This window comes from Marinobacter sediminicola (assembly GCF_031157525.1).
GTDB lineage: Bacteria > Pseudomonadota > Gammaproteobacteria > Pseudomonadales > Oleiphilaceae > Marinobacter > Marinobacter sediminicola.
Genome location: NZ_JAVIXR010000003.1, coordinates 230,686 through 346,028, shown reverse-complemented (window position 1 = coordinate 346,028; position 115,343 = coordinate 230,686). Strand labels below are relative to the sequence as shown.

At 55.6% G+C, this 115,343-nt stretch carries 94 protein-coding genes, 1 tRNA gene, 2 pseudogenes and 1 riboswitch (2 of these 98 only partly in view); of the genes and pseudogenes, 56 read left to right on the top strand and 41 right to left on the bottom strand.

Going from position 1 to position 115,343, the window contains the following annotated elements; translation table 11 throughout:
- Nucleotides 1-968: the 3' portion of a phage tail sheath family protein gene (locus RG807_RS06480; RefSeq protein WP_309044163.1), read on the top strand. 262 nt of this gene lie to the left of the window's left edge; only the last 968 of its 1,230 coding nucleotides appear in the window; the start codon falls outside the window, past its left edge; the stop codon is at nt 966-968.
- On the opposite strand, the gene recD is transcribed toward RG807_RS06480, so the two are convergent.
- Genes recD through recC form a run of 3 tightly spaced genes read right to left on the bottom strand, consistent with a single transcriptional unit; the run spans nt 856 to nt 10,423 of the window.
- Entirely contained in the window at nt 856-3,150 is a 2,295-nt protein-coding gene (gene recD / locus RG807_RS06475; RefSeq protein WP_309044162.1) for an exodeoxyribonuclease V subunit alpha, read from the bottom strand. The two genes, RG807_RS06480 and recD, sit on opposite strands and share 113 nt — an antisense overlap.
- Nucleotides 3,147-6,878: an exodeoxyribonuclease V subunit beta gene (gene recB, locus RG807_RS06470; RefSeq protein WP_309044161.1), complete on the bottom strand. Its 3,732-nt coding sequence runs from the start codon at nt 6,876-6,878 to the stop codon at nt 3,147-3,149. Before recB ends, recD begins: the two co-directional genes overlap by 4 nt.
- Complete coding sequence (gene recC / locus RG807_RS06465; RefSeq protein ID WP_309044160.1) at nt 6,875-10,423, bottom strand: exodeoxyribonuclease V subunit gamma; 3,549 nt, start codon at nt 10,421-10,423, stop codon at nt 6,875-6,877. The genes recB and recC overlap by 4 nt, the downstream gene beginning before the upstream one ends.
- 397 nt (nt 10,424-10,820) lie before the next feature.
- On the opposite strand from recC, the gene RG807_RS06460 reads away from it, so the two are divergent.
- The 4 genes from RG807_RS06460 to RG807_RS06445 all read left to right on the top strand — a co-directional run bounded on the left by RG807_RS06460 (nt 10,821) and on the right by RG807_RS06445 (nt 17,326).
- Nucleotides 10,821-11,594: a hypothetical protein gene (locus tag RG807_RS06460; RefSeq protein ID WP_309044158.1), complete on the top strand. Its 774-nt coding sequence runs from the start codon at nt 10,821-10,823 to the stop codon at nt 11,592-11,594.
- Between the two features lie 97 nt (nt 11,595-11,691).
- On the top strand, nt 11,692-13,257 hold the full coding sequence (locus tag RG807_RS06455; RefSeq protein ID WP_309044157.1) for a tetratricopeptide repeat protein: 1,566 nt from the start codon (nt 11,692-11,694) through the stop codon (nt 13,255-13,257).
- A 95-nt stretch (nt 13,258-13,352) separates the two neighbouring features.
- The gene (locus RG807_RS06450) at nt 13,353-15,065 is read left to right on the top strand and encodes a VRR-NUC domain-containing protein (protein WP_309044156.1); all 1,713 of its coding nucleotides are present in this window, start codon (nt 13,353-13,355) and stop codon (nt 15,063-15,065) included.
- Nucleotides 15,062-17,326, top strand: a complete 2,265-nt coding sequence (locus tag RG807_RS06445; RefSeq protein WP_309044155.1) for an ATP-dependent DNA helicase — start codon at nt 15,062-15,064, stop codon at nt 17,324-17,326. The genes RG807_RS06450 and RG807_RS06445 overlap by 4 nt, the downstream gene beginning before the upstream one ends.
- A gap of 28 nt (nt 17,327-17,354) precedes the next feature.
- On the opposite strand, the gene RG807_RS06440 is transcribed toward RG807_RS06445, so the two are convergent.
- Nucleotides 17,355-17,726: a VOC family protein gene (locus tag RG807_RS06440; protein ID WP_298451445.1), complete on the bottom strand. Its 372-nt coding sequence runs from the start codon at nt 17,724-17,726 to the stop codon at nt 17,355-17,357.
- A gap of 43 nt (nt 17,727-17,769) precedes the next feature.
- Nucleotides 17,770-20,130 (bottom strand): sensor domain-containing phosphodiesterase, encoded by a 2,361-nt coding sequence (locus tag RG807_RS06435; RefSeq protein WP_309044154.1) that lies wholly within the window; start codon nt 20,128-20,130, stop codon nt 17,770-17,772.
- Nucleotides 20,131-20,511: 381 nt separating this feature from the next.
- On the opposite strand from RG807_RS06435, the gene RG807_RS06430 reads away from it, so the two are divergent.
- Complete coding sequence (locus RG807_RS06430; protein ID WP_309044153.1) at nt 20,512-21,960, top strand: phospholipase D family protein; 1,449 nt, start codon at nt 20,512-20,514, stop codon at nt 21,958-21,960.
- 94 nt (nt 21,961-22,054) lie between these two features.
- A complete protein-coding gene (locus RG807_RS06425; protein ID WP_309044152.1) occupies nt 22,055-22,567 on the top strand; it encodes a lipocalin family protein in 513 nt (170 codons plus the stop codon).
- Between the two features lie 5 nt (nt 22,568-22,572).
- On the opposite strand, the gene RG807_RS06420 is transcribed toward RG807_RS06425, so the two are convergent.
- The 9 genes from RG807_RS06420 to def form a co-directional block, all read right to left on the bottom strand.
- Nucleotides 22,573-22,719: a hypothetical protein gene (locus tag RG807_RS06420; RefSeq protein ID WP_435404656.1), complete on the bottom strand. Its 147-nt coding sequence runs from the start codon at nt 22,717-22,719 to the stop codon at nt 22,573-22,575.
- Between the two features lie 207 nt (nt 22,720-22,926).
- Nucleotides 22,927-23,003 (bottom strand) — tRNA-Pro (locus RG807_RS06415).
- 24 nt (nt 23,004-23,027) lie between these two features.
- Nucleotides 23,028-23,597, bottom strand: a complete 570-nt coding sequence (gene gmhB / locus RG807_RS06410; RefSeq protein WP_309044151.1) for a D-glycero-beta-D-manno-heptose 1,7-bisphosphate 7-phosphatase — start codon at nt 23,595-23,597, stop codon at nt 23,028-23,030.
- Between the two features lie 5 nt (nt 23,598-23,602).
- Entirely contained in the window at nt 23,603-25,684 is a 2,082-nt protein-coding gene (glyS, locus tag RG807_RS06405) for a glycine--tRNA ligase subunit beta (protein ID WP_309044150.1), read from the bottom strand.
- 2 nt (nt 25,685-25,686) lie between these two features.
- Nucleotides 25,687-26,694 carry a glycine--tRNA ligase subunit alpha gene (glyQ, locus tag RG807_RS06400; protein WP_309044233.1) on the bottom strand — a complete coding sequence of 336 codons (1,008 nt, stop codon included), beginning with the start codon at nt 26,692-26,694 and terminating at the stop codon, nt 25,687-25,689.
- Between the two features lie 153 nt (nt 26,695-26,847).
- A complete protein-coding gene (gene trkA, locus RG807_RS06395; RefSeq protein WP_309044149.1) occupies nt 26,848-28,224 on the bottom strand; it encodes a Trk system potassium transporter TrkA in 1,377 nt (458 codons plus the stop codon).
- Nucleotides 28,221-29,522, bottom strand: a complete 1,302-nt coding sequence (gene rsmB, locus RG807_RS06390; protein WP_309044148.1) for a 16S rRNA (cytosine(967)-C(5))-methyltransferase RsmB — start codon at nt 29,520-29,522, stop codon at nt 28,221-28,223. The genes trkA and rsmB overlap by 4 nt, the downstream gene beginning before the upstream one ends.
- Before the next feature lies 1 nt (nt 29,523).
- Nucleotides 29,524-30,459, bottom strand: coding sequence for a methionyl-tRNA formyltransferase (fmt, locus tag RG807_RS06385; RefSeq protein WP_309044147.1), 936 nt, complete (start codon nt 30,457-30,459; stop codon nt 29,524-29,526).
- A gap of 101 nt (nt 30,460-30,560) precedes the next feature.
- A complete protein-coding gene (def, locus tag RG807_RS06380; RefSeq protein WP_309044146.1) occupies nt 30,561-31,064 on the bottom strand; it encodes a peptide deformylase in 504 nt (167 codons plus the stop codon).
- Between the two features lie 412 nt (nt 31,065-31,476).
- Between def and RG807_RS06375 the strand changes: the two genes are divergently transcribed.
- The 8 genes from RG807_RS06375 to RG807_RS06340 all read left to right on the top strand — a co-directional run bounded on the left by RG807_RS06375 (nt 31,477) and on the right by RG807_RS06340 (nt 38,087).
- A complete protein-coding gene (locus RG807_RS06375; RefSeq protein WP_309044145.1) occupies nt 31,477-32,496 on the top strand; it encodes a LysM peptidoglycan-binding domain-containing protein in 1,020 nt (339 codons plus the stop codon).
- Between the two features lie 67 nt (nt 32,497-32,563).
- A complete protein-coding gene (gene dprA / locus RG807_RS06370; protein WP_309044144.1) occupies nt 32,564-33,688 on the top strand; it encodes a DNA-processing protein DprA in 1,125 nt (374 codons plus the stop codon).
- A 44-nt stretch (nt 33,689-33,732) separates the two neighbouring features.
- Nucleotides 33,733-34,305, top strand: a complete 573-nt coding sequence (gene tsaC / locus RG807_RS06365; RefSeq protein WP_309044143.1) for an L-threonylcarbamoyladenylate synthase type 1 TsaC — start codon at nt 33,733-33,735, stop codon at nt 34,303-34,305.
- An 8-nt stretch (nt 34,306-34,313) separates the two neighbouring features.
- Complete coding sequence (gene hemF, locus RG807_RS06360) at nt 34,314-35,240, top strand: oxygen-dependent coproporphyrinogen oxidase (RefSeq protein ID WP_309044142.1); 927 nt, start codon at nt 34,314-34,316, stop codon at nt 35,238-35,240.
- Between the two features lie 12 nt (nt 35,241-35,252).
- Entirely contained in the window at nt 35,253-36,080 is an 828-nt protein-coding gene (gene aroE, locus RG807_RS06355; protein WP_309044141.1) for a shikimate dehydrogenase, read from the top strand.
- 51 nt (nt 36,081-36,131) lie between these two features.
- Complete coding sequence (locus tag RG807_RS06350) at nt 36,132-36,905, top strand: motility protein A (protein WP_309044140.1); 774 nt, start codon at nt 36,132-36,134, stop codon at nt 36,903-36,905.
- A 4-nt stretch (nt 36,906-36,909) separates the two neighbouring features.
- The gene (locus RG807_RS06345) at nt 36,910-37,743 is read left to right on the top strand and encodes a flagellar motor protein MotB (protein WP_309044139.1); all 834 of its coding nucleotides are present in this window, start codon (nt 36,910-36,912) and stop codon (nt 37,741-37,743) included.
- Between the two features lie 32 nt (nt 37,744-37,775).
- The gene (locus tag RG807_RS06340; RefSeq protein WP_309044138.1) at nt 37,776-38,087 is read left to right on the top strand and encodes a PA4642 family protein; all 312 of its coding nucleotides are present in this window, start codon (nt 37,776-37,778) and stop codon (nt 38,085-38,087) included.
- Here the strand turns inward: RG807_RS06340 and RG807_RS06335 are convergent.
- On the bottom strand, nt 38,084-38,620 hold the full coding sequence (locus RG807_RS06335) for a gamma carbonic anhydrase family protein (RefSeq protein ID WP_200370780.1): 537 nt from the start codon (nt 38,618-38,620) through the stop codon (nt 38,084-38,086). The genes RG807_RS06340 and RG807_RS06335 overlap by 4 nt on opposite strands.
- Nucleotides 38,621-38,841: 221 nt before the next feature.
- Between RG807_RS06335 and prlC the strand changes: the two genes are divergently transcribed.
- Together prlC and RG807_RS06325 are read left to right on the top strand one after the other, a co-directional pair.
- The gene (gene prlC, locus RG807_RS06330; RefSeq protein ID WP_309044137.1) at nt 38,842-40,887 is read left to right on the top strand and encodes an oligopeptidase A; all 2,046 of its coding nucleotides are present in this window, start codon (nt 38,842-38,844) and stop codon (nt 40,885-40,887) included.
- Between the two features lie 56 nt (nt 40,888-40,943).
- Nucleotides 40,944-41,195 carry a YheV family putative zinc ribbon protein gene (locus RG807_RS06325; RefSeq protein WP_200370778.1) on the top strand — a complete coding sequence of 84 codons (252 nt, stop codon included), beginning with the start codon at nt 40,944-40,946 and terminating at the stop codon, nt 41,193-41,195.
- 477 nt (nt 41,196-41,672) lie between these two features.
- Here the strand turns inward: RG807_RS06325 and RG807_RS06320 are convergent, their stop codons facing one another.
- The 8 genes from RG807_RS06320 to RG807_RS06285 all read right to left on the bottom strand — a co-directional run bounded on the left by RG807_RS06320 (nt 41,673) and on the right by RG807_RS06285 (nt 49,983).
- Complete coding sequence (locus RG807_RS06320; protein WP_309044136.1) at nt 41,673-42,995, bottom strand: Na+/H+ antiporter family protein; 1,323 nt, start codon at nt 42,993-42,995, stop codon at nt 41,673-41,675.
- Between the two features lie 115 nt (nt 42,996-43,110).
- Nucleotides 43,111-43,341 (bottom strand): DUF1653 domain-containing protein, encoded by a 231-nt coding sequence (locus RG807_RS06315; protein ID WP_200201560.1) that lies wholly within the window; start codon nt 43,339-43,341, stop codon nt 43,111-43,113.
- A 41-nt stretch (nt 43,342-43,382) separates the two neighbouring features.
- Nucleotides 43,383-43,832, bottom strand: coding sequence for a group I truncated hemoglobin (locus RG807_RS06310; RefSeq protein ID WP_309044135.1), 450 nt, complete (start codon nt 43,830-43,832; stop codon nt 43,383-43,385).
- Nucleotides 43,833-43,834: 2 nt separating this feature from the next.
- Nucleotides 43,835-44,737 (bottom strand): DUF3034 family protein, encoded by a 903-nt coding sequence (locus RG807_RS06305; RefSeq protein ID WP_309044134.1) that lies wholly within the window; start codon nt 44,735-44,737, stop codon nt 43,835-43,837.
- Complete coding sequence (locus RG807_RS06300) at nt 44,737-47,088, bottom strand: putative bifunctional diguanylate cyclase/phosphodiesterase (protein WP_309044133.1); 2,352 nt, start codon at nt 47,086-47,088, stop codon at nt 44,737-44,739. Before RG807_RS06300 ends, RG807_RS06305 begins: the two co-directional genes overlap by 1 nt.
- A gap of 8 nt (nt 47,089-47,096) precedes the next feature.
- The gene (locus RG807_RS06295; protein WP_309044132.1) at nt 47,097-47,762 is read right to left on the bottom strand and encodes a methylamine utilization protein; all 666 of its coding nucleotides are present in this window, start codon (nt 47,760-47,762) and stop codon (nt 47,097-47,099) included.
- Nucleotides 47,763-47,804: 42 nt separating this feature from the next.
- Entirely contained in the window at nt 47,805-48,455 is a 651-nt protein-coding gene (locus RG807_RS06290; RefSeq protein WP_309044131.1) for a hypothetical protein, read from the bottom strand.
- Nucleotides 48,456-48,654: 199 nt separating this feature from the next.
- Nucleotides 48,655-49,983, bottom strand: a complete 1,329-nt coding sequence (locus RG807_RS06285; protein WP_309044130.1) for an MATE family efflux transporter — start codon at nt 49,981-49,983, stop codon at nt 48,655-48,657.
- A gap of 205 nt (nt 49,984-50,188) precedes the next feature.
- Between RG807_RS06285 and coxB the strand changes: the two genes are divergently transcribed.
- The 4 genes from coxB to RG807_RS06265 are packed head-to-tail and all read left to right on the top strand — an operon-like array spanning nt 50,189 to nt 54,480.
- Nucleotides 50,189-51,313: a cytochrome c oxidase subunit II gene (gene coxB / locus RG807_RS06280; RefSeq protein ID WP_309044129.1), complete on the top strand. Its 1,125-nt coding sequence runs from the start codon at nt 50,189-50,191 to the stop codon at nt 51,311-51,313.
- A gap of 57 nt (nt 51,314-51,370) precedes the next feature.
- Nucleotides 51,371-52,954, top strand: coding sequence for a cytochrome c oxidase subunit I (ctaD, locus tag RG807_RS06275; RefSeq protein WP_309044128.1), 1,584 nt, complete (start codon nt 51,371-51,373; stop codon nt 52,952-52,954).
- Nucleotides 52,955-52,967: 13 nt separating this feature from the next.
- Entirely contained in the window at nt 52,968-53,576 is a 609-nt protein-coding gene (locus RG807_RS06270) for a cytochrome c oxidase assembly protein (protein ID WP_309044127.1), read from the top strand.
- A gap of 16 nt (nt 53,577-53,592) precedes the next feature.
- Nucleotides 53,593-54,480 carry a cytochrome c oxidase subunit 3 gene (locus tag RG807_RS06265; protein WP_309044126.1) on the top strand — a complete coding sequence of 296 codons (888 nt, stop codon included), beginning with the start codon at nt 53,593-53,595 and terminating at the stop codon, nt 54,478-54,480.
- Between the two features lie 18 nt (nt 54,481-54,498).
- Here RG807_RS06265 and RG807_RS06260 read toward each other — a convergent pair whose 3' ends face one another.
- Entirely contained in the window at nt 54,499-54,702 is a 204-nt protein-coding gene (locus tag RG807_RS06260) for a twin transmembrane helix small protein (RefSeq protein WP_309044125.1), read from the bottom strand.
- A 53-nt stretch (nt 54,703-54,755) separates the two neighbouring features.
- Here RG807_RS06260 and RG807_RS06255 point away from each other — a divergent pair, with 53 nt between their 5' ends.
- From RG807_RS06255 to hrpB, 7 genes are all read left to right on the top strand, one after another.
- Complete coding sequence (locus tag RG807_RS06255) at nt 54,756-55,493, top strand: SURF1 family protein (RefSeq protein ID WP_309044124.1); 738 nt, start codon at nt 54,756-54,758, stop codon at nt 55,491-55,493.
- Entirely contained in the window at nt 55,474-56,124 is a 651-nt protein-coding gene (locus RG807_RS06250) for a redox-active disulfide-containing membrane protein (protein ID WP_309044123.1), read from the top strand. Before RG807_RS06255 ends, RG807_RS06250 begins: the two co-directional genes overlap by 20 nt.
- 64 nt (nt 56,125-56,188) lie before the next feature.
- Nucleotides 56,189-57,271 (top strand): COX15/CtaA family protein, encoded by a 1,083-nt coding sequence (locus RG807_RS06245; protein ID WP_309044232.1) that lies wholly within the window; start codon nt 56,189-56,191, stop codon nt 57,269-57,271.
- Nucleotides 57,268-58,188 (top strand): heme o synthase, encoded by a 921-nt coding sequence (cyoE, locus tag RG807_RS06240; protein WP_309044122.1) that lies wholly within the window; start codon nt 57,268-57,270, stop codon nt 58,186-58,188. Before RG807_RS06245 ends, cyoE begins: the two co-directional genes overlap by 4 nt.
- Before the next feature lie 142 nt (nt 58,189-58,330).
- Nucleotides 58,331-58,996, top strand: coding sequence for an SCO family protein (locus RG807_RS06235; RefSeq protein ID WP_200370757.1), 666 nt, complete (start codon nt 58,331-58,333; stop codon nt 58,994-58,996).
- Nucleotides 58,997-59,093: 97 nt separating this feature from the next.
- Nucleotides 59,094-60,308: a YbfB/YjiJ family MFS transporter gene (locus RG807_RS06230; protein ID WP_309044121.1), complete on the top strand. Its 1,215-nt coding sequence runs from the start codon at nt 59,094-59,096 to the stop codon at nt 60,306-60,308.
- A gap of 5 nt (nt 60,309-60,313) precedes the next feature.
- Nucleotides 60,314-62,812, top strand: coding sequence for an ATP-dependent helicase HrpB (gene hrpB / locus RG807_RS06225; protein WP_309044231.1), 2,499 nt, complete (start codon nt 60,314-60,316; stop codon nt 62,810-62,812).
- Here the strand turns inward: hrpB and RG807_RS06220 are convergent, their stop codons facing one another.
- On the bottom strand, nt 62,813-63,181 hold the full coding sequence (locus RG807_RS06220; RefSeq protein WP_309044120.1) for a DUF6746 family protein: 369 nt from the start codon (nt 63,179-63,181) through the stop codon (nt 62,813-62,815). It lies immediately after the preceding gene.
- A gap of 158 nt (nt 63,182-63,339) precedes the next feature.
- Between RG807_RS06220 and RG807_RS06215 the strand changes: the two genes are divergently transcribed.
- Nucleotides 63,340-64,158 (top strand): ATP-grasp domain-containing protein, encoded by an 819-nt coding sequence (locus tag RG807_RS06215; RefSeq protein ID WP_309044119.1) that lies wholly within the window; start codon nt 63,340-63,342, stop codon nt 64,156-64,158.
- A gap of 32 nt (nt 64,159-64,190) precedes the next feature.
- Here the strand turns inward: RG807_RS06215 and RG807_RS06210 are convergent, their stop codons facing one another.
- The gene (locus tag RG807_RS06210; RefSeq protein ID WP_309044118.1) at nt 64,191-66,545 is read right to left on the bottom strand and encodes a fatty acid cis/trans isomerase; all 2,355 of its coding nucleotides are present in this window, start codon (nt 66,543-66,545) and stop codon (nt 64,191-64,193) included.
- A 335-nt stretch (nt 66,546-66,880) separates the two neighbouring features.
- On the opposite strand from RG807_RS06210, the gene RG807_RS06205 reads away from it, so the two are divergent.
- Nucleotides 66,881-68,056: a type III PLP-dependent enzyme gene (locus tag RG807_RS06205; RefSeq protein ID WP_309044117.1), complete on the top strand. Its 1,176-nt coding sequence runs from the start codon at nt 66,881-66,883 to the stop codon at nt 68,054-68,056.
- Between the two features lie 135 nt (nt 68,057-68,191).
- Here the strand turns inward: RG807_RS06205 and RG807_RS06200 are convergent.
- The 4 genes and pseudogenes from RG807_RS06200 to RG807_RS06185 form a co-directional block, all read right to left on the bottom strand.
- Nucleotides 68,192-69,379, bottom strand: a pseudogene (locus RG807_RS06200) (MFS transporter); the annotation flags it as partial.
- A 6-nt stretch (nt 69,380-69,385) separates the two neighbouring features.
- On the bottom strand, nt 69,386-69,781 hold the full coding sequence (locus tag RG807_RS06195) for an ectoine synthase (protein WP_216006726.1): 396 nt from the start codon (nt 69,779-69,781) through the stop codon (nt 69,386-69,388).
- A 50-nt stretch (nt 69,782-69,831) separates the two neighbouring features.
- Complete coding sequence (locus RG807_RS06190) at nt 69,832-71,262, bottom strand: GTPase/DUF3482 domain-containing protein (RefSeq protein WP_309044115.1); 1,431 nt, start codon at nt 71,260-71,262, stop codon at nt 69,832-69,834.
- Nucleotides 71,259-72,671: a DUF2868 domain-containing protein gene (locus RG807_RS06185; protein ID WP_309044114.1), complete on the bottom strand. Its 1,413-nt coding sequence runs from the start codon at nt 72,669-72,671 to the stop codon at nt 71,259-71,261. Before RG807_RS06185 ends, RG807_RS06190 begins: the two co-directional genes overlap by 4 nt.
- Before the next feature lie 87 nt (nt 72,672-72,758).
- Here RG807_RS06185 and RG807_RS06180 point away from each other — a divergent pair, with 87 nt between their 5' ends.
- The 9 genes and pseudogenes from RG807_RS06180 (at nt 72,759) to RG807_RS06140 (ending at nt 85,896) form a co-directional block, all read left to right on the top strand.
- On the top strand, nt 72,759-73,121 hold the full coding sequence (locus RG807_RS06180; RefSeq protein ID WP_309044113.1) for a DUF6164 family protein: 363 nt from the start codon (nt 72,759-72,761) through the stop codon (nt 73,119-73,121).
- Nucleotides 73,122-73,395: 274 nt separating this feature from the next.
- Nucleotides 73,396-75,427: pseudogene (locus tag RG807_RS06175) on the top strand (3-hydroxybutyrate oligomer hydrolase family protein).
- A 138-nt stretch (nt 75,428-75,565) separates the two neighbouring features.
- A complete protein-coding gene (locus tag RG807_RS06170) occupies nt 75,566-76,978 on the top strand; it encodes a sigma-54 interaction domain-containing protein (RefSeq protein ID WP_309044230.1) in 1,413 nt (470 codons plus the stop codon).
- Nucleotides 76,979-77,317: 339 nt separating this feature from the next.
- Nucleotides 77,318-78,403, top strand: a complete 1,086-nt coding sequence (locus tag RG807_RS06165; protein WP_309044112.1) for a TRAP transporter substrate-binding protein — start codon at nt 77,318-77,320, stop codon at nt 78,401-78,403.
- Nucleotides 78,404-78,482: 79 nt separating this feature from the next.
- Entirely contained in the window at nt 78,483-79,100 is a 618-nt protein-coding gene (locus RG807_RS06160; protein ID WP_309044111.1) for a TRAP transporter small permease subunit, read from the top strand.
- Between the two features lie 17 nt (nt 79,101-79,117).
- Complete coding sequence (locus tag RG807_RS06155; protein WP_309044110.1) at nt 79,118-80,488, top strand: TRAP transporter large permease; 1,371 nt, start codon at nt 79,118-79,120, stop codon at nt 80,486-80,488.
- 62 nt (nt 80,489-80,550) lie between these two features.
- A complete protein-coding gene (locus RG807_RS06150; protein ID WP_309044109.1) occupies nt 80,551-81,330 on the top strand; it encodes a 3-hydroxybutyrate dehydrogenase in 780 nt (259 codons plus the stop codon).
- Between the two features lie 16 nt (nt 81,331-81,346).
- Nucleotides 81,347-83,338, top strand: a complete 1,992-nt coding sequence (locus tag RG807_RS06145; protein WP_309044108.1) for an acetoacetate--CoA ligase — start codon at nt 81,347-81,349, stop codon at nt 83,336-83,338.
- Nucleotides 83,339-83,652: 314 nt separating this feature from the next.
- Nucleotides 83,653-85,896, top strand: coding sequence for an NADP-dependent isocitrate dehydrogenase (locus RG807_RS06140; RefSeq protein ID WP_309044107.1), 2,244 nt, complete (start codon nt 83,653-83,655; stop codon nt 85,894-85,896).
- An 80-nt stretch (nt 85,897-85,976) separates the two neighbouring features.
- Here the strand turns inward: RG807_RS06140 and ybaK are convergent, their stop codons facing one another.
- The gene (ybaK, locus tag RG807_RS06135) at nt 85,977-86,447 is read right to left on the bottom strand and encodes a Cys-tRNA(Pro) deacylase (RefSeq protein ID WP_309044106.1); all 471 of its coding nucleotides are present in this window, start codon (nt 86,445-86,447) and stop codon (nt 85,977-85,979) included.
- A gap of 78 nt (nt 86,448-86,525) precedes the next feature.
- On the opposite strand from ybaK, the gene RG807_RS06130 reads away from it, so the two are divergent.
- Nucleotides 86,526-87,812 (top strand): serine hydrolase domain-containing protein, encoded by a 1,287-nt coding sequence (locus RG807_RS06130; protein WP_309044105.1) that lies wholly within the window; start codon nt 86,526-86,528, stop codon nt 87,810-87,812.
- A gap of 9 nt (nt 87,813-87,821) precedes the next feature.
- Here the strand turns inward: RG807_RS06130 and RG807_RS06125 are convergent, their stop codons facing one another.
- Nucleotides 87,822-88,166, bottom strand: a complete 345-nt coding sequence (locus tag RG807_RS06125; RefSeq protein WP_298451288.1) for a hypothetical protein — start codon at nt 88,164-88,166, stop codon at nt 87,822-87,824.
- Between the two features lie 195 nt (nt 88,167-88,361).
- Between RG807_RS06125 and RG807_RS06120 the strand changes: the two genes are divergently transcribed.
- On the top strand, nt 88,362-88,619 hold the full coding sequence (locus RG807_RS06120) for a hypothetical protein (RefSeq protein ID WP_298451285.1): 258 nt from the start codon (nt 88,362-88,364) through the stop codon (nt 88,617-88,619).
- On the opposite strand, the gene RG807_RS06115 is transcribed toward RG807_RS06120, so the two are convergent.
- Complete coding sequence (locus RG807_RS06115; RefSeq protein WP_309044104.1) at nt 88,613-89,689, bottom strand: hypothetical protein; 1,077 nt, start codon at nt 89,687-89,689, stop codon at nt 88,613-88,615. The two genes, RG807_RS06120 and RG807_RS06115, sit on opposite strands and share 7 nt — an antisense overlap.
- Nucleotides 89,690-89,892: 203 nt before the next feature.
- On the opposite strand from RG807_RS06115, the gene RG807_RS06110 reads away from it, so the two are divergent.
- The 3 genes from RG807_RS06110 to RG807_RS06100 are packed head-to-tail and all read left to right on the top strand — an operon-like array spanning nt 89,893 to nt 94,368.
- Nucleotides 89,893-93,351 (top strand): response regulator, encoded by a 3,459-nt coding sequence (locus RG807_RS06110; RefSeq protein ID WP_309044229.1) that lies wholly within the window; start codon nt 89,893-89,895, stop codon nt 93,349-93,351.
- A complete protein-coding gene (locus tag RG807_RS06105) occupies nt 93,348-93,899 on the top strand; it encodes a hypothetical protein (protein ID WP_309044103.1) in 552 nt (183 codons plus the stop codon). The genes RG807_RS06110 and RG807_RS06105 overlap by 4 nt, the downstream gene beginning before the upstream one ends.
- 55 nt (nt 93,900-93,954) lie before the next feature.
- Nucleotides 93,955-94,368, top strand: coding sequence for a response regulator (locus RG807_RS06100; RefSeq protein ID WP_309044102.1), 414 nt, complete (start codon nt 93,955-93,957; stop codon nt 94,366-94,368).
- 25 nt (nt 94,369-94,393) lie between these two features.
- Here RG807_RS06100 and RG807_RS06095 read toward each other — a convergent pair whose 3' ends face one another.
- Nucleotides 94,394-94,666 (bottom strand): hypothetical protein, encoded by a 273-nt coding sequence (locus RG807_RS06095; protein ID WP_309044101.1) that lies wholly within the window; start codon nt 94,664-94,666, stop codon nt 94,394-94,396.
- 442 nt (nt 94,667-95,108) lie between these two features.
- Between RG807_RS06095 and RG807_RS06090 the strand changes: the two genes are divergently transcribed.
- The 3 genes from RG807_RS06090 (at nt 95,109) to queE (ending at nt 96,801) form a co-directional block, all read left to right on the top strand.
- On the top strand, nt 95,109-95,348 hold the full coding sequence (locus tag RG807_RS06090; RefSeq protein WP_298451271.1) for a hypothetical protein: 240 nt from the start codon (nt 95,109-95,111) through the stop codon (nt 95,346-95,348).
- A gap of 131 nt (nt 95,349-95,479) precedes the next feature.
- Entirely contained in the window at nt 95,480-96,145 is a 666-nt protein-coding gene (gene queC / locus RG807_RS06085; protein ID WP_309044100.1) for a 7-cyano-7-deazaguanine synthase QueC, read from the top strand.
- A complete protein-coding gene (queE, locus tag RG807_RS06080; protein ID WP_309044099.1) occupies nt 96,145-96,801 on the top strand; it encodes a 7-carboxy-7-deazaguanine synthase in 657 nt (218 codons plus the stop codon). Before queC ends, queE begins: the two co-directional genes overlap by 1 nt.
- A gap of 1 nt (nt 96,802) precedes the next feature.
- Here the strand turns inward: queE and RG807_RS06075 are convergent, their stop codons facing one another.
- From RG807_RS06075 to RG807_RS06065, 3 genes are all read right to left on the bottom strand, one after another.
- On the bottom strand, nt 96,803-97,873 hold the full coding sequence (locus RG807_RS06075) for an AraC family transcriptional regulator (protein ID WP_309044098.1): 1,071 nt from the start codon (nt 97,871-97,873) through the stop codon (nt 96,803-96,805).
- A gap of 166 nt (nt 97,874-98,039) precedes the next feature.
- Nucleotides 98,040-99,803, bottom strand: a complete 1,764-nt coding sequence (locus tag RG807_RS06070; RefSeq protein WP_309044097.1) for an ExeM/NucH family extracellular endonuclease — start codon at nt 99,801-99,803, stop codon at nt 98,040-98,042.
- A gap of 16 nt (nt 99,804-99,819) precedes the next feature.
- Nucleotides 99,820-100,722 (bottom strand): helix-turn-helix transcriptional regulator, encoded by a 903-nt coding sequence (locus tag RG807_RS06065; protein ID WP_309044096.1) that lies wholly within the window; start codon nt 100,720-100,722, stop codon nt 99,820-99,822.
- A gap of 217 nt (nt 100,723-100,939) precedes the next feature.
- Between RG807_RS06065 and RG807_RS06060 the strand changes: the two genes are divergently transcribed.
- The 6 genes from RG807_RS06060 (at nt 100,940) to RG807_RS06035 (ending at nt 106,923) form a co-directional block, all read left to right on the top strand.
- Nucleotides 100,940-102,226, top strand: a complete 1,287-nt coding sequence (locus RG807_RS06060; RefSeq protein WP_309044095.1) for an MFS transporter — start codon at nt 100,940-100,942, stop codon at nt 102,224-102,226.
- A gap of 170 nt (nt 102,227-102,396) precedes the next feature.
- A complete protein-coding gene (locus RG807_RS06055; protein ID WP_309044094.1) occupies nt 102,397-102,822 on the top strand; it encodes a MarR family transcriptional regulator in 426 nt (141 codons plus the stop codon).
- Nucleotides 102,823-102,826: 4 nt separating this feature from the next.
- The gene (locus RG807_RS06050; RefSeq protein ID WP_309044093.1) at nt 102,827-104,221 is read left to right on the top strand and encodes a DHA2 family efflux MFS transporter permease subunit; all 1,395 of its coding nucleotides are present in this window, start codon (nt 102,827-102,829) and stop codon (nt 104,219-104,221) included.
- 38 nt (nt 104,222-104,259) lie between these two features.
- Nucleotides 104,260-104,370, top strand: a riboswitch (yybP-ykoY riboswitch).
- Between the two features lie 79 nt (nt 104,371-104,449).
- Nucleotides 104,450-105,019 carry a TMEM165/GDT1 family protein gene (locus RG807_RS06045; protein ID WP_200201512.1) on the top strand — a complete coding sequence of 190 codons (570 nt, stop codon included), beginning with the start codon at nt 104,450-104,452 and terminating at the stop codon, nt 105,017-105,019.
- Between the two features lie 53 nt (nt 105,020-105,072).
- Entirely contained in the window at nt 105,073-106,122 is a 1,050-nt protein-coding gene (locus tag RG807_RS06040) for a L,D-transpeptidase family protein (RefSeq protein ID WP_309044092.1), read from the top strand.
- 48 nt (nt 106,123-106,170) lie between these two features.
- Nucleotides 106,171-106,923: an SDR family oxidoreductase gene (locus RG807_RS06035; protein ID WP_309044091.1), complete on the top strand. Its 753-nt coding sequence runs from the start codon at nt 106,171-106,173 to the stop codon at nt 106,921-106,923.
- A gap of 67 nt (nt 106,924-106,990) precedes the next feature.
- Here the strand turns inward: RG807_RS06035 and RG807_RS06030 are convergent, their stop codons facing one another.
- The 4 genes from RG807_RS06030 to RG807_RS06015 form a co-directional block, all read right to left on the bottom strand.
- Nucleotides 106,991-107,272: an Lpp/OprI family alanine-zipper lipoprotein gene (locus tag RG807_RS06030; protein WP_298451237.1), complete on the bottom strand. Its 282-nt coding sequence runs from the start codon at nt 107,270-107,272 to the stop codon at nt 106,991-106,993.
- Between the two features lie 202 nt (nt 107,273-107,474).
- A complete protein-coding gene (locus tag RG807_RS06025; protein WP_309044090.1) occupies nt 107,475-108,035 on the bottom strand; it encodes a L,D-transpeptidase family protein in 561 nt (186 codons plus the stop codon).
- 108 nt (nt 108,036-108,143) lie between these two features.
- Nucleotides 108,144-109,868: a potassium/proton antiporter gene (locus RG807_RS06020; RefSeq protein WP_309044089.1), complete on the bottom strand. Its 1,725-nt coding sequence runs from the start codon at nt 109,866-109,868 to the stop codon at nt 108,144-108,146.
- A gap of 107 nt (nt 109,869-109,975) precedes the next feature.
- The gene (locus tag RG807_RS06015) at nt 109,976-111,046 is read right to left on the bottom strand and encodes a substrate-binding domain-containing protein (protein ID WP_309044088.1); all 1,071 of its coding nucleotides are present in this window, start codon (nt 111,044-111,046) and stop codon (nt 109,976-109,978) included.
- A gap of 92 nt (nt 111,047-111,138) precedes the next feature.
- Here RG807_RS06015 and RG807_RS06010 point away from each other — a divergent pair, with 92 nt between their 5' ends.
- The 3 genes in view from RG807_RS06010 to fdhF are tightly spaced (at most 17 nt apart) and all read left to right on the top strand, a layout consistent with a single transcriptional unit that may run on beyond the window.
- Nucleotides 111,139-111,669, top strand: a complete 531-nt coding sequence (locus tag RG807_RS06010; protein WP_309044087.1) for a formate dehydrogenase subunit gamma — start codon at nt 111,139-111,141, stop codon at nt 111,667-111,669.
- Between the two features lie 17 nt (nt 111,670-111,686).
- Nucleotides 111,687-113,246 (top strand): formate dehydrogenase beta subunit, encoded by a 1,560-nt coding sequence (locus tag RG807_RS06005; RefSeq protein ID WP_309044086.1) that lies wholly within the window; start codon nt 111,687-111,689, stop codon nt 113,244-113,246.
- A gap of 1 nt (nt 113,247) precedes the next feature.
- On the top strand, nt 113,248-115,343 hold the 5' portion of the coding sequence (gene fdhF / locus RG807_RS06000; RefSeq protein ID WP_309044085.1) for a formate dehydrogenase subunit alpha. 841 nt of this gene lie beyond the right edge of the window; only the first 2,096 of its 2,937 coding nucleotides appear in the window; it begins with the start codon at nt 113,248-113,250; the stop codon falls past the right edge of the window.

Here is a 115,343-nt window from a genome sequence, read left to right as displayed (position 1 = left end):
GCGACGACGGAAACACGCCTGAACTCGTCGACTACGAAAACGCCTTCAGTACGGTTGAGTCTGAAGTTGATACATTCAATTTACTGACCTTGCCTCGGGGTTTGGCGCAGACGGATGACCAACGGCAACAACTGTGGGGCGCGGCCAGCGTATTCTGTCAGCGCCAACGGGCGTTCCTCATCGTTGACCCTCGTGGAGACTGGCAAACGGCGGCTGAGGCTGCAGCCGGAGTTGCAGGGATGCGTATCGGAAATGTTATCGACCATGCCGCCATCTACTGGCCTCGTATTATGGCCGCTTCTTCGACTTTGCCTATTGATCCGGCCGGCACCATAGCGGGCATTATGTCGCGTACCGACACTCAGCGTGGCGTCTGGAAAGCACCGGCGGGTAAAAATGCCGCTATTCTGGGTGTGACGGGGTTAGAGCATGTGATTACGAGTGCCGATAACAGCATAACGAACCCCCAGGGAATCAACGCGCTGCGACAATTTGCCGGCGGCGTGATGGTCTGGGGTGCGCGTACTATGGCCGGCTTTGAACACGCGGGTGACAGTGAATACAAATATATCTCCGTCCGCCGCACGGCGCTGTTCATTGAGGAAAGCCTTTCCCGTGGACTGGAATTGGCCATGACCGAGCCAAATGGCAAGCGCTTGTGGGCGCAGATACGGTCAGCCGCCAGCGCCTTCATGCAGGCCCTTTTCCAGCGGGGTGCATTTCAAGGCACGAAGGCGTCTGATGCCTGGTTTGTGCGCTGTGATTCCAGCACCACCACTCAGAGCGATATCGACCTAGGCCGCGTTAATCTGTTGGTTGGCTTCGCTCCGATGCGCCCGGCAGAGTTCGTTGTTCTCAAGATTCAGCAGAGTCTTGGCTTCCCTCCTCTAACCCAGGCGCCAATCCATACGCCAACACCGACGCTAACCCGGAAGCGCGTACTACCCTCTGGGCGACACCGTCGCTGAATACGCTGGCATCACCGGTTATCAGGCTGAACCAGTTCTTTGCGCGGGTGATGCCGGTATATACCAGCTCTCGCGTGAGCACAGGGCTGAGGCGGTCGGGTAGCACCAGGCAGGTGTGATTGAATTCTGAGCCTTGGGATTTGTGAACCGTCATGGCGTACACGGTTTCCAGTTGCTGTAGTCGGCTGGGTGATATCCAACGGATATCGCCGCTGCCATCGCTGCTGGGAAAGGCCACGCGTAATACTGGCTGTGGTTGTGCGTCATTGTTCTGATCGTCAGTGCCCCAGGGCAGGCTGAAGGTAATGCCTACGTCGCCGTTCATCAGGCCCAGGTTGTAATCGTTTCCGGTAATCAGTACCGGGCGCCCGGCGTACCAGCCTTCGGCGCGGGGAATGAGCCTATGCTTGAGCAGGTGGTGGGCGATGAGTTCGTTGAGCCCTTCCACACCCCAGGGGCCGCGGCGCAGGGCGCAGAGCACCTGAAAATCACTGAACGCCTCTAATACAGATCTTGCTAGCTCATCCCACTGTCCAGTTGTGCTATTAGCGTCCAGGGTGTGGCTCTGCATCAGCGATAAGTAGTGCCGGTAGCCTACCGGCGGCGGTAATGGCTGGCTGCTGCCATCGATTCGCCCTTCCCCGTTATTGTGGAAAGCTTCCGGGCTGCCACTGACCGCATGGCGGCAGATGAGCGCCTGAGCGTCTTCCAGAGAGGGTTTGTTGGTACCGCCATTCAGCCACACCACATCCTCAAAACCGGCGCTGCGGGCTTGCTGAAGCATGCTGTCGTTCAAGGTGTTGGTGTTGACCGCCTCTGCCAGTTGGCGAATGCCACTGCCTTCGGCAAAGCGGTAACTCTTGCGCAACATGGCCACGGCCTGATCCAGCGGCTGGCCTTCGGGGTTCTGCAGGTTCGCGGGGATGTCGGTGCCGGTTATGGCTTTCAGCCATTGCACAGTTTCTGGCAGATAGTGCCCGTCTGGCGCGCGCTGGCACAATTCACCCAGCACGGCGCCGGCGTCTACCGAGGCCAGTTGGTCTTTATCGCCCAGCAGAATGAGTTGGGCGTTAGCGGGCAGGGCGTCGAACACCGACGCCATCATGTCCAGATCCACCATGGAGGCTTCGTCAATCACCAGAATATCCACCAGCAGCGGGTTGTCGCGGTTATGGCGGAATTTGCGGGTGTCCGGGCGACTGCCTAGCAGTCTGTGGAGTGTGGTTACTTTGGTGGGAATATCCGCGAGAGACACCTGCCCCGGCAGCTGTGCCAGTGGCAGACGGCTAACAGCACCGCCGATGGATTCGTTCAGTCGGGCCGCGGCTTTGCCTGTGGGTGCTGCGAGGCGAATACGGTATTTGCGCCCATCTCGCTCGGCAGATTCACCTGCGACGGACTGCAAGGCTGCTAATAAATTTACTACTGTGGTGGTTTTGCCGGTGCCGGGGCCACCAGTAATAACGGCAAACCGATTACGGGCGGCCAGGGCGCAGGCGAGCTTTTGATAGTCCACCGAAGAGCCCGAAGAACCCTGTGGCTTGAACAATACGTTCAAAGCATTGCTCAGTGTTTTTGCAGCCAGTGAAGACGGGTCAGCCAGGGTAGATGGTTGTGCCAGACGCTGCAGAATGCCGGCTGCAATTTTCTGTTCGTAACGCCAGAATCGGCGCAAGTAGAGGCGAGTACCACTCAATACAAGGGGCGTGGTGTGTGAGCCATCACTTACCGCCAAAGCCATACCCAGAGCGCCCAGGCATTGTTCCGTGGATACGCGAGCCAGTACTTCTTCAGGGCCATTGAGGTTGCTATCTGCGTTTTCTTGCTCCTCCGTTGGGAGGGAGAGAGTACTGTTCGCATCAGCTATCAGGTCAGCCAGATCCACACATACATGGCCCCGGCCAACCTGATGGGATGTCAGTGCAGCGAGAAGCAGAACCAGCGGTTGCGGTGCTTTGCCCTGCTCTTCCGACAGGTCTTGAATCAGTCGGGCAAAGCGCACGTCCAGCGGGCGAATCCAGCCAGCTTGCTGCCAGCTATCCAGAAGCTCCAGAACAGTTTTGGTTTGGTCCAAGGCCAGGCTAGGGTCTGGGCTGGGAGAAGCTGAAGGTGAGTTATCCACATCAGCGGCTTCTTCCAGATCAAAGGTAAACTGGTTATCGGTATTCCGAGTTTTACTCATGCCGCCACCTCCCCGGGGACTGCCTTGCCGTCGAACATGGCATCCAGTTGTTCAATCAACTCTCTGGGTGGTTTGTCGGTAAACGCCCCTGCCCCCGGCGCGTGTACGCCGCGCAAAAACAGATACACGGCGCCGCCTATGTGCTGGTCGTAGTCATAATCCGGCAAGCGGGCTTTCAGCAAGCGGTGCAGGGCCAGCAAATAGAGGATGTATTGCAGGTCGTAGCGCTTTTCCAGAATCGCCTCGCCCATGGCCTGATCTGTGTAGGCGCTGTCGTTATCGCCAAGATAGTTGGATTTATAGTCCAGCACGTAATATTGCCCGTTGTGTTCAAACACCAGATCGATAAAGCCTTTCAGCATGCCGTTGAAGCGCCCGTCGTCCACTCGCGGTCGGTCTGCGCCGTTGAGGGTGTGTTGGGTCACCAGTTTGTCCATGGCCCGGGTGCTTACGTTACGGCTCTCAAACCAGAACTCCAGTTCCGGGCGCAGGGTGCCCAGGCTCGCCAGACTGACGCTTTCACCACCGCTGCGGTTCAACGGCAGTGGCTGGCGAATGAGCGCAAGTATCCAGTGTTCAAGCGTATCTACCCAATCAGTCCAGCCTCGTGTGCTGCAACGGCGGGTGAGCTGCTCACGCAAGTGTTCGGGGTTATCCACAATGTGTTGCAGGCCCTGTTGTACGCACCACTCCAGCAGGTCGTGCAGAAAGGTTCCGGGGCCTGCGCCTTTCGGGAAGCTGTGCAGGCTGTGGCTGAGCGAAATGCTTGCGTTCTCATCCTCAGGATTGTGGGCGCCCTCTTCCAGAAGGTTCTGGGTTTCGGCGTCTTCCACTTCTCCGGCGAAGGCTATGCCGGTACCGGAAAGCCCGGTGTATTCCAGTGAGGAGTAGCTGGCAATCCACCAGTCTTCCCGGGCTTCGCGGGTTGAGATCAGTGCGGGCCCGAGTGCTGCGGGCGCTTCTTCTGCATAACGCAATCCGGTCGCTTCTGGCAGAGCCTCTGTACATAACTCTGTGTGGCCATCAACCAGATGCTTCAGCGCGTCACTCAGCGGGTGTTGCGCAGCAGGCTCTCCACCCAGCAAATACCCCAGACCGCTGAGGTGCCAGTTATCAATCTCGGCAACGCCCACCCAAGTGGCGAAGCGGGCGCGGGTCAGGGCCACGTAAAGTTTGCGAATGTCCTCGCCCAGCCGCTCCTGATCTGCCCGGGCAACGTCTTCCGGCGTTGGATCAAATACGGTGATCAGCTTTGAGTGGTCATCGTGATAACGCACAAAGGACTGCCTTTCGCTTTGAGCGCGGAAGGCTGTGCCAAAGGGCAGGAACACCAGGGGATATTCCAGACCCTTGGATTTGTGCACCGTAATCACCTTCACCAGGCCTGCATCGCTTTCCAGGCGCAGGGTGCGGTGTTCGTCTTCTTCGTCCGCCGGCCGCAGAATCTGGGTGTAGTGGTGTACCAGAGCGTGTTCACCGTCCAGTTGTAGGCTGTCCTGTTGCAGTAGTTCGGCAATGTGCAGAATGTCGGTCAGCCGGCGTTCACCTTCCGGGCGCTGCAGCAGGCGGCCGGGTACATCAAAGTCCATCAGGAAGCTGCGCAGCATGGGCAGTACACCCTGGCTCTGCCATTGCTTCTGATAGCCCATAAAGCGATCAATCTCCCGCTCCAGCGCCATCTCGTCGGTCAACAGTTGGTCAAGGTAGCGCCAGGGCAAACCCAGTGTGGGCGTGGCCAGAGCAGCCCGGGCGTAGGCCAGTTGCCGCGGCTCAGCAAAGGCTTTGAGCCAGCACAGCACTTCTTTGGCTTCTTGCGAGGTAAGCACCGAATCCCGGTCAGACAGGTACACACTTTTAATGCGCCTTTGGCCCAGCGCATCCCGTACTGCCGCCGCTTCGTTGCGGTTATTCACCAGAATGGCGATGTCTTTGGGTTCAACCGGCTCCAGGTCGCCTTTGTTCTCTTCCAGAGCAAAACCGGCCAGTCCCTGCTGGCCAAGTGTCAGCAGTCGGGCGATTTCGCTGGCGCAGGTTTCGGCCACATCCGTTGTGGCGGCGCCTTTCGCGAGGCCTTTACGATTGCCATTTTTGTCTTCCTGATCGCTTTCCAGTGACCATAGGGTGAGGCTGGGCTGTACCTCGCCATTTACCGACCACAGGCGCTTGGTGCCGTTGGCGTCTACTCCCTGAAATGGCAGGGGTGAGGTGTTGCCCTTGCCGAACAGGAAGGCGCCTTCCGGGCTGTTCAGGTCGCCATGTTCAAACACTCGGTTGACCGCTGTCACCATGGGTTTGGACGAACGGAAGTTGCGGCCCAGCGTCCAGGTGCGGTCTCGGGCGCCGGTACGGGCGTCCAGATAGGTGTAGATGTCGGCGCCGCGGAAGCCGTAAATGGCCTGCTTCGGATCGCCAATCATCAGCAGGCAGGTATCCGGATGATTCTCTGCAACCCGGTAGATGCGGTTGAAGATGCGGTATTGCACCGGATCTGTGTCCTGGAATTCGTCAATCAGCGCCACCGGGAATTGGCGACGAATGGTGGCTGCCAGTTGATCGCCACGGGGGCCATGCAGGGCGTCGTCCAGCCGTGTGAGCAGGTCGTCAAAGCCCATTTCCGAGCGCTTTTGCTTTTCCGATTCCAGCCGCGCTGCAATCCAGCAACTGGCATGCCGGAGAATGTCGGCCTCGGCGCTGGGCAGGCTCTGGCTGAATTCGATCAACTCTGCAATGGCATCAAAAGCGGGATGATGGGGTGCATCGCCCTCGCCTTTGAGTTTTGTCGGCAGAACGTCCGGTGTCTGGTTCTGGAAACCGGCCTTGTCCAGACCCTCCGGGTAGAGCTCATCGGAAGCGACCCAGTCCAGCAGTTTGTCCCAAGCGGCAATCATTGGCTTCATGCTCCCACCGTGCAGGCGTTTGCTCTTGTTCAGCGCAATCAGCATGTCGGTAACTTCAGGCTTCCAGTCTGCCCATGGGTAGGCTTTCAAAGCCTGAGCCTGCTCCATGCGCTTTTGCACAGTAGCTTCGATGGCCTGCTTTACATCGTCGGTGGCGACTTCAAAGGAATCGGCATCGACGAGCAGGTTATGCACAGAGGCGCGCAGGATGTCCGGGGTTTTCCAGTGGCTCAGCACTTCGTCCATCAGTACCGGCGACAGCGGGTAGATAAAGGTACGCCAGTAGTCCCGTGCGACTTCATCGAGAAGTTCACTCTGATCGGTTTCCAGAGAAAGGCGGAACAGGCTGCCGCTGTCGAACGCATGCTCAGTGAGCATCCGGTTACACCAAGCGTGAATGGTGGACACCGCAGCTTCGTCCATCCACTCGGCCGCCAGCAGCAGTTTTTTGCGGCAGTCCGGCCAAGTTGCCGGGTCTGGGTAGCTGTCATCCCGGAGCTGATGGATCAGAGCGGTTTCAGGCGTGGGTTGGAGGCTTTCCGCGGCGCTGGAAAACACCTCGGCGGCCTGAGTGAGCCGGGTGCGGATACGATCCCGAAGTTCCTTGGTGGCGGCGTCGGTGAAGGTGACCACCAGCAGGTTGGGCGGCAGCATGCCGGCAGCCAGAGGGCTGCCCTCGGGTTGTCCGTGGCCGAGCACAAAACGCACGTAAAGAATGGCGATGGTAAAGGTTTTTCCAGTGCCGGCACTAGCTTCGATCAGGCTGCTGCCGTTCAGGGACAGCGCCAGTGGATCGAGGTTCGGGTTTTTTGTCACAGTGGTGGCTGTCATAGCTTGCCCTCAATCTGACCAGCGGCGGATTTATCCTGTTCGGCTTCCCAAAGGGGCACATAAAGCGCGTGCAGCAAGGCTTCAAATTCGCCGCTTTCCATCAGGGCTTCAGGATTTTCAAAGGCACCGCGCAGATAGCCTGTGTCGCGCTCCAGGGCTGTGGTGTAGGCCTGTTGGGCATCGCTGATGGCGCGTTCGTGATCACCGAGAAATTTCTTGCTCTGGTAGAAGCTGTAAATCCAGGCGAAACCGGCTTCACAGTGCAGCGGCAAGGCGCGGGTGCTGGCTTCTATCCAATGGGCCAGTATGGCGTCCAGATGCTTGGCGGCAGTTTCCTTTGGCAGAGTCGCAAAGCGGACTTTCCGCCCTTCTTCCTTGCCCAGAATCAGGGTTTCAAACGGTTGTGCCGTTAATTGTCCGGCCAGATGAATCACCCAGTCCCGCATCAGGTTGGCGTAGCGGAGCTTCTTGCTGTTACCGCTGGCGGTGAGCAGACTGGAACCGGCGATAACCAGGCGGCAGGCATTGCCTTCGTGGTTGCGGCGCAGGTTGTTAATCAAGTCCAGCACTTCTACCGATCCCGTGTTATTGGACAGACGATATTCAAACGGCAAGGGTTCAGTGATCGCTTCGGGCCACTCTGCCAAGGCGCTTTGATAGCGTTGGAACAGATCCGGTATGCGGCCGGAGAGATCGCCTCGTAATCGGTGCTCGGTGACGCCCATACCCAAGTCGCCACGTCGCGCCATGCGATCCAGCGTGCTTTCCAGTCTTTCGTGGAGGTCTTCTTCGTTACCGGCTTTCAGCAGGCCCTGCTCAATCAGCTCTGTATCCAGACGCCAGCGGTCGAGACCGTTCAGATCAAAGTTTTCGTTATCCGTGTCGTCGTCTTCCACATCCTCGAAGCGCACCTGCAAGCGACGCTGGTAAAAGGTATCCACAGGCTTTTTAAGGAAGCCAGCCAGATCGTTGAGGGTAATAGGTTCCTCAGGTTGGTGATACGGCAGAGCGGTTTGTTGTTCACGCTGTTCTTCAGCTTCGTTGCCATGGGCACCGCGCCATTCGTGTTCGTAGGTGAACAGGCTGCGGGTGTGTTGGGCTTCGGGGAAATAATCGCGGCTGAAGGGTTGCAGCGGGTGGCTGGTGGTCAGTGCGGCGGTTACGGAATCCTTTGGCTTTCCTGGCACCTGCCACAAGCTGTCGAGATGATCCTGCAACTGGCCCACCAGTACCGAGGGTGGTCGCGGCGAGTCGTCACGGATGCTGCGCCCTACCCAGCTGATATACAGCTGCTCGCGAGCTGAGAGCATGGCTTCGAGAAACAGGTAACGGTCGTCTTCCCGGCGGGAGCGGTCGCCCGGGCGGTAATCCTGAGCCATCAGATCAAAATCCACCGGCGGCCGTGAGCGGGGGTAGTCGCCGTCGTTCATGCCCAGCAGGCATACTTTTCGGAAGGGAATCGCACGCATGGGCATGAGTGTGGCGAAGTTTACCTTACCGGCCAGGAAGCGCTGGTTCAGACCGCCCTCATCCAGGCCTTCCAGTAATACGTCCTTCACGATATTCAACGGAAGCGACTGTTGATCCAGCCCGGCGGCCATCGTGTCTTCCAGCCACTGCTCCAGCTGCCGGCGAAAGCGGTTAAGTAGCAGGAGGTCGTGCCCTTCTACCTTGTGGAAAAACTGCTCCAGCATGGCCGAGAAGAGCTCTTCCCACTCTTGGGGTGTGCGGCTTGCCTGCAGCTCTTGCCATAAGGTTTCCAAGCGATAAACGAATTCGCCAAGACGGCCTGCCAAGCTTGCTTGCAGCCCTCCGATTTCACCGTAGGGCTGAACACCTGCCCAAGGCTCGTCGTCGCCCATGCCGTAACCTAAAAGCATGGAACGCAGGCCAGCCTGCCAGGTGTTGCGATCCAGACCGGCAGGCAACTCCAGGCTTTCCCGGTGGGCACCGTGCAGGCCCCACCGGATGTTAGCGCCTTCTACCCAACGACGCGCCAACGGAATTTCTTCTTCGGCAATCTCGAAGCGGTCGCGAACCCCGGGCACTTCCAGCAGGCTGATAATCTCACTCACCCCGAAACGGCTGCGGGGCAGCGACATGAGCGTTTCCAGGGCAATCAGTACCGGCTCGTGGTGGCGCTGGCCTTGATCGGAAATGGTGAACGGAATGTGGCGCTTGAGGCCTGAAGTATAGCGACCAAACACCGCCTGAATATGAGGTGCGTAGACGTTGATATCCGGCACCATCACCATCACATCCCGGGGTCGCAGCGTGGCATCTGCGTTGAAGGCCGCCAGCAGCTGATCGTGCAGAATCTCCACTTCCCGTTGCGGGCTGTGGGCATCGTGGAAGGCAATGGAATGGTCGTGAGCCAGATCGAGCTCACGCTGTTCATCCCGAATTTCCTGAAGCGGCGTCAGGTTGTAGATGTCATTCTGAAGCTGATGCAGCAGGCAAGGCGCCTGATCCGATCCGTGCTCGGAGAAGATATCGATCTTCTGATCCGGCGTCTGGAAGCTGGCGCGGTACTCATCGGGATTATCGAATTCATCCAGCAAGCGAATGTAATCCCGGCCCTGTTTGCCCCAGGCTGCCAGCAATGGATTAGCGTGCTGGTGCAGTTGGTCGGCATCCTCAATCTTCGACAGGGTCTGGTGGACTTTGCCACGCTTGCGCTCGGCTTTCAGCAGTTCGCGGTCGCTGACAATATCCGCCCAGTAAAACTGTGAAGGGTTGTGTACGCAAAGCACCACCTGGCTGAAGCGGCTGAGTACATATAGAGCTTCCAGTGCCTGACGCGGCAGTGACGATACTCCGAACACCACAATGCGCCTGGGTAAACGGCCTGGGTGAGCGGGCGCGGAGATGCGCTGGCCCTCGGTCATAAACCGGGTATGAATCTGCGAACGGCTGGTGTGGGCTTCCGCGCCGGTGTCTTCCACCAGTTTGCGCCACAGCATTGGCTGCCAACGGGTATCTTCCTCAACCGGTTTTTCTTCGCTGCGGGCGGTGATCACCACATCCCGGCCCTGCTCCCAAGCAGCCAGCCAGTCGGCACGGAACACCTGATACTGGTCGAACAGATCCGCTACCTTCTCCGCCAGCTGGAACGCCCGCAAATCAGGGTCGCTGCCTTCGAGAAAACGCGCCAGCGGATTAAACGCTTCGTCTGTATGAACCAGTTCCGGCAGCAGGCGATAAAGCCGCCATACCAGCCGGCGCTTATCAAACGGGGATTGCTCCGGCACTTCGCCATCCGGCAGCACGGCACGGTAGGCCTGCCAGATAAATCGCGCCGGGAACAGAAAGTCCATACCGGCGGCAATACCGAGCCCGCCTTCGCTGCCATCGTCCGAACGCTTTTCTGCCAGCGCCAGCTTCAGCCACTGGGCAATACCATTACTCTGCACCAGAAAAGTTTCACTTTGCAGGGGTGGCAGAGGGTTCTGCTGGCAGATAAACACCACAGCCCGGCGCAGGTCTTCCAGATGGTTGGCGTGAACGGCGTGAAAGCCAGGGGTGATGGTGGCGTGTTCGGGCATGGGTTTCCCTGTTTGATATCTGAGGCAATTCCGATGCTACAGGTTACCGCATGTGGGTAGATAAGCGGATAGCGCAAACCTCTGCTGCTCAAATTTTTGGAAGGGCTGGTTGTGAGTGTTTAATCCCCTACAGGGTATATTTCTGAGTTAATCCTCTAGTGGCTATAGCTATGAAAGTCACATCTGCTGAAGCCTTGGCTGCAGCAGTAAAAAATGCCAGAAGCCGAATCGAGGCCTTGCTCAAGCTTCCTATTGGCTTTCTCGACCATGGTAATATCGACCTTTGGTAAAGTGGAAACCTTGTTTCCAAGCGATTTTCCTTTGCGTATTGCAGAGTCAATTCTGGACGGTGTTCAGCGCCAGGCCGGGAAGCTTCTTCAAATCCAGATCGTAAAAAATGAAAGATGAGAAATTTTTAACCAGAGTGGGGCGTGAGTTTGCGGAACTTTTTCGTAAACCAACTCTGGTGTTTTGGAATTCAGTTGCAGTTTTTCTGATGGTTATCATATTGCCACAAGGGATTATTGCTACCCTGGAAAAGCTCGGCTGGTCGATTGATCGAAAGACCGCGCTGATTCTATTAATGGTCGTAGCATCTCTTTTTGCTTGGCGATTAACCAGGCTTCTGGATAATCAATTCAGAAGAATTAAGAGCCAATTGGTGTCCTCAGGCTATTTTGTTGATGCTCAGAGGCCAAGTACCAGGTTTTTCAATAGTCTCTCTTTGCTATTTTGGGATACCAATGAATATTGGATAGTGCCATCTGATCAGGACAGCCCTTTAATCATGATTCGAGATGATTCAGAAGTGGTGCTTGGGTTTTATAACCTGGATTGTCCGAATTTGTTGGTTGTACGAAAAAGTGTTCCGGATTCTATTGAGGAAGACGAGTGGGCTGATTTATCAAGTTTGGAAAGAGCTCTGCTGTTCTACAAGTTTTTTCCCAAAGATGCTGAAGAAAGTATGAAGGAATTTTTCTGCTCAATTGCCGACGTTGTGTTTTTTTATAAGTTGGAGATTCGGGACGGCACTTTAAATATTGTTTTTGAACTGAGTAGCAATTTTGATATGCCAGAGCATGCAGAATACTTTTACGATCTGGTGACACAAGTTGGTTCTCGTGTATTTGAATTCAGGGCTCGCACAGTGATGAACCTGAATTCATCATAATTACATTAGTTGGTGCGCGGTACCAAAAAGGAAAACCTCATTATTAGAATCAACTCCAGATCTTCGATTACGACCTGGACTAAAACAAGGAGTTACTGTGCACGGCGTACTCAGGATAGCAGCGTTCTTTTGCCTATTCACATCGTTTGGTCTTCAGGCGGGAATCTACAAGTGGGTCGACGATGATGGCCGTACGCACTTCAGTGATAAGCCGCCTTCCAACCAACAGAAAAGAAATGCAGAAGTATTGAAAAAGCCAGAAAAGGCTTCTGATCCGGGTATCCAGGCACAAAGCGAGTATCGTCAGCCTGCAGCAAGCGACGCCCTTCGGGTAAGAAAGCTCTTCGAGAATGAGGAGTTTGGCGAATTGAACAGCGTGTTGGCTGACCGCTTGCAAGCGGTCAAGAAGGATATCATTAACGAGTTACATCTCCGTGATGCCTACCAGATATTCCAGCAGGATGTTCCGGCTTGGGAGGCACTATTTGACCGCTGGATCTCTCAGTATCCCCAGCAATATCAAGGGTACCTCGCACGCGCGACCTATCTGGTACATCGCGGCTGGGAAGCCCGCGGCGGCGCGTATATTGCTGAAACTCCAAAGGAAAACATCGACCGGATGGTGGCTTTCATGGACCGGGCAGAGAGTGATGTGAGCCGCGCTTTGCTCCTCGAAGATGGTGCACTGTGGGCATACTGCCTGCGTATCAATATCGCCAAATCCGGTGGACACTATCCGGACGCCCTCCGCACATTGGAACAGGCGATAAAACGCTACCCAGAGAACTATTTGGCCAGGAAGTACTACATTGAAACCCTGGACCCAAAATGGGGAGGGTCGCCATTGTCCATGATCAGCTTTGCAAATAATGCACAACATCATGTGGATACCAACCCAAGGCTTCGCCGGCTGGTTTCTTACGCCTACTACGAAGCCGGGCGAATGGCATACATCAACAAAGAGTATTCGGAAGCTAGTGGGTTTCTCTCCATAGCGATTGATAAAGGCGGGCGCCCGAGAAGTTACTTCGTGAGGGGTAAAAGTTACGCACGGCAGGGCGAGCATGAGAAAGCCTTGGCGGACTTTAATGTGGCAATCAATCAGGACAAGGAGGACGGAGACTACTATTACTGGCGTGCCAAGTCCTTTGCGGCGGTCAAACGTTATGATGAATCACTCATGGACATCCAGCGAGCCTATGCCCTCAAACCTGATGACAAGTGGATTAACAAGTTCCGTTTAAAGTTAATGGCTTATGCTACCACCCCGAACATACCGTCCGCAGACGGGGCTGCCAAGGCATCCGGATCTGCAGAGGCTCTGTTCAGACAGGCGAAGGAGTTGATTGAGGGTCATCAACCAGAACGGGCAAAGGTAATTCTGGATCGCGCGATCGAAATGAGTCCCGGTGAGTTTCGCTACTACCAGTTGGCTGATCACGCCCTGTTCGTGCAGGGGAAAACCCGTGACATTCTGGATTACTGGCAAGCCTATCTCTTGATAAAGCCGAATGATCCTCGGGCCTATCTGGAGCGCTCTGGCACTTATTACCACCTGCAGGATTTTGACGCAGCTAAAGTCGATGCGAAGAGGGCCATGGATCTTGGAAGTACGGAAGCCAGAAAGATTTACCAGCGGCTACAGCAGTTGACTGAAAGCTAATTTAAACTCTCGCAGCCGCTTTTTTTACCTGCCTGTGACCGAGCGTAATGCGCCGGATTCTCCATAGTGGCAGGAACTAAGAATGGTGATAAGGCATGTCTGAGCTGATAGTGGGTCCAGGCCATGAGCGTCCTGCCGCCGCCGATCTTGAAAACCCCCTGTACTACCTGCAAAACATGGAAACGGTTGTCGCCTGGGTGGCAAACCATCACTCGGATTTGCTGCTGGAGCCGGAACGAGGCTGTTTGCGCGATTTTTTTGAGTTGCCTCGCGCTGCCCGTGCCTTGCTGACTCGCATGGTGATGCGCACAGGGGACTTGTTTCGCGCTGATAAGCTGAATTACCCGGAGTTGGGGTGCCCGGAAGCGGAGGCGCTTGATGAGTTGATTGCCGGTGGTTGGCTGGATGCCGATCCCCTGCTGGCTCTGGATGATATTTTCCGTCTATTTACTTTGGTTGAACTGCGCACGGCTTTTGCACCAATGCTGGAGCAAGTCGGGCTTGCCAAAAATCTCCCCAAAGCCCGAATGAAGGAAACCCTGCAGGGAGCCTTTGCCGATGCTCGCTCACTGGCAGACTGGTTTAATGACACGGCTTCGCCGGTGGTGCGGGTGAGCCACATGTCTTTGTTCGATCGCATTCGCCTGATGTTCTTCGGAAATCTGCGCCAAAGCTGGTCGGATTTTGTGTTGGTGGAGCTAGGCCATCACCGCTATGAACGGGTTGAGTTTACCCCTGAAGCGCGGGCGTTCACTCATCGTAGCGAGGTGGATACTTACCTGGCCATGCACCACTGCCGGGAGAGCCTGGATGCTGGCGTGCCCGCCGCTGAGGTTTGGGCTGATCTTCCGGCGGCTACGGACAACCCCTGGCTGACCAGCCGCCGTGATCGCTTGTTGCTTGAGTTGGGGCGGCAGGCGGAACGACAGGGTGACCGGGAACTGGCATTGCAGGCACTGGCTGCCAGCAGGCACCGAGAGGCCAGATTAAAACAGCTGCGGCTGCTGGAGCGAATGAAACGCTTCGAGGAAGCTTGGAATATTGCGGCACACTGGCAAAACCAGGAGCTAAGCGATGCCGAAGCTCAGGGGTTGGCCCGCATTGTTAAGCGGCTGGCTAAAAAGGTGGGCGAGCCAGTTCCGCCTGCGCTGGTGAATCCTGAAATCCGCGAGTTCACGCTAACCATGGCGCAGTCCGCCAACTCGGTGGAAGAAGTGGTTCGAGATCGGCTTTCCACGCCGGAAGCGCCAGTGTTCTATGTGGAAAACACCCTGATCAACGGCCTGTTCGGCTTGCTGTGCTGGCATACGATATTCAAAGCCATTCCCGGTGCCTTCTTTCACCCCTTCCATACCGGCCCCGCAGACTTGGTGCGGGAAGATTTTGTGAGTCGCCGGCAAGAATCGTTCGATGAGTGTTTTGCTGCACTGAAGAATGGCAGCTATCGCCAGAAAATTCTGGATACCTACGCAGCCAAGCAGGGCATCACCAATCCTTTTGTTGTTTGGCCGGCTCTGGATGAAGAATTGCTGAACCTGGCACTGGATAGAATTCCCGCCGCAGACTTGCAGCTTATGTTTGAACGGATCTTATTGAATATACGCGAACATCGAAGTGGTTTCCCTGATCTTATCAAGTTTTCGGCGCAAATCGACGAAGATAGGGCCCGTTATGAAATGATCGAAGTAAAAGGCCCGGGCGACCGACTGCAGGATCATCAAATCCGCTGGCTACACTTCTTTGCCCGCAAGGGCATTGCCGCCAGCGTGTGTTACCTACGCTGGCAAGACAGCGAGGCAACAACATGAGGGTGGCGGTTCGAACCCTTTGCGAATTTGCTGCGAGAGAAGGTGATCTGGACTTCCGTTACACCCCGGCACCCAGTGCAGAAGAGGGCGTTCTTGGCCATCAAGCCATTCAGGGTAAACGCGGTTACGGCTACAAAAGCGAGTATTCACTTACCGGTGAATGCTTGGGGCTAGAGCTGTATGGCCGGGCCGATGTGTATAACCCCCACTCTGGCTTGCTGGAGGAAATCAAAACTCACCGTGGAGACTTGTCCCGAATACGACCCCATCAACGGGCGTTGCATCGAGCCCAGCTAAGAGCCTACGGCGCCCTTCTCTGCAAACAGGAAAACCGCAAAACCCTGAAGCTGTCGCTGGTGTACTTCAATATTGGCAACAACCGGGAAACACCGGTGACTGAAACCGCCACCGCCAAGGAGTTGTGGCAGGAGCTGGAAACCCTGTGCGGGCGTTACCGGTTATGGGCAGAGCAGGAAGCCCACCACCGGGAGCAGCGGGATATTCGCCTTGCCGACCTGCGCTTCCCGTTCAAACATTTTCGTCCTCGCCAGCGACAGCTTGCTGAAACCGTCTACAAAAACGCCGTGAAAGGCGAAACCCTGCTGCTCGAAGCACCCACAGGCTTGGGTAAAACCCTGGGCACCCTGTTCCCCGCACTGATGGCCATGCCCACAGCCAAGCACGACCGACTGGCTTACCTCACCTGCCGAAATACCGCCCGGCAGCTGGCGGTGGACGCAGTGGAGCGTTTGCGCGCGGCACAGGAAGAACCGCACATCTGGCCCTTGCGTACGTTGGAACTGGTGGCCAAGTCAGATGCGTGTGAGCACCCGGATAAAGCCTGCCATGGCGATTCCTGTCCACTGGCCAAAGGCTTCTTTGATCGTTTGCCAGATGCCCGTGCCGAAGCTGCTCAGGCGGGCACAACGCTCACTCAGGAGGTGTTGGTGAAGATTGCAGCTGGCCACGATATTTGTCCCTATTTTCTGGCTCAGGAAATGGCCCGCTGGTGCGATGTCATTATTGGCGATGTAAACCGGATGTTTGATCAGTCTGCCCTGCTCCACGGCCTCACCCGGCAGAACAATTGGAAAACCGCAGTGCTTGTGGATGAAGCCCACAATCTGGTGGATCGCGGGCGAGGCATGTATTCGGTGCAGCTGGACCAGCAACGGCTGCTGAGAATCCGAAAAACCGCACCCAAGGTCCTGAAGCCGCACCTGGATCGCACCGCCCGAGCTTGGCAGGGTGTTATCCGTGATCATTCAGAGAAAGGTAACACGCCGGTATTTCTCGATGAGCTTCCCGCTGCGCTTACTGGCAGCCTGCAGGGGTTGGTCTCCGGGTTGTCAGATTACCTGGCCGATAACCCGCCGGACTTGGCGTTGCAGGAAGTATTGTTCGAGTCCGTCGCCTTCATGAAGTTGGCGAACTCCTTTGGAGATCATTCCCTGTGCGAATTTCGCCGTGAAGGCCGAGGCAGGGCAAGCGTTGCCATTCAGAATCTGGTGCCGGCGGACTTCCTGCGGGATCGCTTTCAGGCTGCCGCCTCAGTATTGCTGTTCTCTGCCACCCTCAGCCCCGGCGTGTATTACAGGGACTTGCTGGGTTTACCGGAGAATAGCCGTTTTATCTCGCTGCCAAGCCCCTTCAGTGCCGATCAGTTGCAGGTGCAGTTCACCCCAAAGATCAGCACTCGACAGGCTCACCGCGAGGCATCGGTGGAGCCCATTTCAGAACTGATCGCGAAGCAATTTCGGGATCGCCCGGGGCACTACTTGGCGTTTTTCAGCAGCTTTAAATATCTGAATGAAGTGAGCAACGCACTGAGTTACTTCGCGCCGGATGTGCCCCAGCGTTCGCAGCATTCGGGAATGAGCCCGCAGCAGCGACAAGAGTTTCTGGCAGGGTTCCGGGAAGAATCCGGTAGCGTGGCGTTTGCCGTTCTGGGAGGCGTGTTCAGCGAAGGTATCGATTTGCCGGGCGAGCAGTTGATTGGCGCGTTTGTGGCTACCCTGGGCCTGCCGCCGTTTGATGCCTGGCATGAGATTCTCAAACACCGCTTGCACAAGCGCTTTGGTGCCGGCTATGACTATACCTACATGATTCCGGGTTTACAGAAAGTGGCTCAGGCCGCTGGCCGGGTGATTCGCACGCCGGACGATCGTGGGGTGATCTGGCTGATTGACGACCGCTTTATGCAGCCGCAGATTCGAGGGTTGTTACCGGAGTGGTGGTTCAAGACTGAGACAACTCAATAACGCTATCCCAGTCTTGAGGCTGAGCAGATTAGCCGAACTGGAAAAACGCCAGCTTGTTGCCGTCAGGATCTTTCACATAGGCACCATAAAACTGGTTTGGAATACGCTGTCCGGGCTCGCCGTCACAGGTTGCACCCAGTTCAATGGCCTTCTTGTAGTAGGTATCAACCGCTTCTTTCGAGCCTGGCTGCAAGGCCAGCATATTGCCGTTACCCGGGTGGTTTGGGGAACCGTCGAAGGGCGTGCAAACCGCCAGCATAGGGGATTTCATGCTTTCGCCAATAAACGCAATTCGGCCCATATCTAGCAGAAGCTTCGCGCCCATATCGGCCAGAAGCTCTGTGTAGAATTTCTTGGCTTTTTCCATATCGCTGACACCAATGGTGACGTATCCAATCATGCTCTATTCTCCCGTGTCGCGCCGTCGATCTGCGCGGTTGGCGTTATTTCGTTAGCCTGTCGTCCCACCGGAACTGCTCTGCCCAGCGCAGGGCGTCCGGAAGTGGCAGAGGCTTGCTGTAGAAAAAGCCCTGGCCCAGATCGCAACCAAGCTCAATCAGTTTTCGTTCAACGTCGGCACTCTCAATACCTTCAGCAACCAGCCGCCTATTGAAACTTTTCGACAGGCTGACAATAGCACTGACAATCATACTGTCGTCCGGGTCGTTCAGCATATCCATTACGAACGACCGGTCAATTTTGATCTCTTGGGCAGGTAGCCGCCGAAAATAATCCAGAGATGAATACCCGGTTCCGAAGTCATCCAGAGCGACATCCACACCCAGATCACGGCTGGCTTTCAGGTTCTTGAGAGCGGTTTCAGTGTCGTCCATCGCCGTGGTTTCAAGAATTTCCAGAATCAGACGGCCGCGCAGCGCACTCGGTAAATCTTCCAGCGCACTCGACAAATCGTCCTTGAACTCTTCGCTCAAGAAGTGGCAGGGGCTGAGGTTGACGCTCAGAGTGTAGGGAAGATCTTGCTGGGCAAAAGCCATAAGCTGCTTTACGGCCTCGCGGATCACAAAATTGCCCAATGTGCGCGCATACTCAGTGTATTCAATATGCTCCAGGAAATGCGCCGGGCCCAGAACGCCTTCCTCTGGGTGGTTCCATCGGATGAGGGCTTCAAAGCCGTTCACACAATGGTTGTGGAAACAGATCTTGGGTTGGTAGTACAGCTCTAGCTGCTGGTGGCGCAAAGCCGTATCGATTTGCTCCAACACCCGAACCCGCTCTTTACGGGAAGAATGCGAGCGGAGATCGAATATCTTGAAGTTGTTCTTGCCGCTTTCCTTGGCAGCGTACATAGCCTGATCTGCATGGCGAAGGAGCAGGTCAGAATCGACGTTATCGTCCGGGTACACCGTAACACCCATGCTGCCGGAAACCTGCAGTACATTATGCCGAAAATTGATGGGCTGTCGGATGGCATCCAGAAGGCGTGCGTAAACCCGCTCATCGCCCACATCCCGCAGGATAGCCACAAACTCGTCACCGCCCAGGCGAGCCACAATGTCGTGGCTGCGCACCGTTGCCTTGAGTTTTTCGGCCACGGATTTCAGAACTGCATCCCCTACCGCGTGGCCGTGTTCATCGTTAATGCTCTTGAAGCCGTCCAGATCAATAAAGCACACAGACACCTGGCCATTTCTCTGGCCAGCTTCATAGAGTTCCTGCTCAAATAATTCAGTGAGCCGGTGGCGATTGGGCAAGCCGGTCAGCGCGTCGTAATTCGCTGCCAGTTCAAGATCTCTTTTATGGCTGCCTTTTTCCTCGTACAGACGTTTGCGTTCGATCAGATTGGCAAGGGTTTGCGAGAGCGGTGCCAGTTCGTCTGCAAGCTTCTGAGAGTAACCTTCGGCCCTGTTCGCCAGGCCAATCATGCCCAGATGGGTGTCACCGGAAAACACCGGGATACCTATGTAGGTATTGATAGTTGGGTGTCCTGGAGGCAAACCACCGCGCCTGGAATCCTGGGACAGATTGTTGGAGATGATGGTCTCACCGGACACCATAGGTAGACCCAGAATATTGTCCAGGCGATCAAAAACCATGCCCCGGCGTTCCACGTCCTGATACAGGGCCTGGGTTTCCGGGCTCCATGCGATGTTGGTAATAGCGCCGACCTTGAGAAACGGTGCGCCGTTGCTCTTATGCAGAACTTCGCCGATAAGCCCGAATTGGCTGCCCGTCAGGGCAAGTAGGTCACTGAGCATTTGGCTGAATGCTGAGCGTTCGTTGTCGCTTGTGAGGAATACATTCTGGGCATGATGAATGGCCCGGTTGAGTTGGGAGACAGGTACATACTCGCTTTTATCCGACTCAATGTATGAGCGCTCCAGCTCCTTCTCCACCATGGTCGCCAGAGTGCGGAGAACATCCAGGTCTTTCTCGGTGAACTGTCGGGGCCTGTCGTCGATGATGCACAAGGTGCCGACTTTGAAGCCGCCGGGCTCGCGCACCGGCATGCCTGCATAGAAGCGGATGTGCGGTCTATCCACCACAAAAGGATTGTTGCGAAACCGCGGGTCCAGGGAGGCGTTTTCCACGACAAAAATACGATCCTGCCGTATGGCATGATCGCAAAATGCTACCGAGCGCGGTGTTTCAGTAACTTCGAGCCCCTGGTGTGATTTGAACCACTGGCGGTCGTGATCCAGCACGGTGAACAAGGCGGTTTTGACCCGATAATGCTGGCGGGCAATTCGGGTAAGGCGCTCAAACCGCTCCTCTGGTGGAGTGTCGAGAATCCCCAGCCTGATTACCGCTGAGAGTCGTCTTTTTTCATTTTCCGTCACGTTCATTCGGGGTCCTTGGAGAAGCCAGCGAATGAAATGTTAACAGATAGATATTTGATACTTTGTGACATTTGGTGACACCGGTCCAGCCAGAAGGTTGCTCCACATACGGTCACGCTGGGTGAAACCCGCAATCAATAGGGTTAGCAATGTCCCCAGCGCGCCGGCAGCATTAACATCAGGGATAAGCCAGTAACCGCTCGGTTGGCCGAAGTGAAGTTAGTGGCTGGAGAACTGCTACACTTGGTTTTTGGCTCCGAAGGAAGTTTTTACATGATCAGCCGACCCAGCCTGCGCATTCCGGGCTTCGTACTTCTTATGTCTGTTTTTATGATAATCAGCGGCTGTGCACTGCCACCCATGCCAGATAGGACCGGAAGCCAATCGATGCCTATCGAAGTTACGAAAGACACACAGCTGGGGCGCGCCATCGCGCCTCTGGCAAACGCCCATCCCGGGGAAAGTGGTGTTCTGCTGTTGCCAGACGCCCACGATGCTTTTGCTGCGCGGGCCGTATTGGCCAAAGGGGCCGAAGCCTCCCTGGATGTGCAGTACTACATCTGGCAGTACGACATTACGGGCACCCTTCTACTCGATGCGCTTTACAAGGCGGCTGAGCGCGGTGTGCGCGTTCGACTACTGCTGGACGACAATGGCATCTCGGGGCTTGATGATGCTCTGGCAGCGCTCAACACCCACCCGAATTTCGAGGTGCGGCTGTTTAACCCCTTTGTTGTGCGCAGCCCCAAGTGGATTGGTTACATCACCAGCTTTCAGCGGCTGAATCACCGCATGCACAATAAATCCTTCACCGCCGACAATCAGGCGGCCGTTATTGGCGGGCGCAACGTGGCCGATGAGTATTTCGGAGCTGGGCAGGGCGCACTGTTTGCCGACCTTGATGTTTTGGCTATCGGGCCGGTGGTGCAGAATCTTTCGACGGATTTTGACCGCTATTGGTCAAGCGCTTCGGCCTACCCCGCCTCCACTATTCTTGGCAAACCCGACGAAAAGGATCTTGCGCGGATAGTAGAAACGGCCAAAGCCTGCAGCACCTCCACGGAAGCCGGCGAGTACGTATGTGCAATAAAGGAATCGGTGTTTTTGCAAAAGCTTCTGGACCGTGATCTGGATTTCACCTGGGCGCCGGTCACCATGGTTAGCGATGACCCCGCCAAGGTACTGGGGAAAAAGCCTAAAAAAGGTTTGCTGGCTCAACAAATGGCCGCGGCCATGGGCAATCCTCAGCGTTCTTTGACGCTGGTTTCTCCATACTTCATACCCACCAAAACCGGTGTGGAAATGTTCCGCGATCTGGAACGAAAAGGCGTCAGGGTGCGCGTGCTCACCAACTCACTGGAAGCCAACGACGTGGCCATGGTTCATGCCGGCTACGCCAAATACCGCAAGCCGCTTCTGGAAGCCGGCGTACAGTTGTTCGAACTGCGCAAGCTGTCTGCCAATACCGTTGAAAAAGACCTGCAAAGCAGCCTGATGGGCAGCTCCTCGTCCAGCCTGCATGCAAAAACCTTCGCCATCGACGGCGAAAGCCTGTTTGTAGGATCGTTCAACTTTGATCCGCGATCCGTACACATCAACACCGAGCTGGGCTTTGTAATTGAAAGTCCGGAGCTGACTCAGACAATGGAAGACCATTTCGAGGAGCAGGTTCGGGTAACGGCGTATGAAGTGGTACTGGATGAGGACGGCGATTTGCAGTGGATTGAGCGTAATGGCGAGGAAGAGATCCGGCACAGCCACGATCCGGGCACCGGGCTGATCAAGCGGATGCTGGTTTCTGTTTTCTCGTTTTTGCCGGTTGAGGGGTTGTTGTAGGGGCAGCACTCTCCGCTTGAAACAGCTAAACCGAAAATCCGGGACCACGCTTTGGTAAGGTGATAACCCGCCGACGCTTTCAGGAGATTTTTTGATGAAGTGTGTTCTGGTTTTCACAACTGCATTGTGTTTACTCAGCGCCTGCACCGGAGTGCCCCAGGATATTGAACCGGTTACCGGTTTCGACCAGCAGCGCTACCTGGGCACCTGGTACGAAATCGCCCGGCTGGATCATTCCTTTGAGGAAGGGCTCAGCAGGGTGACCGCCAACTACAGCCTGAACGACGACGGCAGCATCAAGGTCATCAACCGGGGCTACAACGCCGAAGAAGGCCAGTGGCAGGAAGCTGACGGCCGGGCGGTGTTCGTGGGCGACAGCGACGTGGGCCACCTTAAAGTCTCGTTTTTCGGGCCTTTCTATGCGTCGTATGTGGTGTTTGAGCTGGATAACCAATACTCCACCGCCTACATTACCGGCTACAACCGGGATTACCTGTGGCTGATGTCGCGCACGCCGGAGGTGAGTGAGGAGGCGTTGGCGGCGTTCAAAGCTCGGGCCGTGGCGGAGGGCTTTGATTTAACCGAGTTGATTCTGGTGGCGCAGTAGCCCCGCTACACAATATCGAGTGGAGTCTTGCGGGTAGGTGGGGGGAAGGCCTTATCCAACCGCGCCAGAGCCTCGTCCGACAGGTTCAGCGCCAGGGCCGCAGCGTTCTGCTCAACGTGCTCGGGAGTGGCGGCCTTTGGGATGGCGATCACATCCCGCTTCCACTAACTGCTGGTCGATCAGGATGCGGGTGAGTTCCTCGCTCAGAACCAGAGTATCGGTGGCGGAGCTTTTCGATGTCGCTATGGAGTTGGCTTGCTGAGTAGGTTTTTGGTGAGGGCGATACTAAAAGAAAAACTAATGTGGCAGCGGAAGTTATGCCTAACAAGGAAGAAAAAGACTTACTAAAACGGAGAAAATGGTCGGCGTGGCAGGATTCGAACCTGCGACCCCTTCGTCCCGAACGAAGTGCGCTACCAAGCTGCGCCACACGCCGATTAACCGCCGGTATTATACGGATTCAATTGGCTAATTCTAGCCCCGAGCCCGATAACAAGGCATCCGCAAATGCACTGAGATCGTCGTATATCGCAACGCTTGCCCCGGGAATTGCGTGGGCTTTCAGGCTGCGTTTTGTGTCTTTTCCATTGCCGGTTCGCACCAGCACAGGCTGGCAGTTTTCGGCGACGCCCGCTTCCAGATCCTTGCGGCTGTCCCCTACCATAATGGCGCCCTCCAGGGTGTCCAACTGCAGGTGATCACGGATCTGTTCCAGTAAGCCGGTGAGTGGCTTGCGGCAAGTGCAATCATCATCAGGATGGTGCGGGCAGTAGGCGATGAACTCGACTTGGCCGCCCTCGGCTGCCAGTAACCGCGTCATCTTTTCGTGCATGCCATCCAGAATATCGGTGCCGTAGAAGCCCCGGGCTATGCCCGATTGGTTGGTGGCTATGGCGATGCGATGGCCGGCTTTGTATAGCCGTGCCATCGCCTCAATACTGCCGGGAATCGGGTGCCAGTCTTCTACTGTGCAAATGTAGCTGCCATCGTATTCGTTGATGACCCCATCCCGGTCGAGTATGACTAGCATGGGGGTCAGCCAGCAGCTGGGAGCAGTGAGATATCGGCAACCCGTAAAAACAGGTTGTGCAGGCGGTTCAGCAGCGCCAGGCGGTTGTCCCGTACAGCTTCGTCGTCTGCCATTACCATCACTTCACTGAAGAAATCGTCCACCGGATCATGCAAGCTTGCCAGTGATTGCAGCGCACTGGCGTAGTCGCCCTGCTCAAACAGTGGCAGTACCTTCTCGGCCTGCTGGTTTAACTGCTCTGCCAAGGTTTTCTCGGCGGCATCTTGCAGCAGACTGTCGTTGACGGTTTCACCAACGCATTCGCCACCCTGTTTTGACAGAATGTTGGAAACCCGCTTGTTGGCACCGGCAAGTGCCTGGGCTTCCGGCAACTGGCGGAAAGCTTCCACGGCCTTTACCCGACGGTCGAAGTCCAGCGGGCGAGTCGGGCGGCGAGCATGAACGGCGAGGAATACTTCGGCGCTAATGCCACGCTCTTCGTAGTAGGCGCGGAACCGGTCCAGCATGTAATCAACAACGCTGGCGGCGGTGTTTTCTTCGGTCAACCCGGTGAAGTTCTCTTCTGCCCATTCACAGCAAGTCTGCAGATCCAGGGGCAGTTCCCGTTCAATGATGATGCGCAGCACCCCCAAAGAGGCGCGGCGCAGAGCGAATGGGTCGCGGGTACCGGAAGGTGGTTGGCCAATACCGAACAGCCCAACCAATGAATCCAGGCGATCAGCAATCGCAAGTGCGCAACTGGTAAGCGTGGTGGGCAGGCTATCCTTGGCGAAGCGTGGCATGTACTGCTCGTTCATCGCTTTTGCCACATCGGCCGGCTCGCCGTCGTCAGCTGCGTAGTACTGGCCCATGATGCCCTGCAGATCGCTGAACTCCAGTACCATCTCGGTCACCAGATCAGTCTTCGCGAGCATGGCGGCGCGCTCAACCAAGGCTGGGTCACTGCCAATCGCTGCAGCGATTTTACTTGCCAGTGCCGCTACCCGAACGGACTTGTCGTAGATGCTGCCAAGCTTTTCCTGGAACACGATTGGTTTGAGCCGTTCCACTCGGTCTTCCAGGCGGATCTTCCGGTCGTTTTCGTAGAAGAAAGCGGCATCGGCGAGGCGCGGACGAATCACCTTTTCATTACCTGAGACAACTTGCGAGGGGTCTTTGCTCTCAATGTTGGCTACGGTAATAAACAGGGGCAGCATGTCGCCGTTGGCGTCGACAACATGGAAGTATTTCTGGTGCTCTTCCATGGATGAAATCAGGGCTTCCGCCGGCACTTCCAGGAAGCGCTTGTCGAATCGGCCCATGAGTGGCACTGGCCATTCGTTCAAGCCGGTGACTTCATCCAGCAGGTCTTCATTGATCACTACTTTGCCACCCGCCTCGGCTTCGGCAAGGGCGCTGACGCCAGCACGGATCATTTCACGGCGCTTGGTGAAATCAGCAATCACATAGCCTTCCTGCTCAAGGACGACTTCGTAATCTGCGGGTGTTGGAATGATGATCGTTTTCGGGCAGTGGAAGCGGTGGCCCAGAGTTTTGTTGCCGGGCGTCAGTTCCATGATGGGTGTATCAATAATCTTGTTGCCGTACAGCATAACCAGCCAATGAACCGGCCGCACAAATTCGGTGCGGTGAGCGCCCCAGCGCATACGCTTGGGAATTGGCAGGGATGACAGCGACTGTTCAACCAGCCCGGACATCAAATCTACAGTGGGTTTGCCCTTCTCTACTGTGCGATAAACCAGCCAGGCACCCTTGTCGGTCTCCAGAGTATCCAGCTGGTCAGGAGTCACACCCAAAGAGGTTGCGAAACCGGTGAGTGCGCGCGTCGGGTTACCGGAATCATCGAAGGCAGCTTTAACTGCCGGGCCGCGCTTTTCAACGGGCTTGTCTGGCTGGGCATCGGCCAAATCGCGAATGCGTACAGCCATCCGGCGCGGTGTCGCAAAGGCTTCTACTTTGCCGAATTCGATGCCAGCAGCTTCCAGGCCCTGGGTGATACCCTGAGTGAATGCATCAGACAGTGGCTTGAGCGATTTTGAGGGCAGTTCTTCAACGCCCAGTTCTACCAGAAAATCCTGCTTTGCCATGATTATGCCTTTCCCTCTGCCTGTTGTGCCTGCTTCGCTTTTTTACCTTTCTTGCCGTTGGCCTTGTTGTCGGCGGCCTCGGCGATGGCCAGAACTTCCTGGCGCAAAGCTTCCGGCGCCAGCGGGAAGCCGAGCTTGCGACGGCTGTCGAAGTACGCCTGGGCCACAGCGCGGGCCAGAGTGCGCACACGCAGGATGAAGCGCTGACGCTCGGTGACCGAGATAGCGTGGCGGGCATCCAGCAGGTTGAATGTATGAGAGGCCTTCAAAACCTGCTCGTATGCAGGCAGCGCGAGGCCGGCTTCAATCAGCCGTGCACTTTCGCGCTCGTGTACATCAAAGCTCTGGAACAGGAACTCAACGTCTGCGTGTTCAAAGTTGTAAGTGGACATTTCCACTTCCTGTTGATGGAACACGTCGCCGTAGGTGACCACACCATCCGGGCCTTCTGTCCACACCAGGTCGTAAACACTGTCTACGCCCTGCAGGTACATAGCGATGCGCTCAAGACCGTAAGTGAGCTCGCCGGTAACCGGGTAGCATTCAATGCCGCCCACCTGCTGGAAGTAAGTAAACTGGGTGACTTCCATACCGTTCAACCAGATTTCCCAGCCCAGGCCCCAGGCGCCCAAGGTTGGCGATTCCCAGTTGTCTTCCACAAAGCGGATATCATGCACCAGCGGGTCAAGCCCAAGGGCTTTCATGGAATCCAGGTAGAGTTCCTGAATGTTGTCTGGAGAAGGCTTGAGCACCACCTGAAACTGGTAATAATGCTGCAGACGGTTGGGGTTCTCACCGTAACGGCCGTCTGTGGGGCGTCGGCTTGGCTGCACATACGCCGCATTCCAGGTTTCCGGCCCTATGGCCCGCAAGAAGGTAGCCGGGTGAAAGGTACCTGCGCCGACTTCCATATCCAGGGGCTGAAGTACCACGCAGCCGTGCTGCGCCCAGAAGTTCTGCAGTGCCAAAATCAAGCCCTGAAACGTCTTGATGTCTGGAGTGGTGCTGATCGCTGCTTCGTTTTTCGCCTGCTCTGTCACAACGTTTGCCTGCTGATTCGGTCTGTGTGTGGCCCGCTCACAAACAGGGCCATTCGGAAAAAGGCGCATTATACGCGCGCCAAAGCGGTATTTCTAAGTTGTCTTCATGCTGTTGATTTTGAACTAGAAGAAGGTCAGCCCTACGGCAAAGAGCTTCTCAACTTCCCTTACCCGGGATTTATCCACCAGGAACAGTATTACGTGATCATCCGGTTGCACTCGTAGATGGTCGTGGGCGATCAGCACTTCGTTGTGCCGCACAATTGCCCCAATGGTCGCACCCTTGGGCAAATCAATTTCATCCAGACGCTTGCCAACCACTTTGGAGGATCTGTGATCTCCGTGGGCAATGGCTTCGATCGCCTCGGCAGCGCCTCTGCGCAGCGAGTGAACGTTTACAACATCGCCACGGCGTACATGGGTAAGCAAGCTGCCGATGGTGGTCTGTTGGGGGGAGATCGCCACATCAATCTCGCCCCCCTGGATCAGATCCACATAGTCGGGATTGTTGATCAGGGTGAATACTTTGCGGGCGCCCAGGCGCTTGGCCAGCAAAGAGGCCATGATATTGGCTTCATCGTCGTTGGTGACTGCGATGAACACATCGGTGTTTTCGATGTTCTCTTCCAACAGAATGTCTTTGTCTGCCGCGTTACCCTCGAGAACCACCGTTTTGCGCAAGCCTTCGGAAAGCAGCACGCAGCGATCATGATCTCGCTCAAGCAGCTTTACCTGATAGCGATCTTCCAGGGTATAGGCCAGGCGCTGGCCGATGTTGCCACCGCCGCAAATAAAAATCCGTTTATAGGTCTTTACCAGCGGTTGCAGCTCGCTCATCACCGAACGAATGTGATCGGCGCCGGCGATAAAAAACACCTCATCGCCATCTTCAAGCACGGTGTCGCCCTTGGGCATAATCGCCCGGTCCTTGCGGAAAATGGCGGCAACCCGGGTCTCGATTTTCGGCATGTGGGTGCGCAGGTAAGACAGTTCCCGGCCCACTAACGGCCCGCCTTCGGTGGCGCGGATGGCGACCAGTCGAACCAGCCCTTTGGAGAATTCCAGTACCTGCAGGGCGCCGGGGTACTCAACCAAGCGAGTAATGTGCCGGGTAACAAGATGCTCCGGGCTGATCATTACGTCGATTGGGAACCCGGTTTCTCTTCCGAACAGTTTTTTGTTTGAAAGGTATGCGCTGGCTCTTACCCGGCTGATCAGTTTGGGTGTGCTGTACAGGATGGAGGCTATCTGACAGGCGACCATGTTGGTCTCGTCGCTGTTGGTCACAGCAATCAGCATGTCGGCATCTTCCGCGTTGGCCTGGCTCAGAACCGAGGGGTAAGACGCCATGCCCTGTACGGTACGAATATCAAGGCGATCCTGCAGCTCTCGAAGCCGTACAGCGTCTGTGTCGATCACGGTTATATCGTTGGCTTCGCTGGCCAGGTTCTCTGCCAGCGTACCGCCTACTTGCCCGGCACCGAGGATCAGGATCTTCATGATTCAGGTTTCTCCAGCACGGCATAGAAGAAGCCGTCATGGCTGATTGGATCGGGGAGAAGCTGTCGCCCTGCGCCCATATCGGACCCCCACTGAACCTCTGGCTCAATAAGAACGGCACTGCTCTGCTGTTTAATAAACCTCTGGATTATACGGTGATTTTCCTGGGGGAACACAGAACAGGTGGCATAGACCAATCTCCCCCCTGGTTTCAGTATCGTCCACATGGCTTCCAGAATCCCTAGCTGAATGCCCGCCAGGGGCACAATATCGGTTTCACGGCGCAGCAGCTTGATGTCCGGATGGCGGCGGATAACACCGCTGGCACTGCAGGGTACGTCGAGCAGAATGCGGTCAAAAGCTTGGCCATCCCACCACTGCTCAATATCTGCGGCATCAGCTTCTATCAGACTGGCGTACAGATCCAGCCGGTCCAGATTTTCCTGAACCCTGGGCAACCGCGCTGCGGATTCATCAATAGCGACCACTTCGGCAAGTTCCGCCTGGCTTTCGAGAATTGCGCAGGTTTTCCCGCCGGGAGCCGCACAGGCATCGAGAACCCTTTGCCCCGGTGCAAGATCCAGAAGTGTTGTGCACAACTGTGCGGCTTCGTCCTGAACACTAACGGCGCCATCGGCAAACCAGGGGAGTTGATCCACCTGCACCGGCCGGCCAAGCTGGATGCCGTGAGGTGCAAAGCGAGTGGCGTTGGCTTCAATGCCCGCTTCGTTCAGCAGAGCCAGGTACTCATCCCGGCTGAATCGCAGGGCGTTCACCCTGAGGGTCATAGGCGCCTGGGCGTTATTGGCTTCAAGGATGGCCTGCCAGTTATCGGGCCAGTTATGGCGCAGCTTTTCGACCATCCACACGGGATGACTGAAACGGCTGGCGTCATCTTGTGCCTCCGGGGCCCCTTCGCGTTCGGCGGCTCGCAAAATACCGTTCACCAGACCCGTAAGGTGGGGCTTGTCGAGGGCACGGCAAGCTTCCACTGATTCGTTCAGAACCGCATAGGAAGCTTGCTGGCTGAAGCGGAGCTGAAAAAGAGCGACCAGCATCAGGTGATGAACAATACGGTCTTGGCTTTTAATGGGCTTTTTAAGCCGGCTATTCAACTCGCTGTCGAGGCGGTGAAACCAGCGGCAGGTGCCGTAGCACAGGGCTTGAAGCGCAGGGCGTTCGTTGAGAGCAACGCGCTGCAGTGCCGGTGGCAGGCACTGGGACAAAGATTCACCGCATTCCACCGCCAGAAGAACGTCCGCTGCAACGGCGCGCAGAGGTTGGTCGTAATCGCCCATGTCAGCGCAGCTCCTGTCCGGGCAAAAGCAGTTGTTTGCCCCCGTTTATCAGGTCATTCACACTCTGGGCGCGAGATCCTGGCAGCTGCAGGCGGGTCACGCGCAAGGTGCCGGTGCCACAGGCAATATCAATGCCCTCTCGCTCGCGGCTTATCACTGTGCCGGCCGGTTTGGCGCTTTGCTCTTCAATGGCAGTAGCTTCGTGTATTCGCAGCCGTTGTTCTTCAAAATCCGTATAGGTGCCCGGCCAGGGGTTGAAGGCGCGAATCAGGCGTTCAATCGCCAGAGCACTCAGCGACCAGTCGATATGGCCTTCTTCCTTGGACAGCTTGTGGGCGTAACAGGCCAGTTCGTTATCCTGTGTCTCGCCTTGGAGGCTGCCCTTTTCCAGTAAATCCAAAGCCTCGATAATCGCTTGGCCACCCATCTCGGCAAGGCGGTCGTGAAGGCTGCCGCCAGTGTCCTCTTTCCCAATAGACGTTGCGGATTTGAGCAGCATGTCGCCGGTATCCAGGCCTTTGTCCATCTGCATGATGGTAATGCCGGTTTCTGCATCGCCTGCGGCAATGGCACGCTGTATCGGCGCCGCACCACGCCAGCGGGGCAAGAGAGAGGCGTGGATGTTGAGGCAGCCATGTGCTGGAATATCCAGCACGGCCTGGGGCAGAATCAGACCATAGGCTGCAACAATCATCACATCAGGCTTGAGGTTCGCCAGCTCTTGTTGTGCTTCCGGGGTTTTAAGGCTTTCTGGCTGAAACACGGGAATGCCATTATCCAGAGCAACCTGTTTGACCGGGCTGGGCTGCAGCTTGCGGCCGCGGCCGGCTGGGCGATCGGGCTGGGAATAAACGCCCACGAGGGTGTGGTGAGTGCTCAGCAGTGCCTTCAAAGCGGAAGCTGCAAAATCTGGGGTGCCAGCAAAAACGAGTCGCACTGTTTGGGTCTCTGTTTCGTTGAATACGAAAAGACCGGGCAGGGCCCGGTCCGATACTTTCTAAGCTTTCACACGGTTCTCACGCAGCCATCAGGCAGGTTTTACGCACTTTGCTTTTGAAGCTTTTCCAGCTTCTTGCGAATGCGGTTGCGCTTGAGGTTGCTCAGATAATCGACGAACAGCTTGCCGTTGAGGTGGTCCATCTCATGCTGAATGCAAACGGCCAGCAGGCCTCGAGCTTCGATTTCAAATGGCTTTCCGTCACGATCCAGCGCACGAATAATGCAATGCTCTATGCGGTCTACGTCTTCGTAGAAGCCGGGCACCGATAAGCAGCCTTCCTGCATGGCTTCGAGTTCGCCGTCCAGTACTTCAACCTGGGGGTTGATAAACACCATCGGTTCGCTTTTGTCCTCAGACAGATCCATCACAATGATCTGCTTGTGCACATTGACCTGTGTGGCTGCCAACCCAATGCCGGGCGCATCGTACATGGTCTCGAACATGTCGTCGATCAGCGTGCGGTCGGCGTCTGTCAGTTCATCAACCGGCTTGGCAATAGTGCGCAGTCGGGGATCGGGGTATTCAAGAATATCTAGTATCATAGTGCTCGTACTTTTGGCCTGTATGACGAATGTCAGTAATTACAACTGACATTACGAATGACTTACGGCTTTGGCTGACTTTTTAACGTTGTCTTTTGTAACTGTGTGAAAGCGATCTCTGAATTGCGACAGCGTAGAGCGCAAATTGTTCCCTTCACACTATAAGATGTGCAGCGCGTTGCCTGTGATGGGTTCATTATCCCCCATATTGTCGATTGAGTACAAACTGACCAGACAATCGCTGAAATCTTCCGTAAATGACATAGAATTTACTGGAGGAATAAAACATAACATCACAATTTGCGAGACTTCTTCTATAGTAAGTTGCATAACAACGTAATAAGCTGCAGAAAACTGGCTGCATCCTTACCAGAATGCATAGAATCAAGGCACGCGATCAAGGACTTAGACAATGAGGAAACTGCTGTACGCTCTGGCAGCCACTACGCTGCTATTAACCTCCTGGGCTCACGCCGCACCAGAACTGCGGTCTGATCATCCTGAGCGTTACACTGTTGTGAAGGGTGACACTCTCTGGGATATATCAGGGCGTTTTCTGAGCAACCCGTGGTACTGGCCGGAAATTTGGCACGTTAACCCACAGGTTGCCAACCCACACCTGATTTACCCGGGCGATCGGCTTGCCCTGGTTTATATCGACGGCAAACCCCGCGTCACGAAGGTAACGTCCAACAACGGCGTTGTGAAGCTGTCACCACAGGTGCGCTCTGAGCGGATTGATACACCAATCCCGGCTATTCCTCTGGATGCCATCAGCAGCTTCCTGACGGATACTCGGGTTGTCACTCCTGAGCAGATCAATGCGGCACCGTACATCCTCGAAGGCAAAGACGCCCGCATCGTGCTCGGCGCTGGTGACCGGGTTTATGCCCGGGGCAAGAAGCCAGCCGATAAAGTTGGCGTGTTCCGTCGTAGCCAGGAATTTGTTGATCCGGATACCGGCGAGTTCCTTGGGCTGGAAGCGCGCAGTATTGCCCGTGGTACTATCGCGGCGGAAGATGGCGAAGTTCTGACGCTGGATCTAACCCGCTCCAGCGAAGAAGTGCGCATCGGCGACCGCTTACTGGTTAATGAGGACCGTCGCCTGACCACCAGCTTTGTGCCCAGCTCTCCAGCTCAGGAGATTGAAGGCAAAATGATGTCAGTGGACGGCGGCGTTACCCAGATTGGCCAGTACAACGTGGTTACTATTAACCGCGGTGCTCGCGAAGGACTGGAAGCGGGCAATGTGATGGCTGTTCTAAAGACTGGCAATCTGGCCCGCGACCCGGTTACCAACGAGACCATTGAGCTGCCTTCAGAGCGCGCTGGTCTTCTGATGGTATTCCAGGTGTATGAAAAAATGAGTTACGGGTTAATTTTGCAGGCGACCCGTCCACTGTCAGTGGGCGACAAGGTTACCAACCCCTGATTCGATGATCGGTTAATCACAAGCCGGGCCAGGATGGCCCGGCTTTGTTGTTTTCAAGGACGATGCTGTGTTTTCCTCACCCTCTGCGCAATGGCTGTTTCTGACTTGCTTACCCAAGTTCGGGCGCACCCGCCGGCGAGCCATGCTCGCAACCATTCCCAACCTTACTGAACTGCTCACTAAAAACGCGGCAACCCTCCGGGCACTTGGGCTGCATGTTGAAACTGTCACGGCAATTCTGGCATGGCAACAACATGATGTGACCGACGCCAGTGTAAGCTCCGTCCAGCAAATTTTGCGGGCTTGTGAGCGACACGCCATCGGTATTTTGTGCTGGCAGAGCCCGGATTATCCGGAAGCCCTTCGGCACATCCACGATGCACCTCTGGTGCTATACACTCGAGGCGATGCCAGCCTGCTGATCCGCGAACAGATCGGCATTATTGGCAGCCGTAACGCCACGCCAGCAGGGTTGGATCACGCACGTCGTTTTGCCGCAGAGCTGAGCGAACGGGGTTTACTGGTAACCAGCGGCTTGGCGCTGGGAGTGGATGGCGCCGCCCATGCAGGGGCATTGGATGCCGGGCACGCAACTATTGCTGTCATCGGCTGTGGCCTTGACCGCATATACCCTAACCAGCATCGCCGACTTGGGGAGCGGGTTATTGCGAACGGCCTTCTGGTTTCTGAATACCCGCCAGGTACTCCGGCAAGAGCTGCGCATTTCCCCCAGCGCAATCGTATTATCAGTGGCCTCAGTCGCGGTATTCTGGTGGTGGAGGCGGGGCTGAAAAGCGGCTCCCTGATTACCGCCCGCCTGGCGTTGGAGCAGGGGCGTGAAGTGTTTGCAATTCCGGGTTCAATCCACAGCCCGGTCGCGCGAGGTTGCCATTATCTGATCAAGCAGGGCGCACGGCTGGTAGATCAAGTAGACGATATTCTGGAAGAGCTGGGTGCCTCGTGGACGCAACTACCCGTGCAGCCTTCGCAAGCGCCAGCTGCCAACCCGGTTGCAACTCTGGACAGCAGGGAAATCGCGGTGTTTGAGGCATTAGGGTATGATCCACAATCTACTGATGCACTGTGCTTGGCAACCGGTCTTCCGGCCGACCAGCTTGTCCAGTCTCTTCTGCTTCTAGAGCTTGAAGGGTTGGTGAGTTCTGCCCCCGGAGGTTTCCAGAAAATCGCCTGAGCCCAGTGTGATGATTCATCGCATATTGGTTTGACAACATCAGCATGGCTGCGCCCTACCCACTAAACGATCAGCAGATTCAGCTTGCTTGCAGCGCAATCCTGCAAGGTGGCGTTATCGCCTACCCTACCGAGGCTGTCTGGGGCCTGGGGTGCGATCCCTGGAACCTGCAGGCGGTCACCCGCATTCTTGAACTCAAGAACCGACCGGTTGAAAAGGGTTTGATTCTGGTGGCGGCGTCTGTAGAGCAGATCCGGTTCCTGCTGGATCCTCTGCCCGAGAAACTGCAATTGGCGGCTCTGAGCCACTGGCCTGGCCCGGTGACTTGTTTACTACCGGATGTGAACCAGCAGATTCCAGAGTGGGTGCGTGGCAGTCACAGTTCCATTGCGGTCAGAGTCAGCGAGCACCCGGTGGTTAAAGCCTTGTGTGAAGCTGCGGGCATGCCTCTGGTTTCCACCTCCTGCAATCCCGCCGGGGAAGAGCCGGCCCGAGATGCGGAGCAGGTAAGCCACTACTTCAAGGATCAGCTTGATCACATTGTGTCGGGAGCCCTTGGCGGTAACCGGAAACCCAGCCGAATTATTGATATCGTTAGCGGTAAACAGCTTCGTTAGGAGAATTCATGCCACAGCAACCCGATAGCAACGCGGTTAAGCAGTATCTGCTTGGTTTGCAGGATGCCATTTGCCAGCGTCTGGAAGCACTGGAAGGCGGTGCTGAATTTGTACGTGATGCGTGGGATCGACCGGAGGGCGGCGGCGGTGTGAGCCGGGTCATCAGCGATGGTCGTATTTTCGAAAAAGGCGGGGTTAACTTTTCCCATGTAATGGGCGAAACCATGCCACCGTCGGCCACAGCCCATCGCCCTCACCTGGCCGGTGCCCCATGGGAGGCTATGGGGGTCTCCCTGGTGATTCATCCGAACAATCCGTATGTGCCCACCTCACACGCCAACGTAAGGTTCTTTATCGCCACGCCGGAAACTGGCGAACCGGTTTACTGGTTTGGTGGTGGATACGACCTGACGCCCTACTACGGCTTTGATGAGGACTGCGTGCACTGGCACAAAACCGCCCAAAACGCCTGCGCGCCCTTTGGAGACGATAGTTATCAGCGCTACAAAGACTGGTGTGATGACTATTTTTACCTGAAGCACCGGGACGAGCCTCGCGGTGTAGGCGGCCTGTTTTTCGACGACCACAACACCGGGGATTTTGAGCAGGATTTCGGCCTGATGAAATCCGTGGGCGACAGCTATATTGAAGCTTATGAGCCCATTGTTCGGCGCCGCATGGATCAGGCGTACGGTGAGCGCGAGCGGGATTTCCAGCTCTACCGGCGCGGGCGCTATGTGGAGTTCAACCTGGTGTACGACCGTGGCACCTTGTTTGGCCTGCAATCTGGCGGGCGCACAGAATCCATTCTGATGTCGTTGCCACCACTGGTGCGCTGGGATTACAGCCGGGTACCAGAAGCGGGCAGCGAAGAAGCGCGCTTGACCGAGCATTTTCTGACCGGGCGCGACTGGCTTGCCGGTAACGCGACGTAAACGGGGTTAGAAATGAGCAACAAGCAATACGCGGTGGTCGGCCACCCGATAAATCACAGCAAGTCGCCAAGGATCCACAGTTTATTTGCAAAGCAGACGAGCGAACCTGTGGAATACACCGCGATTCAGGCGCCCCTCGATGGCTTTGCAGATACCGTACGCCAGTTCTTTGAGGGTGGCGGCATGGGCTTGAACGTAACAGTCCCCTTCAAGGAGCAAGCCTGGGAACTGGCAGATCAGCGCGCGGCACGGGCGGAGAAAGCCGGTGCTGCCAATACGCTCTATCAGAACAGCGAGGGTCAGCTGGTGGCCGACAATACCGATGGTCAGGGCTTGGTGCAGGATCTTACCGTCAATCATGGTGTTCAGCTTAAAAACGCAAACATACTGATATTGGGTGCAGGCGGTGCCGTACGTGGTGTACTTGGGCCTTTGCTGGCACAGCAGCCCGCCAGCCTGACGATCGCAAACCGCACAGTGGCTAAAGCTGAAGCACTGGCTACACTGTTTGCAGATGAGGCTAATGTTACCAAGCTAAGCGCTTGTGGATTTAATGAGCCAGATCAATCGTTTGATGTGATTATCAATGGTACTAGCGCCAGTTTGCAGGGGGACCTGCCACCTCTTAGCTCAAATGTGATTGCGGCGGATACTGTTGTTTACGACATGATGTATTCTCTGCAGACAACCACGTTTAACCTGTGGGCTCTGGATAACGGAGCTGTTCGCGTGTTTGATGGGTTGGGCATGCTGATTGAGCAGGCTGCTGAATCCTTCCGCGTGTGGCGTGGAGTGCAGCCAGACACAGCGCCGATTATCGATGTATTGCGAAACGACTAAGACAATATCCCGTAAGGGCTATCTACAAATGCTATCCATGAAGGGCTATGCATGGACATTCTTACCCTCGTAGGGCTTGTCGCCGGCATTCTGATCGTGATTCTGGCAATGCTGGCCAATGCCTCGCTTCTTACCTTTCTTAATCTGCCGGGGCTGGCCATTGTTATTGGCGGTACCTTTGCGGTCACACTCGTAAAATTCCGCATGTCTTCGGTGATGAGTGCTTTCCGCCTGGCCATGAGCGTCGCCTTCACCGACAAGGTTGAGCGCCCTACCGACTTGATTCGCGAGTCTGGTGAGCTGGCCATGGTTGTGCGTAAAGAAGGCATTCTGGGCCTGGAAAACCATCGTACCGCCAATGAATTTCTGCAAAAAGCCATTTACCTGTGTGTAGACGGCCATCCCCCTGAGATGGTTGAAGAGGCGCTGGCACAGGAATCCCAGCAGATGGCGGAACGTTATGAGGTGGCAGAACGAGTATTCCGGGGCATTGGCGAATCGGCACCAGCCATTGGAATGCTGGGCACTCTGGTAGGGTTGGTGCAGATGCTTAACTCGTTGGATGATCCGTCTTCCATTGGCCCGGCAATGGCCATTGCCTTGCTGACAACGCTTTATGGTGCCTTTATTGCTCAGTTGATTGCCCTGCCGCTGGCGGACAAGCTTCAACTGAAAGCGGAAGACGAAAGCCGTAACCAGATCCTGATCATCACCTCCATACGCAATATTATGCGTGGAGAAAACCCCAGAGTGATGACCGAGTTACTCTCCTCGTTTGTAACGCCGGAACACCGCAAAGGGCTGGTGCCGGAGCGGGAGGCCTGAGGTTTTGCAATCTATCCGGAATGGCAGAAAGCCCAAGCAGACCAATCAAACACCTGCGTGGATCGTTACCTTTGCCGATCTTGCCACGCTGTTGCTGACGTTTTTTATTCTGCTGCTGTCTTTTGCGGAAATGGATATCGAAAAATACAAAGCCATGGCCAACTCCATGTCCGTGGCTTTTGGATCTGCGAACGTACTGGGCGACGGCATAGGCGGCTCGCCGATCACCCTCGTAGAGTCTGATACTGTCTCCCTGCCCGAACCCACGGAGTCCCAGACCCGGGAACCTGAATTCATTGATGAGCGAGCGCCAGAAACGGCAGACACCGTTATTTCCGGCGGCGTGCTGGATCTGGCCAGCCGCATGATAAGCGAGCTTGAAAACGAAGTTGCTTCTGAGGCTTTGGTTGTCAATTACGACCAGAACAAAGTTGTTATCCGGTTCTCGGAAGAAGCCACATTCCGCTCCGGCCAAGCAGCTATCAAACCGGAGATGATCCCCATTATCGAACGGGTGGTGGACGTATTGGCGGGTTGTACCGGCGACGTTCTGGTTTCCGGTTACACCGACGACAGGCCCATCTCCAGCAGCCGTTATCGATCCAATTGGGATCTTTCTGCTGCCCGTGCGGTGTCCGTGGTGCACGAACTGGTGATGAGCAAGCAGGTGCCTGCGGAACGCGTTGTTGCAGCTGGGCGAGCGGAAACCAACCCCTTGGCCCCGAACGATACGGCGGAAAACCGTGCACTGAACCGCCGCGTGGAAATTGCTATTCGTGATCCTGAATGTGACGAATCTATCTCAACCGGCGACTTACCGGTGGAAATCCTGCCCTGAGCATAAACTGATCCAGAAAGGAGAGAGTGACTATGAGCGGCCCTGATAAACCCAAGGTTTTAGATGAAGAGTGGAGCGATGAGCGCGTAAAAAGCCATCTGCCACGCGAGCAAAAAGAAGAAGGATCTGAGTACACGGCTCTATTGAAAGCCTACCGAGCCATGAGAGCAGAGGATTTTGGACGCTTCGTAGGTTTCTTTGTGGAAGCTGGCGGTGATCTGAATGCCACCAACGAGGCGGGTGAAACTTTTCTGGACCACGTATCCCAGCACCACAAAGGCGCAGACTACGCCCGGGCGCTGGAACAGGCTGGCGCGAAAAGGAGCGCAGCAACCGAGCACTAAGCCTCGGCCAGATACTCATCTTTGAGCTTCACATAGTTGGCCGCCGTGTACGCAAAAAACGTGCGTTCCTTATCGGACAAAGCACGTGCCTTCTTGCACGGCGAGCCAACATACAGATGCCCGGACTCCAGTGTCTTACCTGGCGGAACCAAACAGCCCGCTGCGACAATCACCTCATCCTCCACCACCGCACCATCCATAATGATACAGCCCATGCCCACCAGCACACGGCTACCAATGGTGCAGCCATGCAACAAAGCCTTGTGCCCGACGGTGACATCGTCGCCCAAGGTAAGCGGATGACCACCCGGGTTGAAATCGCTGGCGTGAGTGATGTGCAGCACCGAGCCGTCCTGAATACTGCAACGGTCGCCGATGCGGATCCTGTGCATATCACCCCGCACCACGGTCATCGGCCAGATGGAGCAATCCTTGCCGGTTTTAACATCACCGATTACTACCGCACTGGGGTCCACCAGAGTGCGCTCTCCTAAATCTGGCGTGATACCCTTGTGAGAACGTATATTCGTCATTACATATACTCTTAGATGAGATTATTCCCCGAGTCTGGGTCGCCCGGAGGAAGGGCCTTTCCAAAACACGCCGTAAATACATCCATGTAGGCTCGGCTCCGCCATCCATGGCTCCGCACGGTTTTGGAAAGGCCCTTCCTCCGGACTCCACTCCCGGGACCAACAGTCTAGCGTTGCCTCTATCACGCTACTTTACCAACTCATTGCTGAGAAGGGGATCCATGAACAATCCGTTACTGACTGATGATTTGCTGCCGAGGTTTGACCATGTGCGCACCGAGCACATGGAAACGGCCATTGACCAGATACTCAGCGAAAACCGCGTGAAAATCGCCAGCCTGTCCCAGAATGAAGACCCCACCTGGGATACTCTGGTTCAGCCCATGCAGTCACTGGAAAACAAGCTGAGCAACGCCTGGTCTGTTATCTCGCACCTCAACAGCGTGATGAACAACGACGACCTGCGCAAAGTTTATAAAAACTGCCTGGAAAAGCTCACAGAGTACAGCACCGAAGTCAGCCAGAACTCTGCTCTGTGCGAAGCCTACAAAAAACTCGCCGCCCGGGATGACTTCAGCGAACTGAGCGAAGCCCAGCGTAAAGCCGTGGATAACACGCTGCGTGACTTCCACCTTGGCGGCGTCGACCTGCCCGATGAACAGAAAAAGCAGTATGCGGAACTCTCCCGCGAGCTGTCGGAGCTGACTAACCGCTTCAGCGACAACGTGCTGGACGCCACCCAAAACTGGTTCAAGCATATTACAGATGTTGAAGAACTGGCCGGCATTCCGGAATCGGCCCTTGAAGGCGCGAAACAGGCCGCCAGCCAGAAAGAACTGGATGGCTATGTGATCACCCTGGATTTCCCCAGCTTCTTCCCGGTGATGACCTACTGTGACAACCGCGAACTGCGCCACGAAGTCTACGAAGCCTTTGTTACCCGCGCCTCAGACGTAGGGCCAGATGCTGGAACCTGGGACAACACCCAGGTAATGGCCGAAATCCTCAAGCGCCGCCACGCACTGGCCAAACTCCTGGGCTTCAACAACTACGCCGAGCGTTCACTGGCCAAGAAAATGGCCCGTGATACCGACGAAGTTCTGGGCTTTCTCACTGAGCTGGCAGCCAAATCCAAGCCGGTTGCAGAGAAAGACTATGCCGAGCTGAAAGCCTTCGCCAAAGATGAGCACGGCCTGGATGAGCTGAAAGCTTGGGATGTTGGCTACTACAGCGAAAAGCTTCGCCAGCAGCGTTACGACATCTCCCCCGAAACACTTCGCCCCTGGTTTCCTGTAGATAAAGTGGTACCTGGCTTGTTCCGGGTTGCAGAGAAGCTGTTTGATATACAGATTGAAGCCAAACCAGACGTAGAAACCTGGCACGAAGATGCCACCGCCTACTGCATCAGCCGCAACGGCGAGCCTATCGCCTGGTTCTACTTTGACCTGTTCGCACGCCAGGGTAAGCGCGGTGGCGCCTGGATGGCCGATTGCCGGGTACGCTGGCGCGATCAGCGCGGCGCGCTGCAATTGCCGGTGGCGTTCCTCACCTGCAACTTTACGCCACCGGTGAACGGCAAACCGTCGTTGCTTACCCACGACGAAGTAACCACCCTGTTTCACGAATTCGGCCATGGTCTGCACCACATGCTCACGCAGGTGGAAGTCATGGATGTGTCTGGCATCAACGGCGTGGCCTGGGATGCGGTAGAGCTTCCCAGCCAGTTCCTGGAAAACTGGTGCTGGAACCCGGAGTCTCTGGCCTTGATCGCCAGCCATCACGAAACCGGCGAGCCCTTACCGGAAGACCTGCTGCAGAAGCTGCTGGCGGCCAAGAACTTCCAGTCTGGCATGGCCATGGTGCGGCAGTTGGAGTTCTCCCTGTTCGACTTCCGCCTGCACGCGGAATTCACGGAAGAGGCTCCTACCAATCCGCTGCACATGCACCGCAAAGTGCGTGAGGAGATAGCGGTAGTGGAAGGGCCGGAGTTCAACCGTTTCCCCAACGCCTTCTCCCACATCTTCGCTGGCGGTTACGCAGCGGGTTATTACAGCTACAAGTGGGCAGAAGTGCTGGCTGCGGATGCCTTCTCGCTGTTTGAGGAGAACGGCATCTTTGATCCGGAAACCGGCCGGGCGTTCTTGCAGAACATTCTGGAAAAAGGTGGGTCTCAGGAACCAATGGAGCTGTTCAAAGCCTTCCGTGGCCGTGAGCCGCAGGTGGATGCCTTGTTGAAGCAGACCGGCATCACAGACGAAGCGGCCTGACCTAATCCTCTCCGGTGGTTGTTATAGCCACCGGAGACCTATTCTGGAGTTACGTTATGGCGACCCCAAAACGTTTTATAGCCGGTGCAGTGTGTCCCCGCTGCGCGGAGATGGACAAGATCAAGATGTTTACCGACGATGCCGGTGAGCAGATTCGTGAGTGTGTGGCTTGTGGTTTTACCGATGCCATCTCGGATGTTGAGGTGCCTGAGAATGCTGAACTGGAAACTCGGGTTAATCAGCGTGATAACACTGATGATCATACGGTTAAGCAGGTTGTTTTCTTTAAGGCTGGGTCTGAGGACTAGGGATTAAAGATTAAGACTTGTAGCCTGCTGGCTTAGCGGGGATCGAGGCCGCGGCGATATATTTTTCTTCTGGGAAAAAAGAACTCGCTGCGCTCAGACATTTTTTTCCCGGCAGAAAAACATCTCCCCACGGCCTCTTGTTTATACTGCGAGGGCAACTCGGGTTAAAAACTAAAGACGTTCAAATCGTTCGGTACGGTTTGGATTTCAGATTCTAGATTTCAAATTCCAGACTATGGTTTCTCATATTCGGAGCTGGCAACACTAGAAATACTGACAGGAATGCTTCCCCTCTTTCCATTTTTCCCTAGCGATATCTGTCCTGTGTGCCTAGAGGGTGCGGTGGGTCTTTTCTGGCGGAAAAAAGATGTCTAAGCGAAGCGAGTTCCTTTTTTCCAGAAGAAAAGACCCACCGTGACCTCGTAGCCCCCAAAACCAGCAGGCTACGAGTAAGGGCCACCTCCAAGGTTCCAGAAGTCAGAGAACCATAGCCGCCAACCACCCAAAACCGAGCAACGGCAGGTTGTAGTGCAGGAACGTAGGTACTACAGAATCCCAGATATGGTTGTGCTGACCGTCTACGTTCAGGCCAGCGGTGGGGCCGAGGGTGGAGTCGGAGGCTGGGGAGCCAGCATCACCTAGAGCGCCAGCGGTGCCGACCAAAGCAACGATAGCCAGAGAGCTAAAGCCCATTTCCAGCGCTAGAGGCACGTAGAGGGCCGCGATGATAGGGATGGTGGAAAAGGATGAGCCAATGCCCATGGTGATCATCAAGCCGACCAATAGCATCAGCAGCGCAGCCATGGGCTTGTTGTTGCCGATTACGTCTACAGAGCTTTGCACCAGTGTGGCGATTTCGCCGGTTTCCCGCATTACTTCCGCAAAACCAGACGCAGCGATCATGATGAAGCCGATCATGGCGAGCATTTTCATGCCTTCAGTAAACAGGTCGTCAGCTTCTTTCCACTTAACCACGCCAGAAAGGTTGAAAAGCAGGAAGCCTGCCAGAGCACCGAGGATCATGGATTCCAGCCAAAGCTGAACCACGAAGGCAGCCACAATGGCGACAACGGCCATGAACAATGTGCCGGAGCTGTAGGCTACGTTTACGCGTTCGGTACGAGTGATAGCATCCAGATCGTATTCACGGTCACCGCGGTAGGTGAAGAAAACCGCAACCAGCAGGCCGCAGAGCATGCCCAAGGCAGGCAGAGCCATGGCGTGCATTACGCTCAGGCCTTCTGTTTCACCGCCGTTGGTGCTGATTTTGGCCATCAGAATGTCGTTCAGGTAAATGCCGCCGAAGCCGATGGGCAGGAACATGTAAGGCGTGATCAAACCGAAGGTGAGCGCACAGGCCACGAGCCGGCGGTCCATTTTCAGTTTGGCCATCACGTACAGCATGGGTGGAACAACCAGCGGAATGAAGGCGATGTGGATCGGCAGGATGTTTTGTGACGACAGGGCAATCAGCACCAGCACGCCAATAATCATGTAACGCACGCTTTTAGCCGCAGCGCTGTTTTCCTGTTGGCCGACCATGGCCAGAGTTTTGTCTGCCAGCGCGTGGGCCAGGCCGGATTTGCCTATGGCAACGGCGAAGGCGCCGAGGGTGGCGTATGAAAGAGCAACTGTGGCGCCGCCGCCCAAGCCGTTATTAAAGGCAGCAATGGTAGCTTCAAGGGACAGTCCTGCAATCAGGCCGCCAGATACGGCGCCTACGATAAGGGCAACAACAACGTGGATGCGGGCCAAACTCAGCACGAGCATGATCAGCACCGCGGCAACGACGGCATTCATGGGAAAACTCCGAGTACGCGTGGTGGGTTATACGGCCTTCTCGCGAAGGCTGGCATTATGAAAACGCGGTAATGTGCAGTAATTGTCCAGCTGAGTCAAAAGACTTGTGTAACCGTCAGTCCTTATCAATCCGGGCAAAACGCGGAACCTGCTCGCCCGCCACGTTTACCGTTTCCCGGAACATGCTGAGCGGGCGCACCCACAGGCTGTAGTCGCCATACAGGCAACGATAAACCACCAGCTTCTCTTCGGTTTCGCTGTGACGGGCAATATCGATTACTTCGTAATCCATGCCTTTGTAGTGCCGGTAGCGACCAGGCCGAATCTCGATCTTTTTTTCAGTCATTCTGTGCTCTTCCCTATGGTGGCAGTGGCTCTTGGTGGTTGTTAAAGATGCCTGATGTCCGGGTACATTGGCAAAAGCCGTTTAATCAGCTTATTTTGAGCAGCAGTGGGTATCCGGTTTTTTTCCATAGCCAGAATAAGGTTTTCTGCCAGCGCATTAAACTGGGTAGCTGTGATCCCCATATCCGCATGCAGCTCTCGCATTTCGCGCCCGGTATAGGTGCAAGGACCGCCACTGAGCTCACACAGCTGGTCAGTCAGGTTGCGGTGGAACTGGGCAACGTTCATGCCTTTGAACTGATGGTTAATGCGTTCGTCGGCCACAATCAGGTAGAGCAAATCTTCTACCACATCGGCAATCCCGGAGCGTTCACCGAGTTGCATATAAAGGCGGTTATCCGGCTCATGCTGAAGGCTCTGGCAGCCGCCCAGAACAAGCCCTGTTGTGATTAAAAGTGCGGCAATGGTTGTCTTCGTTATGCGCAGGCCCATGATCAGAAACTCCCCTGCAAAGACAGATAAATACCCTGCTGGTCTTCCAGGGTGGCGATATCGCCAAGGTTCACAAATGCAGCTGTGACTGCCAGGCGGCGATCCGGCACCCAGGCAATAAACATATCCCACCAGTCGTCTTCGCGGGCAAAGCTCAGGTTGTCGGGCTTTTGTCGGTACTCGGCTCCCACCAGCCATTGTCGGTTAATAAATACGCCAACACCGGCTTCTGCCATTACTTCATAGCCGTTGTTCAAGTCGCCGCCAAAACCCAGCAACCCGCCCTGATTGGCTCGGGTGCCCCGTAAAGTGCCGTTCACCAGAAGGTTACGGCCAAATACAGCGGCAAAAAATACTTTGGAGCCAGAGAAGTACACATCGGTGCCGCTGTCGTCCCGGGCGCCGATGGCGTTTGGCACGGTGAAATCCCGTTGCCGCTTGTGCTGTAAGCCCGCAGACCATTGCCCCCAAGGGCTGTAGAGAACATCGCCAACCAATCGCACTTTTACGCCGAAAATATCCTGGTTCAACTCATCCTGTTCCAGCCCAAAGCCGTTTTTCAGGGTGAATACCAGGCTGTCGAGATCCAGAGTCTGGCGGGCGACGGTCACCTCAATGCGGTTGTTCCAGTTCAAGCCAGCACCAGTAACAGCCAAACTGTAGTCGTCTACCTCGGCGCGGCTGAGGGCCAGGGTGCCGCCCCACTCTTCGTCACTGGCGTAGCTTCCAAGCATGGCCCAGGGCACCAGGCCGCCGCCCGCGCTGCCTTCTATGGTTGTGACACCGCCGGTTGCCCAAATACGGCTACCCACATCGGCCATAACCACGGGAGAAGCCAAAAGCCCCAGAGTCACAAGCGTTCCGGCCCACAGTTTTTTAACAGGTTGTGCGACAAGGCGCGTCATTAAGAATGCTCCTGAGACATATCGGCCAGATCGTGCTGGCGCTCCAAAAGACTAGCGGCTGTTTGCATAAGGTCAGCCTTGGAAACCGGGCGGCTAAGGAAAAAGCCTTGGCCTACGTTGCAGCCCCAGGACTGCAGCAGCTTCCAGGTTTCCAGGTTTTCGATACCTTCTGCGACCACCTTCAAGCCAAGGCCGTGGGCCATGTCGATGGTGGATTTCACAATCAACTGGTCCTGAGGTTCAGCATTCAGCTTCAAAACAAAGGATTTGTCGATTTTCAGCTCCTGAACCGGCAGTTTACGTAGCTGGGACAGCGAAGAGTAGCCGGTGCCAAAATCGTCAACGGACAGCGTAACGCCCAGATCCCGTAGGCGATTTAACGTTGCCATGGCTTCTACCGGGTCGTCCATCAGTGCGCTTTCTGTGACTTCAAGCGTGATGCGATCCATGCTGTGGTGCCAGCCTGCGAAGGTTCGGGCTACGCGTTCGGCCAGCCCCGGCCTGGTCAGATCCATTGCGGAAAGATTAATGGCCACACCAACATCCAGACCCTCGTGGAACCAGGCGCGGGCATCATCGGCAACCCGTTGCAAAATATGATCCGTCAGCTCGTGGATCTGGCCTGACTGTTCAGCCAGAAAGATGAACTCTTCCGGTGAGATAAAGCCCAGCTCCGGGTGTATCCAGCGCACCAGTGCTTCCACCTGAAGCAGCTTGCCGGTGTGGCTGTCCAGCTTGGGCTGATAGTTCATGTACAGGCCATCGTTGCGGATGGCGCTGTGCAGGTCGGAAATCAATTTGAGCTCGCGCAGGTGGTTCTCGTCCCGCCCGGGCTCGTAACGTGTGATCGCAAGGCCCTGCTGCACGGCTTGCTCAAACGTCAGGTTCACGCGCCGTCTCAGCTCATTGGTGTTAGAGGCATCGTTGGGCAGCTGCATGGAGATCAGGGTGGCTTTTAGTGAAAACGGCGTGCCGTCGACATTCAGCGGGGATTCGGCGCTGGCAAGCAGACCCTTCGTTCTATGATCCAAAGCTTCCGGGCTGCACGCTGGTAGCAATGCAAGAAACTCACCGCCACCGGTTCGTGCCACGTGCCGGGCATCGGGGAGTTCGTCCCTTAGCCGTTGTGAGAGGCCAAGCAGTACTTTGTCGCCGAACTCAATGCCGAGCGTATCGTTGATGTCTGAAAGATCACTCACGCGCAGCCCGATCAGGCTGCAGGGCTGTACCGCCCGGAAGCCTTCCGTCGCCATGTGCATCAAGGCATTACGGTTGCCCAGCCCGGTTACTTCGTCGTGGGTTGCGGCATAGCGGATCTCGGCTTCGCGCCGGATTAGCTGGGCCAGAGTATCTCTCAAGGTATCCCGAAGCTGCAGGAGTTCGCCGCCGGTTCGGATGTCAGGCGCTTGCGGGTTTAGCCCCTGCCCGACGGCACGGGCGTACTGGGCAAGCTGCAACACTGGCCTGCCCAGATACCGGGCGACCAGCAGTGCCAGCACAGTGGCAAGCACCATTATCACCGCAACCAGCAGGACTATTTCAAGAGCCCGGCGGTAGTAATTCTGCAGGCTGGCATCCCGGCTGATCATCAGGATCGCTTCAAAGGCGCCTTGCCCGGAGACGCCAAGACTCAGCGTGCGCGTGAAGTAGCGGGCACTCTCGATAAAGTTGTGGCCACCTGCCGATTGGAGCAGCGCAGGATCCATGGCGCTGGTGATATCCGATGACGCCGCAAAGCTGGTGAAGCCATTCGCGTTGTTTGCGCTTGTGCGGAAAATAACGGAGCTGCCACTGAGCCTGGCAATAATGTCTGCCAGGTTCTGATCCAGCTCGAATCCGGCTACCAGCCATGCCCGCAGCCCGGGCGCCTCAACCGGCACCACCAGCAATTCATAGCCACGCTGATCAATGGTCTGGAGTGAGCGGTCTGAGCCATTTTGGCGGGCGTTGGCGAGTTGTGTGGAGGCAATGCCTGGTAGATCTAGATCTCGGGGCAAGGTGGATGCGAGAAGCTCGCCTTGTTGATCCAGCAATAATGCGAAATCCGCCCCGGCGCGCCCACTGTGGTTTTCCAGAGCGCTGCTGAGAGTGGCCGGGTCGCGGCTGGCGATGGCCGAGCGGAAACCGAAATCGCGCACAACCACGCTCAGCCGGGAGAGTTCCAGATCGGTGCGGCGTGCGATCACTTCGTTCGTCAAACGCTCGGCTATGGAGAGCTGTTCCAGAGCTCTGCTCTTTTCATCTTCGAACAGGTACACCATCAAGAGTGCGCCGATCAGCAGACTGACCAAAGCCACCAACGCGACCATGGCCGTAACCAGACGGCCGCGGAATCCGATGCGATTAGCCATGCGGCCCATCAAAGCTCCTGAAAGCGTTTCTGAAGATGATCCAGAGGGCCATCATGACGTGGCTTCGGGTCGAGCTCAATGGGGATGGTTTGTGCGGCAACGCCCGCCAGGCTGGAGGTATCGATTTCCCGGATCACCGGCCTGGTGTTGTCTGGTAAACGGGGGTGCCAGATATTCAGGCTAAGGGCGCCGGGTGCCGGAGCGGAGCCAAAATCGAGTAGGAGACTTACCTCACCCTGCTCATTGGTTTGCCCGATGGCGCGGGTGTCTGCCACCACAATAAACGCCTGCATATGGTCATGAATATTGCAGCCCAATTCGACAATACCTGGCTGGTCAAATACAACCGGGGCCTCAGGCTTGCCCGCGTAAAGCTCAAGATTAAAGGGTTTTGCCGGCGAGAAGGAGTACACGTGGTGCTGGGTATTGTCCCTGTTGGGGAAGTCTACTTTGGATCCGGTGGGCAGGATCAGCACGTGGGGATGGAACATGCGATCTTTTTGAACGACTTCTGCCTGAATGGGGGCCGCGCGGCTGCTATCTTGCGTATACACCACCGCACCCGTTACCGGGCCGGTGCCGTCGGTGATTTGAATTCGTACCGTTAATTCTTCTGCCAGCGCCGGGGTGAGCAACAGGCATCCTGCCAGCAGCAAAACGGTTTGCTTTGTCATGTTGATAAAAACCTTTCAATTGCCCGGAGTTTGCCGCCCGGGTCAGGTCTGGCTGGAGCCCAGCGAAAAGCGGATATGATTGCGGGTCAGGAGGTTTTCCCAGTAGCGTCGCATCCAGCTCCAGGCATCATTGTTCACCTGCTCAACGAAGGGGTCCAGATTGAGCTCATAATAATCCGGCGTACCGGCAATCTGCAGTACCGTGACGGTAATTGAGTCGTCCAGTTCGTTTGCGAAGGGTTCGCCAATAAGTTCGTGAACCAGCAGGTTAGCACGAGTTGCTTCTATATCGACAAGGCCGCCGGTTCGGATGGAGTGATTGTTTTCGTGCATCTCTTCCATCAGGCGGTGGCAGAGGTAGGCGCGTATCAGAAGGCCGTCCAGACCATCGTAGTGCACCAGCAGCACCGAGGGCTCTGTGAAGTAACCAATGGCGGCTTTCACGAAGGGGTCAAACAGCTGAGCGTTGCCGGCTTCCTGTGCACAGGCATCCACACACTCTATGAGCCGTGGCGCCATTTCTATGTATTCAATGGCGAACTGAAACAGGCAGGCTGCAGGCTGGTAGCCCTCAATGGTGACGGCCGAAGGCAACGCCGCTGCCTTGTTATGCAACTGCTTCAGAAAGGTTCCAGAGCGGGCCTCCTTGCGCCGCGCGTGGTCAATGATTTCCAGAACTGCCTGTGGAGTCATTTGAGGACATGCCAGTGTCTGAACAAGTTGAGGTCGCAAGGCGCCTCCCGTATCGGGCAGTGGGTAACCGGGCAACTGTGCTGCGGCGGGTTGCCACCAAATACCGGCACGAGGCGCCCTTCTTTTCTGACAAGTGTAGACGAGATTTGGCGTGCTGCGATTTCTGGAGTGTCAGATATTGTTAACATTTGCACATCGGCTACTGAATGCTGAACCACCGATCGTTGCGAGTGTGCGACCAGCATAGCCAACCCATACTGGCTGCGCGGGCAAGCATGAGGCAGATCAGCGAAAACCACAGGCCGTGATTTCCCCAACCGGTGGTCAGCCACCACACGGGGGCAAACACCCCCAGTGCTGAAAACAACATGGTGTTCTGCATATCCCGGGTGCGTGTTGCTCCGATGAATACCCCGTCAAACAAAAAGCCCCATACGGATGTGAGCGGCAGCAGCCAGAGCCAGGGCAAATATTGCCAGGCCGTGGTGCGAACCTCTTCAATACCGGTCAGCAGTGCGATCAAACTGCGGCCACCAAGTACGAACAGAACAGTCAGCAACAGCGAGCCCCAGAGAGACCAGCGTAACGCGCAGCGAAACACCACCATAATGCGCCGCTTGCTGTTTCTGCCAACGGCCTCTCCGATTAACGCTTCTGCCGCATTGGCAAAGCCGTCCAGCGCATTGGAAATCAGGAGCAGGAAGGTAATCAGCACAGCATTGGCTGCCAGAATGGTGTCGCCCTGACGAGCCCCTTGGGCGGTGAAAAATGCCAGCACCAACAACAGCGCAATGGTGCGAACCATGATGTAGCGGTTTACCTGCAAGATGGCCAGGTAGTCCTTAAGGCTTCCGAACAGTTCCCGGCTGAGCCGTTGCCCATCGGGCATGCGCTGTAACACGATAACAAAACCGATGATGGCGGCACCGTACTCGGCGATCACAGTGGCAATGGCCACGCCCCGGCTGTTCCAGCCCAGCACTGTCACGAAGAACACATCGAGTACGATATTCAGGCCGTTAGCCACGATCAGCATGATCATCGGCCCACGGGCATACTGAGTACCAATCAGCCAGCCCACCAGCGTGTATTGGCACAGCACCGCCGGAGCGCTCCAGATTCGGATGGCCGCGTATTCGGCGGCGAGCTCGGTGACTTCAGGGCTGGCGTTCATCAGAGTCAGCCCGATCCGGATTAGTGGTTGATGGCACAGAATCAGTAACAGGCCGATACCCACCGCCAACATCACTGAGCGCAAAAGAAGAGCAACCTGGCTGAAGCTGTCGCGCTTGCCCCAGGCCTGAGCGGCCAGCCCGGTAGTGCCCATGCGCATGAATCCGAAGGTCCAGTACAGGATGGTGAACAGGTTGGCGCCAACCGCCACGGCACCCAGATACTCCGGGCTTTCCAGGTGCCCGAGTACAGCTGTATCTACCAGACCTAACAAAGGAACCGTCAGGTTGGTGAGCATCAATGGCCACGCCAGTGCCCATAAACGCCTGTCTGTAACCGACAATTTGAATGTCATATTCGATTTGCTTCTTAAAGGGTTGTGTTTAGTCGTTTTGGGTTTAATGACTTTTTAGTCTTTTTTTGATCTGTGTCTATACTCGATGGTGATGTATCCATAAGCAGGCTTTCACTCTGCGAATTTCTGGCGAATGCGAGCGCCGGAGAAAGAGCAGAGGGATTACGCAAAATCCGACAAGAATAATACTCTGTGGAGACACAGTATGCGCGTGCACGCTCAGCGGGTAGGTGCCCTTTTAGGCGGTCTATTGTTTCCCGCGTTGTCCATGGCGGACTGGACGGTAAACATGACCCCCGGGGTAACCGGTACCAGTAACGATATATTTAACCTTCACATGACCATTTTCTGGATCTGCGTTGCCATTGGCGTCGTGGTATTCGGGATTATGTTCTGGTCTATCTTTGCCCATCGTAAGTCCCAGGGGGCAAAACCTGCCAATTTTCATGAAAATACGATGGTTGAGATCCTCTGGACACTCATACCGCTTGTCATTCTCGTCATTATGGCGATTCCCGCCACCGCTACCTTGATTGATATGTACGACACCACTGAGTCGGATATTGATATCAAGGTGACGGGCTACCAGTGGAAGTGGCAGTACGAATATATCAACGAAGATTTCGGCTACTTTTCCAACCTCACAACGCCGTCAGACCAAATCAGAAACCGACAGGCCAAGGGCGAAAACTACCTGCTGGAAGTAGATAACCCCATGGTGATTCCGGTAGGTAAGAAGGTTCGTTTCCTGCTGACGGCAAACGATGTCATTCACTCCTGGTGGGTGCCGGATTTTGGCGTAAAGAAAGATGCGATCCCCGGCTTCATCAACGAAGCCTGGACCCGCGTGGACAAGCCAGGCACCTATCGCGGCCAGTGCACAGAGTTGTGTGGCAAGGATCACGGCTTTATGCCGGTGGTGGTAAAGGCGGTGCCGGAAGAGGAATACAACACCTGGGTAGCTGATCAGAAAGCCGCAGCCGAGAAAGAGCGCGAGCTGACCCAGAAAGACTGGACCATGGAAGAACTGATGGAGCGAGGCAAGACAGCCTACGCCACTGCTTGTGCTGCCTGTCACCAGGCAGATGGCAGCGGTGCGCCACCAGCATTCCCGGCACTCAGGGGCAGCGCCATTGCGACCGGAGACATGGCCGCGCACATCGATGTTGTCGTTAACGGTGTGTCAGGTACGGCAATGCAGGCCTTCGGCGGTCAGCTGAACGAAGCGGATCTTGCCGCCATCATTACCTACGAGCGTAACGCCTGGGGTAACAAGATGGGTGACATGGTCACGCCAAAAGAAATCTTCGATTACAAGAACCAACAGTAATCAACGCCAGATAACAGATATCACCAGCCACAATAATTGGCGGTAACGGGGGTTTTCATGAGTGCGGTTGCAGGTACCCACGCACAAGATCATCATCACGGCCCGGCTAGCGGCATCAGCCGCTGGTTGTTGACCACAAACCACAAAGATATCGGGTCTATGTACCTGATATTCAGTTTCACCATGTTCCTTCTCGGCGGAACCATGGCCATGGTTATCCGGGCAGAGCTGTTCCAGCCCGGGTTGCAGATTGTTCAGCCGGAATTCTTCAACCAGATGACCACCATGCACGGCCTGATTATGGTCTTTGGTGCGGTTATGCCAGCCTTCGTAGGCTTGGCAAACTGGATGATACCGCTAATGATCGGCGCGCCCGATATGGCATTGCCACGGATGAACAACTGGAGCTTCTGGCTTCTGCCCTGTGCCTTCCTGATCCTGGTTTCCACTCTGTTTATGGAAGGCGGTGCGCCAAACTTTGGCTGGACTTTCTACGCCCCGCTCTCCACTACCTATGGGCCGCCAAGTACCACCTTCTTTATCTTCGCCATCCACATCATGGGTGTGTCGTCGATCATGGGTGCCATCAACGTAATTGCAACGGTACTGAACATGCGGGCGCCAGGCATGACGCTGATGAAAATGCCCATGTTTGTATGGACCTGGCTGATCACCGCATTTCTATTGATTGCCGTAATGCCAGTGTTGGCGGGTGTGGTCACCATGATGCTGATGGATATCAACTTCGGTACCAGCTTCTTCAATGCGGCCGGCGGCGGCGACCCGGTTCTGTTCCAGCACGTGTTCTGGTTCTTCGGGCACCCTGAGGTTTACATCATGATCCTCCCGGCTTTTGGGGCGATCTCCCAGATTATTCCGGCGTTCTCTCGCAAGCGCTTGTTTGGCTACGCCTTCATGGTTTATGCCACCGGTGCCATCGCGCTCTTGTCATTCCTGGTGTGGGCTCACCACATGTTCACTGTGGGCGTGCCATTGGCCGGGCAACTCTTCTTCATGTACGCCACCTTGCTGATTGCCGTACCCACAGGGGTGAAGGTGTTCAATTGGGTGGCGACCATGTTCCGGGGCTCTCTCACACTGGAGGCGCCCATGCTGTTTGCCATAGCCTTTGTGATCCTGTTTTCCATCGGCGGCTTCTCCGGCCTGATGCTGGCGATTGCTCCTGCGGACTTCCAGTACCACGACACTTACTTTGTAGTGGCCCACTTCCATTACGTACTGGTGCCTGGTGCCATCTTCGGTATCTTCGCGTCGGCCTACTTCTGGCTGCCGAAGTGGACGGGCTACATGTACGACGAAACTCTGGCCAAAACCCATTTCTGGTTGTCATTTGTCGGCATGAACCTGGCCTTTTTCCCTATGCACTTCCTGGGGCTTGCCGGGATGCCGCGGAGGATTCCGGATTACGCACTGCAGTTCGCTGATTTCAACATGGTGTCCAGTATCGGTGCCTTCATGTTCGGCGCTACCCAACTGCTGTTCCTTCTGATTGTTGTGAAGTGCGCCAGAGGCGGTGTCAAAGCGCCAGCCAAGCCCTGGGAAGGTGCTGAAGGCCTTGAATGGGAAGTTCCTTCACCAGCGCCCTACCACACCTTCACCACGCCACCCGATGTGAAATAGGAGGCTGACAAAAATGGCTGAGCAACCGGCAAACAAGACGGTACCTCCGCGCAGTAATGCGCGGGTTATCGGTTGGTGTCTTGCCAGCGTGGCCGGAATGTTTGCCTTCGGCTTTGCGCTAGTGCCTCTGTATGACGTGTTCTGCGAAATAACCGGTATAAATGGAAAAACCAGCGGGCGCTATGAGTCTACCGAGCGCTCAGTAGCAGACATGAGCCGTACCATTAAAGTGCAGTTTCTGGCCCAGAACGGGCCGGACATGCCTTGGATATTCCGGCCGGTTGCGCGCAGCGTTGAAGTTCACCCCGGGGAGGCCACAACCGTGAACTTCTATGCCGAGAACCCGACCGATCGGGACATGGTTGGCCAAGCGGTGCCCAGCCTGTCGCCATCGGAAGGTGCCTTGTATTTCCACAAAACTGAATGCTTCTGTTTTAACCAGCAGCCATTGTCCGCGGGCCAGAATACGGAAATGCCGCTGGTGTTTATTGTGGATCAGGATTTGCCCAGCCATATCACCAAACTGACATTGTCCTACACACTATATGATCAGGGCGAGCCGCAAGCGGCCGTGACAGAGACAACCAGTACAACAAACAAAACAATAATCGATAACGGATAAGCCATCGGAGATAGCTATGGCGGATTACCAGAACTATTACGTTCCCGAACAGAGTAAGTGGCCTATTATTGCCACGGTGGGCCTTGGGGTCATGCTATATGGTGCGGCCTCGATTATGGTCGACAGCAATCAGGGCGACAGCACCGGTAATGCCTGGATGATTTTCTGGGCCGGCGTACTGGTTATGATTTATATGCTGTTTGGCTGGTTTGGTAGCGTTATTAAAGAGAGCCGATCTGGCCTTTACAGCCCGCAGATGGACCGGTCATTCCGCTGGGGCATGAGTTGGTTTATATTCTCGGAAGTCATGTTTTTTGCGGCGTTTTTTGGCGCCCTGTTCTATGCCCGGGTCTTTGCCGTGCCCTGGCTCGGGGGTGAGGGCGATCGCGGCAGTTCCAACATGCTCTGGGAAGGCTTTCAGGCTACTTGGCCGTTGATCAACAACCCTGACCCGGAAGCTTACCCTGCTCCAGAATCCGTTATCGGCCCCTGGGGCCTACCACTGATCAACACCATTCTTCTTGTTACGTCATCGTTCACCATAACCGTTGCTCACCATGCCATTAAAGCGGACAACCGCAAGAAGCTGAAAATCTGGCTGGCGGCGACCATTGCGCTTGCGCTGGTGTTTCTTTTCTTTCAGGCTGAAGAATACATGCATGCCTATCAGGACCTTAACCTGACGCTGCAATCCGGTATCTACGGGAGCACCTTCTTCATGCTCACCGGTTTTCACGGTTTTCACGTGATGCTGGGAACCCTGATGTTGATCATCATGTTTATACGCATTCAAAAGGGGCATTTCACCGCAGATAGCCACTTCGGGTTTGAAGCGACATCCTGGTATTGGCACTTTGTGGATGTGGTTTGGCTGGGCTTGTTCGTCTTTGTATATGTCATATGAGGTAGCAAGGGCTTATATTCAGGGAGTCGGGTGTAGTGTCAGGCTCCCTTGCCAAAGTGACAGCAAAATAACAGTGAGCAGAAGCACGCTCAGGGTTACCCGTACAGCAAGAGAATTTACCACCCGATTGGTTTTGCCGCCGTCTTTTATGAGAAAGAAAAGACCACTGAACAGGCTGATGATAACGGCGAGCATAAGGAAAATGATAAGGGCTTTGAGCATAAAAAAATCTCTGGTTTTTGTTCTGGTTGAAGCCAAATGCACTATAGCAGACCATGGCTGAGGCAAAACAAAACTCTCGAAAATGGCAGCTGAACTGGCGGTTGATGGTGTTTACAGGCGCCTTTTTGCCGCTGCTTATTGGCTTGGGTATCTGGCAACTGAACCGGGCCGAGGAAAAGCAGGTTCTGCTTGAGCAGTGGCAGCAAGAAGCACAGGATCTTGATTGGCTGGAACAGGTGGCCAGTGGGCTTGAAAGCGGCAGGCCTGTTACGCTTTCCGGGCTTTACGACGAGCGCAGCTGGTTGCTGGATAACCGAACCCGCGATGGCATTGCAGGTTACGAGGTTCTGACGGTGTTTTACCCTCTGCAAGGCCCTGCGGTTCTGGTTAACAGAGGCTGGGTCGGGGCACCGAGAACGCGAAATGAATTGCCGGATATCAGCCCTCCCGAAGGTGTCTTCAGCTTAACCGGACGGATAGGCCCTTACCCGGAACCGCCGGTACTGTCTTCAAAGTCAGCAACTGACGAACATTGGCCCCGCAGAGTGCAGGCATTACCCGGGTCGGTCGCAAGAGCTGAAATCCCCGAGTTGCCTGGTGCTATTATCCGGCTTGCAAGCAGCGAGCAGCCTGGCGCCTATCGTGCGGATTGGGAACCAGACCTCATGGGGCCACAAACCCACTACGGATATGCGACACAATGGTTTGCGCTTGCACTGGTGCTGACTATATTGAGTGTAGCGGCGAGTTATCGAAAGACAGGAACCAATAATGACAATGACAATGGTTAACGGGTTACCACAGCAAGAAGAAAAAGAAGGCCCAACCCCCGAGCAAGTTCGCAGGGGCCGACGTACAGCCATGTTGTTGTTTGCCCTGGGATTCGGGCCAATGATTCTGGCCACCATTATGTTCTACACCGGCTGGCTGAATCCCGCAGGGCATACTAATCACGGGGCGCTGATCAGCCCGACGGTGCCTGTGGCCGCGCTCAACCTTGAGACGCTTTCGGGCGAGCCGCTGGCCAATCGGTTTGTCGCTGGTAAAGCAGATCCTCAGTGGTTGCTTGTGGTTGCCGCGGGCGAATGCGACACCCGCTGCGAAGAACTGCTCTACCTCGCGCGACAAGCTAATATTGCCTTGGGGAAAAATGCTAACCGAGTATCGAGAGCCGCCGTTTTAGGCGGAATTACCGGTGGTCTAGCGGCACGCTGGCCAACCGAGTACCGTTTGATGGAACGCCTGAGGCCTGTACCCGGCAAAACACCTGCCTGGCCTGCTGGAATCAATCCGGAAAGTGAGCCGCGCATCCTGCTCATCGACCCCTTTGGCAATGTGATGATGCATTACGGCCCCGAGAATTCTGGTAAGGACATGCTCAAAGATTTGAAGCACCTGCTCAAACTGTCACAGGTGGGCTGAGCCTTAGCCCGGAGGAGTTACCTTGACGCATCTGTTTACCGGCAACCAGCCTAACGCCAAAGCCATGGCAAACTGGGCGACTTTCTCAGTGCTTCTCGCCATTGTCGTCATCATGCTGGGCGCCTGGACCCGGCTGGTGGATGCCGGGCTGGGTTGCCCCGACTGGCCCGGGTGTTATGGCTTCATAACCGTGCCTCAAAGTGAGTCGCATATAGCCATCGCTAATGCCCGGTTCCCGGACACGCCGGTGGATGTAGCTAAAGGCTGGCCGGAAATGATCCACCGGTATGCCGCTGGCACCTTGGGGCTGGTGGTGTTCGGGCTGGCAGCAAGCGCCGTGCGAAAGCGCCGCAGCGGTGTGCCTTTCAAACTGCCTCTGTTCATTGCAGGGTTTATTCTGCTGCAGGGTGCGTTTGGAATGTGGACGGTTACCTTGAAGCTCTGGCCTCAAGTGGTCGCGCTGCACCTTCTTGGCGGCTTTACCACCTTGAGCTTGCTCACCTTGCTGGTGCTGCGGCTAAGAAAGTTCTCTGCAACACAGGCCAACATCGCCCCCGAAGAGAACCCGAACCCCTCGGCGCCAAGGCCCCACATCGCGAAACTCCGCCCCTGGCTCTATGGCGGCTTGTTGCTGGTTATTCTGCAAATTGCCTTGGGGGCCTGGACGGCAGCCAACTATGCGGCCGTCGCCTGTACCGACTTGCCCACCTGTCAGGGTGAGTGGTGGCCAAAGGATATGGACTTCCAGCATGGCTTCGATATAACCCAGCATGTGGGCCCCAACTATCTGGGTGGGCAACTCACAGCCCATGGCCGGGTAGCCATACACGTAACCCACAGAGTTGGTGCTCTGGTGGTTCTGGGGTATTTCGCTGTTTTGCTGACCCTGATCTGGCGTAGAAGCGCCAGTCGCGAACTGCGCCGCCCGGTACTGCTTGTTTCTGCAGCGCTGGTGGCCCAGATCACCCTGGGGCTCGCCAACATTGCTTTCCATATTCCCCTGCCGATTGCAGTGGCTCACAACGCCATGGGCGCCGGGCTGCTGCTATCGGTGATATACCTGATCTGGCAGCACAATCTGCTGCCCCAGGCACATGCTGCAAGAGCAACACATACAACAATAATGCATCAGGAGATTACGGCATGAGTGAGCAAGTGGACGTACTGCCGGCCCGCAACCCAACCAGCCAATCCGCACGCGCCATATCCTGGCGAGATTATCTGGAGCTGACCAAGCCCAACGTAGTGGCCTTGATGATCCTGACATCCGCCATTGGCATGCTCTTGGCCACTTCCGGCCTGCCCAGCCTGAGCGTGCTGATATGGGGCAACCTGGGCATAGCCTTTCTTGCCGGCGCTGCCGCCGTGGTCAACCACGTGGTCGACCAGAAAATAGATACCGTAATGGCCCGAACCCGCAAGCGCCCTGTGGCTACCGGTAAAATCTCTCCGGTAGAAGCCATAGTGTTCGCTACACTGCTGGCCAGCGTAGGCATGGTGGTATTGATGTGGCAGGTGAACCATCTCACCGCATGGCTCACTTTGGCCTCTCTGGTAGGTTATGCCGGCGTTTATACACTGTTCCTGAAACGGGCAACGCCCCAAAACATCACCATCGGTGGCCTCGCCGGCGCCATGCCGCCATTGCTCGGCTGGACAGCAGTAACTGGCCAGGTAGAAGGCCATGCCCTGTTGCTCGTTCTCATCATCTTCGCCTGGACGCCCCCGCACTTCTGGGCCCTGGCTATTCACCGTAAAGAGGAATACGCCAAAGCCGGCATTCCCATGTTGCCGGTCACCCATGGTAATAAGTTTACTGAACTACACATTCTGCTCTACACCCTGATGCTGTTGGCAGTCAGCCTGCTACCTTTCGTCACAGGTATGTCCGGCTGGATATATCTCGCTGGCGCGCTCGCTCTTGGCCTACGCTTCCTCCAGTACGCAATACGCTTGCTAAAAGGTGATGACCGCCGAGTGGCACTTAACACCTTCAAATACTCCATCACTTACCTGATGGCCCTGTTTGTGGTACTCCTTGTAGACCACTACGTGTTTTTCTGACTTGGTGCAGACGCGCCAGCAGGAGGGATGCCTTTTCTTCCGGGAAAAACAACTCGCTGCGCTCAGACATCTTTTTCCCTGCAGAAAAGGCATCCCTCCTACTGTCGCTGCGTTACCGTAGAGTTTGCCATTAGGAGTAATAATGAATCGTTCATTGAAGGTCACGCTGTTTGTACTTCTGTTGTTGGTGGTACTCGTATTTGGCCTGGTTATTGGTCGGCAGGTATTCCTGGTGGACAGCGGGGAGCCCACGCCTGCTCCGGATCTGGCTGAAATGAACACCTATGTTTATGACCAACCGCGGCCACTTGTCGAGTTCACGCTAACGAACGAAAACGGCGAAACCGTCACCCGTGAGAGTCTCCAGGGTAAGTGGACCTTTGCTTTTGTTGGCTACACCAACTGCCCGGATATCTGCCCGGCGGCCATGGCGAACCTGCGACGCACCGACAAGCTACTTTCGAAAGACTTGCCCCAGCCGGATTACCTGCTGGTCACTGCCGACCCTGAACACGACACGCCTGAAAAACTGAAAGCCTATACCGGGTTTTTCGGCGAAGACTTTCACGGCCTGACTGGAGATCTGGAAACATTGCGTGCACTGGCGCAAAGTTTGAGTGCCGTGTTTGTACACCGAGACGTCGACGGTGAGCTGCTTGTAGATCACAGTGGGCATTTTGCGTTGGTGAATCCCGACGGCCAGCTGGCGGCATTGATTCAGCCACCCCATAACCCGGAACAGCTGGCGGAAGCCTTTGAGCGTATCTACATTTGGGCTAAAGCCAACAGTGAAATCCCGCGCACCTGAGGCGGATAAGCAGCCTGTTCTGCTAAGGTCAGACTGACATAGCGGCGCGACTCGCATAGACTGCCCGGCTGAAAATGCACTCGCCGGAACCGACAGTATGTACAAGCAGAACACCACAACTCTGAAAGAACTCTTTAGCGTTCTGGCTGCGGGTGCCATTGTGCTTATGGTTGTGCACACACTGGGCCGCTTTGTTTACACCCCGCTGTTGCCCTACCTGATCGACGACGGCCAGCTCACCGCGCCGGAAGGCGCAGCAATCGCCACCTGGAACTATTTAGGCTATCTGATGGGTGCCATGCTGGCGATTCGTTGGCATAGAGTTAGCCATATCCGCATTTTGCTGCCCGCGTTTCTCATCGTTCACGTTATAACCACGATCTTCGTTACCCAAACGGACAACCTGACAGCCATCTCCACCGCCCGCTGGTTGAATGGTGTCGCTAACGGAGTCGTTTTCGTGCAGGCACCTGCATTGATTCTGGAATGGTTGGTGCTGCGCAACCGTTCGAGCATGAGTGGGTTGGTCTACGTTGGGGTGGGGCTGGGCTTGCTACTCTCCAGTGGACTCGTTACCGGCACTGCAGATTGGCTGGAAGGTGCTGCACGCTGGTGGCCAGTGGCTCTGGCATCCATTCCTTTGGCCATTTGGGGCGCTCGCCGCTTGATAAAGCTCGACGTGCCAGATCAGGTGCCTGGCAATGATGGCAAAGTGAAAGCCAAAACCCCGTTAATCGATCGCGCCAGCATTCCTCTGTTTCTGTCGTACGCGGGCGCAGGTCTGGGTTACATCCTTCCCATGACCTTTCTGCCACTGCTGGCAAAGCTCGAGCTCGACGCCGAACACTGGCTGCTTGATGGGGCCTGGCTAATCGTAGCCTTGTGCACAATTCCTGCCGCCTGGGTGTGGAATAAGCTGGGCACGAAAATGGGCGATATACCTGCGTTGAAGCTGAATTTCCTGATTCAGCTTGCGGGTGTGCTGGCAGCCGTTATCGTGCCCGGCGCCCTAGGCCTGCTGTTATGTGCAGCACTGGTAGGAAGCACGTTTCTGGGAACGGTGCTGCTCACCCAGCGGCTTGGGCGTGCCCTGCATCCACATCAAGGGCCCCGGTTGTCTGCAGCCATGGTCGCCCTCTACGGGTTCACCCAAATGGCTGGTCCTTGGCTAACCAAACAGTGGCTCGACGCCGGCGGCACTCTGGTATCCGCTTTCGGCATAGGTGTCGGGGCGCTGGTTTTCGGATTACTTTTTGTGTTTTTTGTTCCAAGGCCTGAAGCTTGGCACGCAAGAACAATTCCGCACGATTGATAGCCGTGCTCCCAATAGACCACATCCTCCCAGAGCTAAAACACACCCTGCAGCAAGCCACCACGGCCCTGCTGCAGGCACCCCCGGGCGCAGGTAAAACTACGCGGGTACCCTTGGCACTGCTGGCTGAACCTTGGCTGCAAGGCCGTAAAATCCTGATGCTTGAACCCCGGCGTTTGGCAGCTCGTTCCGCGGCCAGATTCATGGCATCGCGGCTGGGTGAGCAGCCCGGGCAAACTATTGGTTACCGCACGCGCCTGGACACCAAAATATCTGGCCTGACACGCATAGAGGTTGTGACCGAAGGCATACTCACCCGGCTGATCCAGAGCGATCCCATGCTGGAAGAGTACGCCGCTGTGCTCTTCGATGAATTCCACGAACGCTCCCTTCAGGCCGATCTCGGGCTGGCACTGGTGCGAGAGACACAAGAAGCGCTAAGGGAAGATCTGCGAGTGTTGGTGATGTCCGCCACACTGGACACCGCCCCCATTGCCCGCCTGCTCGGCGATGTACCCGTATTAAGCAGCGAAGGGCGAGCCTTTCCTGTGGAAGTGTTCTATCGCCCGGTGCCAAGCACGCAGCGCTACCCAAGGCTGTTGGACCAAGTCGTGGCGGTGGTTACCGAAGCTCTGGCGCAGCAGCCAGGCTCAGTGCTGGTGTTCCTGCCGGGCGCAGGAGAGATTCACCGGGTGGCTCAAGCGTTGGCCGGGCAGGTGGCCTCGAACGTTGTCATCGCGCCTCTGTTCGGCAACCTGAAAGCGGCAGAGCAGGACCAGGCTATTGCGCCGGCTGCAGAGGGCACTCGCAAAGTCGTGCTGGCAACCGCCATCGCAGAAACCAGTCTGACCATTGAAGGCGTGCGGGTGGTGGTGGACAGCGGCCAGCAGCGCCGTGCTGTGTTTGACCCAAATAGTGGAATGACACGGTTGATTACAGGTCGGGTTTCCAAAGCCTCCGCAGAGCAACGCAAAGGTCGTGCGGGCCGGGTGGAGCCGGGTGTGTGTTACCGGCTATGGAGTGAGTCGGAACAGTTCGGGCTGGCGGAATTCACACCACCGGAGATTCGCGAAGCCGATCTGGCGCCACTGGTGCTCGAATTGGCGCAGTGGGGCGCCAGAACGCCGGATAACCTGGTATGGATTGACCCGCCCCCACCCGCCCATTGGCAGCAAGCGGTGGAACTTCTGCAGTGGCTGGACATGCTGGATGATGAAGGCGCAATCACTGAGCACGGCAAGTCAGCTCGGGCCTTGGGCATTCACCCCAGGTTGGCGCACATGGTTATACTCGGGCGATCGCTTGGGCTGGGCAAGCTGGCGGCGGAGCTGGCCGCGTTACTGGAAGACAGGGACTTGCTGGGCCCGGGTGCCGGTGCCGACATGCATGAACGCATTCGCGCCCTCCGTGGAGAACGAGGTTCTCAACGTATAGATCCGCATCGGCTGCAGGCGCTGCGTCAGCAGGCCAAGCGTTTGTCAGCGTCTGGTGACCATGGGAAAAACGAACAGGAACTCATGCCAACGGCCACGGAAGTGGGGCGTTTATTGGCGCTCGCTTACCCGGACCGTATCGGCAAACGCCGCCCCGGAGATACACCACGCTACCAGCTCAGCAACGGCAAAGGCGCACTTCTGCGAGACGACGATGGGCTGGCGCGGCACGAATGGCTGGTGGCCGCAGACCTGGACGGCAAGGCCAGAGAAGCAAGGATTTATCTGGCGGCCCCGGTGGACCTGATGACGCTTAAAGCCGATCTTGCGGCCCATATTCGTGAGCAGGATGAAGCGGAATGGGATGATAAACGTGGCACAGTAATCGCCCGCAAAACGCGCCGACTGGGGGCGTTACTCCTCGGTGAGAAACCGCTGGCAAAACCCTCGCCGGAACTGATTCAGCAGGGCATACTCGCCGCCGTTCGGCGCAGAGGGCTGGATAACCTGCCTTGGACGCCTGCTGCCCGGCAGTGGCAGGCGCGAGTCGCTTTACTGGCCAGGCATTTTCCCGGGCAGTGGCCGGATGTCAGTGATCAAGCCCTGACAGACTCTCTGGAAGAATGGCTTGGGCCCTTCCTGAGCGGCATCAGCCGCTGGTCTGATCTGGCTAAACTGAACCTTCAGAATGCCCTGAGCAGCTTGCTGGACTATCCTCAACAGCAGCAGCTGGGGGAACTGGCTCCAACCAGCCTGACCATTCCCACCGGCAGCTCCGTTACCCTGGATTACACCGCGGAGAATGGCCCAGTATTGGCGGCCAAGTTGCAGGCCCTGTTTGGTTGGATCACTACGCCGACAGTTGCTGGTGGCAAGATGCCAGTGCTGATTCACCTGCTTTCCCCGGCCCAGAGGCCGCTGGCAGTCACGGCGGATCTGGCCAGCTTTTGGGTTAACGTTTACCCCCAGGTGCGCAAAGACACCCGTGGCCGCTACCCCAAACATCCCTGGCCAGAAGACCCGCTAACCGCTGTTGCCCAGCAGGGCGTTAAACGAAAGCCCCGCCAATAACTACTTGATCATCTTCCGGCTGTTGCTGAGGTACTGTTCGCCAGCCGTGCGCACGGTATCAGGATCCGCATGCTCGGAGGCCTTGTGGACTTTCTCAAGGGTGTCCTCAAGCGCATCAATTTCGTCATCCAGCTTCTGCAGGGCATTTTCAAGAGTGTAGGTGAGCTGGTGCACTTCGTTCATGGCTTCCGGAGTCAGTTCACCGGCCAGCACTTTTTCCAGCTTGTTGTTGTACTCGGAGAAGTTGGCAACGGCCTGCTCAAGAGTGTTTGCTGGCTGGCCTTTGAAGTGGCTGCTGTCGCCGGCAAATGCGGGCACAGCGATCAGCAGGGAGGCGGCTACGGCGGTAAACTGGCGAACAATTGTCATGGTAAAGCTCCGTGGTAAGTTAACGCATAATGTAATGCGAATTATTATCAGTTGCGTTGCTGAAAACCATGACCACCGTCAATTTAGCCCACAAAAAAACTTGCGCCCAAGGTAAAACTGCTTAAAAATTGCCCACTTCACTCAGCGCGATCCCGCCCATGAATTTCGTATCATTTAATATTTTCCGCACACTTGGCTTTCCGGATACGACAGTATTGAAACCGGAGAATTACCTGCGCCATAAAGAACTGCTGCGCAATGCAGACTGGGTGCTATTCCCCGAATACTGGCAGCTCAATGCGCTGGTACATGGCTTGAAATGCCGCGTGTTCCCCAGTGTTGCCAGCTACCGCATTGGCCACGACAAAGTGGAAATGACCCGGGCGTTTGAGGCGGTCGCGCCGGAGCATATCCCCTGGACCATCATCGAGGCTAATGGCCCGGAGGAGCGCGAGCATATCTGGAGTGTTATGGCGCTGCCCTTTGTGGCAAAGCTGCCAAAAGCCAGCATGGGCGAAGGTGTGTGGCTGATTGAAACCCGTGACGATTGGCATAAATACTGCGATCGCACCGAGGTTCTCTACGTTCAGGAGTACCTGCCGCTGGATCGCGATGCGCGCATTGTGGTGGTGGGCGATAAGGTTGTGACAGCCTATTGGCGCACCCAGGCGGATCAGGGTTTTTACAACAATGTATCGAAGGGCGGCAAGATCGATAACAGCCCGGTACCTGCGGTGATGACTGATCTCGCCCTGCGTCTGGCCCGGGAACTGGAAGTGGATCACGCGGGATTCGATATTGCCCTGGTAGAGGGCTATCCGTTTGTACTGGAATTCAACCGTTTATTCGGTAATCAGGGGCTGGGCCAGGGCAGCGATCTGAAAGATGCGATTCTGGAATACCTGCAACAGCAGAGTGAGCCCCGAGACCCCGGTGGTTCTAACACCCCCGCGCCATTCCACCCTGTGGCGGTTTGAGCCCTGGGTTAGAGAGTTAGACAGCTAAAGGGTTACAGGTTTTTGTAACGGTTAATGTCGAAAATTCCTGCCTGCAGGGGCTGGTGCTCACGGTGCCAGGCGGTAATGTCGTGAAGAATTTCCCAGAACTGCCGGTGGGTGCGGCGTACGCCCCATACGCTCACCAGAGATTCAAACGCTTTTGGTTCCTCAGCCTTCAGGGCCTTCATCCGGTCTTTGAACAAGCCGAGCTGCGCGGCGGGAATGTCGAAGATGAAGTTGGGGTAGCTGCCGATGATTCCCGGGTAGATGGTCAGCTTGTCGTTCTCCGGCTGGTAGCGTGAATCTTCTCCCAGCAGGAAGGCGACATTGCTGTGGGCGCGGTCGCGGATAACCGTGTAAACCGTGCGCTGCCCGTCTCCGTTGTGAACCCGCAAAAAGGTAACGTCTGGCACGTAGTTGATTGCAGGGAGGAATTCGGCCCGGGTAGCAGCTAACTCAGACAGCACCTGATCGGCTTCCCGAATCCACTCTGGTTCGTCTTTTCGGCCACAGTCACTGCCGCCACAGCGGTTGATAGGGTCATCCCGTTCGGCATTCAGTTCGTGGAATTTTAACAGCATGCGAGCGCCCAGCTCTTCATTGAAAGCCGAAGTGACATAGGGCACCTGTGAGGGGGCCGTATCGTTCATGCTGGCGTAGCTGTAATCCAGTTTTAGCGAACCTGAATCCTGATACCAATTACGCAAAACCCGATTGCGTTCCCTTGGCGGTATCAGCCTGAGGTAGTCCTGTTCACCGCCGTTTCGGATCAGGTCAAAGTAGAGGCGCGTTTGGACTTGGTGGGCCACATTGCCGAACACGTCGAAGTTCACCACCAGTTCGTAATAGGTGCGTTCAAGCAGCGGGTAATCCATCCACCAACTGGTTAACGGCACTTGGCCGATGAGCCCCCTCTGTACTGAGGCATTATTGTGGTGGCGGAACACCGTTAACAGGGCGTTGGTATTGTAGCCGTCGCCATCCCAGATATGGTCGAGGGAGGCACCTTTTGGGTAAGCCTCTCGGTAGGCCTGATTTCGCAGTTCATGGTAGCGGTTGCGTTTGCCTTGATAGGTGAGCCAGTTGTCCCCCAGATCCAGCAGTGCGCTGTCCTGACCAGGCAGAGCCAGTAATGGGCTTACCTTGTCGCGATACTCCGCATCGGTTACGTAAAGATCGTCTTCCGGATCGTGGTAGCTAACCCAAAAGTGATCCCGGATCACGTCGGTGGCAATCTGGCCGCGGCATACCGGCCCGCGAATGAAGGTGCGTGTGAAATACTCTGCGTTATCCAGCATGAACTGGTAGCGGGCTTTTGCCGGTATGTCTGCGAAGGTCACAAACGGGTTGGCGCGACTATCCCGGCTGTAGTCCGGCAGGGCGTCTACTTGCCAGTCGTCGGCGTAAAACAGCTCCCGGGTGCGTTCAAACGGCTTCTCCCCGAATGCGAAGGTAATGTGGCGTTTGTGCACAATGCTGCCGGCAACCGGGCGCAGGCGGTAATACACTGGGCCTTCGGGGTCGTCGTTGGGGCGTCGGGTCGCAATTATATCAACGGGTGTGCCCGGCACGGTGTGGGAGCGCACAATTTCAAAGAAGCGGGTATCTGCGCCCTCATCCTCAAAGTACAGGTGCGCCAGATAAAGATGTTCGTAAATCCAGCGGCTGATCAATTGCTGGCGGGGGCTACGATCATTAAGCCAGGCTTCCCAGCGGTTGATGTGATTCAGCTCAGTGTCATTCGGCTTGGTAACCAATGGGCTGATAGCGCCACCCTGATTAATCCAGCCAGTGAGTGTGGCGTATTCGTCGTCGGTGAGGCCGGTAACGGCCAGTGGCATGCCTTCATAGGGATGGTCGCTGGCGTAGTCGGAGAAATCTTCGTTGCTGACACACTGGTTAGCGCGGGACAGGCCCAGTTCGATGTTGTCGGGCAGTTTGCTGTTGGGCGCAAACTCATACTGTTTGCCCAGGCGAATCATGTTCTCGAACAGGCTGCGGGTTTGGTCGCCTCTCGCCAGCACGGAGTAAAAGCCCATCTCTCGCCATTGTTGTTCGGTATGGGCATCAATGCCCAGGCGTGTGGTTTGCTGGGGGTCAAAACGAGCGCCGTTGTAAACCGGATTTTTGTGGGCACCACGAATCAGGCCGTCGGAGTACTCCATCTTGAGCTGGCAAGGGGCGTCAAAGCAGCTATGGCAGGCCAGGCACTTGGCTTCGACAATGGGACGAACGTCGTCGTTGAAGCTGACGGGTTGTTGAGTTGCAGTGGGCAGTGCCTGTTTGAATGTGGGCGGCGTGGTGTTTTCGGCGCAGCCTGCCAGAAATAGCAGGGCCAGGAGCGCTGCAGAGATGATTCTCGCCATTGGGGGCCTGTAGTCGTTTGAGTTTTGTGAATTATAGACGGTTGAATAGGTGTTCGCTAAGGCCTCTTCATTTGGGGGGAGGCCGAGTAGCCGGGGCCCTTTCTTCTGGGAAAAACAACTCGCTGCGCTCAGACATCTTTTCCCGACAGAAAGGGCCCCGGCTACTCGACCTGACGGCCATTCTTGAGAGCAGGTCGCTGTACAAATTATGGGTAGATGTGCTCATATCTGTGGGGTGGGAAAAGCCTGATTATCGCGCCCATTGCAGGGGGCCAATTTTGGTTTGGTTCCCGTTATTGAATATTGCTTTATTACCCCTGGGGGGACCACCATCCATGACCGAGTCAGCCAACGCTAACATCGCCGATTACTACACTGCCGAGACCTTTGAGCGCATCAAGGCGTTTGCGGATACCAAGGAAACACCCTTTGTGGTGATTGATACCGCCACTATTAATCGTCAGTACGACGAGTTGGTGGAAGGTTTTCCTTACGCGAACGTGTATTACGCAGTGAAAGCCAACCCGGCTCCGCAGGTTCTGACCATGCTGCGGGACAAGGGTGCGAGCTTTGATATCGCGTCGGTGTATGAGTTGGAAAAGGTGATGGGGCTGGGCGTGACCGGCGATCGGATCAGCTACGGCAACACCATAAAAAAGGCGCGGGACATTCGCACTTTTTATGAGAAGGGTGTTCGTATGTTCGCCACGGACTCCGAGGCGGATTTGCGTAACATTGCCAAGGCGGCGCCTGGCTCGAAGATTTACGTGCGTGTTCTGACCGATGGCACGCAAACAGCAGATTGGCCTCTTTCCCGGAAGTTTGGCTGTGAGAATGACATGGCCATGGACCTGCTGATTCTGGCCCGCGATCTTGGCCTGGTGCCTTACGGTGTGTCCTTCCACGTGGGCTCCCAGCAGCGTGAAATTGGTGCCTGGGACTCGGCACTGAACAAGGTAAAGGTCATTTTCGAGCGATTGAAAGAAGAAGACGGCATCGAATTGAAAATGATCAATATGGGCGGTGGTTTTCCGGCTAACTACATCAACCGGACCAACGAGTTGGGTGTATACGCCTCTGAAATTACTCGCTTCCTGAAGGAAGACTTTGGCGATGATCTCCCGGAAATCATTATCGAGCCCGGTCGTTCGTTGATTTCCAACGCCGGTGTTCTGGTGAGCGAGGTGGTTTTGATCGCCCGTAAATCCCGTACAGCGCTGCACCGTTGGGTGTTTACGGATGTGGGCAAGTTTAATGGTCTGATCGAGACGCTGGATGAAGCGATCAAGTTTCCAATCTGGACGGATAAGAAAGGTGAAGGCGAAGACTGTGTTATTGCGGGCCCGACCTGTGACAGTGCGGACATTATGTACGAGCACCACAAATACCCGCTGCCACTGAATCTGGCTATCGGTGATCGCATGTACTGGCTGTCCACTGGAGCCTATACAACAACCTACAGTGCCGTGGAGTTTAATGGGTTCCCCCCATTAAAGGATTACTACATCTAACCAAAGTCAGAAGGCCAGGGTGTGGGGTGTCTTTTCCGCCGGGAAAAAGATGTCTGAGCGCAGCGAGTTGTTTTTCCCAGAGGAAAAGACACCCCGCGCCCAGGCCCTGCACCAACGCTAGCAGGCTGAGCTTTACTGTCGCTCCAGGTTTAGTTTGATTGCCAATGGAGAAACCAGAACTCCGTAGGCAATCATTACTGCTATGGCGTGTCGTATGTCGCCGGTCCAATCAGAAAGTACGCCGCCCAGCATGGGTACGGCGAAGGCTATGGTATAGCCGACAAGAAAGTTGCCGGCGGACAGTCTGCCGGTTTCGTTGGCGGGTACCAGAAGCGGCGGTAACGCCACCATCATGATCAGCAATATGCCCGCCGTGAAGCTCATGAACGTTGCGCTGGCGATTGCCCACCATCCTGTAAACACCAATAACCCGATTGTTCCCAGCAGGCTGAGTATCAGCATGATGAGCAGTGGGGCTTTTCTTCCTACCCAGTAGCGGGCCATTTTCAGCATCAATAGCGAAGCAATCACCTGAGCGAAGTTGTACCAGAACAGGGCTTCGGTGAGGTTGTCGAACTCTCCTCTTTGTTCCAGTAATGCCGCGAGGTAGGCGTTTACGCCGAAAAACAGGGAGCCGGATACGCCGAGTAATAAGCCCAGTTTAAGTGTTAGTGGGTTTTTCCAGTCGGGTAGCCAGGCGACTTTTCGGGTAGGTCTTGCCAGGTCGCGTTTGGGCAGGAACAGGGCTGCGGTGACCAGCAGTGCGGGTAATGACCATACCAGCATGGTTGCGCGCCAGCTGTTGTCCAGTAGCGGCATGATGACCGGCAGGGTGATTCCTGCGCCGATGAATTCGCCCATCAGCATGCCGTTCATGTAGATGGCTGAGCCGAGTGCCAGGTTTTTGGGCTCCAGCCAGCGTGGAAGCAGTGCTGGTAAAGCTGGCTGCATCATGGCTATGCCTACACCCATCACGGCGCTGGTGAGCATTAAGGTGATGGTGTCGGGTGCCAACCCACGGCCTGCGGAGCCGATGACCATAATGAGCATGGCCAGTGCCAGTGTGTTGCGTGGGCCTATGCGGGAAATGAATAGTGAGCCAGGCATGGAGCCTATGGCTAGCATAAGGATGGGCAGTGTGGTCAGGGCACCGGTTAAGGTCTGAGACAATGCCAGTTCGTCACCGATAAACGGTGCCAGCGGTGGCGCAACCAGTATGGGAATGCGCAGGTAGACCCCGGCCAGCCAAAGTAAAACCGCCACCGGCAGCAGGCTTGCTGTCGATGGCGATGTGGATGGCGCGGGGTGTTCAGCTCTGGACAAGTAAGATTAGTCTTCGCTGGTATCCGGCAGGTAGGCGCCGTCTTCGTCGTGTACTTCCTGCCCGGTTACAGGCGGGTTAAACGAGCAGATTAAGCGCATGTCTTCAGTGCCGCCGCGAAGGGTGTGCTGATCGTGCTTGTCGAGGGCGTATAGCGTGCCGTCGGAGATCTGATGGGTTTCACCGGTGGCTTTATCGGTAATGCTGCCATTGCCGGCTACGCAGTAAACCGCTTCCAGGTGGTGCTTGTACCACAGGTTCAGCTCAGCACCGGCAGGGATGATCGTTTCGTGGAAAGAGAAGCCCATGCCGTCTTTTTTCAACAACATACGACGGCTGGTCCAACCTGGGCCGTGCACTTCACGTTCGGTACCGATGATGTCCTGAACTCGTACTATCTTCATGAGCATTCCTCGTTTATTGATGGAATAGCCTTACAGTATAAACATTCATTTCAGGTGCGATTCAACCGCCAGTCGTCATAAACAGCCATGCACTGCTCAATGGCGGTGTTAAAACGTTGCTGCTGAGCGTCTTCCAGAGGCTGCTGTTTACGGCATTTGTCCAAGGCTCTCTGGATGGTTTGACGGCTCTTTTTGTCGAGTCGTTCAAGCCAGTGATGATCGGCCGGCTGCAGATCAAGTAGTTCTCTGCCGGCGTGGTTGCGATGACTGATGTGCCACCAATGATCCACGGCCCGCCCCAGCACTACGTAACCAAACTGGCTGTCTTGCACAGGCCCGAACGTAGCTGTTTTCAGGCCGTCCTGGAGCAGCCCGATATTCAGTACCGGCAGGGTGAGCTTGCCGCCGTAGAAATAGCTCCCGGCTGCGCCGAGCAGGCCGCCCACCAGAGCCCCGGTGCCCAGTGATGAGCCCAGAGTCAGGGCATCCAGCCCTGCTCCGCTGACGGCGCCCGCACCGAAACCAGCTGTGGCCAGATAGCGCCTGCTAACAGCCCAGTGTTTGCGGCTGTCTTCGGAAAACAGGTCATGGTCGCTGTGCCATTCCAGCTCGGCCTCTTGTCGCCGGATACTTTGATGCTGGTACAGGTGCTCGATGTTCACGCGCAGAGATTGTTCCCGTTGGCGTTGGTGCTGGTACCAACGCTGCCGGAGTTGATCTGCAAGGGTGCTGTCGCTGGTGCCCGCGACTTGATCCAGCGTTAGCGTGCGCTTCTCCCGAAACGACATCATGTCAAACAGCGCTTTGGCTATGATGCCGGCCGCCTGGTGGCGACGCTGCTCGCGCTGGGCCGAGAGGTGATGTGTTGCCTGATCCAGAGGCTTTTCCCAGTCTGGTTCAAGTTGTCCAAATGCACGCAACAAGCTGAGATGTTGCTCGAATGGGGCGCGAACCGCATCGAACTTGCGTACAACCTGGAAAAACTGGCCAAGCGCGGAGTGCCAGGTGTCGCTGTAGTCGTCGGGCCCGATGCTGTTGATCAGGGCCAGGCTAGGCTGGCCGGTCCAGCGCAGTATGGTCATCTCGGCTTCGTGCTCGGCACTGTAGGGCGCCGAGCCGTCCACCACATAGATAATTCCCGCGCCTTCAATCAAGGGTGCAAGCAGTTCACATTCGTCAGTGAAGCGGCTGTCGCCCTGATGTTGAAGAACAAATGCACGAACCGTTTCGCCGTGGTCTGATGCAGAAACACTGTGGGCCTCAAGCCATTCGAGCACCCGCCTGGGGCGCTGAAAGCCGGGTGTGTCCACCAGTGTGTAGAGAACCCTGCCATCCACACTCAGTGGGTAGGACTGGCGCTTGCGTGTGGTGCCCGGCTCCAGCGCAATGGCAATGCCATCGTTCTGGGAAAGGGTGGCCACCACACTGGATTTTCCTTTGTTGGGATGGCCTACAACGGCAAAAATGGGCGCTGTATTCATTCCATAACTCCCCCGTTCATACCGGGAACTGCTCCATGAGCCGGTATCAGGCTGACCATTATAAATTCTGGCCCGGCCCGCTTGGCAAATCTCAGCCATTGCTGAACCTGATGTACATCTGGTTCCTGCTCAATGTGGGTGGCCAGTGGCAGCAAAGCGATCCGGACATCCTTTGGCCATAGCTCTCTTGCACTGGTCAGAAAGTCTTCCAGCTCTCCGGTGGGTGGTTCCCAACTACGAACAACCAGAATAACGGAGCGGCCCGATTCCTGTGCCAGTTGCTCGGCTACTTGCTTCAGCGTTTGCCGGTCTTCTTCGAGGGTCAGCCGGCCACCTGCTTTGACAATCAGGCTTTTGCCGCTGCTAAGGGCATCCGGCAGCTCCGGGTCGCCGGCGCCGGCCCAACACAGCACAATGCTGGCGTCCGGCAAGGGTTGTAGCTTGAGTTGGGTGTGTGTATCCGGTAAGTCCGAGGCGTCGTTGTGTTCGTTTCCTGTATCCAGAGCCGGGGTTTCCATGCGATAAAGCAACGCCCGTCTGGCTGGGTGGTTTGCCAGCAGTTGTCGAGCCTTGCGCCTTATCAATACGCCCGACAAAAGGGCAAGAGCAAGTCGGGGCAGTAGCGCCCAAGTTGTCCAGAGCATGGCGATAAAGGGCCACCACTGGCCCCAGCGTGCCGGCTCCATGCTGCCCGCGCCCGCACTGGCACGGAAAAAACGTGTGGATTCCACAAGCGCCAAATCCGGTGCAGCGGCCGGCCAAATCGCGGCCCAAGGTGTCGCCATCGCCGCAATCAGACTGTGATAACGGCTGGCATCGGTTTCAAGAGTGGTGCTCCAGCCGAACGCCAGGTCCTGCAGCACCACCATAACAAGTAACGTCGCGAGACCGGCAAGGGCAAAGCACAGCCCGCCCAGCTGCGCGGCCCGAGCCATGAGCACTGGCTGAAGCTTGGTGGTAACCGTCGTTTCCGGATTGTTGTGAAAGCGCCGGAGCAGCGCCCCCCAGGGTTGCCAACCAACGAGAGACTGAACTGTGGTCACTACTGCCAGTAATAGCTGAAAGGCGACAAAGGCAACAATAACGGTCACGTTTATGCGTTGGCCACCGTCGTAAAACAGCAAGCCAATCATGGCAATTAATCCAAACACCGTGCCCGCAACCATGAAACCGCTGTTGATCCGCTGCCAGAAGCGCAGAGTGCCCGCCGAGGGGGGCGTGCCAGCACCCGGGCCACTCAGGTGGTTGATATGGGCCAGCCAGCGTTTCGGGGTAGGGGTTACCCCTTGTTGCTCGCAGGTCAGGGCAAACTTGCGATCCCGCCGGTGCAAAAATGCCGGCGCCTGGCCCTTGTCTCTTTGGGCGCAGGCATCAAAATCCAGCAACAAGCGGAGGGAGTGATCAGTCATGAACGGTTCCGGTGATGAATTCGGTCTTTGGGTCTGTGGTGTTAGAATATCGGCATTACCCCATTTGATACCAGATAACGAGTTGTCATGCCCCACCATTTGATGAATTTGCGCCACGTGCCAGATGATGAAGCCGAAGAAATCCGGGCTTTGTTCGAGGCCCACGACGTGCGCTATTACGAGACCCCACCTAGTCGCTGGGGTATCAGTATGGGTGGCTTCTGGGTACACGATACGGAAGAAGCCGAAAGGGCCAAAGCCATACTCCATGAATACCAGTACCAGCGCACACAAAGCCAGCGTGAAGCCTATGAAACCAGACGCCTGGAGGGCAAGGGCGGCGGTATCTGGTACATGTTTCGGCAGAAACCCGTGCGCACGCTGGCGGCCTGTTTGGCAATTATTGTGATTGCCGGTTTTAGCCTGCTGCCGTTTATCCGAATCGGTTAATTTTCCCGAATGTCCGAAAATCGCTACGGTGTCCTGTTTTCAGGACAAATAAGCTGAAGCCGCCGCTCGTTAGTACTACTCCCCCTCCTTTGTTCGTTTGTCCCGTGGATGGCAGTGTCCGGGAAGTCGGACAAAATCCGTCAGTGTATTCGATGAATTATAAAAATTACTAATAAAAACATAAAGATAAAATAATGGCACAGGAAGCGCATGTGGGTTGATTCGGGCCTTGGGCCCGGACGTGTTCTTAACAACAAAAAACAAGGAACGACCCATGAAACGTATCATGATCTGTACGCTAATCGGCGTGACAGGCATCGCCCTGAGTGCCTGCAATGACAGTAGTGACAGCAATAACAACAACCCACCTGAGGTAAACCAACCGCCTGAATTTATCCAGGGTGACATACTGCACACCCAATATGACGGCGTGACTGACGATCTTCTAACAGCCGGCCTCGGAGCTACGGGCCTTGACAGTGCCACAGCACCTGCGTTTTCTGATCCGCTTAACCCCTCTCCGGCTGAACTGCGTCAGCTTGCGATTTACAATAACTACCGGGCGCTTGTGGATACATCCCCAGGCGGTGGTTATGGCGAGTTTTTTGGCCCCGGTGTCGGCAATCAAACAGAAGGCCTGATTCCGGGCCATGAATACCTGGCGTTTATGACCGTTAACGGCAGTAGTGTGCCTGTTACGGTTATGGCTCAGGTTCCTGACAGCTTTGATGTTCAAAACCCATGCATGATCACCGCTCCTTCGTCCGGCTCCCGGGGAATTTATGGGGCGATTGGTACAGCCGGCGAGTGGGGTCTGAAAAAGGGCTGTGCCGTGGTCTATACCGATAAAGGTAGTGGCACCGGCGCCCATAACTTGGAAACCAATACCGCGCAGCGTATCGACGGTACGCTCTCGTCTACTGATGAATCTGTTCAGTTTCGCGCGGATCTCACGGCCAGCCAGCGGAATGATTTCAATGCAGATTGGCCGGATCGATTTGCCTGGAAGCATGCTCACTCGAAAACCAACCCGGAAGCCGACTGGGGGCGCCATGTTCTTCAGTCTGTTGAGTTTGGGTTCTGGGTGCTTAACAAACAGTTTGGCAGTGATGACAACACCCGTGTTATTACGCCGGAAAACACTTTGGTTATAGCCTCCAGTGTTTCCAACGGCGGTGGTTCATCGGTTCGCGCGGCGGAGCAGGATACAAAAGGGTTGATTGACGGCGTGGCGGTATCAGAGCCCAACGTGAACCCGGCTGTAAGTACCAATTTCACCATTGTGCAGGGTAGCGATACGCCCATTGTTGAGCACAGTCGTAGCCTGCTGGAATACACCACAGCACTTGCGGTGTACCAGGGTTGCGCCAATCAGGCGCCGGCTATTCGTGATATTGCACCATTGAACGCTGCGTATAACCCGCAAGCTATTGGCGAGAATATCTGCACCTCATTGGCGCTTAAGGGGCTGGTTACAGGCTCCCATACACTTTGCCTCCAACGTAGCTCAGAGCATTTCCATGACCTATGCCAACGCCTATGGCCGCGCGGGTGTGGAGGATCGTGTGTGCGGGCTTAGCCTGGCTGCGACGGATGGTACTGGGGCAGTAACTCCGCTTACCCCGGTTCAGGAAGCCGCAGCATTTGCAGTCAGCAACGGTATTCCGCCCACTGCAAAGGTTAATATTGTTTACGATGACGCCGTGGTTCCGTCGACTCTACTGACTGTCAGCAAATCCCCCAGCAGCGGCCTTACGGATTATGGTCTTGATGCATTGTTGTGCTTGCACGGTCTGGCCTTGGGTCGTGATGCGATCACTGGCGATGCGCTGACGGGAGCTGAAGCAGAGCTAGCCGAAGCCATCGCTGATGGTATTGAAGAGATCAGGGCTACCGGGGATCTTCGCGGCAAGCCGGCTGTATTTGTGACGGGGCGGTCGGATGCTATTTTGCCTATCAACCACACTTCCCGGCCCTATTTTGGGCTTAACCGGCAAGTGGAGGGAGTTGGCAGCGAACTCCGTTACTACGAAGTGCTCAACGCCCATCACCTGGACGTTCTGAACGGATTCCCAGCGATTGGCGCCAGCTATGTGCCGCTGCATCACTACGATTTCCAGGCTCTGGATCTGGTTTGGGATCGCTTGACCAACGACACGCCGTTGCCGCCAAGCCAGGTTGTTCGGGCCACGCCGCGAGGCGATGCAACACCGCTGGCCCAGAGCAACCTTCCGCAGATTGCATCACAGCCGCCAGAGGCAGACCTTATCCGGCTGATTGGTAGTGAGTTAATCATACCTGATTGACGGCGTTCGGGCCGTCCCCCGTCCCCTCCCATTTGCTCACCTTGCGGAGGGGGCCATATACTTCTGACAGAACATCCGGCATCGCCGGATGTCAGGGCTTTCACGATGAATGAAACTGACTCTGGCGGTAAGCACTACATGGCACAGTTGTTTGGTGAGAAGAATAAGAAAGGGCTTACCCGGGAGCTAATCGAAGCACTCTTTCCCATGTTTGAGGAGGCCAGCGCAGGGGCGATTGCCGTTGATCGCGAGTCCCGCATTACCTGGATAAACGTGAGCTATTCCGAGTTGTTGGGCTTGAAAGATCCGGCAGATGTGATTGGCCGCCAGGTGCGCCAGGTTATTCCCGAAACCCGCATGCCTGAAGTTGTGGAAACCGGCAAACCGCTGTTGCTGGATATTATGGAGTATCAACAGCAACAACTAGTGGTTACCCGGCTGCCATACTATGACAATGCCGGCGAGATTGAGGGCGCTGTGGCGTTTGTGCTTTACGACGACCTGCAACCACTTACCCCCCTGGTCAGTAAATACCGGCGCCTGCATCAGGACCTGGCCGCGGCTCGCAAGGCTCTGGCAAAAAAATCCCGGGGTACGCGTTATAGCCTTGGAGATTTTGTTGGCGCCAGCCCCGGAGCCCTCGAAGTCAAGCGCCGCGCGCGGCTTGCCGCCGGACGTGAAATGGCTGTACTGGTACTGGGTGAAACAGGTACTGGCAAAGAGGTGCTGGCCCAAGCGATTCATTCTGTATCCAGCCGCTCCGAGAAGCCGTTTGTGGGCGTGAACGTGGCAGCGATTCCCGACAATCTGCTGGAAGCCGAATTCTTTGGTGTGGCACCGGGTGCCTATACCGGTGCCGATCGCAAACTGCGAGAAGGGAAGTTTCAGCTGGCTAACGGAGGCACGCTGTTTCTGGACGAAGTGGGCGACATGCCATTGCCGCTTCAGGCCAAACTTTTGCGCGTTCTGCAGGAAGGCGAAGTTGAGCCTCTGGGCTCGAATAAGGTGACAGAGGTTGATGTCCGGGTTATCGCGGCAACCAGTCGCAATCTTGAGGCGATGATTGCCGACGGCAGTTTTCGCTCAGATCTGTATTACCGGCTTAATGTGCTGGAAATCCCCATACCACCGCTGAGGGACCGTCTTGCGGACCTGGGGTTGCTTTGCGAAACCTTGCTTTGGGAAATTAGCGAGGGGCTGGATATGCGTGCGGAAATTACCGATGCCGGCGTAGCGGCTTTGGCCAGCTACGATTGGCCGGGCAATATCCGTGAGCTGCGTAATGTGCTTGAGCGAGCCCTGACCATGAGTGAGGAGGGCGGCGTACTGGATGCAGATGCCATGTTCAAAGTGTTGCCCCGCAGCAGCGCGGGCCCAGCTTCCCGAATCACACCGCGCCCTATTCGGCCCTTGGCCAGCATATTGGCTGAGGCAGAAGCCCAAGCGGTTGAAGAGGCTTTGGTTGCGAGCCGGGGTAACCGCACTCAGGCGGCCAAGTTACTGGGTATCTCCCGCTCGGTACTTTACGAGAAGCTGGCAAAAATGTCCTGATTTCCGGACAGGTGTCTTGGTATCAGTACAAGCACGTACGACCAGAGTTCAATGCTGTCCTGATTTCCGGACGATCATATTCGGCGCAGTTTTAAGTTTGTTTTTATGCGTTTGATATTTAAGGGAAAAAAATTATTGGCATGGGCTCTGCTTTATCCCAAGTGCAGGACGTCAGAACAATTCAGAAATAAAGGCTGGCGCCAAAAGTAAGACCCCTGATATACCATTGCCAACTTTCTTCTGATTTTTCTGGCGTGATTTCTGCCTGGGCTTACTGAGCCAAAGAGGTCCGGACCAAAGTGGTCCGGACCGACTACAACAACAAGAAGGATCATCTTCATGTCTATCAAACATAAGCTATCGGGTTTGACACTGGGTATCATTGCTGCTGCGTTTATGACTGGCGCCTTGGTCAGCAGCAATGCTCTAGCTGCAGAAAAAGTTCGCTGGCAGGTGCCTCTGGCTTTCCCTTCACACCTTATAGGGCTCACAACGCCTGTAAAACACCTGACCGAAAATCTCAAAGCCATATCCGGTGGTGATATTCAGCTGCGTTACTATGAGCCGAACGAACTGGTTCCACCGTTTGAAATCATGGATGCCGTAGGTGGTGGTAAATACCCCGCAGGCTACACCTGGGTTGGTTACGATCAGGGCACCATTCCCGCCTTGCCGTTGTATTCCGGTGCCCCTTTCAACATGGAACCGCCTGCTTATCTGGCCTGGTATTACGAGGGCGATGGCCGTGCGTTGCTGGAAGAAATCTATGCCAAACGCAACATCCACCCCATGCTGTGCAGCATCATTGGCCCTGAAGGCGCAGGCTGGTTCGCTAATCCAATCAAGGGCGTGGAAGATTTTGACGGCCTGAAAATCCGCTTTGCCGGTATTGGTGGCAAGGTTCTGGAGAAGCTCGGCGCTTCCGTAACCATGGTTCCAGGCGGCGAAATCTATCAGGCGCTAGAGCGCAAAACGATTGATGCAACTGAGTTTTCTCAGCCCGCCATCGACAAGATGCTGGGCCTGGACCAAATTATCAAAAACTACATCATGCCCGGTTGGCACCAAACTCTGACCACCTCCCACCTGTTGGTGAACAAAGATGTTTGGGAGAAGCTGGAGCCGCAGAGCCGCGCGCTTATCGAAATGGGTTGCGAGTCTGCCACGCTTAAAGGGTTTGCACAGAGTGAGTGGGCCCAGCCAACAGCACTGCGCGAGTACGAGAAAGAAGGCGTAAACGCCCAGACTCTGCCAGAGCCGGTACTGCGTGAGCTGCAAAAGGTCACGAATGAGGTGTTGGATGAAATTGCTGCCAAAGATGAAATGTTCAATCGCGTACTGACCAGTCAGCGTGAATTTATGGAGCATCACTCTATATGGCACTCCAATGGCTATCTGCCACGGGATTTCTACAAGTACGACTGATCAACGGATGATGTTCATTGCGGGTAACGGTTGAACGCTGCCCGCTTCCTTCCCTGCATCCGGAAAATCCGAGGTTTTTGTGACCGATACTAATGTCTCAGGGGATAAGCATGCCCCGACATTCGATACTGATTCGCTGCCAGTCAATGCTTTATCCCGGCATCTAGATCGATTGGTTGTTGCTGTTGGCCGTCTGGCGTCCTGGTTATGGATTGCTGTGCTGATCGTTATCTTGATCAACGTGTTTTCCCGCTATGCGCTATCTCAAGGCTCTATTGCCCTTGAGGAGTTGTCCTGGCACCTCTTCGGAACTGCAACCATGCTCACCCTGGGCTATGCGGTTGTGCGGGACGACCACGTTCGTGTTGATGTGCTGAAAGAGAAGTTCAGCCCCAAAGCCCAGGCCATTATCGAGCTTTTGGGGATTGTGCTGCTGGCGCTGCCCATCATTGCGCTGATGATCAGTGCTCTGGTGCCCTACGCCTGGACAGCATGGATTTACACAGAGCATTCCCAGGCACCTAGCGGATTGCCTTACCGGTTTATATTCAAAAGTATGCTGCCTCTGGGGCTGGTGTTCGTGATGATTGCGCTGCTGTCACGCGCCACGCGTTGCACCACCTACCTATTCCGTTTTCCCAGGGCTGTTGAGCCTCCTTACGATGATCGGCGCTCTGCCGGCCATCCTAATCCCTGAACCACGAGGCTAATGTCATGGGAATAGAAGCAATTCTTGTTATCGCCATGTTCGCCAGCTTTATGGTGCTCTTGCTCTCGGGGTTCCCGGTTGCCTGGTCACTGGCGGGTATTGGTCTTATATTCGGTATTGTCGGCCACGTTATGGTCGAGTATCTCGATTCTCCTCTTTGGTTTACCTGGCAGGGAACCATTGGCGTTCTGGACGCCAGAATCTATGGCATCGTTGCCAATGAGCTGATGGTCGCGCTACCCATGTTTATTTTCATGGGCATCATGCTGGACCGATCTGGTATTACTGAAAAGCTAATGCACAGCCTGGTTAAAGTGCTTGGCGGTCTGCGCGGTGGCTATGCCATTACGGTGGTGCTGGTTGGTGTACTGCTTGCCGCCTCAACCGGTATTGTGGGCGCCTCAGTGGTATTGCTGGGCATGTTGTCCCTTGGCCCCATGATGCAGGCCAACTACAACAAATCACTGGCTGTGGGCACGGCGTGCTCGGTGGGAACGCTCGGCATTCTGGTGCCGCCAAGCATTATGCTGGTTCTGATGGCGGATCGCCTTGGTACCTCGGATGCGTCAGTAGGAAAGCTGTTCATGGGCGCGCTGATTCCAGGCGTCATGCTCGCCATGCTTTACATTCTCTACATCATCATTGCCTCTTACATCAAAAAGGATTTGGCACCGGCGCCTACCAACCGGCAGCGCCTTGATGCCCGCGCCTGGTTTGGTGTGTTCTGGGCAATCTTGCCGCCCATGGCACTGATCATTTCTGTGCTCGGCTCCATCTTTTTTGGCATAGCGACAACCACGGAAGCCTCTGCAGTGGGTGCGGGCGGCGCCTTGCTTATGGCTTTTGTCAGCAAGCGTCTGGATATGGCAACCCTGAAAGAATCCCTTTATCAGACCAGCCGCACCTCGGCATTCATTTTTGGCATTTTTATCGGTGCCACAGTGTTTGCCTCGGTGCTGCGAGGGCTGGGTGGCGACGAAGTGATAGAAGGCGCCATCACCGGCCTGCCTTTTGGCACTACAGGTGTGTTGTTGACCGTTCTGTTTATCACCTTTTTGCTCGGGTTTTTCCTGGACTGGGTGGAGATTACCCTGATCGTTTTACCTTTAGTGGCCCCCGTACTGTTCAAAATGGGTGTGGAGCCAGTGTGGTTTGCCATCATGTTTGCCATGTGTTTGCAGACCTCCTTCCTGACACCCCCCGTTGGCTTCTCGCTGTTCTATATCAAAGGCGTATGCCCGCCGGGTGTTACTACCCGGGACATATATCTGGGCGTGTTGCCTTTCATTATGCTGCAGCTTCTGGCTTTGGCATTGGTGTTCTGGTTTCAGCCTCTGGCGACCTGGCTTCCAAATGAAGTGTACGGCGGTTCCTGATACGCCGTTTTTCCGCAGGCTTTCACTTACAAAAACTGAATACTAACTGGGAGACAAACACCATGCGTCTCGAAAACGATATCGCTCTTATTACTGGCGCAGCGCGAGGCATTGGGCGGGCAATCGCCGAACATTACGGCCGTGAAGGTGCTCGTGTCGCTGTGGCAGACCTCACGCTGGAAAGTGCACAAGACACCGTTGACGCCATAGAAAAAGCCGGCGGCACCGCAATGGCATTGGCCATGGATGTAACTAATGAGGCCGCCGTCGAAGAGGGCGTAGCCGCCATTGTAAAGGCCTGGGGTGGTCTGGATATTGCGGTAGCGAATGCCGGTATCCAGCACATAGATCCGGTACACAATCTGGCGTATGCGGATTGGCGGCGGGTGATGAACGTGCATCTGGATGGCGCGTTTCTGGTCACACGTGCGGCTCTGAAGCAAATGTACGCCAATGGTGGAGGCACTATGCTGTACATGGGATCAGTGCACTCGCTCGAGGCCTCGCCCCTGAAAGCTCCTTACGTGGCAGCAAAACACGGTATGCTTGGATTATGTCGCGCCGTTGCCAAAGAGGGTGCAGAGCACGGAGTTCGCAGCAACATTATCTGCCCTGGCTTTGTAAGAACGCCACTGGTGGATAAGCAAATACCGGAGCAGGCGAAAGAGCTGGGTATTTCCGAAGAGGAAGTCATCAGTAAGGTGATGCTAAAAAACACAGTAGATGGCAAATTCACCACCCAGGAAGATGTTTCCGAAATGGCGGTGCACTTGGCGGCCTTCCCTTCAGCCGCTCTTACAGGCCAATCTTTTGTTGTCAGCCACGGCTGGCACATGCAGTAAGTAACAGGAGCAACGGATGAGCGTTATTGAACAGTCCCCAGTAGTCTGGACTCCATCGGCAGGCGAATTGGCCAATAGCCAAATGGGTCGCTTCAAAACCTGGCTGGAAGAGCAGGGCTATGGCCCCTTTGCTGATTACCACGCGCTGCACCAATGGTCTGTTGATGACCTTGAAACCTTCTGGGCCAGTGTTTGGGACTATTGCGGGCTTGTTAGCGCAACGCCAGCGCTCAAAGTTCTGGGCAAGCGGGATATGCCGGGTGCCGAGTGGTTCCCGGGCATGAAGCTGAACTTTGCGGCCAACCTGCTGCGCCATGCAGAAGGCGAGCATGCCAATGAAGAGGCCGTGGTGGCCTACTGTGAAACACGCCCCGTTCTGCGCCGCAGCTATGGCGAACTGAAAGCCGATGTGGGTGCTTTGGAAGCCTTCCTGCGCAGCAAAGGCATACAAAAAGGCGACCGGGTTGCCGGCGTTGTCACCAACGGATACGAAGCACTCGCTGGCATGCTGGCAGCCACCAGTCTTGGTGCTATCTGGAGCTCTGCTTCGCCTGATTTTGGCGTGGGCGCGATTCTTGACCGGTTTGGCCAGATTGAGCCTTCTGCACTGATTGTTGTGAACGGTTATGGCTACGGCGGTAAAGTGCTGGCCCGCCAGAACGAATTTGCAGAGCTGATCGCCGGCCTGCCCACTCTGAAGTGCGTAGTGAGTGTGCAGCAACTACCAGACGCTGAGCCGATTACAGGTGAACGGGTAACCACCTGGGGCGACGCCATTGCATTTGGTGCGGGCGAAGCGCCTTCATATACACCCGTCGACCCCGGCCACCCGGTATACATTCTGTATTCCTCCGGCACCACCGGCAAACCCAAGTGCATCGTACACGGCACCGCCGGCCTACTGGTCAATCACGCCAAAGAACTCATGCTGCACGGCGACGTAGGCCCGAATGACCGCTTTCTCTACTTCACCACCTGTGGCTGGATGATGTGGAACTGGCAGGCCTCCGCGCTGCTAACTGGCGCATCTGTTATCACGGTAGACGGCTCACCGGGCTACCCTAGCCTCAGCTTCCTTTGGGACACCGTAGCCGAAGAGCGCGTGACCCACTTCGGCACCAGCGCAAGATTCATTGCAGGCTGTCGCAAAGCTGAAATGGCACCGGCCGAAACCCTGGATCTGAGCAAACTGAGAGTCGTGTTCTCAACCGGCTCGCCCCTGCTCCCGGAAGACTACGACTGGGTCTACAACCAAGGTGCACCTAAAGCCCTGCTAGGCTCTATTGCTGGCGGCACCGACATCTGCGGTTGCTTCGTAGGCTCTACACCACTGTTGCCTGTGCGCCGTGGCGAAATCCAATGCCGCTTCCTCGGCGTCGACGCCGTAGCCTACGGCGATGACGGCAAGCCCGTAGACCAAGGGCGCGGCGAACTCGTCTGCCGCCAGCCCATGCCCTCCATGCCCGTCGCATTCTGGGACGACGCCAACGGCGAACGTTATCGCGAAGCCTACTTCGACACCTTCCCCGGCGTATGGGCTCACGGTGATTTCATAGAATTCACCGAACACGGCGGTGCCATTATCTACGGCCGCTCAGATGCCACCCTCAACCCCGGCGGCGTAAGAATCGGCACCGCCGAAATCTACCGCCAGGTAGAAACCGAAGCGGCTATAAAAGACAGCCTGGTAGTCGGCCGCCAGATCGACGGCGACGTAGAAGTGGTGCTGTTTGTAGTGCCTGCCGAAGGTCAGGAGCTCAGCGCCGATCTACTGAAACAGCTAAAAGCCCGAATCCGCACAGGCGCCAGCCCCCGCCACGTGCCCAAACACATAGTTCAAGTGCCAGACATCCCCTACACACGCAGCGGCAAAAAAGTAGAACTGGCCGTCGCCCGCCTGATCAACGGCTCTACCAAAGCCGACAACCGCGATGCCCTGGGCAACCCGGAAGCGCTGGACCAGATTCGCGAACGGCTTGCAGAAGAAAACCTGTTGCCCAAAGACTAAGGCGACTGTTAAATCAAAAGCGCGCAGGAGTGGAAGCGCTGGGAGGGCTTACCCCCAGTGCGCTACTCCCAAGCCAACAAGCCAAAATGTTAGAAAGTTTCGTAAATTCCCACCAAATGATCCCCCAGATACCGAAGATCAAGGGTTTTTAGTCCGTTCTTATACTAAGATCGTAACCAAGCAGAACAAAAAAATGGTATCTTAGTAGGTCTATCAAAAGTTTTAAAAATCAGTCATAGCAATGCTCGGGCGTTCACAAGATGCTGGATCTAGCCATGACCGTCCTGAACCCACCTATTAGCCTGAGGACGAAAATGAAATCATCCAAAGCGAAGATTATCTACACACTGACCGACGAGGCGCCTGCCCTCGCAACACGGTCACTGTTGCCAATTCTGGAAACCTACGCCAAGCCGGCTGGTATCGAATTTGGAACCAGCGACATCTCCCTGGCGGCTCGCATTCTGGCGACCTTCCCGGACCACCTTGAGGAAGACCAGCGCGTTCCGGACGCACTGACAGAGCTGGGCGAATACACCAAAGACCCGGACGCCAACATCATCAAGCTGCCGAACATCTCGGCATCTATTCCGCAGTTGCGTGCGGCTATCAAAGAATTGCAGGATCAGGGCTACAAGGTTCCTGACTACAACGAAAACCCTGCAACCGACGAAGAAAAAGATGCGACCAAGCGCTATGCCAAAGTACTCGGCAGCGCTGTAAACCCGGTTTTGCGTGAAGGTAACTCAGACCGCCGAGCGCCGACTGCGGTGAAAGCATTTGCACGTAAATACCCCCACAGCATGGGAGAGTGGAGCCCGGCATCACGCACCCACGTAGCCCACATGCGCGGCGGCGATTTTTACTCTAACGAGCAGTCCGTAACTCTCGACAAGGCAACCAACGCCCGCATTGTGTTCGAGAACAAAAAAGGCGAGCAAACCGTTCTCAAATCCGACCTGCCACTGCAGGAAGGCGAAGTGCTCGACGGCATGTTCATGAGCAAAAAAGCGCTGTGCAAATTCTTCGAAGAGGTTATCGAAGACTGCGAAAAGACCGGCGTGATGTTCTCCCTGCACGTAAAAGCTACCATGATGAAAATCTCTCACCCTATCGTGTTTGGTCACGCGGTGAAGATTTACTACAAAGAGCTTTTCGACACGTACGGCGACCTGTTTGACGAAATCGGCGTAAACCCGAACAACGGCCTGTCGTCGGTGCTTGAGAAAATCAAGCAGCTACCAGAGTCGAAGCAGGAAGAAATTCAGGAAGCCCTGCACAAGACCTACGAGCACCGCCCGGAAATCGCCATGGTTGACTCCGTTAAGGGCGTTACCAACCTGCACGTACCGAGCGACGTTATTGTTGACGCATCCATGCCGGCAATGATCCGTAACTCAGGCAAAATGTGGGCGCGCGACGGCAAGTTGAAGGACACCAAGGCCGTCATGCCTGAGTCCACTTATGCCACGATTTATCAGGAAATGATCAATTTCTGCAAAACCCACGGCGCCTTTGATCCCACCACCATGGGAACAGTGCCGAACGTGGGCCTGATGGCGCAGAAGGCAGAAGAATACGGCTCCCACGACAAGACGTTTGAAATCGAAGAAGACGGTATCGTGCGCATTCTGGCCGAAGACGGCACCGTGCCGACCGAGCACAATGTTGAAGAAGGCGATATCTGGCGTGCATGTCAAACCAAAGACCTGCCGATTCGCGACTGGGTCAAGCTGGCCGTTACCCGCGCCCGCGCGACGGGCATGCCTGCCGTGTTCTGGCTCGACGACGAGCGTCCTCACGATGCCGAGCTGATCAAGAAGGTGAATACTTACCTGAAGGATCACGACACCGAGGGGCTGCATATCCGCCTTGAGTCACCTGTGCGTGCTATTCGTTGGACGATGGAGCGTTTGATTCGTGGTCTGGATACCATCTCGGTAACCGGTAACGTACTGCGTGACTACCTCACCGACCTGTTCCCGATTCTGGAGCTGGGTACCAGCGCCAAGATGCTGTCGATTGTTCCCCTGCTGAATGGTGGTGGCCTCTACGAAACCGGTGCTGGTGGATCGGCCCCCAAACACGTGCAGCAGGTTCTGCAGGAAGATCACCTGCGCTGGGATTCCCTGGGCGAATTCCTGGCCATTGCGGTATCGCTGGATGAGCTGGGCGAGAAGCACGACAACAACCGTGCACGCCTGCTGGGCCAGACCCTCGACAAAGCTACCGAGCGCCTGCTGGAAAACAACCAGTCGCCGTCACGGGTAACGGGTGAGCTGGATAACCGTGGCAGCCATTTCCACCTGGCCCGCTACTGGTCAGAAGAACTGGCATCTCAGGATAGCGACAAAGAGCTGAAAGAGTTCTTCGCCAAGATGTCTGCACAGCTTGAAGAGAACAAGGACAAGATTCTGGAAGAAATGAGCGTTATCCAGGGTCATCCTGCCGATATCGGTGGCTACTACCACCCACCCAAAGATAAGGTGGAGGCAGTTATGCAGCCGAGCGCAACCTTCAACAAGATTTTGAAGGATGCCCGTGCATCGGTTAAGTAACCCCTGACGGTATCCGGGCATCGTGCCCGGCCACCTGGAATGAAAACCCGGAAAGCCTTTAATCGGCTCTCCGGGTTTTTTTATGCCTGCTGCAGAGGCACCAGTTTCCCCCCGGTCAAGCTGGCCAGATCAGCCGGAGACAGCTCAATTTCCAGCCCGCGACGGCCTGCGCTAACGTAAACAGTGTCGAAACCTTCAGCGGAGGCATCAATAAAGGTTTTTAAACGGTTCTTCTGGCCCAGAGGGCTAACGCCTCCCAGTACATAACCCGTGCGCCGCTGCACTTCTTGCGGGTCTGCCATTGCAGCCTTTTTGCCGCCGGCAGCCTTGGCAATCAACTTCATGCTTAACATGCTGGTAACCGGCACCACGCCTACTGCCAGGGTTTTACCATCGACAGCGACCACCAGGGTTTTGAAAATACGCGCAGGATCAACCCCCAGCTTGTCGGCCGCCTCATTACCGTACCCTGCACTGGCAGGATCGTGCTCGTACTCGTGGATAGTATGAAATACGCCGGCTTTACTGGCTGCATCGATACCGGGTGTCATAAACTGGCCTCAGAAACAGTTGATTTGCCCTCTGATCAACTGCCTATAATAACAGTCAACACTAGCAAGGCGTACCTGATGAACCCAATAGCCCGTCGTGCACTGCACAGTTGCAAGGTTCCCAAGGATTTATCGACCGTTACCCAGCGCGATACCACCGGTGAAAACCCGGAAGCCGTAGGCATAGACACCCGCACCGTTGACAACATCTGGAAAAGCGTCGAAGCCTTGTATCGCACCGGAGTTCACCCCGGAATCCAGATATCCGTGCGCCACAGGGGAGAGCAAATACTGCATCGGGCCATTGGCCATGCCAGTGGAAACGGCCCCCATGAGCCTGCCGGCACGCCGAAAATAGCCATGACCACCGACACCCCTATTTGTTATTTCTCGGCATCCAAGGCGGTCACTGCTCTACTGATGCACATGTTGGTTGAGCAAGGCCTGGTAAATCTGATGGACCCTGTGTCCTATTATTGCCCGGAGTTTGCACAAAATGGCAAACGTACCATCACGGTGCATCAGATCCTGTCCCACAGGGGCGGCATTCCGTCCATTCCGAAAGACACGCCCATCGAGGTACTGTGGGATCAAGCGGAAATCTGGCGCCTGCTGTGCGAGTCCAGGGCCGTGGCGGTAGACGGCGCCAAGGTGGCCTACCATGCGATAACCGGCGGCTATGTTCTGCAAAGGGTGCTTGAAAAAGTCACTGGCGACACCATCGAAAACTACCTCGACAAGCATATCCGCCAGCCCATGGGCATGAAGTGGTTTACCTACGGGATCGAGGCAGAGAACCTGCATGAGTTGGCTACGAATTACGCGACCGGGCCAACGCCCCGTTTCCCGGTGTCGTGGATTGTAAACCGCGCCCTTGGCGGCGACATCTCAACCGTGGAGCAGGTAACCAACAACCCCCTGTTTCAGGAAGCGGTGATCCCCGCCGGTAATCTCTGCGGCACTGCTGAAGAGATGGGCCGGTTCTTCCAGATGATGCTCAATGGCGGTGCCTGGAACGGCAAGCGCATCTGTAATGAGATTACCGTTCGCCGGGCCATTCAGCAGTTCGGCTCCTTGCAGATTGATCGCACCATGATGATGCCTATGCGCTTCAGTGCCGGCATGATGCTGGGCGGCAACCCCGTTGGCTTGTGGGGGCAAAGAAGCCGGTATGCATTCGGCCATGTCGGGTTGATCAATAAGTTGTGTTGGGCCGATGCGGCGCGGGATATCTCCGTCAGCCTTCTCAACACCGGGTTCCCGATTGTGGGGCATCACATTCCGGCGCTGGGTAAGTTTGTATACACCATTGCCCGCCAGTTCCCGCTGCGCCCGGAAAGCGAGCGCCCTGTGGTCGCCTTTTGAGGCGGTCATTCAAAGGGTTCTGAGCTGATCTTCAAGAATACCGAGTACGGACGAAAGTATGTCCCGGAAGTCTGTCAGCGTTTGAGTGCGCTGAATGACGTCCTCGCGGCTTTCGTCCAGCCTTTCCAGTTTTGGTACAACACGGCGAATACCTTCAGTGATCACCTCATAGGGGTAGTGGTGATCCTGAATGCTGAGTTTGTTTATCTCGGACACTTCCTGGCTGAAAATACTGATGATGTCGTACAGCATGTCCTTGTGCGCGATGTTTGAAGCTTCCCAGTAGGCGTCGTCTAGCAGTTCAAGCAAAGACAGGTATTCCCTGAGGGTGTCGGCAACGGATGTCGGGCTCATACACAATCCTGTTCACTGTGAAATTGATAATGGGAACTATAGCAGCGGATTTGCCGGGATTCTCTGAGTGTGGGGCTGTTGTCTGAATTATTGCGTAGAAGTGAAACTCTGTTCATTTTGTTGCACTTTGTTAGACAGTTGTGCAGACTACAGTTTGATGAAGGAACCACGGCAACTCAATGGATGAGATACGCAATGGATAAGCCAAGAAATCCCTACGAAGAATTCCCCCCCTCGCCCCGGCAGGTTCGGCTCGACCACCACGACAGTGTGCGTACTCACGTGCATCAACAAGTCTGCACCGAAGTGGAACGCCTGGAGCGCCGAATCGAAATTTTGCGACTGGCCAAAGCGCCCCATGTGGCGGTCATGATTTCAGCTTACGAGCGCATGATCGACCGCAAAAAGGGCTTTTTGCAGAATTGGGAGATGGGTGAGCGTCGGTATTATTGACGCCAAAAAGCGCCTTTCGCAGTCCAGCTTATAGCAGCCTCACTGTCTACCTGATTACCGCAGTATGCAGGGTTCTTGATGGTTGCATCAGGATCCTCACTGGCTGGGTCTTTGATTTTTGCCGGCTGCTCATTGGAGTGGAAAACTCTCAAGACTGAGCCTACGTAATCCAGTTCAACCCTCAGGCAGTCGGGGCTAGTATCGCTCAGAGTTATTCCGTGGCGACTCAGATCCAGCACCGGCTTATCGGCGCTCTTGATAAAAAGCGTATCGATTTTATCCCGAATGAATTCTTGCCGGAGTTCTATGCTCCCATAATTGCGGCTGAGATAGTCGGCGGTCGCGAACTCAGGGATATTGTATCCGCTTGTCACGAAGCTGTTGGCGTCAAAGCGGCTCCCAGCGAGCAGGCTTATCAGTTCGGGCTGGGCTTCCGCCTCTTCAGTTGCCACACTTCGACTGACATACTGGACCGTTCGATACACCTTTTCATCCAGATCGCTGTCTTCTGGCCCTTTCGGCAGGTACCGCCAATCCAGCGTTGGGTAAACCCACAGTTTGTCATTTAACGACGCGTCGTTAAGCACTGCATTCTGATCTGTAAACCGGATTAGGGCACCGTTCGCGCGGTTGCTGTAGTTGCCGGCCTGTCCAGCCGCAATACGCTGGCTGATGTAACGCCGGCCTTCCCGAAAGTTGTCTATCTCGTTGAATGCAATTACTTGATTGATCAGATCCAGAGGGTTGCGTACTTTTTCATAATTTTTCCCGTCCGGCGTGCGGGTCGCTCGTATAAATTTGTCGATATGGGCACGAATTTCGTTCGCTGTTTCACGATCCTCGTCGGTTGCGTTATTGCCAGTGGGCTCAAGGCCTTGATAAAAATCCCAAAACCGGGTGTGCTCAAGGTTGTCGGGCGCTCTGTCGGTATTTTCCAGGTCAAAAGTTAAAAAGGTCGGGCTCACATTCGTGGCAGGATTAAACGCTACTGGCCCGGTATCCGCCATCTTGCACCCGCTGATGCCAAAGAGTGCAATTGAGATAGCGGTGAAAAAGCAGGAGTGTCTCATTTCAGAAGGCCCTGAGGTGCGAAGTCAGCCATAAACGGCTAAAGTAAATACCCGCGGGGCGGTCTGCCCCGATCCGACTGCTGACAATAAACCATAAAACAGGCTCATGCCCGCGCGGAGATCACATTTTGCAGCAACGGTGTAAACCGGCTTCAGGCAACGCAGTGCAGTGGCTGCTTGTTGTGATATGCCTTGTCACAGTTATGGTGCCGGGCTTGGTGAGTGCTCAAGAACAATGCCGTAACGGCCAGCTTGTTCTGGACAGGGGCACGGAAAGTGTCCGCGATTTTGGCGGTTGTATCCTGTATTTGGAGGATGCAGGCCAGCTCTACCTTTTGTCAGACATCCTCGCCATGGAACCAGAACGGTTTACCCGGCATGAAAACGGTGTGCTGAACTTTGGCTATACCGAATCAGCTTACTGGATTCGCTTTGACGTGCATGCTGATACCAGGCGGAACAGTAAAGAATGGATTCTCGAGCTGGCCCTTCCGCTAGTAGATGAAGTTGTACTGTATATGGTGCGCGACGGAGAGCTCATCGATCAGCGCAAGGCCGGCTATCATGATAACTGGGCAGAGCGTGATCTGGCGGTGCCCAACCCCACGTTCCGGCTGGATCTGGAGCCCGGTAGTGTTTCATCTGTGTACCTGCGCATTATCAATACCAATACCTTCCGCCTACCCATCAGCCTCTGGAGCCCCGACAGCTACATTGAAAAGGTGTCGGTAGACGAAATTATCCGTGGAGCGCTGCTGGGTAGTTTGCTTGCCATTCTGGCTTATAACCTGTTTGTTGCGGTGTCCGTTCGTGAGCGCAGCAACATCTACTATGTGCTTTATCTGGTGTCTGCCGGGGTGTTTATCGCCACCGAGCAGGTTCACGGAATTCAGCTCCTGGACAACCGCCCCGCGTTGTTCAACAAGGAGTACCTGCACCTTCAGATTACGACGACCTGGTTCTGGGGCCTGTTGATGGCCCGGGCACTACTCGAAACCCGCACCCGATCTTTGGATCTCGACCGGGTTTTGATCATGTGCCTGTATTCTGTGCTTCTAACTTTTGTGCTGTCGCTGTTCGTTCCCTATCACATTGCCATGGAATGGATTGTTATAGGGTCGATGCTGCTCTGTCTCATTTTGATCGTGGTCAGCTATTTGTCCTGGCGCTATTACAACCCTGCGGCCCGTTCCTACTTTTTCGCCTGGACGCTCGCCCTGGTGGGCTTTGGTGTATACGCCCTGACGGTAATGGGTTACTTGCCGCTTAATGCTTTCACCGGTTACGCGCCCCAGATAGGGCTCACCGCGCAGATAATCCTGTTTTCTTTTGCCCTGGCAGATCGAATAAAACAGGTTCAGGGCCAGGCACTGAACTGGAGCCGGCGGGCGCTATCCAACTTGCAGCGATACCAGTCACTGTTTGATAACGCCATTGAAGGTGTTTTTCAGATGTCGATAAATCGCCGGTTTGTAACGGCTAACCCGGCTATGGCGAGCCTGATGGGCTTCAGTAGCAGCCGGGAGCTACTGGAAACTAACCCCGATGTATTGGACGCATGTATTGCCGATGACAGACTGCGTGAGCTGGTGGTTGAACAACTGCAAGCGCGGGGCACGGTAAAAGGCGTGGAAGCCCGCTATCTGACCCGGTCAGGAGACGAGCGCTGGGCCATAATCTCGCTACACACCGCATACAATGCCGAAGGCGATCCTACCCATCTGGAAGGCACGTGTGTTGATTCCACAGAAAGTCATCGGCGCCAACGTATTGAACGTGAGCGGGAGCAGGAGCGGCTCGAGAAAGAGCTGGCCCGTAACTCAGCGGAGGCTAAAAGCCAGTTCCTTGCCAATATGAGCCACGAGATCCGCACGCCGCTGGCGGCCATTATTGGCTACGGCGAAACGCTTATGGACCCGGATCTTGATGAGCAGGAAAAACGCAGCAGCGCGGAGACCGTCGTTCGCAGCGGTCGCCACCTGCTGGAACTGGTGAACGACATTCTTGACCACTCTAAAATCGACGCCAACAAACTGGATGTTGATGTGATCTCGGTAAACCTGCCCGAGCTTCTGGATGAAATCCGCGCATTTTTTGCGCCCCGGGCTCGGGAAAAAGGGCTGGATTTCAACGTAGTTTGTGAATTCCCGCTGCCTGAGCAAATTCAGACCGACCCCACACGTTTGCGCCAGATTATTATTAATTTGTGTGGAAATGCGCTTAAGTTTACTGAAAAAGGATCGATCTCCCTGGCGATCCGATGCGAGCGCCAAGCGGAGGTTCTGGTTGCCCGCATTGTGGATACCGGGATTGGTATGAAGCCAGAACAGATAGGCCGGTTGTTCGACCCCTTTGCCCAAGGCAGCGCTGCGATCTCACGGCAGTATGGCGGCACGGGCCTTGGCCTGAGCATTTCACGCAGGCTGGCGGAAATGCTTGGTGGCAGTATCCGTGTCAGCAGCACATATGGAGAAGGCAGTGAGTTCGAGCTATCCATATGCACCGGTTCTCTTGAGCAGGCTCATTTCCTGCGGGATGCCTCTGAGCTGAGTCAGCTCCGCCGTAGCATCCCGATGACTCTGGCACCGCGTCTGTCCGGGCGTATACTCTGTGCGGAAGATAACGATGTGAATCGGCGTCTGGTGTCTTTGCTGGTGGGCCGTACGGGTGCTGAAATAGTGCACGTTGGCAACGGTGCGGAAGCTCTGGAAATGGCCATTCGGGAGCCGTTTGATCTGATTTTGATGGACATTCAGATGCCGGTGATGAATGGCCGCGATGCTACCGTGGCGTTGCGGGAGGCGGGGGTGAATACGCCGGTAATTGCGTTAACCGCTAATGTCATGACCGAGGATATTGCCGATTACCGGTTGGCGGGCTGCAATGAGCATCTGGCCAAACCCATCGACAAGCAGCGTTTTTACGAGATTTTGGCGCGTTACCTTGAGGTTGAAACAGGTAGTTCCGCAGTGCCCCTGCAGAAACATTGCGGCAAAGTACTGGTAGCTGAAGATAATGCCGGGAATCGGCAGTTGGTAGAGCGAATGCTGACCCGCCTGGGCCTTGAAGTGGTGTCTGTCGCGTCAGGTGACGAAGCCGTGCGCAAGGCACTTTCAGATACAGTGCAACTGGTGCTTATGGACAGGCACATGCCAGAAATGGATGGAGTTGAGGCAACCCAACTGCTTAGGCAGGCAGGTTTTCGGCGCCCGATTATTGCGTTCACTGCGGGCGATCAGCAAGAAACCGATGCACTGCGTGAGGCAGGCTGCGACGGAGTGCTGGAGAAGCCGATTGACGAACATCGATTGCAAGCACTGCTGGGGCGCTTTCTGGATTCCGGCCCCGCTGAAATAGAGGCAGAAAACGAAGCTATGCGTCGCCTGGTAGCCAGATTTCTGTCGGGCCTGGTCACGCGCCAGCAACGAATGAAGCAGGCAATGGCAAACCATGACCGGGAAGTGCTACAGACGGAAACGCATCAAATAAAGGGGTCTGCTGGCACCATGGGCTACCCCGAAATGACCGTTCAGGCAGGCATTGTGGAAGCACTTGTAAAGGAAGCTGATCCCGTGTGGAGCCAGGTACAAAGCGAGTTTGCCGAACTGAATAAGATGATCGAGCGTGAACTAACCCAGAATGAAACAGGATCAGATCAATGAGTGAGCGCCAGTTCCACCGTGAACAGCAGTCCATGAGCATGATGTACGGCACCTATGCCGATGTACTGTTCGTGCTTTTTCCGTTTCTTGTTATTGGCATGCAGCGTCTATGGGACGGCCGCCTCTACGAGATGCTGATGCATGCAGACCTGAGCATAGCAGCAGCCATTCTTGCCGGACTGGCCATAGGGAAGTTCGTTTTGGGGCTGGTGATTAATCGGGATCTTGGCCGTTTCAAGGAGCGTATTGTATTCTTTATCGCTCTGACACTGTTTGTAGTGCTGGGGCCAGCCATCATCCTTATACTGAGCATCATAAGTGGCGCTGAGGTGCCTGGATTCGTGGCGTTTGTGCAGCCGATTCTGCTCATTCTTGCTATATCGCTTTATTCTACGGCGGTGGGCATCAGCAATATTTTGACCCGCGACGATGGCCAGGATGTTTATGGTTCTGGCGCCGACGGGAAAGCCGTAGAGCCGGGCAACCCGGCCAGAGCTGCACATGCGCCTCTGGACCTTCCCCGGCACACAGGCACAGATTCGTGGTAACCCATGCGATACGAAAAACCCGCACAACCTGCGCCCGACGAAAAAGGAGATAACAATGGATAAGCTGACGGTACTGGTTGTGGAAGATGAGCCGGTAATGCGCGAGCGGCTGGTTGATATGCTTTATAAGGCGGGGGCGACGGATGTAACGGATTGCGAAAGCGTCGCATCGGGGCGCAAAGCGTTTGACGGTGGTAAGTTCAACATTATCCTTCTGGATCTTGGTTTACCGGATGGCGACGGCCACGAACTGATGAAAGAGTTCAAAAAAGCGCGGGATGGCCAACATATTGTTCTGGTTACAGCGGATGACTCTATCGACAGTATTCAGCGGGCAATCAGTGCTGGCGCCAATGGTTATGTGGTGAAGCCTTACTCGCAGGAAAAGATACTCGATGTGGTTAACAACTACGCGGTAGTGCATGGCCCTGATGCGGCCGTTATGCTTGGTCTGAACCGGCAGCATTGACCGGTTCAGACCTTCTATTGATGTGTTATGCCACCTGGCGCGCTATCCAGGAGTTGTGGCGCGTAGCGAGTGCGCGAACGTAGCGGGCTTCCGCAGTGCCCAGGGTGGCGAGCACACCGTTAAAGATCCACCCCCGCTCGTAAACACCAAGTACCCTCTGCTCGTCATCCAGATTCACGCGCTGATTCAGTTTTTTGCAGATAGCATCAAGCAGCGGCAGTTGTTCCGGTCGACGAATGGCCCCTGCCCGGTTATTCATGGGCTGGTTCGCGGCACGCGAAATGTGTTGTCTTCTCATGGTGATCTCCTTGTCGTTGTTCGACAGCAAAAACAAAACCCCGGAGCCGAGGGCAACCGGGGTTTGCTGGAGACGCTGACCCGGTCGCTTGAAAGGCTCCCGGGAACTGACCGAAAGCCGTTAGATAATTTCTACCATCACACGCACGCAGTGGCCTTTACGGCAGACTGCTGCGGCGTTTATCAAGAGCTGTGGAATCATTCGGATCATAGTCGGCATTTCTGGTGTATTTGATCCGGTAGTGTATCCGTTAGGCCGGCGTTTGCAATAGCTTGGGATCTGCGGCAAACCCCTACAGACGTTGGTAAGGAGCGCGTGTCTTTCGGTAGTGGAAAGTCCGTAGCCACTAACTCGTACAGATATCCGGGTTGCGTTGGGGGATAATTCGTACACTAACCAATCACCCATACTGATAGAAACCCAGAGGTTGAAACCTAAGAAAATGTCCGACGAATCCGGATCTGCCCGTAACAAGTTCCGTTTCCATTTTGTCGTAGAAATCCTTTTAATTGCCGCACTGGCTATGTATATGGTGTTGGCAAAAGAACGAGTCGTCGGTGACGATTTGGCCTTCACCGTAATCGGTGCAGGATTGATGGCGCTGGTGACATACTGGACGCTATCCACCCTGAGAGGTGGTCTCGAAGTGATCGCCCTCAGAATGAGTGCACTCAAGCACTAACGTATATCAGGTCTTGGAACCTTCGCCCGTTTTATACGGGCGTAAACCCTTCCTGGCTTTGCACTGCTACAATACCGCCCCGTGATTACCCGGTCTTTACAGAACCCTTTATCCGCTTGCCTGGAGCCTGCATGACTGACACCGTGGTTGTTATTTATTCTGGAGGCATGGATTCTTTTACTCTGCTGCATCGCGCGCGCGCGCAGGGGCTGAAGGTTCATGCATTATCGTTCAACTACGGCCAGCGCCATGTGCGTGAACTGGATGTTGCGCGGTCGGTGTGCACTGCCCTCGATATACCTCACAAGGTTATAGATATTCGCGCCATGAGTGAGGTTATGTCGGGCTCTGCGCTAACTTCTGATAGCGACATACCCGAAGGCGATTACGACGAAGAAAACATGAAAGCCACCGTGGTGCCTAACCGAAATATGATTCTGCTTTCGCTGGCCACAGGCTATGCAGTGACGGTGAATGCCGGTGCAGTTTGGTACGGCGCCCATGGCGGGGATCATGCGATTTACCCTGACTGTCGGCCCGAGTTTGTCGAAAAGATGGACGCCGTATGTCGGGTTGCCAACTATGAACCCGTGGGCATTGAGGCACCTTTCATGCACATGACCAAGGGCGATATTCTGGCTGAAGGCCTGAAGCTGGGGCTCGATTATGCTCACACCTGGACCTGTTATAACGGGCGGGAAAAGGCCTGCGGGCTTTGTGGATCCTGCGTAGAGCGGCTTGAAGCATTTTCAGAGAATGGCCTTGCAGACCCCTTGGCCTACGAGGCAGGTCGCTGATGTACAAAGTAAAAGAAGCCTTCTACACCTTGCAGGGCGAGGGCGCCCAAGCCGGTCGCGCTGCGGTGTTCTGTCGTTTCAGCAAGTGCAACCTGTGGACAGGCCGGGAAAAGGACCGTGCGGCAGCCGTGTGTAATTTCTGCGATACGGACTTTGTAGGCACTGATGGCCAGAATGGGGGCGCGTTCGAAACGGCAGAGGCGTTGGCGGATCACATACGCAGCTTGTGGCCAGACGCTCCCGGTAAGCCTTACGTGGTGTGTACGGGTGGAGAGCCTTTGTTGCAGTTGGACGAAACGCTGATAGAGGCCTTTCACCAGGCGGGTTTTGAAGTGGGTGTGGAAACCAACGGTACCTTGCCTGCACCGGCCGGGATTGACTGGTTGTGTGTGAGCCCCAAGGCAGATGCGCCGGTGGTGATTGAAGCCTGTGATGAACTGAAGCTGGTGTACCCTCAGCCTAAAGCCATGCCGGAACGGTTTGTTCACTTCAACGCCCGGCATTTCTTCCTGTCGCCTATGGCCTCGTCATCGGCACCTGACGGCAGCACGGACCCGGTCAAACAGAGCAACACCCGCAAAGCGACGGATTATTGCCTCGCTAACCCCCGCTGGCGTCTGACGCTACAAATGCACAAAATCATCGGTATTGACTGATTTACGCATGAGCCGGCGTGCTGGTGTGTAGAAACACTCTGCCTGGCTTTTCCACTGCATCCCGATAGCGGCTTGGACTGTTTCCCGTCCAGCGCTTGAATGCCCGGGTAAAGTTTGCCGCGTCGGCATAGCCTAGAACGTCTGCAATCTGGTTAAGGTTCATGCGGGTGCCGGTGAGCAGTTCCCGGGCACGTTCCAGCCGAACCTGATCTACCAAATTCTGAAAACTGGCATTCTCTTCCTGTAGACGGCGTTTTAATGTGCGCTCGGATACAAACAGGGTGGCCGCCACTCTCGCCAGCTTTGGGGGGAAGGGATAGCTGGTCTCAATTACCCGTCGTACCCGGCATCCAAAGCCTGCATCTTCTGTGAGTTGTTGCAGGGCATCTTCACACTGGGCACGGGACGACGCCGCAAGCTGGTCGTCGCTGAAGCGGATAGGCACAGACAGCATGCCATGGGGAATAACCAGCGCATCTTCCTGGGATCCATAGGTTACCGGCATCACGATCGACTGCCTGAAGCGACGGAAATACGAGGGTTCAGGGCCTTTCCGGAGAATCGCCGCGCCGCCGATAGTGGTGCCAGCGAGCTGCTCTCCCATGAAGGCGCAGCCAAACAGCATGGCGTCCACAATGAACCCCTGAAGCGGCCCCGGGTCGCCATCACAGCGAATAGTGTAGTGCATCGCACCATCGTGCTCGCGGCTGCTGACACTCAGATGGGGTGCGCGAAGAGTGAGGTAACGAGTCATCAAATCCAGCGCGTCTTTCAATGTGCGGCTGCTCATGACAGCCACGCCTAGCGCGCCGTGCAAAGGTAGCTTCAGCTCACGGGCCAGCATAATGCCAAGCCCGGGTTCGCCGCTTTCGATGATAGCGCGGGTGACGAACTCGTTGGCTTGCGCGTGGCTAACCCGAACGTCTGTTGATTGCAGCCGGACAGGGTCCAATCCAACCCTGAGCAACAGGTCGCGCTCGTCCAGACCGATGGTCTTTAACAGTTCAGCCAGTATATGCAGGTAAATGGCCGGCATACCCAGATCCTGTGTATTGGAGGCAGAGACACGCATGGTAATCCTTGTTATCCGCTGTTCTTGTTGTCAGTCATTCTGAATGCTGGCTTTGATTATGACCTTTGCAGCACTCCGCCCCCATGACTTCAATGACGCGTCAAGAGGGGCGACAGGCCAATTGGTGGGTATATCAGCGGAATCCCTCAGGAATATGAGGAAGGGGTTAGAACCGGATATCGATAATCACGGGGTTATGATCTGAAGAGCGCCAGGGCAATGCAGCGGTGCCCGGCAAATTGGCCTTGTAGCCGAGGGCGCGTGGTTCGTCGGCGTTGATGGCCCAGGTGCTGGCGTTGAGTACTCGTGGCACGAGTGACGATGAGGCAAGCGCGTAATCCAATGTGCCCTTCTCGCCTTTGTACCTGAAGGTGTAGTGATCGCACTGCTGTGCAGAGCATGGATGAAAGTGATGCACCATGCTGGTGAAGCCGGCAAGCTTCAGGGTGTGTAGTGGTGCTTCTTTGTAATAGCTATTTAGATCGCCGGCAATCAGTGTGCCGACATGAGCAGACGTTTTCGGTAACTGCCCAAGCCATTGCACAAGGGCTTGAGCAGCCTCTGAACGACGATGAGCGTGGCAGCCCTGCCCATCATTCGTGTCCTGGTTTTTGCCCGTAGCACCCCTGCAGGATTTAGATTTCAGGTGTGGCACTACTACCTGAATGGAAGAGGGTTGGCCCCTGGGCCTGAACGCCTGCATTAAAGGCGGCCGGCCCTGTTTACTGAACGGTCCGTTGGTCAGGCGTTCGGGCTGCCCGACAGCTATAACGCGGTCATGGCGGTACAGCAAGCCCGTGCGTATCTGGTCGTTACCGTCTGCGCCCGGGGTCGCAATAAAAGACCAATCAGGGCCGAGGGCCCGAGTCAGTTGCGCTATCGCGCTGGTCTCATTGTATCCGTCGTTTTCCAGCTCTGTGACCGCCAGTATGTCGGGGTCTGGCTGTTGTAGCGCTTCTACCAGCCGCTTATGCTGGAATTTGTAAGCCTTGGTAGTTGGCGCACCACGTGTAGTGGGAAAACCATTGCCTTCACCATCACCATTGAAGTAATTTTCCAGGTTCATGGTCATTACCCGGATATGCGGGGTGTCTGGCCGTGGCGGAGCCGAAGGGCGAGTGTTCACTGTACTGAAGATTGGGGGGCGTTCGGGCTGTATTCTCCAGGCCCCGAACCGGTAATCGAGAATACCAGCTATATCATGGACGCTATCGCCACTGCGAATGGTGCTGGTGCTCGTCAACCCTCCCGGGGGCCAGGGAATCGGTGTAGGTTGGCGCACGCCGCGGCCATCATCCAGCAGCAATCTTTGCTGCTGATTACGTGCCGCATCCGCTGCCGCCTTGGGCCCAGGCTCCTGATACTCTGTTGGTACAACCTGATCGCTAACAGCCAGCGTCAGCTCGCCGTAACGAGCGAGATTCCAGGAATCAATGATGGTCAGGGGCTGGGCTATATGAACGCGCATGCTCTCCAGAGACTCGAAGGCCCCCGGCTGTAACAGCGATAGAAATTGAGCTTCAGGAAGCCCCGCGGGGCCACAAGACTGTATGGTTTTTATGTTAACCAGCTCAGTCAGGCCGTGAAATTCTTTTACGGTGCCGGTCACTCGAAGGCGCTCACCGGGTGTGCCGGTTTTCTTGCGGGTATAAACAAACAGGGCTTCTGATGTTTCAGGGTTTTCGTCGGTCTCAGCATCCGCTTGCTGCAAGTAAAAGCCGGTAAAACCGCCTCTCATGCGAGCATCGAGAGTGAGCACACCTTCAACGGTAACCCTGTGGCCAGCCAGTGGAGAGCTGTCAGCTCGGCCCTGAATTTCGGAAATCGGCGTTGCCGGACTGCCACAGGAAGTGGCAGCCAATATCTGAGAGGCCGGCAGCAGTGCCAGAATAAAAATTAAGGCACCAACATTCCCGATGCTTGAGTTCACACTGCTCGCTTAACGGTTAGCGTAGGCCAGCTACGGCTTTCAGGGCGCGTTCACGTTTGCTGCCAAATCCGAGGTGATCCGGATTGGTCAGTTCTAGTTGCTGAACGAGTGGGTCCGGATGGTAATTGTCGAGCGTGATTCCCAGGCGCGACAGCACATAGGGTGCGAGAGCTGCGCGGGTCTCAACGTCCAGGCGGCCATGTTCCATGCCATAGTCCAGCGCGATGATTTTTTGCTGAGCTTCGGTAAGGCGGTGATCCGGGGAGATGGACATGGTAACCGTGCGGTTCCAGTCTTCATCCTGCTGCACGGAGTGTTTCGCCTTTTGCCGCAGGGCCACAGGTGCTGCGTGGAAGCGGCTGAGGGCAAAATCCCGGAACTCCCGGTTGGAATCACACCAGGCGCGCAGGTGCCAGTTATTGCCTGTGCACACCAGAGTGTGCGGCTCAAGAATGCCTTCAACGGCTTCGGGGCGGCTCAGGGAAGAGTAGCTGGCTCGGAGTTGCCTGCCATATCGTGTTGCCGTTACGACAGCGCGCATGGTTTCGGGTGCAATGACGCGGTTAGGGCTGTATACAACGGTGCTGTCTGGCAAACCGATGTCCAGGGCTTCAAATGTACTGCTGAGGCTTTGCTGGCGTGCCAGTAGATCCAGATACTCGCTGACATGCCCGCGGGTCACGACTGGCTGGTAACGGGGAGCCGGCACATAGCCCTTTAGATGGCGGTCATAAACAAGGTTGCCCGGGGCGAGTTCGCGCAGGTATGTGTTTATATCCTTGGATGCCTGCTGCCTACCAATACCAAAGCTGTGGCAAATGTGATTTGTCGTCAGGCGACCTTCCCACAGTGCGATGGTTTCGATGAGACGGTAGCGAAGCAGCAAATCCCATCGGATGGGCCAGTCCGTTTTTTTCATAACCAGACGCTCACGGGTTCGTTGAATAATGATTATCGATGTTACCTCCTATGGACTTGCGGGTCTGTTACGGCGCATTAATGTAAAACGCTGTGAAACAGCGCAGTGGCCCCAGTTTGCTGCGCTCCGAGGCTTTTTCCCGCTTCGGGAAGTGCTTAGTAGTCAGGCCCGCTAAGGGCTGCTGTAATAGCTGGTTAGAACCTCCGGAGTTTCCGCCATGACCCGAATGGTCGCCTCTCTTTCTGCTCTCCTTTTGAGCATCGTTTTGCTGGTCAGCGGAAATGCATTTCTGATGACGTTGCTGGGCATTCGCCTGAGCATCGAGTCGGTTTCACCCGACATCATCGGCTGGGTGTTGGTGTGCTATTCCATTGGCTTTGTTCTGGGCACCCTCTACGTGCACCATATTATCGGCCGTGTCGGGCATATCCGCGCGTTTGCAGTTTTTGCGGCGATTGCAGCGGTTACGTCATTGATGTATCCGATGGCTATATCGATGGTGTTCTGGGCGCTCTTACGCGTGCTTTCCGGTTTTACCATCGCAGGCGTTTTGGTGGTCATTGAGAGTTGGTTCTCCAGCCGAGCGACCAACAGCAATCGCGGGGCAATGTTTGCGGTCTATCAGATTATTTTTTACCTTTCTGCGGCGGGAGGGCAGCTCATAATCAACGTGGGTGACCCCGCCAATTTCATGCCGTTTTCCATCGCCGCGATTTTGCTGACTCTGGCGTTGGTTCCTCTGTCGCTCACCCGCATGGAGGCTCCCATCATCGAGCAGGTTCAGCGTATCTCCTTTTTCACCTTGGCCCGAGAGTCGTTTACCGGTGTTGCAGGAGCTCTGGTCTGTGGCGTTCTCATTGGTGGGTTTTATGCCATGGGCCCGGTTTACGCGACCTTGATGGGGCTGGATGTCGCCAAAACATCAACCTTCATGGCCAGCGCCATTATAGCCGCCATGATACTTGCTTGGCCTTTGGGGCGGCTGTGTGACCGCTTTGACCGGCGCCGAGTGATGTTCTGGGTAGTGTTTTTCGCCGCGCTGGCAGCGGTTGGTGTCAGTTTTACCGGGGCCGACAACCTTTGGCAGCTCACATTTCTGGTAGGTGCGTTTACCGGCCTTTCGGCAACGATTTACCCGATTTCCGTTGCGATCACCAACGACCGCATGGAAAGCACCCGTATTGTTGCGGCCAGCGCCACGCTGTTACTCAGCTATGGCGTTGGCAGTGTGATTGGCCCCATCGTGATGGCCGAGCTGATCAACCTGCTGGGCCCAAAAGGCTTGTTCCTGGGCAACGCCGGGTTCCTGCTGGTTCTTGCCATCGTCACATCCCTGCGCATTACCTACACAGAAGACGTAGCAGTGGAAGATCAGGAAGACTATGTGCCAGCCATGCCGGAAACCTCGTCTGTACTGACAGAGCTGGATCCGCGAAATACGGAGTTTTGTGAGTCTCCGGAGGCTGAGGAAATGAACGAGGAGTCCCTGCGTCACACAGGTTGAACCCGGGACTTTGAGTAAATTTCAGGTTTTCCGATTTTGTTTTTATTTTTACATCTGTTCTTATGCCAATTGTTAGCTTACTATTGGTAGCTTTCCTGTAATGTAAGCCTGTGGGCCGGCGCAGCACGATACGCGAAGCGCGATTCCGGCCTCGGAACGGAGTAGTCACTATGAAAGATGAGTTCCCTTTTGCCGTCGCTCGAGTAACCCGCCGCTGGCGGAAATTGTTGGATGAACGCCTCAAAGACCTGGGCGTCACCCAGGCTCGATGGACCACCATGGTTTATCTGCAGCAAGGTGGCGAAGGGCTGACCCAGCGTGAACTGGCCGGATTGATGGCCATTGAAAATCCCACGCTTGTGCGTCTGCTCGATAGCCTTGAACAACAGAAATTGATTGAGCGTCGGGCTTGCCCCAACGATCGCAGAGCCCGCCGGTTGCACTTGACCGACCCTGGCCGTGAATTCATGGAGGTTCTCACTGCTCGTGCCAATCTGCTGCGGGATGAAATGCTTGAGGGTGTGGATGAAGGCGATATTGCGGTCGCCCTGAAGGTGTTCCACAGAATCATGGAAAACGGCGAAATGCAGAAGTAATCCGTTGAGTGATAATTCAGTAGCAGGGCTGACGGCCCGATATGGCGATAGCTGGCGTTGGCTAGCGGTCTGTACGGTAATGGTGGGCACCATTGCCACCGTGTTGAGTGCCACTGTAGTGAATGTGGCACTTCACGAAATCATGGTGGAATTTGGTATTCGCCAAGGCATGGTGCACTGGCTCGCAACCGGGTTTATTGCGGCCATGACCACCACCATGCTGGCGTCTTCATGGCTGCTTGATCACTTTGGCGTGCGCAAGACCCTGGCGGTTGCCATGGCAGCGTTTACAGTGATTTCCGTGGTTGGCGGTTTTGCCAGTTCACCGGAGCAACTCATTGCCGCTCGCATTGGCCAGGGCGCCATGGCTGGCCTGATGCAGCCCATGGGCATGTACCTTGTGTTCCGCATATTCCCCCGCAATAAACGTGGTCAAGCCATGGGTATCTATGGCATGGGCGTGGTGTTGGCACCGGCACTTGGGCCTGTGCTGGGCGGCTTTCTGGTGGATCAACTGGACTGGCGTTTTGTAATGTTTGCGCCGGCACCGGTCACATTCATTGGCGTATTTATGGCGCTGAGATTCCTGCCGGTACCGGCCTCCCGGCCAGCGCCTTATCGGTTTGATCTGCCCGGCCTGGTGTTGCTGGGCGCCACTATCGGGCTTGCCCTTGATACCCTGAACCGCCTGCAAAATCTGGACGGTCAGGAAGTTCGGGTTGCCATTGAAGGGCTGGTGGCGCTGCTGCTACTGGTTCTGTTTGTTCTGCGTGAAAAGCGCATAAAGCATCCCTTGGTAAATGTCAGCCTGCTGCGTAAGCCCAGCTTCCTGTATGCCAATCTGGGCGCTATGGCGCTGGGATTGGCGCTGTTTGGCTCCACCTACCTGATACCGCTCTATGTTCAAACGGCCTTGGGTTATACAGCGACCCAGGCGGGGCTGCTGATGCTGCCGGCGGGCATTGTTTTGGGCATGACATTCCCGCTGGCCGGAAAGCTCGCCGACCGTGGCGGTGATGCACGTAAACTGGTTATTTTCGGTATGGCGATGTTTGCGTCATCGGCCATACTTTTTGCGCTATCTAACCTTACTCTGGCGTTTGGATGGCTTGCGCTCTGGACCGTATTTGGGCGTATAGGGATTGGGTTCATGTTGCCATCCTTGTCTATTGGCGCGCTGAACCCACTTAAACCCGAAGAGCTGGGCGCAGGCTCCAGTACCATCAATTTTACCCGCCAGTTGGGTGGGGCTTTTGGCGTGAATATTGTGGCACTGACCATTGAGTTTGGTGAGCACAGCGGCGGCGTACCCACAATCAATGCGTTCCATGCGGCCTGGTGGCTGGTTGCTGTATTTGTAGCGGTGGCGGTGTTGCCTGTTTGGCGCATGCGCGCTTAACGGTTTGCCATAATCCGCGTGATTGATTAGCATTAGTTCAACTCTTCAGGGGAGTAGCCTCCGCAACCGGTATCCGGGGCGGACGGTGGTCAACATACTTGGGGCTCAATCCCCATGGCTACCGTGTTTCACTTGGTTTCAGTGAAATTGGCGAGACCTGAGGCAGTTTCACCCCCAAGGGCGGATGGTGAGCTGTCTCATGTCTGACTATCCGCCCCGGAAGAATCCATGGACGCATTTCTCACTTCTACAGTAGCCGTTGCCATTGCCGAAATTGGCGACAAAACCCAGCTACTCTCGCTGTTCCTCGTTGCTCGCTACTCCCAGCGCTTTCCCATCATTATGGGCATACTCATTGCGACGATCCTGAATCACGCACTATCGGCCTGGTTGGGAGCCTGGGTGGCCGCCTGGATTCCTGCAGCCTGGTTACCCTGGATTCTCGCCCTGAGCTTTGTGGTAATTGCCCTGTGGTTGTTGGTGCCAGATAAAGACGACAGCGAAAGCTCACGGTTTCTGGGCATGGGCGCCTTCACAGCAACCACGGTGATGTTCTTTCTCGCAGAGATGGGCGACAAAACCCAGATAGCCACCGTTGTTCTGGCTGCTCGCTATACTGAGACTCTCTGGGTTGTTATCGGTACAACAGCGGGGATGTTGCTGGCCAATATACCGGTTATTATAGCGGGGCACTGGTTGATGGACAGATTGCCGCTGGCAGCTGCCCGGGTTTGTGCAAGTATATTGTTCGCAGTTATGGCGGTTGTGACACTGTCATCAGTGGTTTGGAACTACTGAGGGTGTCGGCTGTCACTGCATGCTAAGAAGCAGGTTTATCTGGAATGGGGTTTATGGGATTTAAAACGTATTCAGTACTGGCGTTACTAGCAGGAAGCCTGGCTTTTCAGCCGGTGTGGGCGGCAAAGCCAAAAAGCACGCCAGAGCAGCCTGCGGCGGTGCAGGCAACGGATCGTAGCCCCCGTGTACCAACGTTCGAGATCAAAGGGGATCTGGCGGGCCGGCTCGACGTGTTTACCACCCAGTACGAAGATACCTTTGCCGAAGTGGGTAGCCAGCTTGCAATGGGCTATCTCGAATTGGTGAAAGCCAATCCGGGGGTCGATCCCTGGCTCCCGGGTGAAGGCACCAACATCACCCTGCCGCGCCAGTACATAATTCCGGATGTCCGCCGTGAAGGCATTGTGATTAACCTGGCGGAATACCGGCTTTACTATTTTGCAGAAGATGGTGTGCAGGTCTATCCGGTGGGCGTCGGCACCTCCGAGAATCCGTCCCCACTGGCCGATGCAAAGGTCACCATGCCATTGGAATCACCGGCGTGGTATCCCCCCGAGAGCATTCGTGCCGAACATGCAGCCTCGGGTGATTTCCTCCCCCGCATGATTCCGCCTGGCCCGGATAACCCGTTAGGAACCCATGCTCTTTTGCTGAGTGAGAAGGGGTATCTGATTCACGGCACCAACAAACGGTTTGGCGTTGGAATGCCCGTCAGTCATGGCTGCTTTCGCATGTACAACGAAGACATCTCGCGTTTTGTTTATCAGGTGAGCAAAGGGACGTCGGTCCAGATTGTGAATAAGCCGGTAAAGATGGGCATGTCCGGAGGAGAAGTGTGGCTTGAAGTTCACCGCCCCCATGAAGACTACAGCCAGCAGGACAGAGATCGCCTATGGCGAGAAGTAACTCAGGAGGTTGAAGCCTTCCGCTTGAAACACCCGGGTGTAGAGGTTCAGCGCAAGGCGATAGAGCTGGCGGTAGACCAGGCGGACGGTATTCCGGCTATGGTGGGAGAGCAGATTTCACAGGTGGCTTCAGACAAAACGCCTAAAGACAAACAGAGCCCAGTATCAGATAAGCCGGAACAGAAGCTGTATTTCTGATGTCGCGCGCAGCGCAGTTTTCCATATAACGATAAATCGGGAGAATTCATGAAACGCACCATACTGATCACCGGAGCCAGTTCCGGACTTGGTGAGGGCATGGCCCGTGAGTTTGCGGCCAGAGGCGATAACCTGGCCCTGTGCGCTCGCCGTACCGAACGGCTGGAAACCTTGCGTGATGAGCTGGCGGGCAAATACCCTCAGATTACTATCAGTATTCGTGCACTGGATGTGAATAATCACGAACAGAATTTTGAGGTGTTCAGGGCCTTTCAGCAGGAATTTGGCAGCCTGGACCGGATTATCGTTAATGCCGGCATTGGCAAAGGCCAGCCTCTGGGTACCGGTGCGTTTAACGCCAACCGCCAAACCGCAGAAACCAACTTTGTTGCCGCCCTGGCGCAAATGGAAGCGGCCATGGAGATTTTTCGTGAGCAAAACCGGGGGCATCTGGTAACCGTGTCGTCAGTAACCGCTGTGCGCGGCATGCCGGGTAATGTGAACACCTATGCGGCAACCAAGGTGGGCCTTGCGGCGCTTTCAGAGGGCTTGCGGGTTGAACTGAAAAAGACGAAATCGCCCATCAAGGTGACAACGCTGTATCCGGGCTATATCAGAACAGCAATCAATGAAAAGGTGAAAAATGCGCCGTTCATTGTGGATGCGCAAACTGGCTGCAAGGCGATGGTGAAAGCCATTGAGTCCGGGAAGAGTGAGAGTTTTGTGCCTTGTTGGCCCTGGACGCCTATTGGCTTCCTCATCCGGCGCCTGCCGGTTTCAGTATTGGCCAAGCTGTTCTGACGAATCAAGCGCAATAAAAAAGGCCGGGAATCCCGGCCTTTTTCTATCATGCTTTTAAGCAGAAGTCTTACTTCTTGCTTGCACGATCGAGCATACGCTTGGCGCGCTCGTTAGCTTCGTCAGCTGATTTCTGAGCTGCTTTAGCTGCGGCCAGTGCACGGTCAGCGGTCTGCTGAGCAGAACGCGCAGCGCTAGCTGCACTGTTAGCGGTGTTCATTGCCTTGTCTGCAGACTGCTCAGCAGAGCTTGCAGTTGCATTTGCTTCGTCAAGAGCGCCCTGATCGTTAGTTGCACAACCTGCAGTCAGAGCAGTAGCCAGTGCGATTCCGGCGATTGTCAGTTTACGCATTGTAAATCCCCTTATTGGTCGAGTTATTTCCTGGTGTTTCAAAAGTCAGTATAGACGACTTTCTAATAGCATCGGCCCGATAGGCATTGACTACCGGAGTCGTGAAACAGTGTAAAACACTCTGAGAGGAATTGTTAACTCAGTATATGTATATTTTCTTAGGATATGACAACAACTTAATATTTGTACCACGGAAAAGTCGTCAGGGAAGGATGCGTATTGGCGTGCCATCGTTGACCAGCTGCCAGATTTCGTCCATTTCCTGGTTGTTAACGGCAATGCAGCCGTTGGTCCAGTCCAGACCTGTATAGGCAAAAGCCATGTCTTCTGAGCCATTGGGCAGGCCGTGTATCATAATGCTGCCACCCGGGCTCAAACCCCAGTTTTCAGCCATCTCACGGTCGGTTTCGCTGGGATAGGAAATGTGAATGGATTTGTAAAAGTCGCTGCCCGAGTTGCGCCAATCCAGCGTGTAGTCGCCTTCGGGAGTGCGCTCGTCGCCTTCATAGAGCTTATGGCCCTTGGGGTTGTCTCCCAGTGATATGCGGTAACTGCGCACAATCTCTTCCCCATTCATCAGGAAGAGCCGCCGTTGTCCTTTCTTCACCAAGACCTTGTTAACCACCAGGGAATCGCCTGGAGAGTCCTCAATGACCGGCATGTAGGTGTCGGCTCTGGCCAGCAACTCTGTGCCATAGGCCGGAAAGCATGCCGTAATAAAAAGTGCCAGAAAACACCGGGTTAATAAGCGGGGAATAGCCATATACTAAACTTACCAATGATTAATCTTTATGCAGTTCAGTTTATAACATAACCGCCCCTGGGGATGTTAAGGGGTTTTGTTAACTTTTATAGCTATCCCGTGCATAGATCACACGTTTTGTGACTTATCCATTTTTAAACCCACCTTGGTAACCTGGTCGGCTTCGGTTGCCCTTGCCACCAGAGTGACTGGCCCCAAAACAACGGTATCGCCAACAACCGGATGACCCTTGGTGCGCTTGGCAAAACATTCAGCCAGTGACAACTCCGGCGCCAACTCATCAAATGCGATACCGTACACTTGCTCTACATCACCAAGCAGCGCATCGCCATTCAACACAAAGTCCCCGAAAAAAGCTCTTTCCGCAAGATACTTCGGCGTGTGACGGCCGCTCAGTGCTTTGCCCAGTTCTTTCAGCACGCTGGGCGTGGCAAACATGGCCACCATGTCGCCACTGGATACCTCCAGATCAGCTTTTGGCTGTAGACACACCCGGTTGCGGAATACGCCGGCAACAGCCGTGTTTTCAGGGAAGCGCAGTTGGCTCAGCAACCTTGGGGTTTCCCAGTTCTCGCCTCGCAACGGGAACAGCATCAATTCGTGGTCGCCCGCCGCAGGGGCGTCCAGGGGCAAACGGCGAAAAGGCTCACCATCTGCCGGGATTTCCAGGCGCAACAGGCGCGCAAGCGGTGTTATTGTGGTGCCCTGAACCAACAAAGAAACCAGAACAATAAAGAAAGCCGCATGGAACACCAGTTGTGCTTCCGGTAGGCCGGCTATGATCGGGAATAGTGCCAGCACGATCGGCACGGCACCTCGCAAACCCACCCAGCTGATAAAGCCCAGCTCCCGGCGGTTAAAGCCGAAGGGCCAGAGCGTCGCCAGAACAGTGATCGGCCGGATCACGAAAATCATTGCCAACGCCAGTACCAGGCCCGCGCCCGCCAGTGGCAGCAGGTCGGAGGGGTTCACCAGAAGCCCCAGAATCAGGAACAGGCAAAGCTGAGCCAGCCAGGCCAGGCCGTCGTGCACCTGCAGAATCATCGGCATCATCCGAACCTTGCGGTTGCCGATCACCACGCCGCAAAGATAGATTGCCAAAAATCCGCTGCCGCCCAACAGGTTAATAACGGAGAACAACAGAATGCCTGCGGCTACTACCAGCAGTGGATAGAGTGATGGCATCAGGCGAATGCGGTTGGTCAGTTCGGAAATCAGAAAGCCGCCAAGGACGCCGCCAATCCCACCAATGCTGAACTGCTTGAACAACAGAATCAGTGAATCCTGAATGGCGTGATCGCCGTCGCTGGCAATCAGGGTAACCATCATCAGCGTCAGGAAGATCGCCATGGGATCGTTACTACCGGATTCGATTTCCAGAGTGGCACTCACCCGCTCATTCAGGTGCAGTCCGCGCCCCTGCAGCAACGAAAATACGGCAGCCGCGTCGGTGGATGAAATGATGGCGCCCACCAGCAATGCAGTCATCCAGCTCAAATCGAACACAAGCCAAGCGACAAGCGCCGCCCCCAGTGCTGTTATGGCAACACCGACCGTAGCTAACAACATGGCGGGTTTCAGGCCAACGCGGAAGGTTTCAGCCCGGGTTCGCATGCCGCCATCAAGCAGGATAACGCCGAGCGCCAGGCTGGCTACAAGGAAGGAAAGTTGGAAATCATCGAATTCGATGCCGCCCGGGCCGTCTTTGCCCATCATCATGCCCACCGCAAGGAAAACAAGCAGGACCGGCATGCCTACCCGGCTGGAAAGCGGGCTCAACAGGATGCTGATGACAAGCATCAGAGCACCGACCAGGGTGAGCATTGGATCCATCAGAACTCCGTATGTGACTGCTTGCCGGGAAATGGCGGAAGCGCGAGTGGGCTAGTCCAAGTTTGCCCATCGCGAGTCCGATAGACAAGTAAGAGTGTTCCTCAATGTTACCGAGTAGTCAGTGCGTCAAAGGTAGTGATTTCGCCAAGGTTGTCTGGCTCATAACCCGGCACCGTGTTGATACGATCTATCAGCGCCGGGGATTTCATTGATGTGGTCAGGTATTCCAGTGTGGCAGCCGGTAAGCGATCCTGACGGTAGATCAACATGTAGTGCTCACACGCCAATTCAATAAAGTTCAGATTGAACTGCTCCGCCGCCGCCTGCACACCAAAGCCCACCTCTGCCATACCCGAAGCCACAAAGGCCGCGATAGCTGTGTGGGTAAACTCCTGCTGGGGCGTGCGATTGATGCTTCGCTCAGCAACCCCCTGTTGCTTCAGCAACAAATTAAAGAGGATGCGAGTGCCTGAGTGGCGGTCCCGGCTCACAAAGCTGAGGCCAGATTCGCTCAGATCCTTCAAGGTGCGAATGTTTTCGTGCTCACCTTTACGCATCATCAGCCCTTCGCGACGGGTAACAAAGCGAATCAGCCGCAAGTTGTTCCCGCTTAGATGTTTTCGGTAGTGGCTGATAATTTGCCGGGCAAGCGCCGGGCACGTTGGCAAGTGAAAGCTCGCTACATCACATTCGCCACGGTTTAGCGCAGTCAGTGCTTCTTCCGGGTTCCTGTACTGCAGGTTGATGTTTATCTGTTGGGAGAACTCAGGCAAGAGCGCAACCGAATACCCATGGCTGGCATGCAGGCGCAGAGTGGGTTGTGCCCCGGCCAACAGTTGCTGAACCTGATCATTCAACTCCGCTGCCATGCTATCGATTTGAGGCCCCAGCCGGGCTTTTACCCGGTGTTCGGCCCACAGCAGAGTTTCCCCCAACGCAGAGAGCTGGCTGCCGTGCCCTTTGCGCATAATCACAAGCGGCAAGCCCAGAATATCCGCAGCCCGGTTCAGGAGGTTCCACGCATGTCGGTACGACACCCCGGCAGCCGCTGCCGCAACCGTTAGCTTGCCGGTATCGCGAATGCTTTCCAGCAAACGAAATAGAACCGGCTCGAAGAATTCATCGGTGTCGGTGCGAAACACCCACGCAGGGGCTATATCCAGTTTCTTGTTATGCATTTGCGTTCATATTCCTTAGCTGTGCGGGGAGTGCTAATTTTCCTGAAGAGAGCTTGATTACTGTATCAGAATAAAAACAGGTAGGAACGATTATGCATATGTCAGAGAACACCAACCATAACGCGCCGGTGATGACCGTGCCCGAGGACTGGAGCCCTGACATCATTCGCCAGGAAGTCGCAGCCCTGCAGCATAAGCCAGGTGCGCTTTTACCCATTCTGCATGCCATACAGAACCGCATTGGCTATGTGCCAGAGGGCGCTGTGCCCATTATTGCTGAAATGCTGCAGCAGAGCCGCGCCGATATTCACGGGGTTATCAGCTTTTATCATCACTTTCGCACCCGCCCGGCCGGCAGCAACCTGCTGGAAGTCTGCCGTGCGGAAGCCTGTCAGGCGCGGGGTGGCCGCGCATTTGAGCGGCACGTTCAGGAAAAGCTTGGTGTGGACTACCACCAAACCACAGCGGACAACGAGTTCACGCTTAAGCCGGTGTATTGCTTGGGCAACTGTGCCTGTGGCCCCTCTATTCGCGTAAACAATGAAACGATCGGTCGAATGACCCCCCAAAAGTTCGACCAGCTGGCGGACAAACTCACCACGTCTGTTTTGCAGCTAAAATGAAGGCAGGAGCAAATCTAATGACAATAACCGTGTATGTGCCCTGCGATACCACAGCTCTTTCTCTGGGCGCCGACCGTGTAGCGCAAGAACTAAAGCACGCAGCCGCAGCGCAAGGCCAGCAAATAAACCTGGTGCGCAATGGTTCCCGCGGGCTCTTCTGGTTGGAACCCTTGGTGGAAGTACAAACACCCGAGGGCCGAGTGGCTTATGGCCCGGTAGAGCCGGAACAAGTAGAGGGGTTAGCAGCTGCAGGCTTGTTTGAAGGCAAACCGGATCACCTACTGCATCTGGGCGATATCGAAAAGCACCCATACCTTGCGCAGCAGCAGCGCCTGACCTTTGCCCGCATCGGTATCACCGACCCCATTTGTATTGATGAGTATATTTCCCATGGTGGCTTCGCCGGTTTGGAGAAAGCCGCTGCACTAACACCCCAGAACATTGTGGACGAAGTAAAAGCCTCCGGCCTGCGTGGCCGTGGCGGCGCCGCCTTCCCCGCCGGCATCAAATGGCAAACCGTGCTGGATGAGCCGCATGGCCAGCAGAAGTACGTGGTGTGTAACGCCGACGAAGGCGATTCCGGCACCTTTGCCGACCGCCTGGTGATGGAGTGCGACCCCTACATGCTGATTGAGGGCATGGCTATTGCCGGCTTGGCAGTGGGCGCGACTCTGGGCTTTATCTATGTGCGCTCGGAATATCTGCTGTCGGAGAAGATGCTGAACGAAGCCATCCGCAGGGCCGAGGCTCAAGGCTATCTTGGCGAAAACGTCTGCGGTAGTGGTCGCCCCTTTCACCTTGAAGTGCGCCTTGGCGCAGGCGCCTATATTTGTGGTGAAGAAATCTCACTACTGGAAAGCCTGGAAGGCAAGCGCGGGCTGGTGCGTTCCAAGCCGCCACTACCCGCCATCAAAGGGCTGTTCGGGCAACCTACAGTGGTAAACAACGTGCTCTCGCTGGCGGCCGTGCCGTACATAATGGCGAACGGCGGCAAAGCCTACGCGGATTACGGCATGGGCCGCTCACTGGGCACCCTGCCCATTCAGCTGGCGGGCAATATCAAACAGGGAGGCCTGATTGAATTGGCCTTCGGCGTTACCTTGCGCACCGTGCTGGAAGACTTTGGCGCAGGCACCTTTACCGGCCGGCAAATGAAAGCTGTGCAGGTGGGGGGGCCGCTCATGGCCTACATGCCGGAAAGCCAATGGGACACTCCCATGGATTATGAAGCCTTCGCCGCACTCGGTGCCGGTATTGGCCACGGTGGCGTGGTGGTGTTTGATGACACCGTGGATATGGGCGAACAAGCCCGTTTTGCCATGGAGTTCTGCGCTGTTGAATCCTGTGGCAAATGCACCCCATGCCGAATCGGTTCGGTGCGCGGTGTGGAAGTGATTGACCGCATCCGCGCGGGTGAGAACCAGAACAGCAATCTGGAATTGCTGGAAGACCTGTGTGAAACCATGGTGGACGGTTCCCTCTGCGCCATGGGCGGCATGACCCCCTTCCCGGTACAGAGCGTTATGAAATACTTCCCAGAAGACCTGATGGCCAGTCCGCGCCAGGTGGAGGCTTGATATGTTGCATTACTACGATCCCAGCACCCAAAGCTACGAGCCTGGCAAGAACGGCCTGAACCCTGATTTCGACTCTTTTTCCAGGGATCTGGGCACACCGCCCAGTCTCTCAGAAGAGTTGGTTTCCATATCGGTGGATGGTCGTGATATCACAGTTCCTGAAGGTACCTCGGTATTACGTGCCGCTGCACTGGCCGGCATCAACATCCCCAAACTGTGCGCTTCCGACAATCTGGAAGCCTTCGGCTCCTGCCGCCTGTGCGCGGTAGAGATTGAAGGCCGCCGCGGTTACCCGGCCTCCTGCACTACGCCTGTGGCCGAAGGCATGGCCGTTACCACCCAGACCGGCAAGCTGGCGAAACTGCGCCGCAATATCATGGAGCTGTACATCTCCGACCACCCGCTGGATTGCCTCACTTGCCCGGCCAACGGCAATTGCGAGCTGCAGGATGTGGCTGGCGTAGTGGGCCTGCGGGAAGTGCGTTACGGGTTCGACGGCGAGAACCATCTGGATGCGGAAACCGACAGCTCCAACCCCTACTTCAGCTTCGATCCCAGCAAATGCATTGTCTGCTCTCGCTGTGTGCGAGCCTGCGACGAGGTGCAAGGCACCTTTGCGCTGACCATCGAAGGCCGCGGCTTTGATTCCAAAGTGGTCGCTAGCCAGAACGACCCGTTCATGGATTCCGAGTGTGTGTCTTGTGGCGCCTGTGTGCAGGCTTGCCCTACGTCCACACTGATGGAAAAAAGCGTGATCGACGCCGGCCAGCCCGAGCACAGCATAGTCACCACCTGCGCCTACTGCGGTGTTGGCTGCTCGTTCAAGGCTGAGATGAAAGGCGACCAGGTGGTGCGCATGGTTCCTTACAAAGGCGGCGAAGCTAACCACGGCCATTCTTGTGTAAAAGGCCGGTTTGCCTTCGGCTACGCCACCCACGAGGATCGCATTCGCGAGCCGCTGATTCGCGATTCCATTAACGACCCCTGGAAAGTGGTGTCCTGGGACGAAGCCCTGGCGTTCGCGGCGAAAAAACTCAAAGACACTCAGGCCCAATACGGCCGTGAAAGCATTGGTGGCATTACCTCCTCTCGCTGCACTAACGAAGAAACCTATCTGGTGCAGAAGCTGGTGCGGGCTGCCTTTGGCAACAACAATACAGATACCTGTGCACGGGTATGCCATTCCCCTACTGGTTATGGTCTGAAAACCACCTTGGGTGAATCAGCCGGCACTCAGACCTTCGATTCGGTAATGAAGGCCGACACCATCATGGTGATCGGGGCCAACCCAACGGATGCCCACCCGGTATTCGGCTCGCTGATGCGCAAGCGTTTACGCCAAGGCGCCAAGCTAATCGTAATCGATCCGCGCCGAATCGATTTAGTCCACACGCCCAATGCCGAGGAAGGTCTGCACCTGCCGCTGCGCCCCGGCACCAACGTGGCCATAGTGAACGCCCTGGCCCATGTGATTGTGACCGAAGGCCTGGAAGATCAGGCGTTCATCAACAGCCGTTGTGATACTGAGGCCTACAACACCTGGCGCAGGTTTATTGCGGAAGAACGCAACTCCCCTGAAGCCACAGAGTCGGTAACCGGCGTAGCGGCAGACAAGGTTCGTGAGGCTGCCCGCATGTATGCACAGGCAGACAACGGTGCCATCTACTACGGCCTGGGCGTGACTGAACACAGCCAGGGCTCCACCATGGTGATGGGCATTGCCAACCTGGCGCTGGCCACGGGCAACATTGGCAAAGAGGGTGGCGGCGTGAACCCGTTGCGCGGGCAAAATAACGTGCAGGGTTCCTGCGATATGGGCTCCTTCCCCCATGAGTTGCCGGGCTACCAGCATGTGAACGATCAAGCCGTGCGTGAGCGCTTCGAAGCTGTTTGGGGTGTGCCCATCGATAACGAACCGGGGCTGCGCATTCCGAATATGTTTGACGCAGCCATCGCTGGCAGCTTCAAGGCTCTTTACGTGCAGGGCGAGGATATTGCCCAGTCAGATCCCAACACCCAGCATGTAGAAGCGGCGCTGAAAGCATTGGACTGCCTGATTGTGCAAGACATCTTCCTGAACGAAACCGCCAAGTTTGC

What these genes read in the sequence shown, in the direction of transcription:
- recD (WP_309044162.1), bottom strand. Translation starts at nt 3,150, where the DNA reads ATGAGTAAAACTCGGAATACCGATAACCAGTTTACCTTTGATCTGGAA.
- recB (WP_309044161.1), bottom strand. Translation starts at nt 6,878, where the DNA reads ATGACAGCCACCACTGTGACAAAAAACCCGAACCTCGATCCACTGGCG.
- recC (WP_309044160.1), bottom strand. Translation starts at nt 10,423, where the DNA reads ATGCCCGAACACGCCACCATCACCCCTGGCTTTCACGCCGTTCACGCC.
- RG807_RS06460 (WP_309044158.1), top strand. Translation starts at nt 10,821, where the DNA reads ATGAAAGATGAGAAATTTTTAACCAGAGTGGGGCGTGAGTTTGCGGAA.
- RG807_RS06450 (WP_309044156.1), top strand. Translation starts at nt 13,353, where the DNA reads ATGTCTGAGCTGATAGTGGGTCCAGGCCATGAGCGTCCTGCCGCCGCC.
- RG807_RS06445 (WP_309044155.1), top strand. Translation starts at nt 15,062, where the DNA reads ATGAGGGTGGCGGTTCGAACCCTTTGCGAATTTGCTGCGAGAGAAGGT.
- RG807_RS06440 (WP_298451445.1), bottom strand. Translation starts at nt 17,726, where the DNA reads ATGATTGGATACGTCACCATTGGTGTCAGCGATATGGAAAAAGCCAAG.
- RG807_RS06435 (WP_309044154.1), bottom strand. Translation starts at nt 20,130, where the DNA reads ATGAACGTGACGGAAAATGAAAAAAGACGACTCTCAGCGGTAATCAGG.
- RG807_RS06430 (WP_309044153.1), top strand. Translation starts at nt 20,512, where the DNA reads ATGCCTATCGAAGTTACGAAAGACACACAGCTGGGGCGCGCCATCGCG.
- RG807_RS06425 (WP_309044152.1), top strand. Translation starts at nt 22,055, where the DNA reads ATGAAGTGTGTTCTGGTTTTCACAACTGCATTGTGTTTACTCAGCGCC.
- gmhB (WP_309044151.1), bottom strand. Translation starts at nt 23,597, where the DNA reads ATGCTAGTCATACTCGACCGGGATGGGGTCATCAACGAATACGATGGC.
- glyS (WP_309044150.1), bottom strand. Translation starts at nt 25,684, where the DNA reads ATGGCAAAGCAGGATTTTCTGGTAGAACTGGGCGTTGAAGAACTGCCC.
- trkA (WP_309044149.1), bottom strand. Translation starts at nt 28,224, where the DNA reads ATGAAGATCCTGATCCTCGGTGCCGGGCAAGTAGGCGGTACGCTGGCA.
- rsmB (WP_309044148.1), bottom strand. Translation starts at nt 29,522, where the DNA reads ATGGGCGATTACGACCAACCTCTGCGCGCCGTTGCAGCGGACGTTCTT.
- def (WP_309044146.1), bottom strand. Translation starts at nt 31,064, where the DNA reads ATGATACTAGATATTCTTGAATACCCCGATCCCCGACTGCGCACTATT.
- RG807_RS06375 (WP_309044145.1), top strand. Translation starts at nt 31,477, where the DNA reads ATGAGGAAACTGCTGTACGCTCTGGCAGCCACTACGCTGCTATTAACC.
- tsaC (WP_309044143.1), top strand. Translation starts at nt 33,733, where the DNA reads ATGGCTGCGCCCTACCCACTAAACGATCAGCAGATTCAGCTTGCTTGC.
- hemF (WP_309044142.1), top strand. Translation starts at nt 34,314, where the DNA reads ATGCCACAGCAACCCGATAGCAACGCGGTTAAGCAGTATCTGCTTGGT.
- aroE (WP_309044141.1), top strand. Translation starts at nt 35,253, where the DNA reads ATGAGCAACAAGCAATACGCGGTGGTCGGCCACCCGATAAATCACAGC.
- RG807_RS06350 (WP_309044140.1), top strand. Translation starts at nt 36,132, where the DNA reads ATGGACATTCTTACCCTCGTAGGGCTTGTCGCCGGCATTCTGATCGTG.
- RG807_RS06340 (WP_309044138.1), top strand. Translation starts at nt 37,776, where the DNA reads ATGAGCGGCCCTGATAAACCCAAGGTTTTAGATGAAGAGTGGAGCGAT.
- RG807_RS06335 (WP_200370780.1), bottom strand. Translation starts at nt 38,620, where the DNA reads ATGACGAATATACGTTCTCACAAGGGTATCACGCCAGATTTAGGAGAG.
- prlC (WP_309044137.1), top strand. Translation starts at nt 38,842, where the DNA reads ATGAACAATCCGTTACTGACTGATGATTTGCTGCCGAGGTTTGACCAT.
- RG807_RS06325 (WP_200370778.1), top strand. Translation starts at nt 40,944, where the DNA reads ATGGCGACCCCAAAACGTTTTATAGCCGGTGCAGTGTGTCCCCGCTGC.
- RG807_RS06320 (WP_309044136.1), bottom strand. Translation starts at nt 42,995, where the DNA reads ATGAATGCCGTCGTTGCCGCGGTGCTGATCATGCTCGTGCTGAGTTTG.
- RG807_RS06315 (WP_200201560.1), bottom strand. Translation starts at nt 43,341, where the DNA reads ATGACTGAAAAAAAGATCGAGATTCGGCCTGGTCGCTACCGGCACTAC.
- RG807_RS06310 (WP_309044135.1), bottom strand. Translation starts at nt 43,832, where the DNA reads ATGGGCCTGCGCATAACGAAGACAACCATTGCCGCACTTTTAATCACA.
- RG807_RS06305 (WP_309044134.1), bottom strand. Translation starts at nt 44,737, where the DNA reads ATGACGCGCCTTGTCGCACAACCTGTTAAAAAACTGTGGGCCGGAACG.
- RG807_RS06300 (WP_309044133.1), bottom strand. Translation starts at nt 47,088, where the DNA reads ATGGCTAATCGCATCGGATTCCGCGGCCGTCTGGTTACGGCCATGGTC.
- RG807_RS06295 (WP_309044132.1), bottom strand. Translation starts at nt 47,762, where the DNA reads ATGACAAAGCAAACCGTTTTGCTGCTGGCAGGATGCCTGTTGCTCACC.
- RG807_RS06290 (WP_309044131.1), bottom strand. Translation starts at nt 48,455, where the DNA reads ATGACTCCACAGGCAGTTCTGGAAATCATTGACCACGCGCGGCGCAAG.
- RG807_RS06285 (WP_309044130.1), bottom strand. Translation starts at nt 49,983, where the DNA reads ATGACATTCAAATTGTCGGTTACAGACAGGCGTTTATGGGCACTGGCG.
- coxB (WP_309044129.1), top strand. Translation starts at nt 50,189, where the DNA reads ATGCGCGTGCACGCTCAGCGGGTAGGTGCCCTTTTAGGCGGTCTATTG.
- ctaD (WP_309044128.1), top strand. Translation starts at nt 51,371, where the DNA reads ATGAGTGCGGTTGCAGGTACCCACGCACAAGATCATCATCACGGCCCG.
- RG807_RS06270 (WP_309044127.1), top strand. Translation starts at nt 52,968, where the DNA reads ATGGCTGAGCAACCGGCAAACAAGACGGTACCTCCGCGCAGTAATGCG.
- RG807_RS06265 (WP_309044126.1), top strand. Translation starts at nt 53,593, where the DNA reads ATGGCGGATTACCAGAACTATTACGTTCCCGAACAGAGTAAGTGGCCT.
- RG807_RS06260 (WP_309044125.1), bottom strand. Translation starts at nt 54,702, where the DNA reads ATGCTCAAAGCCCTTATCATTTTCCTTATGCTCGCCGTTATCATCAGC.
- RG807_RS06255 (WP_309044124.1), top strand. Translation starts at nt 54,756, where the DNA reads ATGGCTGAGGCAAAACAAAACTCTCGAAAATGGCAGCTGAACTGGCGG.
- RG807_RS06250 (WP_309044123.1), top strand. Translation starts at nt 55,474, where the DNA reads ATGACAATGACAATGGTTAACGGGTTACCACAGCAAGAAGAAAAAGAA.
- RG807_RS06245 (WP_309044232.1), top strand. Translation starts at nt 56,189, where the DNA reads ATGGCAAACTGGGCGACTTTCTCAGTGCTTCTCGCCATTGTCGTCATC.
- cyoE (WP_309044122.1), top strand. Translation starts at nt 57,268, where the DNA reads ATGAGTGAGCAAGTGGACGTACTGCCGGCCCGCAACCCAACCAGCCAA.
- RG807_RS06235 (WP_200370757.1), top strand. Translation starts at nt 58,331, where the DNA reads ATGAATCGTTCATTGAAGGTCACGCTGTTTGTACTTCTGTTGTTGGTG.
- RG807_RS06230 (WP_309044121.1), top strand. Translation starts at nt 59,094, where the DNA reads ATGTACAAGCAGAACACCACAACTCTGAAAGAACTCTTTAGCGTTCTG.
- RG807_RS06220 (WP_309044120.1), bottom strand. Translation starts at nt 63,181, where the DNA reads ATGACAATTGTTCGCCAGTTTACCGCCGTAGCCGCCTCCCTGCTGATC.
- RG807_RS06215 (WP_309044119.1), top strand. Translation starts at nt 63,340, where the DNA reads ATGAATTTCGTATCATTTAATATTTTCCGCACACTTGGCTTTCCGGAT.
- RG807_RS06210 (WP_309044118.1), bottom strand. Translation starts at nt 66,545, where the DNA reads ATGGCGAGAATCATCTCTGCAGCGCTCCTGGCCCTGCTATTTCTGGCA.
- RG807_RS06205 (WP_309044117.1), top strand. Translation starts at nt 66,881, where the DNA reads ATGACCGAGTCAGCCAACGCTAACATCGCCGATTACTACACTGCCGAG.
- RG807_RS06195 (WP_216006726.1), bottom strand. Translation starts at nt 69,781, where the DNA reads ATGAAGATAGTACGAGTTCAGGACATCATCGGTACCGAACGTGAAGTG.
- RG807_RS06190 (WP_309044115.1), bottom strand. Translation starts at nt 71,262, where the DNA reads ATGAATACAGCGCCCATTTTTGCCGTTGTAGGCCATCCCAACAAAGGA.
- RG807_RS06185 (WP_309044114.1), bottom strand. Translation starts at nt 72,671, where the DNA reads ATGACTGATCACTCCCTCCGCTTGTTGCTGGATTTTGATGCCTGCGCC.
- RG807_RS06180 (WP_309044113.1), top strand. Translation starts at nt 72,759, where the DNA reads ATGCCCCACCATTTGATGAATTTGCGCCACGTGCCAGATGATGAAGCC.
- RG807_RS06170 (WP_309044230.1), top strand. Translation starts at nt 75,566, where the DNA reads ATGGCACAGTTGTTTGGTGAGAAGAATAAGAAAGGGCTTACCCGGGAG.
- RG807_RS06165 (WP_309044112.1), top strand. Translation starts at nt 77,318, where the DNA reads ATGTCTATCAAACATAAGCTATCGGGTTTGACACTGGGTATCATTGCT.
- RG807_RS06155 (WP_309044110.1), top strand. Translation starts at nt 79,118, where the DNA reads ATGGGAATAGAAGCAATTCTTGTTATCGCCATGTTCGCCAGCTTTATG.
- RG807_RS06150 (WP_309044109.1), top strand. Translation starts at nt 80,551, where the DNA reads ATGCGTCTCGAAAACGATATCGCTCTTATTACTGGCGCAGCGCGAGGC.
- RG807_RS06145 (WP_309044108.1), top strand. Translation starts at nt 81,347, where the DNA reads ATGAGCGTTATTGAACAGTCCCCAGTAGTCTGGACTCCATCGGCAGGC.
- RG807_RS06140 (WP_309044107.1), top strand. Translation starts at nt 83,653, where the DNA reads ATGAAATCATCCAAAGCGAAGATTATCTACACACTGACCGACGAGGCG.
- ybaK (WP_309044106.1), bottom strand. Translation starts at nt 86,447, where the DNA reads ATGACACCCGGTATCGATGCAGCCAGTAAAGCCGGCGTATTTCATACT.
- RG807_RS06130 (WP_309044105.1), top strand. Translation starts at nt 86,526, where the DNA reads ATGAACCCAATAGCCCGTCGTGCACTGCACAGTTGCAAGGTTCCCAAG.
- RG807_RS06125 (WP_298451288.1), bottom strand. Translation starts at nt 88,166, where the DNA reads ATGAGCCCGACATCCGTTGCCGACACCCTCAGGGAATACCTGTCTTTG.
- RG807_RS06120 (WP_298451285.1), top strand. Translation starts at nt 88,362, where the DNA reads ATGGATAAGCCAAGAAATCCCTACGAAGAATTCCCCCCCTCGCCCCGG.
- RG807_RS06115 (WP_309044104.1), bottom strand. Translation starts at nt 89,689, where the DNA reads ATGAGACACTCCTGCTTTTTCACCGCTATCTCAATTGCACTCTTTGGC.
- RG807_RS06110 (WP_309044229.1), top strand. Translation starts at nt 89,893, where the DNA reads ATGGTGCCGGGCTTGGTGAGTGCTCAAGAACAATGCCGTAACGGCCAG.
- RG807_RS06105 (WP_309044103.1), top strand. Translation starts at nt 93,348, where the DNA reads ATGAGTGAGCGCCAGTTCCACCGTGAACAGCAGTCCATGAGCATGATG.
- RG807_RS06100 (WP_309044102.1), top strand. Translation starts at nt 93,955, where the DNA reads ATGGATAAGCTGACGGTACTGGTTGTGGAAGATGAGCCGGTAATGCGC.
- RG807_RS06095 (WP_309044101.1), bottom strand. Translation starts at nt 94,666, where the DNA reads ATGAGAAGACAACACATTTCGCGTGCCGCGAACCAGCCCATGAATAAC.
- RG807_RS06090 (WP_298451271.1), top strand. Translation starts at nt 95,109, where the DNA reads ATGTCCGACGAATCCGGATCTGCCCGTAACAAGTTCCGTTTCCATTTT.
- queC (WP_309044100.1), top strand. Translation starts at nt 95,480, where the DNA reads ATGACTGACACCGTGGTTGTTATTTATTCTGGAGGCATGGATTCTTTT.
- queE (WP_309044099.1), top strand. Translation starts at nt 96,145, where the DNA reads ATGTACAAAGTAAAAGAAGCCTTCTACACCTTGCAGGGCGAGGGCGCC.
- RG807_RS06075 (WP_309044098.1), bottom strand. Translation starts at nt 97,873, where the DNA reads ATGCGTGTCTCTGCCTCCAATACACAGGATCTGGGTATGCCGGCCATT.
- RG807_RS06065 (WP_309044096.1), bottom strand. Translation starts at nt 100,722, where the DNA reads ATGAAAAAAACGGACTGGCCCATCCGATGGGATTTGCTGCTTCGCTAC.
- RG807_RS06060 (WP_309044095.1), top strand. Translation starts at nt 100,940, where the DNA reads ATGACCCGAATGGTCGCCTCTCTTTCTGCTCTCCTTTTGAGCATCGTT.
- RG807_RS06055 (WP_309044094.1), top strand. Translation starts at nt 102,397, where the DNA reads ATGAAAGATGAGTTCCCTTTTGCCGTCGCTCGAGTAACCCGCCGCTGG.
- RG807_RS06045 (WP_200201512.1), top strand. Translation starts at nt 104,450, where the DNA reads ATGGACGCATTTCTCACTTCTACAGTAGCCGTTGCCATTGCCGAAATT.
- RG807_RS06040 (WP_309044092.1), top strand. Translation starts at nt 105,073, where the DNA reads ATGGGATTTAAAACGTATTCAGTACTGGCGTTACTAGCAGGAAGCCTG.
- RG807_RS06035 (WP_309044091.1), top strand. Translation starts at nt 106,171, where the DNA reads ATGAAACGCACCATACTGATCACCGGAGCCAGTTCCGGACTTGGTGAG.
- RG807_RS06030 (WP_298451237.1), bottom strand. Translation starts at nt 107,272, where the DNA reads ATGCGTAAACTGACAATCGCCGGAATCGCACTGGCTACTGCTCTGACT.
- RG807_RS06025 (WP_309044090.1), bottom strand. Translation starts at nt 108,035, where the DNA reads ATGGCTATTCCCCGCTTATTAACCCGGTGTTTTCTGGCACTTTTTATT.
- RG807_RS06020 (WP_309044089.1), bottom strand. Translation starts at nt 109,868, where the DNA reads ATGGATCCAATGCTCACCCTGGTCGGTGCTCTGATGCTTGTCATCAGC.
- RG807_RS06015 (WP_309044088.1), bottom strand. Translation starts at nt 111,046, where the DNA reads ATGCATAACAAGAAACTGGATATAGCCCCTGCGTGGGTGTTTCGCACC.
- RG807_RS06010 (WP_309044087.1), top strand. Translation starts at nt 111,139, where the DNA reads ATGCATATGTCAGAGAACACCAACCATAACGCGCCGGTGATGACCGTG.
- RG807_RS06005 (WP_309044086.1), top strand. Translation starts at nt 111,687, where the DNA reads ATGACAATAACCGTGTATGTGCCCTGCGATACCACAGCTCTTTCTCTG.